The organism is Steroidobacter sp., assembly GCF_016790065.1.
Lineage (GTDB): Bacteria > Pseudomonadota > Gammaproteobacteria > Steroidobacterales > Steroidobacteraceae > Steroidobacter.
Genome location: NZ_JAEUPY010000254.1, coordinates 1 through 84,070, shown reverse-complemented (window position 1 = coordinate 84,070; position 84,070 = coordinate 1). Strand labels below are relative to the sequence as shown.

Annotated in this window: 81 protein-coding genes and 3 pseudogenes; 16 read left to right on the top strand and 68 right to left on the bottom strand. The window is 61.4% G+C overall.

Going from position 1 to position 84,070, the window contains the following annotated elements; genetic code table 11:
• From JNL55_RS11215 to crcB, 16 genes and pseudogenes are all read right to left on the bottom strand, one after another.
• The coding region (locus tag JNL55_RS11215; protein ID WP_293852909.1) for a hypothetical protein at positions 1-656 on the bottom strand (656 nt) is incomplete at its 3' end.
• 145 nt (positions 657-801) lie between these two features.
• Complete coding sequence (locus JNL55_RS11210; RefSeq protein ID WP_293852908.1) at positions 802-3,114, bottom strand: TonB-dependent receptor; 2,313 nt, start codon at positions 3,112-3,114, stop codon at positions 802-804.
• A 23-nt stretch (positions 3,115-3,137) separates the two neighbouring features.
• Positions 3,138-4,484: a metal-dependent hydrolase family protein gene (locus tag JNL55_RS11205; protein ID WP_293852907.1), complete on the bottom strand. Its 1,347-nt coding sequence runs from the start codon at positions 4,482-4,484 to the stop codon at positions 3,138-3,140.
• 92 nt (positions 4,485-4,576) lie between these two features.
• A pseudogene (locus JNL55_RS37425) lies at positions 4,577-4,834 on the bottom strand (GlcG/HbpS family heme-binding protein); the annotation flags it as partial.
• Between the two features lie 143 nt (positions 4,835-4,977).
• Entirely contained in the window at positions 4,978-7,248 is a 2,271-nt protein-coding gene (locus tag JNL55_RS11195) for a PQQ-dependent dehydrogenase, methanol/ethanol family (RefSeq protein ID WP_293852905.1), read from the bottom strand.
• A gap of 110 nt (positions 7,249-7,358) precedes the next feature.
• Positions 7,359-8,297 (bottom strand): helix-turn-helix transcriptional regulator, encoded by a 939-nt coding sequence (locus tag JNL55_RS11190; RefSeq protein WP_293852904.1) that lies wholly within the window; start codon positions 8,295-8,297, stop codon positions 7,359-7,361.
• Positions 8,298-8,371: 74 nt separating this feature from the next.
• Positions 8,372-9,487, bottom strand: a complete 1,116-nt coding sequence (gene flhB, locus JNL55_RS11185) for a flagellar biosynthesis protein FlhB (RefSeq protein WP_293852903.1) — start codon at positions 9,485-9,487, stop codon at positions 8,372-8,374.
• 7 nt (positions 9,488-9,494) lie between these two features.
• On the bottom strand, positions 9,495-10,274 hold the full coding sequence (gene fliR / locus JNL55_RS11180; protein ID WP_293852902.1) for a flagellar biosynthetic protein FliR: 780 nt from the start codon (positions 10,272-10,274) through the stop codon (positions 9,495-9,497).
• 19 nt (positions 10,275-10,293) lie between these two features.
• On the bottom strand, positions 10,294-10,563 hold the full coding sequence (gene fliQ, locus JNL55_RS11175; protein ID WP_293852901.1) for a flagellar biosynthesis protein FliQ: 270 nt from the start codon (positions 10,561-10,563) through the stop codon (positions 10,294-10,296).
• Complete coding sequence (gene fliP / locus JNL55_RS11170) at positions 10,560-11,327, bottom strand: flagellar type III secretion system pore protein FliP (protein ID WP_293852900.1); 768 nt, start codon at positions 11,325-11,327, stop codon at positions 10,560-10,562. Before fliP ends, fliQ begins: the two co-directional genes overlap by 4 nt.
• Positions 11,327-11,857: a flagellar biosynthetic protein FliO gene (fliO, locus tag JNL55_RS11165; RefSeq protein WP_293852899.1), complete on the bottom strand. Its 531-nt coding sequence runs from the start codon at positions 11,855-11,857 to the stop codon at positions 11,327-11,329. The genes fliP and fliO overlap by 1 nt, the downstream gene beginning before the upstream one ends.
• Before the next feature lie 11 nt (positions 11,858-11,868).
• A pseudogene (gene fliN / locus JNL55_RS11160) lies at positions 11,869-12,258 on the bottom strand (flagellar motor switch protein FliN); the annotation flags it as partial.
• Complete coding sequence (fliM, locus tag JNL55_RS11155; protein WP_293852898.1) at positions 12,257-13,261, bottom strand: flagellar motor switch protein FliM; 1,005 nt, start codon at positions 13,259-13,261, stop codon at positions 12,257-12,259. The gene fliM and the pseudogene fliN, both read right to left, overlap by 2 nt.
• A gap of 45 nt (positions 13,262-13,306) precedes the next feature.
• A complete protein-coding gene (gene fliL / locus JNL55_RS11150; RefSeq protein ID WP_293852897.1) occupies positions 13,307-13,819 on the bottom strand; it encodes a flagellar basal body-associated protein FliL in 513 nt (170 codons plus the stop codon).
• A 256-nt stretch (positions 13,820-14,075) separates the two neighbouring features.
• On the bottom strand, positions 14,076-14,597 hold the full coding sequence (locus JNL55_RS11145; protein WP_293852896.1) for a GNAT family N-acetyltransferase: 522 nt from the start codon (positions 14,595-14,597) through the stop codon (positions 14,076-14,078).
• Between the two features lie 20 nt (positions 14,598-14,617).
• A complete protein-coding gene (gene crcB / locus JNL55_RS11140) occupies positions 14,618-14,998 on the bottom strand; it encodes a fluoride efflux transporter CrcB (protein ID WP_293852895.1) in 381 nt (126 codons plus the stop codon).
• A 126-nt stretch (positions 14,999-15,124) separates the two neighbouring features.
• On the opposite strand from crcB, the gene JNL55_RS11135 reads away from it, so the two are divergent.
• Positions 15,125-15,808, top strand: coding sequence for a hypothetical protein (locus JNL55_RS11135; protein ID WP_293852894.1), 684 nt, complete (start codon positions 15,125-15,127; stop codon positions 15,806-15,808).
• Here JNL55_RS11135 and JNL55_RS11130 read toward each other — a convergent pair.
• Positions 15,805-16,401: a 2-hydroxychromene-2-carboxylate isomerase gene (locus tag JNL55_RS11130; RefSeq protein WP_293852893.1), complete on the bottom strand. Its 597-nt coding sequence runs from the start codon at positions 16,399-16,401 to the stop codon at positions 15,805-15,807. The genes JNL55_RS11135 and JNL55_RS11130 overlap by 4 nt on opposite strands.
• A 37-nt stretch (positions 16,402-16,438) precedes the next feature.
• Positions 16,439-17,848, bottom strand: coding sequence for an FAD-binding oxidoreductase (locus tag JNL55_RS11125; protein ID WP_293852892.1), 1,410 nt, complete (start codon positions 17,846-17,848; stop codon positions 16,439-16,441).
• Positions 17,849-17,971: 123 nt separating this feature from the next.
• Between JNL55_RS11125 and JNL55_RS11120 the strand changes: the two genes are divergently transcribed.
• Entirely contained in the window at positions 17,972-18,712 is a 741-nt protein-coding gene (locus tag JNL55_RS11120) for a helix-turn-helix domain-containing protein (protein WP_293852891.1), read from the top strand.
• A gap of 11 nt (positions 18,713-18,723) precedes the next feature.
• Here JNL55_RS11120 and JNL55_RS11115 read toward each other — a convergent pair whose 3' ends face one another.
• The 28 genes and pseudogenes from JNL55_RS11115 to flgB form a co-directional block, all read right to left on the bottom strand.
• Positions 18,724-19,149 carry a VOC family protein gene (locus JNL55_RS11115; protein ID WP_293852890.1) on the bottom strand — a complete coding sequence of 142 codons (426 nt, stop codon included), beginning with the start codon at positions 19,147-19,149 and terminating at the stop codon, positions 18,724-18,726.
• Positions 19,150-19,157: 8 nt separating this feature from the next.
• Positions 19,158-19,880 (bottom strand): aquaporin Z, encoded by a 723-nt coding sequence (aqpZ, locus tag JNL55_RS11110; protein ID WP_293852889.1) that lies wholly within the window; start codon positions 19,878-19,880, stop codon positions 19,158-19,160.
• A gap of 203 nt (positions 19,881-20,083) precedes the next feature.
• Entirely contained in the window at positions 20,084-20,971 is an 888-nt protein-coding gene (locus tag JNL55_RS11105) for a flagellar hook-length control protein FliK (RefSeq protein WP_293852888.1), read from the bottom strand.
• Between the two features lie 40 nt (positions 20,972-21,011).
• Positions 21,012-21,455, bottom strand: coding sequence for a flagellar export protein FliJ (fliJ, locus tag JNL55_RS11100; protein ID WP_293852887.1), 444 nt, complete (start codon positions 21,453-21,455; stop codon positions 21,012-21,014).
• Positions 21,456-21,460: 5 nt separating this feature from the next.
• Positions 21,461-22,819 carry a flagellar protein export ATPase FliI gene (fliI, locus tag JNL55_RS11095; protein WP_293852886.1) on the bottom strand — a complete coding sequence of 453 codons (1,359 nt, stop codon included), beginning with the start codon at positions 22,817-22,819 and terminating at the stop codon, positions 21,461-21,463.
• Positions 22,816-23,490: a flagellar assembly protein FliH gene (locus JNL55_RS11090; protein ID WP_293852885.1), complete on the bottom strand. Its 675-nt coding sequence runs from the start codon at positions 23,488-23,490 to the stop codon at positions 22,816-22,818. Before JNL55_RS11090 ends, fliI begins: the two co-directional genes overlap by 4 nt.
• A complete protein-coding gene (gene fliG / locus JNL55_RS11085) occupies positions 23,487-24,503 on the bottom strand; it encodes a flagellar motor switch protein FliG (protein ID WP_293852884.1) in 1,017 nt (338 codons plus the stop codon). Before fliG ends, JNL55_RS11090 begins: the two co-directional genes overlap by 4 nt.
• On the bottom strand, positions 24,496-26,235 hold the full coding sequence (fliF, locus tag JNL55_RS11080) for a flagellar basal-body MS-ring/collar protein FliF (RefSeq protein ID WP_293852883.1): 1,740 nt from the start codon (positions 26,233-26,235) through the stop codon (positions 24,496-24,498). The genes fliG and fliF overlap by 8 nt, the downstream gene beginning before the upstream one ends.
• Positions 26,236-26,295: 60 nt before the next feature.
• On the bottom strand, positions 26,296-26,649 hold the full coding sequence (gene fliE, locus JNL55_RS11075; protein WP_293852882.1) for a flagellar hook-basal body complex protein FliE: 354 nt from the start codon (positions 26,647-26,649) through the stop codon (positions 26,296-26,298).
• A gap of 20 nt (positions 26,650-26,669) precedes the next feature.
• Positions 26,670-27,677: pseudogene (locus tag JNL55_RS11070) on the bottom strand (sigma-54 interaction domain-containing protein); the annotation flags it as partial.
• Between the two features lie 316 nt (positions 27,678-27,993).
• Positions 27,994-29,469: a sigma-54 interaction domain-containing protein gene (locus tag JNL55_RS11065; RefSeq protein ID WP_415923058.1), complete on the bottom strand. Its 1,476-nt coding sequence runs from the start codon at positions 29,467-29,469 to the stop codon at positions 27,994-27,996.
• A 362-nt stretch (positions 29,470-29,831) separates the two neighbouring features.
• Positions 29,832-30,398, bottom strand: a complete 567-nt coding sequence (locus JNL55_RS11060) for a PilZ domain-containing protein (RefSeq protein ID WP_293852879.1) — start codon at positions 30,396-30,398, stop codon at positions 29,832-29,834.
• A 4-nt stretch (positions 30,399-30,402) separates the two neighbouring features.
• On the bottom strand, positions 30,403-30,732 hold the full coding sequence (locus JNL55_RS11055) for a hypothetical protein (protein ID WP_293852878.1): 330 nt from the start codon (positions 30,730-30,732) through the stop codon (positions 30,403-30,405).
• Positions 30,729-31,133, bottom strand: a complete 405-nt coding sequence (gene fliS, locus JNL55_RS11050) for a flagellar export chaperone FliS (protein WP_293852877.1) — start codon at positions 31,131-31,133, stop codon at positions 30,729-30,731. Before fliS ends, JNL55_RS11055 begins: the two co-directional genes overlap by 4 nt.
• An 83-nt stretch (positions 31,134-31,216) precedes the next feature.
• A complete protein-coding gene (gene fliD / locus JNL55_RS11045; protein WP_293852876.1) occupies positions 31,217-32,593 on the bottom strand; it encodes a flagellar filament capping protein FliD in 1,377 nt (458 codons plus the stop codon).
• 18 nt (positions 32,594-32,611) lie between these two features.
• On the bottom strand, positions 32,612-32,929 hold the full coding sequence (locus JNL55_RS11040; RefSeq protein ID WP_293852875.1) for a flagellar protein FlaG: 318 nt from the start codon (positions 32,927-32,929) through the stop codon (positions 32,612-32,614).
• A gap of 58 nt (positions 32,930-32,987) precedes the next feature.
• A complete protein-coding gene (locus JNL55_RS11035) occupies positions 32,988-34,424 on the bottom strand; it encodes a flagellin (RefSeq protein ID WP_293852874.1) in 1,437 nt (478 codons plus the stop codon).
• A gap of 264 nt (positions 34,425-34,688) precedes the next feature.
• Entirely contained in the window at positions 34,689-35,897 is a 1,209-nt protein-coding gene (gene flgL / locus JNL55_RS11030) for a flagellar hook-associated protein FlgL (protein ID WP_293852873.1), read from the bottom strand.
• Between the two features lie 5 nt (positions 35,898-35,902).
• Positions 35,903-37,795, bottom strand: a complete 1,893-nt coding sequence (gene flgK, locus JNL55_RS11025) for a flagellar hook-associated protein FlgK (RefSeq protein ID WP_293852872.1) — start codon at positions 37,793-37,795, stop codon at positions 35,903-35,905.
• Positions 37,796-37,833: 38 nt separating this feature from the next.
• Positions 37,834-38,787: a flagellar assembly peptidoglycan hydrolase FlgJ gene (gene flgJ, locus JNL55_RS11020; protein WP_293852871.1), complete on the bottom strand. Its 954-nt coding sequence runs from the start codon at positions 38,785-38,787 to the stop codon at positions 37,834-37,836.
• 25 nt (positions 38,788-38,812) lie between these two features.
• The gene (locus tag JNL55_RS11015) at positions 38,813-39,922 is read right to left on the bottom strand and encodes a flagellar basal body P-ring protein FlgI (protein WP_293852870.1); all 1,110 of its coding nucleotides are present in this window, start codon (positions 39,920-39,922) and stop codon (positions 38,813-38,815) included.
• 27 nt (positions 39,923-39,949) lie between these two features.
• A complete protein-coding gene (gene flgH / locus JNL55_RS11010; RefSeq protein WP_293852869.1) occupies positions 39,950-40,624 on the bottom strand; it encodes a flagellar basal body L-ring protein FlgH in 675 nt (224 codons plus the stop codon).
• Positions 40,625-40,636: 12 nt separating this feature from the next.
• On the bottom strand, positions 40,637-41,422 hold the full coding sequence (flgG, locus tag JNL55_RS11005; RefSeq protein ID WP_293852868.1) for a flagellar basal-body rod protein FlgG: 786 nt from the start codon (positions 41,420-41,422) through the stop codon (positions 40,637-40,639).
• A 30-nt stretch (positions 41,423-41,452) separates the two neighbouring features.
• Entirely contained in the window at positions 41,453-42,196 is a 744-nt protein-coding gene (gene flgF / locus JNL55_RS11000; protein ID WP_293852867.1) for a flagellar basal-body rod protein FlgF, read from the bottom strand.
• A 27-nt stretch (positions 42,197-42,223) separates the two neighbouring features.
• The gene (flgE, locus tag JNL55_RS10995; protein WP_293852866.1) at positions 42,224-43,447 is read right to left on the bottom strand and encodes a flagellar hook protein FlgE; all 1,224 of its coding nucleotides are present in this window, start codon (positions 43,445-43,447) and stop codon (positions 42,224-42,226) included.
• Between the two features lie 51 nt (positions 43,448-43,498).
• Positions 43,499-44,173 (bottom strand): flagellar hook assembly protein FlgD, encoded by a 675-nt coding sequence (locus JNL55_RS10990; protein WP_293852865.1) that lies wholly within the window; start codon positions 44,171-44,173, stop codon positions 43,499-43,501.
• Positions 44,174-44,205: 32 nt separating this feature from the next.
• The gene (gene flgC, locus JNL55_RS10985; RefSeq protein WP_293852864.1) at positions 44,206-44,619 is read right to left on the bottom strand and encodes a flagellar basal body rod protein FlgC; all 414 of its coding nucleotides are present in this window, start codon (positions 44,617-44,619) and stop codon (positions 44,206-44,208) included.
• A gap of 29 nt (positions 44,620-44,648) precedes the next feature.
• Positions 44,649-45,056: a flagellar basal body rod protein FlgB gene (gene flgB / locus JNL55_RS10980; protein WP_293852863.1), complete on the bottom strand. Its 408-nt coding sequence runs from the start codon at positions 45,054-45,056 to the stop codon at positions 44,649-44,651.
• A 370-nt stretch (positions 45,057-45,426) separates the two neighbouring features.
• Between flgB and flgA the strand changes: the two genes are divergently transcribed.
• From flgA to JNL55_RS10965, 3 genes are all read left to right on the top strand, one after another.
• Positions 45,427-46,176: a flagellar basal body P-ring formation chaperone FlgA gene (gene flgA, locus JNL55_RS10975; protein ID WP_293852862.1), complete on the top strand. Its 750-nt coding sequence runs from the start codon at positions 45,427-45,429 to the stop codon at positions 46,174-46,176.
• Between the two features lie 333 nt (positions 46,177-46,509).
• A complete protein-coding gene (gene flgM / locus JNL55_RS10970) occupies positions 46,510-46,821 on the top strand; it encodes a flagellar biosynthesis anti-sigma factor FlgM (RefSeq protein ID WP_293852861.1) in 312 nt (103 codons plus the stop codon).
• A gap of 58 nt (positions 46,822-46,879) precedes the next feature.
• The gene (locus tag JNL55_RS10965; RefSeq protein ID WP_293852860.1) at positions 46,880-47,365 is read left to right on the top strand and encodes a flagella synthesis protein FlgN; all 486 of its coding nucleotides are present in this window, start codon (positions 46,880-46,882) and stop codon (positions 47,363-47,365) included.
• 4 nt (positions 47,366-47,369) lie between these two features.
• On the opposite strand, the gene JNL55_RS10960 is transcribed toward JNL55_RS10965, so the two are convergent.
• The 5 genes from JNL55_RS10960 to JNL55_RS10940 form a co-directional block, all read right to left on the bottom strand.
• A complete protein-coding gene (locus JNL55_RS10960) occupies positions 47,370-47,672 on the bottom strand; it encodes a hypothetical protein (RefSeq protein WP_293852859.1) in 303 nt (100 codons plus the stop codon).
• Positions 47,673-47,692: 20 nt separating this feature from the next.
• Positions 47,693-47,887 (bottom strand): hypothetical protein, encoded by a 195-nt coding sequence (locus JNL55_RS10955; protein WP_293852858.1) that lies wholly within the window; start codon positions 47,885-47,887, stop codon positions 47,693-47,695.
• Positions 47,888-48,090: 203 nt separating this feature from the next.
• On the bottom strand, positions 48,091-48,291 hold the full coding sequence (hemP, locus tag JNL55_RS10950) for a hemin uptake protein HemP (RefSeq protein WP_293852857.1): 201 nt from the start codon (positions 48,289-48,291) through the stop codon (positions 48,091-48,093).
• 94 nt (positions 48,292-48,385) lie between these two features.
• Positions 48,386-49,525: a DUF6607 family protein gene (locus JNL55_RS10945; protein WP_293852856.1), complete on the bottom strand. Its 1,140-nt coding sequence runs from the start codon at positions 49,523-49,525 to the stop codon at positions 48,386-48,388.
• Positions 49,526-49,637: 112 nt separating this feature from the next.
• Positions 49,638-51,023, bottom strand: coding sequence for an L-serine ammonia-lyase (locus tag JNL55_RS10940; protein WP_293852855.1), 1,386 nt, complete (start codon positions 51,021-51,023; stop codon positions 49,638-49,640).
• 145 nt (positions 51,024-51,168) lie between these two features.
• On the opposite strand from JNL55_RS10940, the gene JNL55_RS10935 reads away from it, so the two are divergent.
• From JNL55_RS10935 to JNL55_RS10920, 4 genes are read left to right on the top strand one after another with little or no spacing between them, the layout of a single operon-like run.
• Positions 51,169-51,795 (top strand): PepSY-associated TM helix domain-containing protein, encoded by a 627-nt coding sequence (locus tag JNL55_RS10935; RefSeq protein ID WP_415923057.1) that lies wholly within the window; start codon positions 51,169-51,171, stop codon positions 51,793-51,795.
• A gap of 8 nt (positions 51,796-51,803) precedes the next feature.
• Positions 51,804-52,325, top strand: coding sequence for a DUF2271 domain-containing protein (locus JNL55_RS10930; RefSeq protein ID WP_293852853.1), 522 nt, complete (start codon positions 51,804-51,806; stop codon positions 52,323-52,325).
• Positions 52,326-52,343: 18 nt separating this feature from the next.
• Positions 52,344-53,150 carry a DUF4198 domain-containing protein gene (locus tag JNL55_RS10925; protein WP_293852852.1) on the top strand — a complete coding sequence of 269 codons (807 nt, stop codon included), beginning with the start codon at positions 52,344-52,346 and terminating at the stop codon, positions 53,148-53,150.
• A gap of 8 nt (positions 53,151-53,158) precedes the next feature.
• The gene (locus JNL55_RS10920; protein ID WP_293852851.1) at positions 53,159-54,541 is read left to right on the top strand and encodes a sulfite reductase subunit alpha; all 1,383 of its coding nucleotides are present in this window, start codon (positions 53,159-53,161) and stop codon (positions 54,539-54,541) included.
• A 7-nt stretch (positions 54,542-54,548) separates the two neighbouring features.
• On the opposite strand, the gene JNL55_RS10915 is transcribed toward JNL55_RS10920, so the two are convergent.
• Positions 54,549-54,899, bottom strand: a complete 351-nt coding sequence (locus JNL55_RS10915) for a DUF4870 family protein (RefSeq protein WP_293852850.1) — start codon at positions 54,897-54,899, stop codon at positions 54,549-54,551.
• A 210-nt stretch (positions 54,900-55,109) separates the two neighbouring features.
• Between JNL55_RS10915 and JNL55_RS10910 the strand changes: the two genes are divergently transcribed.
• Entirely contained in the window at positions 55,110-55,301 is a 192-nt protein-coding gene (locus tag JNL55_RS10910) for a hypothetical protein (protein WP_293852849.1), read from the top strand.
• Positions 55,302-55,303: 2 nt separating this feature from the next.
• Here JNL55_RS10910 and moeB read toward each other — a convergent pair whose 3' ends face one another.
• Complete coding sequence (gene moeB / locus JNL55_RS10905) at positions 55,304-56,440, bottom strand: molybdopterin-synthase adenylyltransferase MoeB (RefSeq protein WP_293852848.1); 1,137 nt, start codon at positions 56,438-56,440, stop codon at positions 55,304-55,306.
• 253 nt (positions 56,441-56,693) lie between these two features.
• On the opposite strand from moeB, the gene JNL55_RS10900 reads away from it, so the two are divergent.
• A complete protein-coding gene (locus JNL55_RS10900; protein WP_293852847.1) occupies positions 56,694-57,539 on the top strand; it encodes a helix-turn-helix domain-containing protein in 846 nt (281 codons plus the stop codon).
• On the opposite strand, the gene JNL55_RS10895 is transcribed toward JNL55_RS10900, so the two are convergent.
• Positions 57,540-59,225 carry an AMP-binding protein gene (locus tag JNL55_RS10895; protein ID WP_293852846.1) on the bottom strand — a complete coding sequence of 562 codons (1,686 nt, stop codon included), beginning with the start codon at positions 59,223-59,225 and terminating at the stop codon, positions 57,540-57,542.
• Between the two features lie 39 nt (positions 59,226-59,264).
• Entirely contained in the window at positions 59,265-59,768 is a 504-nt protein-coding gene (locus JNL55_RS10890; protein WP_293852845.1) for an asparaginase domain-containing protein, read from the bottom strand.
• A gap of 143 nt (positions 59,769-59,911) precedes the next feature.
• Here JNL55_RS10890 and JNL55_RS10885 point away from each other — a divergent pair, with 143 nt between their 5' ends.
• Positions 59,912-60,943, top strand: coding sequence for an aldo/keto reductase (locus JNL55_RS10885; RefSeq protein WP_293852844.1), 1,032 nt, complete (start codon positions 59,912-59,914; stop codon positions 60,941-60,943).
• Between the two features lie 18 nt (positions 60,944-60,961).
• Here JNL55_RS10885 and JNL55_RS10880 read toward each other — a convergent pair whose 3' ends face one another.
• Positions 60,962-62,653, bottom strand: coding sequence for an N-acyl-D-amino-acid deacylase family protein (locus JNL55_RS10880; protein WP_293852843.1), 1,692 nt, complete (start codon positions 62,651-62,653; stop codon positions 60,962-60,964).
• A 158-nt stretch (positions 62,654-62,811) separates the two neighbouring features.
• Between JNL55_RS10880 and JNL55_RS10875 the strand changes: the two genes are divergently transcribed.
• Positions 62,812-63,699, top strand: coding sequence for a LysR substrate-binding domain-containing protein (locus tag JNL55_RS10875; RefSeq protein WP_293852842.1), 888 nt, complete (start codon positions 62,812-62,814; stop codon positions 63,697-63,699).
• Position 63,700: 1 nt separating this feature from the next.
• Here the strand turns inward: JNL55_RS10875 and JNL55_RS10870 are convergent, their stop codons facing one another.
• The 3 genes from JNL55_RS10870 to trxA form a co-directional block, all read right to left on the bottom strand.
• Positions 63,701-64,828, bottom strand: a complete 1,128-nt coding sequence (locus JNL55_RS10870; RefSeq protein ID WP_293852841.1) for a threonine synthase — start codon at positions 64,826-64,828, stop codon at positions 63,701-63,703.
• 81 nt (positions 64,829-64,909) lie between these two features.
• Positions 64,910-66,823 carry an ATP-binding protein gene (locus JNL55_RS10865; RefSeq protein ID WP_293852840.1) on the bottom strand — a complete coding sequence of 638 codons (1,914 nt, stop codon included), beginning with the start codon at positions 66,821-66,823 and terminating at the stop codon, positions 64,910-64,912.
• Positions 66,824-67,099: 276 nt separating this feature from the next.
• On the bottom strand, positions 67,100-67,432 hold the full coding sequence (trxA, locus tag JNL55_RS10860; protein WP_293852839.1) for a thioredoxin: 333 nt from the start codon (positions 67,430-67,432) through the stop codon (positions 67,100-67,102).
• A gap of 127 nt (positions 67,433-67,559) precedes the next feature.
• On the opposite strand from trxA, the gene JNL55_RS10855 reads away from it, so the two are divergent.
• On the top strand, positions 67,560-68,435 hold the full coding sequence (locus JNL55_RS10855) for a polysaccharide deacetylase family protein (protein WP_293852838.1): 876 nt from the start codon (positions 67,560-67,562) through the stop codon (positions 68,433-68,435).
• On the opposite strand, the gene JNL55_RS10850 is transcribed toward JNL55_RS10855, so the two are convergent.
• The 8 genes from JNL55_RS10850 to JNL55_RS10815 form a co-directional block, all read right to left on the bottom strand.
• Positions 68,353-69,309 (bottom strand): GlxA family transcriptional regulator, encoded by a 957-nt coding sequence (locus tag JNL55_RS10850; protein WP_293852837.1) that lies wholly within the window; start codon positions 69,307-69,309, stop codon positions 68,353-68,355. The genes JNL55_RS10855 and JNL55_RS10850 overlap by 83 nt on opposite strands.
• A gap of 26 nt (positions 69,310-69,335) precedes the next feature.
• Complete coding sequence (locus JNL55_RS10845; protein WP_293852836.1) at positions 69,336-69,893, bottom strand: cysteine hydrolase family protein; 558 nt, start codon at positions 69,891-69,893, stop codon at positions 69,336-69,338.
• Between the two features lie 112 nt (positions 69,894-70,005).
• Entirely contained in the window at positions 70,006-71,247 is a 1,242-nt protein-coding gene (locus JNL55_RS10840) for a sugar phosphate isomerase/epimerase family protein (protein WP_293852835.1), read from the bottom strand.
• A gap of 77 nt (positions 71,248-71,324) precedes the next feature.
• A complete protein-coding gene (locus JNL55_RS10835) occupies positions 71,325-71,702 on the bottom strand; it encodes an ArsC family reductase (protein WP_293852834.1) in 378 nt (125 codons plus the stop codon).
• A complete protein-coding gene (locus JNL55_RS10830) occupies positions 71,703-73,685 on the bottom strand; it encodes a TonB-dependent receptor (protein WP_293852833.1) in 1,983 nt (660 codons plus the stop codon). It lies immediately after the preceding gene.
• A 135-nt stretch (positions 73,686-73,820) separates the two neighbouring features.
• Positions 73,821-75,620, bottom strand: a complete 1,800-nt coding sequence (locus JNL55_RS10825) for a DUF885 domain-containing protein (protein WP_293852832.1) — start codon at positions 75,618-75,620, stop codon at positions 73,821-73,823.
• A gap of 74 nt (positions 75,621-75,694) precedes the next feature.
• Complete coding sequence (locus JNL55_RS10820) at positions 75,695-76,771, bottom strand: cyclic nucleotide-binding domain-containing protein (protein WP_293852831.1); 1,077 nt, start codon at positions 76,769-76,771, stop codon at positions 75,695-75,697.
• A gap of 145 nt (positions 76,772-76,916) precedes the next feature.
• On the bottom strand, positions 76,917-77,633 hold the full coding sequence (locus JNL55_RS10815; RefSeq protein ID WP_293852830.1) for an SDR family NAD(P)-dependent oxidoreductase: 717 nt from the start codon (positions 77,631-77,633) through the stop codon (positions 76,917-76,919).
• A gap of 144 nt (positions 77,634-77,777) precedes the next feature.
• Between JNL55_RS10815 and JNL55_RS10810 the strand changes: the two genes are divergently transcribed.
• Positions 77,778-80,153 (top strand): DUF6600 domain-containing protein, encoded by a 2,376-nt coding sequence (locus JNL55_RS10810; protein WP_293852829.1) that lies wholly within the window; start codon positions 77,778-77,780, stop codon positions 80,151-80,153.
• An 85-nt stretch (positions 80,154-80,238) separates the two neighbouring features.
• On the opposite strand, the gene JNL55_RS10805 is transcribed toward JNL55_RS10810, so the two are convergent.
• A complete protein-coding gene (locus tag JNL55_RS10805) occupies positions 80,239-82,611 on the bottom strand; it encodes a Tex family protein (RefSeq protein WP_293852828.1) in 2,373 nt (790 codons plus the stop codon).
• Positions 82,612-82,841: 230 nt separating this feature from the next.
• On the opposite strand from JNL55_RS10805, the gene JNL55_RS10800 reads away from it, so the two are divergent.
• Positions 82,842-84,070 (top strand): serine hydrolase domain-containing protein (locus JNL55_RS10800; protein WP_293852827.1); only part of this gene is annotated, 1,229 nt, incomplete at its 3' end.

Genomic DNA, 84,070 nt, shown 5'->3' with positions numbered 1-84,070 from the left:
TCCAACTCCGCCAGTAGCGCGCCTTCGATGCGTTCGAAAGGGCGAGAGACTTCGGCGACGAAGGTGCCGCCGTCGGCGGTTTCGACGAGGTATTGGCGCAGGTGAGGCAGGTCGGTGAAGGAGATGCTGCCGCAGTGGGCGAATTTGCCGTCTTCGTATTCACGCACCACGCCGCGTAACGAATGCTGCATCGTCTCCAGCAAAGGCACGATGAAATCGTGCTGAGGAAATACACGGCCCTGCACTTCTACCTGGCGCCGGCACGACTCGAACTCGAGTTGCACTTCTTCCAGTTGCATCAGCAGCTCGGTGTAGCGAGCTTCGCAGTCGGCGGCAGAGAGTACCGAGCTCTTGGCAACCAACGCCCGCAATAACCGGCGAAGTTTCTTCGACTTGTTGTACTGGCCGAGCAGGCCATTGTAGAAACCCAGCAGGTGCGCCCGATAGAGGGCTCTCTGCTCCTGCTCGCGTTTGAATTCGCCGTACAGCACCGACACCAAGCCGCCGATGACGGTGATCAGCGAGAACTGCAGGATTTGTTTGTAGCCTTCGACGCCGAGCCGCTGGTCCAGCGCCTCCTTCCAGGCGATCAGGGCCACGATGGCGGCCACGGCCACGAGCGTCATCACCACGATTACCAAAGTGGAACGCTTCAAAGTCCTTCTCCCTGTCCGACTGCCGGCAGCAAGCGCCGTTCGTTATTGGTCTAGTCGACGAGGAGCAAGTGTAGACACTGTAGCGCGAGTGTCTACTGGCCATCGGGGTTGGCGAGGGCGGACGGCCGCCCCCGCCATGACGGCGTTAGAAGTTCACACGCGCACCGACACCGATGGTCCGCGGCCGCAGGGTGGTCGCGGAGGACTCGCCGGAAGTGCGGGAGAAATCCAGATACGGCGATTCGTCCAACAGATTGTTGATGAACAACCGGTACTGCCAGTCGCCACGAAACACCGTCAGATTCACATTGACGATGTCGTACGAGTCCTGGATCTGGGTCATGTTGGCCACGTTGGCCGAGGTCGCATTCGGATAGGTCACCAGCATCGTGGTATCGAACTGCCGCAAGCTCGAACCGCGATACTGATACTCGGCGCGCAAGGTCGCATCCATGGTCTGGGTCAGCTGGAACTTGAAGTCGCCGTACACATTGCCCATCCATTCCGGCGTATCCAGCACGGACTGCCCGACCTGTGCCGATACACCCGGCGAGGACGCAGAGATTTCGGCATCGGTGTAGCTGACAGTGCCGCCCAACGTGAGCGCATCAGTCGCCGCCGCTTCGATGGCCAGCTCGGCGCCCTTGATCTCAGCCGCGCCGACGTTACCGACGAATTGGAAGCCGCAAGTCGGCAAGTTCACTTGCTGTTGAATCTTGCTCCAGTCGGTGTAGTACACCGCGGCATTCACCGTCGCCCGACGGTCGAGCACTTGATTCTTGCTGCCGACCTCGTAGGTCCACAGCGTGTCGGGCCGGTAGCTGTCGGGCACGCGATCGATGCCGAGGCGTTCGAAGTCCGGTGCGCACAGCGGGCTGTTGGTGTTGAATCGGTTCGGGCCGCCCTGACGGAAACCTTTGCTCGCCGTCGTGTACAGCAAGTTGTCCGGCGTGGCACGCCAGGTCACCGACACTTTCGGCGTTACACCGTCTTCACTGCTCTTCTTGTTGTCGACCGTGCTGGCACCGCCGTTGAAGATACCGTCGAAGTCGCCGTTCACCGTTTGCTCGGCATCGAAATAGCGCAGCCCCAACGTCAGGTCGACGTTGGACACGATTTCATAAGTGACCTCGCCGAACGCCGCGAACTGTTTGCTATCGGTGCGCTGGTCGCCGATGTAAGTCACGTCGGTGCCCAAGCCGAAATCAGCACCCGCACCTCGGGTAGCCACGATCTGCAGCAGCCGATCCTCTTGATCGGCGTAGTACAGGCCACCCACCCACTGCAGACGGCCGCCAAACGCCTCGCCCGACAAGCGCAGTTCCTGAGTGAAAGTCTCCGTCGTGGTGTCCGAGGTATTGTACGAATCGTACGGGAAGAACGCGCCCGCCAGATTACCGATGAACAACGAGTAGTCGCGATCCCAATTGACCTCGCGGTCGACGTACGCGCTGATGGAAGTCAGGGTCACGGGGCCGAAGTCATTGGTAATGGTCAAGCTGTAGATGCCGGCTTTATCATCGGTGGGCTGAGCGAATCGATACGACGATTGGAAGTCGGGCAGATTGGTGAAGTAACTGTCGGTGCCCTCCTTCTCGCTCTTTTGATAGAACACCGCCGGCACGATGGACAGCGAATCGGTGGGCGTGAGCTTGGCCGACAACCGCACTGACAGCAGATCGCGCTCGTTAGTAGCGTCGTCTTTGAACGTGCTCAGCGTCGAATAGCGCGTCGGCGAGATGGCCGCCGGCGGCAAGGTCGTGCTACGGGTCCACACCTCGGTCTGGCCGTTGGCGACGTTGTCGATGTAGCCGCCGGTCTTGCGATAAGACACGCCGCCGCGCACGGCCAGCTTGTCATCTACGACCGAAACGTTCGCCACACCTTCGGCCTCATAGGAAAGATCGCCGCCCCGAGTGGTCGACAAACCAGCCGCGGTGGAGAACGAGTTCTCGCCGATCACCGGCTGCCGGCTCACGTACTTGATGGCGCCGCCCATGGCGCTGCCGCCGTACAACGTGCCTTGCGGGCCCTTCAACACTTCGACGCGCTCGAAATCGAAGAACGCCGGATCGATGGCGCCCGCGAAGTTGGTGGAGATGGACACCAACGAAATGTCATCCAGATACACACCCACCGTCGGGCTGGAAGCCTCGGTGCTCACGCCGCGAATCGCGTAACGACTCTGACCCGGCTCGGTACCCGCGAACGACACGCCAGGCACACTACGCAACAAGTCTTGGAACTGCGTGATGCCCTGCTGTTCGAGCTGCGCGCCAGACACGGCAGTAACCGCCATCGGCACATCTTGCAGCTTCTGTTCGCGCTTCTGCGCCGTAACGACGATTTCCTCCAAGCCTTGATTGCTCGCGGCTTCCTGCGCGAGAACATTTAACGGCAGCGTGCCGGCGATGACCGCCGCGGTGGCCGCGGCTGCAAGATGAGATCGAGTATTCACGGGATGACCTCGGAATAAATTTTTCAGAATGCGACGGCGTTGCCGTCTGCCTTATAGATGCGTCCCTGCTTCATCACGAACCAAACCTGTTCCAGCAAACGCACGTCGGCCAGCGGATTGCCTTGCACGGCGACGATGTCCGCGAAACGTCCGGGCTGCAGGCTGCCGATGTCCTTGCTGCGATCGAGTAGATCGGCGGCGTTCTGCGTGGCTGAGCGAATCGCCTCGACCGCCGGCACGCCCGCCTCCACCATGTAACCGAACTCGCGTGCATTACGCCCGTGCGGATACACGCCCGAGTCGGTGCCGAACGCAATCGGCACACCTGCCTTCCACGCGCGACCAAGCGCTGCGACCATCAGCGGTCCAATCTCCAACGCCTTCGCGGCGACTGACGGCGGGAAGAATCCCGGCGTCTTCGCCGCTTCAGCGACAGAGACGCCCGCAATCACTGTGGGCGTGAGATAAACGTGATTCTTTTTCATCAGCGCGTACGTCTTCTGAGTCAGGTACGTGCCGTGCTCGATCGAAGCAACGCCCGCCGCCACGGCGAGATACGCGCCTGCATCGCCATGCGCGTGAGCGGCCACCTTCAAACCGTGGTCGCGCGCGGTCTCAACGATGGCCAGCAACTCAGGCGACGTGAACTGCGGGCCCGAGCCATGATCGGCCACGGACATCACACCGCCAGTCGCTGTGACTTTGATGACATCTGCGCCGCGCTTGACGGCGATGCGTGTGCCGCGAATCGCGCTATCCACGCCGTCAACGACGCCATCGGCTTCGGTGGGATGAAACAACTCTTCGCGATAACCCGCCGACGGATCGGCGTGGCCACCGGTGATCGAAAGTGAATTGGTTGCAACCAACATGCGTGGACCAGCCACATCGCCACGCTCAATCGCGTTCTTCAGCGCCACGTCGATCAGGTGCTGGCTACCGAGATCGCGAACCGTCGTGAAGCCAGCCAGCAATACAGTCTTGGCATTGCGCGCTGCCTTGTAAGCCATGTCGCCGTCGGTATCGACGAACTTGCTCAGATAACTGCCTTTGCTGAAGTCCATGGTCAGATGGGTGTGACTATCGATGAAGCCCGGCAGGCAGGTCGCCTGTCGAAGATCGACGGTTTGCGCCCCTGCAGGGGCTGCGACGAAACCGGAATCGACGCGAACGACTCGGCCTTGTTCGATGACGATCGAGCGTTCCGTCAGCGGCTGCGCCGACACGGCGGGATCGATCAGCGTGCCGCAGTGGACGACCACACTCGACGCTTGCTCAGCAGCGTGCACGCCGCCGACTCCGAACAGTACTGAAGCAACCGCTCCGATCACGGCAGCAGAACGCGAAGCACGACGAATACGCTGGATCATGAACTCTCTCAACTGCTGGCCTTGACCGCACCGACTGCGCTCGTCGCACAGGCCGCGTCTTGATCCGGATGCGCACCGGAAACTCCAACCGCACCGGCGACAGCCTCAGTGCCGCGCGAGAACGGCACGCCGCCCGGAATAGCCGTCAACTGCATGGTGATGAATGCGTCGCGCGTTCCGGCGTCACCTTGAACGATGGGTGAAAGCACAGCCGTCGGCGCACGCGTGCGTATCGAAGTGCGAGCCTTGAGCAAAGCCGCATCGCCGGACACCGGCATCGCGCCGTCTTGCCGCTTCGCCGCGATGAGCGCACCGCTCGCATCGACGACGACCACACTCACCGGCGGCATCTTGTTAGCAGCGGCGTAAGCGAAGCAGCTGGCGATCATCTTCTCGGCAGCACCCAGCGCCGAGTCAGAGGCAGCGCTCTGGCCGAGCGCCGTCGGCCCGACGCACAACACGCAGGCGGCAAGTAACGTTCTCAGGTATGACATCAGCGAGAAACCTCGGAGGCTGCGGAGCCCGGCTTGACCGGAATGTGAGGACCAGAGTCCGGCACATGCGGCGCGGACTGGGGAGTGTTCTGATCGGCTTCGTACGCACGCCAGGCCGAATCGACCACAGCGGCACGAATCTGTTGAGCTTGCTCGGAGGTGATGACCCCAGCGAACGAGCCCATGCCTTTGGAGGCACGCACGCCCTTCATCACGATGTCGTCGAAGTGTTGATGCGTGTCGGCGCTCATCCAGCGCAGATCGGGAATGGCGCCCGGCCCTTGGTTCGCATGACACCGAGCGCAATTGCGCTTCATCAGCTCGTTGCCGGCATCGATATCTGCCGCTGAGCCAAAGCGCTCGACAGAAGGACGCGGCACGGCCGACTCATGTCGCAACTCGGCCGGACGAGGCACCGCGCCGCCATCGAGCTTGAATGTAACGATGCGCCCGGCATTGCCATACCTTTCCGCAGCGGTCCCGACCGGATGCACGCCGCCGAGAGCGCCACCGAAGCCGGCCATCACTGCGACGTATTGCACGCCGTCGAGTTCATAGGTCATCGGCGCGGCCATGATGCTGGTGCCAATGTCGATGGCGGCGAGCGGATGACCATCGGTAGCGCGATACACATGTAACGCGCCGGTCGATTGTCCTTGGAACACGAGGTTGCCGGACGTCGTCATGACACCGCCGCCGTTCCATATCGCATTCATCTGCCCGACCCATGGGCCCGACGTTTCAACTTCCCACACGACCTTGTGTGCGACTGGATCCCACGCACGCAGGAAACCGCGAATCGTTGTATCCGGCTGTCCCTTGCTGAGTTCGGCCAGCGGCTTCAGATGTTTCGCGGCGGCGCCTTCCAAGCCCCAGTTACCGGCTTGCGCGGCCGGAAATGCATACAGCGCGCCGGCGTTGGGGCCGCCTTTGATGTAGGTGTACGGCGCTTCGGGAATCCAGAACACCGCGCTGGCTTCGAGCGTCGGGATGTAAACCAATCCGGTCTCGGGATTGAACGCCATGGGATGCCAGTTGTGGCCGCCGGCGGGCGATGGAAACACCAGCTTGGGCTCGTTGCTGTAATCGGCCAGCCCCGACTCGGTGGGCCGACCGGTTTTCTGATCGACGCCGGTCGCCCAATTCACCGGCACATACGGTTTGGCGGACAACAATTCGCCGGTGGCGCGATCCAGCACATAGAAGAATCCATTCTTCGGTGCCTGCATCAGCACCTGCCGCGTCCGGTCGCCGATGCGCAGATCGGCCAGAATCATTTTCTGGGTAGCGGTGTAATCCCACTGATCGCCGGGCGTGGTTTGGTAGTGCCACACCAGACGACCGGTCTTCGGGTTGATCGCGAGAATGGAAGCAACATACAAATTGTCGCCGCCGCTCGGGCTACGCAACTTGCGCGGATACAAGGCAGAGTTGCCGACGCCTACATACAAGAGATCCAACTTGGCATCGTAGGCCATGCCGTCCCACACGGTGCCGCCGAGCCCGACGTCCCAACGGGACTGCGGATCCCAAGTCTTGGCGGCTTGTTCCAACTCGGGATGTTCGAACGGACCGTTCGAGCTGCCGGGCACGGTGTAGAAGCGCCACGCGAGTTCGCCGGACGAAACTTTGTATGCACTGACGTAGCCGCGCGCATCCAACTCGCCGCCGGAGTTGCCGATGACCACGACATCGCCGGCCACGTAGGGCGCACCGGTAACGGTGTAACCGCGTTCGTGATCGACGATGGTGTCGACCTGCCACAGCACCTTGCCGTCGTTGGCATCGAGGCCGAACAGCTTGCCGTCGATCGAAGCAACGAACACGCGATGCTCGGCGAACGCGAGCCCGCGGCTGACGATGCCACAACAAACTTTGCTGGTGATGGCGTTATCGACCTTGGGATCGAACACCCACTTGCGCTGACCGGTGCGCGCATCGAGGGCATGGACGAACCCCCAAGGCGCGCTTGCATACATCACGCCGTCGACGACCACCGGCGTAGCTTCTTGTCCGTGCGTGGTTTCGAGATCGTAGTCCCAGGCAAAGCCGAGCCGGCCGGCGTTGTCGGCATCGATCTTTTTCAGGGGGGAGTGATAGGTCTGGGCGGCATCGTGGCCGCCGGTCAACCAACCGGCGTCGGCGGCCGGTGCGCTCGCTGCTTCCCGCTTCGAACAGCCGGCGGACAGGACGGCGGCAACGGCAACTAAGGCCAGCGCACGCCACGAACCTAAACGGTGCGCGGCGTGCGTCGGTGACGCATGGCTCACTGGCTACTACTCCCCGAATGTTGTTGGGGAGAGTTTTACGCGATGCCGGTTTGGCTGGCTTGCGCGATTGTCACTAAGACATTCGAGATCGTCACTATCGCTCAGGCCGATCAGACGATCAGGCCGCGCGCCTCGCTAGGGGAATGCCCGAAGCAACGGTGGAAAGCCGAGCTGAAAGCGCCGGTGGACGAATAGCCGACGGACAGAGCCACTTCCGACACGCTGAGGCGGGACTCGCGCAGCAGCCGCCGGGCCTCGCTCATTCTCAGGCCGCTGGCGAAGTCGAAAATGGACACGCCGAACAGGCTGCGAAAGCCGGTACAAAGCTTGTTTCGATTCAAGCCGAACTCACGCGCCAGGTCTTCGATGCGGGCGCCTTCCATGAAGGTGGCTTCCAAGCGCTCGCGCACTTCGTGCAAGCGGCGCTTGTCGCGATCGGTGAGGCGCACCGACGAGGCTCGCGCTTCGGCCGGCGACACCAGATGCTCCAGCACTATATGTACGAACTCCAGCGCCTTGGCTTCGAGAAACATCTTACGTAACGGGCCGGTGCGCCGGCAGCCGAGAATTTCCCTGGCCAGGCGGATTTCATCCGGCGTAGGCACTGCCGTCGCGAGGCGCGGCGAATAGGCATAGCGACTGATGACATCTTCGAGCGCCACCGGCACGTCGGTATTGCCGGCATCGAGATATTCCAGAAAGCGCGCCCGGTCCATCGCGACCGTAATCGATACTTCGTCGTGATCGGCCAGGATGTGGTCGGTCTTGGGCAGGTCGCGGTCGTGGAGCAGGACGGCGGTTGCCGTGTCATCCAGCGCCAGCATGTCGTAGCCGTCGAAGGTCAACGAACGCCGGCCGGCCAGCCGGACGTGAAATTTGATCATGTCCGTGCCGTAGATCAGGCCGTCGTAGCGCTGACTGAGCCGGTATTGATCGATGGACAAGGACAGACGGTTACCGAACTCGAGCACCTCGGGCACGCCGGTCCCGGGCACGGCCAGGGTCGGCAGTAGCTCCTCGGGCGATAACGCAAGCAGCGATTCGGTCATAGACGACCTCGGACGATCCTCCCCCAGTGAGGCCGAGTCTATGCCAAGGTCCGTGGCGTTGGGAAATTACCGCATCATTCCTGGACCGTCACATCCGGGCGCGGCGGCGGCTGGAAGCCGGAACGCTTGGCGACGCGCAGCTGGAACACATAAGTCAGCACTTGAGCGACCGCTTGATACACGGCCGAGGGGATCTCCCCACCGATATCGACGTTTTTGTACAACACACGCGCCAGCGGCGGCGCCTCGAAGATCGGGACGTTGTGCTCGCTGGCGATCTCACGGATACGCGCGGCGACCAGGTCGACACCCTTGGCGACCACGATCGGCGCCCGCATCCGGTTCTCGTCATAACGCAAGGCCACCGCGAAGTGGGTCGGGTTGGTGACGATCACGTCGGCCTTGGGCACGTCTTGCATCATGCGCTGGCGAGCGAACTGCTGTTGCAACTGACGGATGCGGCCTTTCACTTCCGGCGAGCCTTCCGATTCCTTGTGCTCTTCGCGGATTTCCTGGCGACTCATCTTCAATTGCTTGGCGTGCGTGTACAGCTGATACGGCACGTCGATACCGGCGATGATCAACAAGCCGGCCGTGATGGAGATCAAGGCCTTGCCGGCCAAAGTAATGGTGTGCGCGATGGCTTGGTCGAGCGGCTCCTGGCCCAGATTCAGCAAGATGCTGGCATCTTTCCAAAGCACGATGACCGCGACCAGGCCGACGATGCCGAACTTGGCCAGCGCCTTGACCAGTTCCATCACGGCGCGCATCGAGAACAAGCGTTTGACGCCTTCGAGCGGATTCAAACGATTGAACTGTGGCATCAGCGATTCGGTGCTGAAGACGAAGCCACCAAGCGCCAACGGTGCGAGCACGGCCGCAAGACAAATGATTCCGAGCACCGGCGCGCAGATCCTCAAGCCATCGATGGCAGCGGTGACGAGTGCCGGCACCATCTGACTGGCATCAAGTGCTTCTTCACGCGAGATGGTGAGGCTACGTTGCATGAGGACATACAACTTGCCGGCGATCTGATCGCCCATCATGTACAGCGCGGTAGCCGCCGACATGGTCACCGCCGCTGCACTCAGGTCCCTGGATCTGGGGATTTGGCCTTTGCGCCTCGCATCCTCGAGGCGCTTGGGAGTGGCACTTTCGGTTTTTTCCTGTGCGTCATCGCCCTCTGCCATGGTTCACCTATGGCGTGATCTTGAGCAACGTGCGGATCACTCCGAACGCCGCTTCGAGCGAGTTACCGAAAGCAGCCAGCACCGAGGGCAGGCCGACGTACATGATCACCAGACCCGCGATCAGCGTGATCGGGAAACCGACAGCAAACAAATTCAACGTGGGTGCCGCGCGGCTCATGACGCCGAACGCGAGATTCACTACCAGCAACGCCGCCATGCCCGGCAATGCCACTGCCAACGCGCCGGCGAACAATTCACTGCCCCACTCCACCAGACGCCAGATCATCGGGCCGTCCAGACCGCTCATGCTGACTGGCAGCGTGCTGAAACTTTGCACCAGCGCCTCGATCAATACCAAGTGACCGTTGATGGCCAGAAACGTCAAGGTCACCAGAATCATGTACAGCTGGCCGAGCACCGGCGTGCTGACACCACGCAACGGATCGACGTTGAACGCAAAGCCCAAGCCCATGGTATTGGCCAGCAACTGGCCGCCCATGGCCAGCGCGTCGAAAATCAGCTGCAAGGTAAACGCGGTGGCGAAGCCGATGAGCACCTGATGCAGGGTGACGACCACGGCGGCGAAGGAAAACACTTCCACGTCCGGCGCCGGCACCAGCGGCGCGACGATGAACGTGATCGCCGCGGCCAACAGCAAGCGCACGCGCGGCGGCACGAAGTTGGCGCCGAAAATGGGCGCCATCATGAAACAAGCACCGATACGAATGAACGGCCACAGGTACTGAGCCAGCCAGGCTTCGAGCTGTCCTGTGGTGATATTGATCATCGCAACTGAATCGGATCGATCAGCCGATCAGGCCCGGAATGCTTTCGAACAGCTCGCGCGTATAACCGACGATGAGCTTGAGCATCCACGGGCCGGCGATCATCAAGGTGGCCGCCATGCCGATCAACTTGGGAATGAACGACAAAGTCATTTCATTGATTTGCGTGGCCGCCTGAAACACGCCCACCAGCAAGCCGATGACCAGCGCGCAAATCAACAACGGCGCAGCCAGCAGCATGGTGATTTCGAGCGCGTGCCGCCCGATGGTCATGATGGTTTCGGGCGTCATGTGTAGAAGCTCGCTGCCAAGGTGCCCATGATCAGACCCCAACCGTCGACCAGCACGAACAGCATCAATTTGAAGGGCAAGGAAATCAGCACCGGCGACAACATCATCATACCCATGGACATCAGCACGCTGGCCACCACCAGGTCGATGATCACGAAGGGAATGAAGATCAGGAAACCGATCTGGAACGCGGACTTCAGTTCGCTGGTGGCGAACGCCGGCACCAGAATGCGCAACGGCACGTCCTCAGGCTTATCGAAGCCCTGGCCGCCGGAGATGCGCACGAACGTGGCGATGTCGGTCTCGCGCGTCTGATCGAGCATGAATTTCTTGAGCGGCTCGACGCCGGTGTTCATGGCAGTGGTCGCATCCATCTTGCCTTCCATGAACGGCTGCACCGCTTGGGTGTTGATCTGATCGACCACCGGCCCCATCACGAACAAGGTCAGAAACAACGACAAGCCGATCAGCACTTGATTCGGCGGTGCCTGGCCGGCGCCCAACGCCTGACGCAGAATGGCCAGTACGATCACGATACGAGTGAACGCGGTCATCATCAGCACGATGCCCGGCAACAGCGTGACCGCCGTCATCAGGATCAAAATCTGCAAGGTCAGCGAATACTGCTGGCCGCCGCCGGGCGCGGTGCTCACCGTCACCGCCGGAATCCCTTGCGCAAACGAGATGAACGGCGCGAGCAACAGCACGGCCGCTAAGGCATATCGCCCGAAACCCCGGCCACGCAGCTTGTCCAAAGCACGCATCACAGTCCAAGGCTCCGCTTCAGAATTGTTTTGAAATCGGTGGGATGTTGCGGCGTCGATCCATCGGCCGCGACAGTCACTGTTGTGGTCGCAGTTTGCGGTGTCACTGGTTCGGTGAGGACGTGCAGCGTGCTGACGCGCCCCGGTGCAACCCCCAGCAACAACTGCTGCTTGCCGACCTGCACCAGCACTACGCGTTCCTTGGTGCCGACGGCGATTTCGGTAACGACCTGCAGAGCACCGTTACCGAAACGACCGAAGCCACGCAGGCGGCGCGTCACCCAGGCAGCGGCAAACACCACGCCCAGCACCAGCAGCAGCGACAACGTCACTTGAGTGAGGCTCCCGGCACCCACCGCCGCGGGAGCTTGAGAAACCTCAGGCGCCGCGAATTTTTCGGCGGCGAACACCATCGGCGCAGCTAAACACAAGGCGGCAATCGCAGCCGTCACCGCCAAGCCTCGAAGCGCCACGCCACGAACGACGGACAGCATCAAGTTACGCGGCATCAAAATCTTGGCCTGACTCACGTCGACTCGACTCACTTCAGTTTGCGGATGCGCTCGGACGGCGAGATTACGTCAGTGAGACGGATGCCGAACTTCTCGTTCACCACGACCACTTCGCCGTGCGCCACCAGAGTGCCGTTGACGAACACGTCGAGCGGTTCGCCGGCGGCGCGGTCCAGTTCCACCACCGAACCCTGGTTGAGCTGCAACAGGTTGCGGATCGGGATGCGCGTGCGCCCCACTTCCATCGACAACGTCACCGGCACGTCGAGGATCACGTCCAGGTTCACGTCGCCGGGCATCGAGGGGCTGGCCGCTTCGGCCGGTGCCGGCGCACGGTCGCGCTGCTCCTTTTCCAGCAACTCGGCAAACTGCGCGGCCTGCGCCGCTTCCATCGCTTCTCTACTCATGCTCATGGCATCAAACCTTCGCGTTCAAAGCGTCCAGCAACCGCGGACGAACACGGGAAATCCGATCTTCGATCTGGACGGCCTGTTGGCCGTTGGAAACTCCGAAAGTACCTCTGAAGATCGGCACATCTTCGGCCAGCACCGTGGCGCGGCCGGTGAAATCGCATGGCAGGACATCGCCCGCTTTGAGGTCCATCAGCTGCCGCATGGTCAACTTGGAACGGCCCAGCAGCGTGGTCAATTCCACGTCCGCATCTTCGATCTCTTCCTTCAGCGCACTCACCCAGCGCTCGTCGTGCTCGACGCGGTCGCTCGCCATGCCGGCGTCCAGCAATTCGCGCAGCGGCTCGATCATCGCATACGGCATGGTGATGTGGATGTCGCCGCCGCCGCCGTCCAACTCCACATGGAAGCTGGTGATCACCACGATTTCAGTGGGGCTGACGATGTTGGCGAAGTGCGGATTGATTTCGGAATTCGTGTATTCGATGTCCAGCTGCTGCACGTGTGACCAGGCTTCTTTCAAATCGGCAAACACATGCTTGAGCAGCATGTGGATGATGCGCTGTTCGGTGGCGGTGAATTCGCGGCCTTCGATCTTGGCGTAACGGCCGCTGCCGCCGAAGAAGTTGTCGACGGTGGCGAACACCAGCTTCGGATCGATGACGATCAGGCCGGTCCCGCGCAACGGCAGGATCTTCACCAGATTCAAATTGGTCGGCACGTGCAACGAATGCACGTATTCGCTGAACTTCAGCATCTTCACCGGCGCCACCGCGACTTCCGGCGTCCGGCGCAGCAGGTTGAACAGGCTGATCCGAAACAGGCGCGCAAACCGCTCATTGATCATTTCGAGCGTGGGCATGCGCCCGCGCACGATCCGAACCTGGTTGGAAAAATCGTAATTGCGCGCCTCGCCGGGGGTGGCGGGCTCTTCAGTCTTAACCGCGCCGCTGTCTACACCGTGTAGCAGGGCGTCGATTTCGTCTTGATTTAGAATGTCACTGCCGGACATGTCTCAATCTCTACAGGTTGGTTGACGGCCAGGTTGACGATCAGCCTACTGCATCACAAAGCTGGTGAAGTAGAGCTGCTCGACGTTCTCCGCCTTGCCGCCCTCGGCGGCAACCACGTCGGCGACTGCTTTCAGCGCCTCAGTACGCAGCGCTTCCTTACCTTCGCGCGAGCTCAGCGTTTCGAACGTCTGGCCGCCGAGCAGCATCAGCAGGTCGTTACGCAACTTCGGGTCGTGCTGCTTGATCATTTCGGCGGTGGCCGGATCGCGGGTCATGACTTCGATGCTCACCTGCAGGAAGCGCGTCATGCCCTTGTTCTGGAAATTGACCACGAACGGCGGATCGAACTTGCTGTAGATGGCCGGCGTCTTGACCGCGGCCGGCGCCTCATGCGCCTCCTCGGCCTTGTGTTCGTCGCCGCCGCTCTTCTTGGCGGTCATGAAGTACACGCCGCCGCCAGCCGCACCGGCCGCGAGCACCGAGCACAGGATGATGATCAGCATTTTGGATTTGCCGGCGGGAGCCGCAGGAGCTTCGTCGGCAGGAGCATCAGACATCGCACATTCCTCGAGTACTACTTGGTCGCATGGGGCGCACGGGTTTTAGAGCAAGCCACGTGCCACGCTGTGCAGCGAGCATGCAAGTGATTAATTCGACAGAGAAATACGCGAAAAACACAGTGTGAACTGCGACACACCGCAGGGCGCCGACAAAATCTTGGCGCGGCCAAGTGTGACGTGCTCCACAAGTGCGTCGTGGCTGGCCTGGCTCGGCGTCAAAAGCCGGACACGCAATTCTTGCAGCCGTCAGCCGTCAGCCGTCCTGCGGATGTCGCGGGGTCTGCAAAGTCAGCTGGTAGAAGGCCAGGTCCAGCCAGCCGCCGAACTTGTAGCCCGACTCCCGAATGGTGCCGGCGTGTACGAAGCCCAGCTGCTCGTGCAGGGCGATGCTGACCGCGTTGGTCGCATCGATGCCGCCCACCATCACATGTAAGTCCTGCGCCCGAGCCGCCTCGATCAGGCGCTCCATCAGCACCCGGCCCAATCCCTTACCCCGGTGATCCTGGTGCACATACACCGAATGCTCAACTGTGTACTTGTACGCCGGCCGTTCGCGAAATACGCCGTAGGTGGCGAAGCCCATCAAGCTGCCGGCCTGATCCTCGACGCCGATCACCGGGTATTGCTTGGCGTCCTTGGCCTTGAACCAGGCCACCATGCTCTCGGACGTGCGTGGCTCATATTCGTACACAGCCGTGGAGGTGCGGATCTGTTCGTTGAGGATGTCGAGAATCGCCTCACCGTGGGTCGCGAGCGTGCATGCCACGAATTTCATCGCTTGCTCCTGCCGGACGATCACGCGCTTCGAGCCGTAATTGCATAGCCCAGCCAAGCAACCGCCAAGCCAACGACGATGCTCACCACGACGTTGGCAAGGGCCACTGCCGCCTCGCCCCGTTTCAATAGCAATAGGGTCTCCAGACCGAATGCCGAGAAGGTGGTGAATCCGCCCAACAGGCCGGTGAACAAGAACACTCGGGCTTCAGGCGTGAAGACGTCTTCCTTGACGGCCATGCCGGCCAACAAGCCGGCGATCAAACAACCGATGATGTTGACCGCCAGCGTGCCGGCCGGAAAACGCCAGTTCGGTGTCTGGTGCAACACCCAGCCCGACATCTTGAATCGAGCCACCGAACCGATGGCGCCGCCAAGCGCGACTAACAGTATCGATTTCAAACTCATCACCTCGGGCGGATTCTAGGCGCTAGCGATAGTTGGTTCACATTCCAACATCGATTTCATTGACCGGGCCGAGCTGTAATCGTTACATATACACAAATCACTGGCACGGAAGAAATGGAAATGGCGTTCCCGACCGCGAAACTGGCGTTGCATTCGTTGTTGATGGTGGCGTTCCTGGCGTGCAGCGGCTGTGTGGTCGGCCGGCGCAGTATCGAGCTGGAAGTGCCCAGCGCCGCCAAAATCGTCAACGCGTCCAAGGGCACGGTGTCGATTGCATCCGTGGTCGACAAACGTCAGTTCGAGAACAAACCTTCGGACCCCTCCATTCCTTCCATCGACGGCGATGTGAACAGCATGGGTGCGGCCGAGCGCAACAAGATGATCGGCCGTCAACGCAACACCTGGGGCAAAGCCATGGGTGACGTGGCACTCGCTGAAGGCCAGACCGTCGAGTCGCGCACCCGTCAGTTGGTGACCGAAGCCTTCCAGCGTCGCGGTTACACCGTGACGGATGCCAAATCCAAGAACCGCGCCGACATCGTCATTGACAAGTTCTGGGCGTGGTTCACGCCAGGGATGTTCGTGATCGATTTCGAAGCCAACCTGCGCGCCGACATGAATGTGTCGTTGAACGGCCGCACCAGCAAGTTCACCGTGACCGGCTATGGCAAGAAGGGCGGCGGCATGGCCAGCGATGAGCACTGGCGGGACGCTTACAGCAGCGCGTTCGAGGACTTCCTCAAAAACCTGGATGCCGTCCTGGGCTCGCTGGAAGAAGACACTGGCCTCGGCCTGTCGCCTTAACTTCCTGGCCGAGCCGCCCAGTCGAACGCATCTTCGAGTCGATCGTTGCCCCAGAACAGTTCGCGCCCGACCACAATGGAGGGCGCGCCGAAGATGCCGCGTTCCATTGCCTCCGCGGTCAGTGCTTTGAGTTTGTCTTTCGCCGCCGGCGTTTGCGCTCCTGCCAGGATGGCAGCGGCATCCAACCCCAACGTACTCAAGCAACGCTCCAGCACAGCCGGGCTGGAGATATCCGCGTCATCTGCAAAGTTCGCTTGATACGTGGCGCGCACGAACGCCGGCAACCAAGCGGCTTCGGTATTCGCGCCAGCAACTCTCGCCGCCAGCAGACTGTTACGAGGGAACACACTCGGCCTGCGCAACGGAATGTTCATGCACTCGCAGATGCGCTCCAGATCCCGCCACATGTAATTACCCTTCACCGGATAAATATTGAAGGGCGAGTTGTTCCAGCCTTGTTGTTGAAAGATCGGCCCCAGCAAGAACGGTCGCCACGCAACGGTTGCGCCCCGCTCCGCCGCCAGCGCCTCGATACGCATCGCGGCCGGATAGGAATAAGTGCTGGCGAACTCGAACCAAAACTCGATCTGCATGCCGAATCGTCCCCTTGAGCCTCGCCGGCATACTAACTCAGCGCGCCGCGAATTCGTCGCGGTAGTGGCGATACCAATCACTCTGCAGAACCTCGCGAGGATCCAGCCGCTTCTTAGCAGCCAGAAATTGCTCGAACGCCGGGTAGCACGTTCGTAACTGCTCGCGCGTCGCGTGTCGGTGATAGGTGAGAAAGTAACTGCCGCCATGATGGATGGCCAGGTCGATCAGCCGCCGGAACGATTCGGCCGAACTCACCAAGCCGCGAGCATCATGATCCACATGCAAGTTGAAAATGACACAGGCGAAGCGTTCGCGAGCCCAAGCCAGCACTGTCTCGGTGTCCGGCTCGATGAGTCGCACGGTGCCGTAGATGAAGTCGACACGATGGCGCAGGAAATCCTTGCGAACGTCTTCCATGAACGCCGCGAGCCGCGAGCGAGGCACATAGAGCTCGGTGATCATTTCCGACCCGGGCACCTCCGGCTGCAGCACCTCGTCGAGTTTGCCGTGATAGTCGTCCAGGTACACGCTCAACTGATGCGTGTCGCTCCAGTAGATTTGCCCCGACGACTGTAAATAAAAATCGGCAAACTCATTGAAGGCCCGCAGCTTGTTGCGATGAGCGAGATATAGCAGCCGGCGCCAGTCCGCGGGCGCGAGCCGGATCTGATCGGCCGCAATCGCGGTGTTGGCATCGACAGGTCGATAACAAGAGAACACGCCACGAGACAAGAAGCCTCGATCTTCGGGCGCGGTCGAGAACTGGAAGTCACCATACAGATAACCGTCGGCGATACGTTGCTCGAATCGGTCGATGATGTTCTCGAGACGCGCAATCTCGACGACGCGCTCCACCTTCTGTCGCGGAACGAGGCGCAGCCGTACGGAAGTCACCACGCCGAACAGGCCGTAGCCACCGACGACCAGACGAAACAGCTCGTAGTTTCGAGTCCGGCTGCACTCCACTACTGCGCCGTCCGGAACGACTACCTCAATGGATTCGATGTCATCGACGAACGGCGCATAGGTGAGACCGCGTCCATGGATATTGGCAGCCACCGCGCCGCCTATCGTCAAGCGATCTGCGCCGGTTTGTTTTTGCCGGATACCCCACGCACTGGCGCCGTCCCGTTGTTCGATCACATAGTGACGCATCAATTCAGGCCAGGCGATGCCGGCCTGAACCTGCAACAGGCCTCGGTCTCTATCGAAACCCAGCACCTGGTTCATCGAACGCATGTCGAGCAACCAGCCACCGGTGGCGAATTGTTGGCCGCCCATTGCATGACACGATCCAGCGATGCTCAAACTCTCGCCACGGATGCGCGCTCGCTGAACGGCCGCAACCACATCGGCCACCGAACGTGGCACGACGCGGCCGAGCACACTGGTTCGATTCAAATGCGAGTGTTTGTCGTTGACGCAATCGCTCGCTACCGCACTCATGCCGACCTCCTTGGTGAATTCCGGCGAGCCTGCCGGCCGGCGCGCAAAAGCCGCAACCTGGCTTGCGTAAGTAGCGAAATCCAATACTCTGGAGCGCAATTCTTTGCACCGCCCGGAGTCCGCATGAGCGAATGTGCGCAAATCGTCAGCGTGTTGAAGCGCAGCCTGAAAGCTCGCGGCACCACGTATCGCGACTTGGCCGTCGCGTTGAAGCTGAGCGAGGCATCAGTCAAACGTATCTTCGCGGCGGAAACGTTTTCGCTGGCTCGGCTCGAGCAGATCTGTGCAGCGCTCGGCTTGAGCATCGTGGAAGTAGCCAGGATGGCCGCACAACAGACCACGCCTGGCGGCCAACAACTGAGCATCGAGCAGGAAGAGCTGCTAGCCAGCGATTCGCGTCTGCTGGCCTGTTTTCATTTGCTGTTGAATGGCCGCCAGTCCAAGGCCATCGCCAGCGAGCTCGATCTGGTGGAGCGCGACCTGCGCCGGTTGTTGGTCAAGCTGGATGCAGCCAAGTTGATCGAGCTGCAACCCAAACTGAAAGTGCGACTGCGCACCTCGAACGTGATTTCCTGGCGCAACAACGGCCCGGTGCGGCGACTCTACGAACAACAGGTGAAGAGCGAATTCCTGCAAGCCGAATTCACCGGCCGCAACGAACTGCTCAGTTTCGCGTCCGCCGAGTTGTCGGACGCCTCGGCGAAGATCATGGCGCGCAAGGCTGAGCTACTGGCGCGAGACTTTGCCGAGCTGGCCGCGCTGGACGCCGGCCTGCCCGACCCAGACAAGCGCAGCATGGGATTGCTCCTAGCGCTGCGCCCGTGGGTGTTTTCTATGTATGACGGCTTGCGAAAAAAGGGCTGATGAGCACGCCTTTACTTGGCGAACAACTGCCCCAGATCCTTGAACGCCTTGAACTCCAGCGCATTGCCGCAGGGGTCGAACAGGAACATGGTTGCCTGTTCGCCCACCTGGCCGCGAAATCGAATGTGCGGTTCGATCACGAATTTTGTCTGGAAGGACTTCAAGCGCTCCGCCAACGCTTCCCACTGACCCCACTCCAACACCACACCGAAGTGCGGCACCGGCACGTCATGCCCGTCCACCGGATTGGTGTGCGCATGATCTTGCGAGGTGGTCTTGGGATGCTCGTGAATCACCAGCTGATGGCCGAAGAAATCGAAATCCACCCATTGGGTGCTGGAGCGCCCTTCCGGCAAGCCGAACAGCTCCCCATAAAACCGCCGCGCAGCCGGCAGATCGTAGACGGGGATGGCCAGATGGAAGGGCGACAGACTCATGATTTGCTTTACTCGACTCTACCGGTAATGGGCGGCTTCTCGGCCTCACCTTCGAACACCGCACGGTGCACGAAACCAGCCAGTGCCGCGCCGACGATGGGCATCACCCAGAATAACCAAAGCTGGCTGGTAGCCCAATCGCCCACGAACAACGCCGGGCCGGTGCTGCGCGCCGGATTCACCGAAGTGTTGGTCACTGGAATGCTGATGAGATGGATCAGCGTGAGCGCCAGACCGATCGCGACACCGGCAAAACCCACCGGCGCGCGATGATGGGTCGAGCCCAGAATCACGATAAGGAACATGAAGGTCATGACGATTTCCGTCACGGCACCGGCCATCATCGAGTATTCGCCCGGCGAATGCTCGCCGAAGCCGTTGGCGGCAAAGCCATCCGCCACGCTGAATCCCGGCGCGCCGCTGGCAATCACATAAAGGATGCCGGCGCCGAGCACGCCACCGATGACTTGCGCGACGATGTACGGCAGCACCTGCGAGACCGGGAACCGACCGCCGGCCCACAATCCCACCGTTACGGCCGGATTGAAATGGCCGCCGGACACAGGTCCCAGCGAATAGGCCGCGGTCAACACGGTGAGGCCGAACGCCAGCGACACGCCGAGCAATCCGATGCCAAGGTCCGGAAAAGCCGCGGCTAGCACCGCGCTTCCACACCCACCCAGTACCAGCCATAGGGTACCGACCAGCTCCGCAGAGAATTTCGCGATCATGGGCACCTTCCTATCGATTCGTTATCAGTGTTGCTTGCGCGCTCGAAGGTCAGCAGAAACCCAGTGAATGTAGTGAAATCGCGGGCGATGCGCCAGTGTAGATGGCACCGGGCTTCCAAGTTTCCCGAGCGCCACTTGCGCTTACACAGCGAGCCAGGCGGGGCTTGCTGTTCGATCTCGAAGTAGAGTTCTAGGATCGAGTGCTAGGCGTACGCGTCTAGCAAGCCCAGGCGAACTTGCGCCGCGGCGACGGAAGTCACTCCTTCCTCGCCGCCAAAGCTCGACCCGGACGAGGAAGATTGCGATGTCGGGTTCTGCTGCTGACGCGGCGGCTCACGCGAAACGTTTGCATCCGACAACGACAAACCCTGCGACGCGAACATTTCACGCAACCGAGGCAACGCGTTTTCGATAGCGTTGCGAGTATCCACGTTCGCAGCGCCGAACTGCACCGACGCTTGATCGCCATTCATGGTGATGCGCACTTCGAGCGGCCCGAGATGCTCGGGCGACAACCGCAGCGACGCTGTGTGCTTGCCCTGGTCCACCATCATGGTCATGCGCGAGCCGATCTCGTCGGCCCACTGCGCATTGCCCACAGGAACGTTCACGGGCCGGGAAATTGCGGTCTCAGCCTGACGCAGCGGCGAAGTGGTCTCGGTGGTCTGCAGCTGGGGAATCTCGAACTTGCCTTCGCCGGCGAGTTGTTCGGGCTGAATCAAATCGGTGAGTAACTGAGCTTCGGGAGCAACCGCGGCGCCCTTACCTTTCATCGCGCCAGCCACACCCAGCAGGCTCGCGGCTTGCGCGTTGCTCAGGTCAGCCTTCACTTCAGTCGGCATCACCGGCAACGACAGCGGCATCATGCCGATCATGTCGGTGGACTCGGCATCGGTGTCCAGCTCTTCAGTGTCCTTCAACACCGGCGCTGCCGTACCTGCTTGCATGGCTGTCGATGCCGGCGTCGGCGCCACTGCACCGGCGAGCTGACCCAACATGGCCATGAAATCCACGGCGACGCTGGCGGGCGCATTGGCCGAAGTCGACGCGGAAGCTGCGGCCGCGGGCGTGGAGGTGCTGGCGACTGGCATGGGACTACCTGCAAAAGGAACGCTGGTCATTCGGTGCAACTCAATCGGGAACTCGGCTGATCTTGCGCTGGGCGCGCTCATCGCTGTCGCGCTGCTCGCGCTTATCGATGACCTGGCGCTCTTCGGCGTGCCAGCGCTCGACTACATGACCCAGCGCCTTGGACCGTTTCAACGCGTCCTGCCACTTTAAGCGCTCGGCGTCGTACTCGGCGCGGGCGCGGATCACAAGCGCTTGCTGCTGCTTGATCGCCTCAGCCAATCTTGCGAGAAAAGCTTGGTAATCGCGCAGCTCGGTGACGCCGATGCCGCCGCTGGCACGCTGCTGAAAGCCCTGTTCGTACTCGCCTTTGTAGCGTTCCAGCTCACCGAGCTTGGCCTCGCCTTCCTGCACGCGTTTCTCGAACCCAGCCACGCTCATCGCGAGACGCTTCTGCGCCTCATCGACGATGTGTTGAACCGGTTCGAGACGTTTGGCTCGTTTCATCTAGCTCAGCCGCCTCCCACCAAAGCCTGCAAGTTGGCGAGGCTGGTGCGATAGTCGACCGACTCATGTACGGCCTGTTGCAAGAACTTCTGCATGCTAGGCCACGCGGCGATAGCTGCATCGATGCGCGGATCGCTGCCCTTGTTGTAGGCACCGATGGCGATCAGATCGCGGTTCTGCTGGAACGTGGACAACGCTTGTTTGAACTGACGCGCCATCGCCGTATGTTCGTGCGGCACGATCTCGTGCATCACGCGGCTGATGGACGCTTCGACATCGATGGCCGGATAGTGGCCCGCTTCGGCATAACGACGCGTCAACACGATGTGACCGTCGAGAATGGCGCGCGCCGAGTCGGCAATCGGATCCTGTTGATCGTCACCTTCGCTGAGCACGGTATAGAACGCGGTGATCGAGCCCGAGCCCGAATCGCCGTTACCGGCACGCTCCACCAGCTGCGGCAACTTGGCGAACACTGACGGCGGATAACCTTTGGTGGCCGGCGCTTCGCCGATGGCCAGGCCGATCTCACGCTGCGCCTGAGCGAAACGAGTCAGCGAGTCCATGATCAACAGAACGTTCTTGCCTTGATCGCGAAAATATTCGGCAATGGCCGTGGCACGCCACGCGCCATGCAAACGCATCAGCGGCGGATTGTCGGCCGGACAGGCGACCACGATGGAACGCGCCAGGCCTTCGGGGCCGAGGATGCGTTCGATGAATTCTTTCACTTCGCGACCGCGCTCGCCGATCAGACCGACGACGATCACATCCGCCGTCGTGAACCGAGCCATCATGCCCAGCAGCACCGACTTACCGACGCCGCTGCCTGCAAACAAACCGATACGCTGACCGCGACCGACGGTGAGCAAGGAGTTGATGGCACGCACGCCCACATCGAGAGGTTCTTCGATGGGCTTGCGGGTCAGCGGATTGATCGGCGCGCCGATCATACGAATCCGATCTTCGCAATTCAGCGGACCCTTGCCGTCGAGCACGTTGCCGCCGCCATCGATGATGCGGCCCATCAGCTCCGGACCAACCGCTGCGGTGCCAGCGCCAGTGCGCGGCACGACGCGTGCGTTCGGCTTCAAACCATGGATGTCGCCGGTGGGCATGAGATACAAACGATCGCCCGAGAAGCCCACCACTTCGGCTTCGACGTTGTGGCCCCCAGGGCCCAACACGTCGCAACGATCGCCGATCGCAGCTTGGCAACCGGCGGCTTCCAATGTCAGACCGATCATGCGAGTCAGCACGCCTTCCACCGGCGGCGGCTGCATACCGTCGACGATGCGCGAGGCGCGTTGTAGTTGCTTGGCCCAGTTGGCGCCGCGCTTGAGTTGCAAAGCCGGTGTGCTCAAGGCGCTTGCTCCTCAGAAGCAGCCGCGTCGGCGGCTTCGTCGCCGCGAACGGCGGTGGTGCGTTCGTCACCCAACAAAGCGCTGATGACGCTGCCGATGCGAGTTTCCAAACGCGCATCGATCTGTGCCGTCTCGGTGGTCACGCGGCAACCGCCACGACCCATGACTGGATCTTCAGCGATGGTCCAGGCGCGCTCGCCGACGGGAGCCGCCAGTTTCTCGCGAACCACTGCGGCGTCTTCAGGATGCAAATGAACTCGGACATCGCGAGCCGACGCAGGCAGCAACAACACGGTCTCGCGAATGATGGCGATGACCTGGCTCGGATCGATGCGCAGCTCACGGCGCACCAGATGCCGGCCGATGGTGAGCGCCAGCTGCAACAGCTGATCTTCCACCACAGGATCGACTTCCTGCAGCGGCTTGGCCAATGCGTTGATGATGGTATCGAGGCGCGCAACGCGTTCCTGCAGTTGCTGAGTCTGCGCACGCATCTCGCGCTCGGCCGCAGCCAAGCCCTGGGCCCGACCGTCGGCCTGACCTTTGGCAAACGCTTCGTCGTACGTGCGCTGCTCGAGGTCTTCCAGCTCCTGCACGGTCTTGCCGGCACGGCGGGCCTGCACGGCCAGGCCGTTGATGCTCGGCAATTCGTAGCGCGGCGGATTGGTCATACGAACTCTTCACCCTTGCCGCCGAGCTGGATGGTGCCGGCTTCGGCCATCTTACGAACCTGGGTCAGGATTTCCTTCTGCGCCCCTTCCACTTCGGACAAGCGCACCGGACCGCGCGACTCCAGATCGTCCTTGAGCATTTCCGCGGCACGCTGCGACATGTTCTTGAAGATCTTGGCCTTGAGCTCGTCGTCGGCACCTTTCATGGCGAGCAACAACTTCTCGCCCGGCACCGCGCGCAACACTTCCTGCATGCCGCGATCGTCGACTTCCACCAGGTCGCCGAACACGAACATCAAATCCTGGATCTTGCCGCCGAGCGCTTCGTCCACCTTACGAATGTTTTCGATCAGCGCGCCTTCCTGACTCGAATCCATGAAGTTCATGATCTGGGCCGCGGTCTTGATGCCGCCGATCACGGACGTCTTCAACGCACCGGTCTTGCCGGCGAATTGTTTCTCGATGACTTCGTCGAGCTCGTGCAACGCGCTTGGCTGAATGCCGTCGAGCGTGGCGATACGCATGATCACGTCGGCACGCAACCAATCCGGGAACTGCGACAGGATGTCCGCCGACTGATCGGCATCCAGATAGGCGAGCACGATGGCAATGATCTGCGGATGTTCCTGGCGGATCAGCTCGGCCACCGCACGCGCATCCATCCACTTCAACGATTCCAAACCCTTGCTGGAACGGCCGAACAGAATGCGATCGATGACGCTGCCGGCTTTGTCTTCGCCGAGCGCGCCGATCAGCACCTTGCGCAAATAGTCGTCGACGCCCACGCCCAACGAAGTCTGGCCTTCCAGCTTCTGGGTGAACTCGGCCAACACGTCCTGCACTTCCTGGCGCGAAATGTTCTGTAGCTGGGTCATGGCCGCGCCGATGCGCTGCACGTCTTTGGCACCCATGTGCCGCATGACTTCAGTCGCCTCGGCCTCGCCGAGCGACAGCAACAGAATGGCCGCCCGCTCGGTGCCATTACGTTTCGGTTCTGGTTTTTCCCTACTCATTTTCGCCGCCGACCCAAGTCTTCACTACCTGCGCCACACGAGCTGGATCTTGCGTCACCAGCGCCCGCGCTGCCGCGACCTGACCGTCATAATCGAGAGTTGCGGCGCCGCCATTGGCCACTGGGCCGGCCACCGCGGCCATCGCCGCCGCTGCCGCGGGCACTGCCGTCGCCTGCACCGGAACTGCCTTCTGATCCTTCTCCGCTTTCGCCGGCGTGCCGAGCAGGCCGCGAATCAAGGGACGCAGCACGCTGAACACCAACACCAGCAAGCCAATCAAACCGATGACCAGCTTGGCCACGTCGCGCATCAGCGGCTGTTCCCACAGCGGGATCTTGTCCGCCACGATGTCTTCCGGCTTGGTCTCGCCGCGGAACGATTGATTGATGACGCTGACGCTGTCGCCACGCGTTTCGTTGAAGCCGATCGCGTCCTTGACCAGGCGCGTCATGTTCTCGATCTGTTCGGGCGTGATGGCAGTTTCGGTGACCTTGCCGTCCTCGGCGGTCGCACGCAGGTTGTCTACCAGCACCGCCACGGTGAGGCGCTTCAACCGACCGGCAGGCGACTTGGTGTAAGCCACCGTGCGATCGATTTCATAATTACGAGTCGCCTGCTTGGACGTGTTGTCCGGCGGCGAGGGAGCCGCACCAGGGGCAGCACCATTTGCGGCAGCAGCCTGAGCCTGCGCCGGAGCAGCGGACTGACCAGGCGGCAGCGCCGTACCAGGCTGCGGCGGCTGATTGGTCAACGCACCCGGCACGCCCTGCGGACCGGCACCGTTACGGCTGGACTCTTCGGCCGTCTGTTCGCTACGAACGATCTGGCTCTCGGGACGATACTGTTCGCGCGCTTCTTCGGTCGTCGACATTTCAACGTCGGCCACCACCTGCGCACGCACGCGGTCGCTGCCCACCAACGGCGCCAGCAACTGCTGAACTCGCTGCGTATAACGATCTTCCAGCTCACGCGCCATTTCCAACTGCTTGGTGCGTTCAGCCATTTCAGTATTGCTATCGGGTGAAGACAACAGGCGACCCTGCTGATCGACCACCGTGACCTGCTGCGATTCCAGCTCGGGAATGCTCGAAGCCACCAGATTGACGATGGCGGTGACCTGCTCCGACTCCAGACGACGGCCCGGCTTCATCTGCAAGAACACCGAAGCGCTCGGCTTGCGACGATCGCGCACGAACGCCGACTGACGCGGCAACGCGAGGTGCACGCGAGCACCTTCGACAGCCTGCAAATTGGTGATGGTGCGCGCCAGCTCGGTTTCCAGAGCATGCTGATAACGCGCGCCTTCCATGAACTGACTGACACCGAAGCCTGGATCCTTGGACATCACCGCGAAGCCGCCGTCGCCTTCCGGCAAACCCTGGCCGGCGAGTTTCAAACGCGCATCGTGCACGCGATCGGCCGGAACGGTGATGGTGTTGCTGCCTTCGAGCTTGTATGGAATGCCGTTAGTGTCCAGCGCCTGCGCGATCTGCGCGGCATCCGCCTGGCCGAGATTGCCGTACAGCAAGCTGTAGGTCGGCTCCTTGGACCACAACACGATGCCGACACCGGCGGCCACCGCGGCGGCGATGCCGATCAGCATCACCAACGGCTTCAAGCTCGGCGGGATGAGCGTCGGCCGCTGGGGCTGCGACTGTCCGGAGGCTTGCGGCATACCCGACGACTGCTGCGTAGGTGACGGCAACGGTAGTGCTCCTGCTTCAGCGCTCATCCTTCACTCCGAACATTCCACTCGCACATAAATTCAATAGTCACTGTCAGCTCGTCACTACTAAATGGGCATATTCATGATTTCTTGATACGCGCTCACGAAGCGATTACGCACTTCGGTGACGGCGCGGAAGGACACGCTCGCCTTCTGCATTTCCAACATCACTTGCGGCAGCTCGACGCCGGGCACGCCCTGCTCGAACTTGGTGGCCAGATCCGAAGCCTTGGACTGCGCCTGGTTGACCGAGTCCAAGCCCTGCTTCATCACGTTGGCGAACGAGTTGGTCGGCGCTTGGACCGCGCTTTCCACACCCGCCGCTTTGGCAACGTCGTTCTGCGGAGCGCCGACGCCCTTGATCTGCGACTGCATGGAGCGGATCTGCGAGAGCACAGCATCGATTTGCAATGAAGACATGTCTGTTTACTCCAGTGCGATCAGGCGGCCGGAACCACGAAGCCCGCTTCACGCAGGCGCTGCAACTTGTATCGCAGCGTGCGCGGGCTGATACCAAGACGCTTGGCTGCGGCCTGACGATTACCACCGTCGGAACGCAACGCGTCCAAAATCAAATCGCGCTCGGCGCTGGACAGGGAATTGGACAGTCCACCTTCCGCTGCACCGTGCTTGCGTGCGGCTTCCTGCACGACTGGACGCTGCGGGGAAGAAACGAAATCACGCACCGTCTGACTGGCAGCGGCCAACGCGGCCGGCAGTGCGTCCAAACCTTCGATCTCCAGATGCACATGCTCCGGCTGGATCACCGCACCGTTGGCAAGAATCAAAGCACGCTGCATGACGTTGTCGAGTTCACGCACGTTGCCCGGCCACGGATACAGCAACAACATGTGAGCGGCATCGGCGCTCAGTGCCGGAATACGCTCGCCGGCGCGGCAACGAGCCGTCAACAAACGCATCGCCAGCGGCAACACGTCATCGCGACGCTCGCGCAACGGCGAGGTCTGCAAAGGAAACACATTCAACCGATAGTAGAGATCTTCACGAAACCGGCCGGCGGCCACTTCAGCTCGCAAGTTACGGTTGGTGGTGGCCAGCACGCGCACGTCCAGCGCGATCGAACCGCGACCGCCGAGGCGCTCCACTTCGCGTTCCTGCAGAACGCGCAACAGCTTGGCCTGCAAGCCCAGCGGCATCTCGGTCACTTCGTCCAACAACAACGTGCCGCCCTGGGCCTGCTCGAACTTGCCGGCGTGGCTGGCATGCGCGCCGGTGAAAGAACCCTTCTCGTAGCCGAACAGAATGGCTTCGAGCATGTTTTCCGGAATGGCCGCGCAGTTGACCGCCACGAAGGCCTGGTTGGCACGCGGCGAGTAACGATGGATGAAACGCGCCAGCACTTCCTTGCCGGTGCCCGATTCGCCGGCGATCAGCACCGTGCAGTCGCTGGCAGCGACGCGGCGGGCCAGGTCGGCCAGGCGGCGCGAGGTATCCGCAATCGCCACCATGTCGTCCGAGGACGCCAGCGACGCACGTTCCACCGCAGCGGCGTCTTCATTGGCCGCCTGCTCGGTGCTTACGTCGTCGAATTCGGTTTGTGACACTGCGCTCATTCGTTTGGATCTCTGGTTGCCACCCAGATAGGGAGCAAGTTCTGTTCCAGTGCCGGGATTGGCTGGGTTTGCCGGTGAATCCTGTGGAGTGCATCACACCGGCAAAGGTTTGCCGCGGCAATCGCGGCCATCCGAGTAGGGGTTGCGCTTAGGGAAGCACTCGGGGCCGCGTGAGCTCAGACCGCGTCCGTCAAAGTTCCGACGCGGCCGCCTCGTTGAGCATGTGAAATTTGCGCAGCTTTTCTACCAACGTGGTCCGACGCAGTTTGAGCAAGCGAGCCGCGTGCGCCACGGTGCCGCCGGCTCGGCTCAACGCCTGCTGGATCAGATCGCGTTCGATGGTGAACAAGTGATCGCGCAAGTCGATGCCATCGGGCGGCAGCTGCACGACTGCCGTTTCGCTCGGCTCGCTGCTCAGCATGGCCATGACTTCCTGGTCCTCGTCGTCGGCGTCTTCGGCGTCCAACTCCGCTTCCAGGGTTTCCGCCGGCAGCGCCAGGTCATCGCTCAGGTCCAGCTCGGCCAGCAATTCCGCCGGCCGATACTTCAGCGGCAGATCGGCCACGTCGACCTTACGATTCGGGCACAGGATGGACATGCGCTCGATCAGGTTACCGAGCTCGCGCACGTTGCCGGGCCAGGGATAGTGGCTCAGCACTTTCAACGCCCGACCGGTCAGTTCTACACGGCTGCGGCCTTCGTGAGCATTACGCTCGGAAAAGTCGCGCACCAGCATCGACAGATCGTCGATCCGGGTGCGCAAGGCCGGCATTTCGATGGGGAACACATTCAAGCGATAGAACAAGTCCTCGCGGAAATTGCCCTTGGCAATGGAGTCCTCGAGGTTGCGATGAGTGGCGGCGATGATGCGGACGTTGCAGCGGATCGGCGCGTGATTGCCAACGCGCTCGAACACGCGTTCCTGCAGCACCCTCAACAGTTTCACTTGCATGGGCAGGCTCATGTCGCCGATCTCATCCAAGAACAGCGTGCCGCCTTCGGCGATCTCGAAGCGCCCCTTACGAGCGGCGATGGCACCGGTGAAGGAGCCCTTCTCGTGGCCGAACAGTTCGCTCTCCAGCAACTCTGCGGGGATGGCGCCGCAGTTGATGGCGACGAACGGGCGCTGCCGACGCGGGCTGGCCTCATGGACGGCACGAGCGGCGAGCTCCTTGCCGGTACCCGACTCACCCAGGATCAGCACGCTCGAGTCGTGTGCGGCGACCTGACGAATCAGGCGCGTCACATCGCGAATGGCGGCCGACGTGCCGGTAGGCATGGCGACATCGCCAACCTCGGCCTGTGTAGCTTGTGCAGGGATGCGTAAGGCAGTGCCCAGCACCGAGGGCTTGAATGGGAACTGCAGCCGGCGCACACGCGGGCCGACGACTGCGATGAGCTGTTCCGCGACCGCCGCGGAGCCATAAGCCACCACCGGGATGTCGCTGAGCTGGCCGCGCAACGTGGCGCCGAGTTCGACCCAGTCGGATTCGTCCACATCGCCCACCAACAGTGCCGGCGGATTGTTCGGGGTTTGAATCACGGCCCGCATCAACGCACCGTGGTCGATGAGTAACGGTTCGAGACTCAGTTCACGTAAAACTTCCGCGACTTTTTCTGCCCGGCCAGTATCGCTGTCGTAGACGACTGCTTGCTGGATGGTCAGGCCCCTCGCCTGGGTGTCGTTCAAATTCATCACTACGCCTCGCGCTCGACGCCGCGTTGTCTGGTATGCCTGATGAGCATTCTGTGCGTAGTGACGAATGGCTCTATCAGGCTCTCCCTGAACGCCTCACGTGCGTGAACTGCTGCCAGAAATTTGGCGCCCAGCTCAGGGGTCGAGCGAGTAAAGCATGGTGGAGGCCGCAAAAAAATGCGCACTGGCGCGCACTTTCATCGCGGCCATGCAATAGCGTAGGGGTGTCGAACAATTGGCGTGCGCAAATCAAGTGCGACGTGCGTCACACTTGTGTGGACAACGACGCTTGCGAACTCAACGGCAAACCGGGCCGGCCGGTGCGCCGGCGACTACTTCTTGGGCTGACGCACGCCGGCCACTTGGCGGCGATGCTTGCGGAAGGCCAGCTTCTCGAGCAGGTCGGAAATGTTCTCGCCCGGCGGCACGAAGCGCACTTTGATTTTGCCGTCCGGGCTCACCGAAGCGATGCGGCCGAACAGGCGTAACGGATCGGCGACCGAGTCCCGCAGATAAACTTCGAACACGCCCTGGTTGCCCAGCGGCGGATACGGCGCCGTGCCCTGGAACACTCCGCCCAGCGCATTGAAACGAACCGCAGTGGCTTTGGGCCGAGGCCGGCTGGCGATCAGCAAGGCGCCGACCATGTCCAGCAACAGATTCATTTTCATTTCCAGCCGCTGGATATCGGCGGCATGCGGCGCGTTCTCGTCGGGTTTTTCGATCTGGCCGTGCTCATCGAGCGCGGAGACGGCCTGCAACACACGCAGGTTGCGATCGGCAAAGCTGCCGACCAGCGCCGGATCGAACGGTTCGGGCAGCGGCCTCCAAGCCACGGGCAACACGTCTTCGTAGGCGAGCTCTTCGTACAGAATGACCGTGTCTAGTCCTTCATACATACAGCTATCTGCTCTGTCTGAGCAGCTCCATCATGCTGTCCACCGCGGCCGAGTTGGGCGTGTCGACCACGCCGGCGGCAGCCGTTCCCTGTGACAAATCAGCCATCACGTTGGCGGGGGCGATCTTGGCCACCGCCGCATCCGATTCTGCCATTGCCTGCTGGAGCGCGCCCAGCCATTGACGATCCTGCGGCGAAGCCGACGCCGACAGGTTGTTCAACAGCTCGCGGCGTTCCTGCACGGTCTTGGGCATCTCCTGCCACTGACCGGTCATGGCCTGCTGCACCAACTTGTGAGTCGCAGCTAACACCCCATCGGCGATCGGCGAACTCATCGGCCACGACCCTCCGGAGCAATCGCGAGCCAGGCGCCACGAATTTCGTGGAGCAGCGTGCTCACTTCGTCCAACATCTCGACCTTGTTCTCGCTGGTGGCGAGCAACAGGCGACGACACATGTAATCGTACAGTTCCGACAGGTTGGCGGCGATCTGGCCGCCCTGGCGCAGGTCCAGGCTGTTGCGCAACTCGCCGATGATGGAGACAGCGCGATTGAGCAGGCGAGCCTTCTCGGAAGTCTCGTTACGCTGCATGCAACCGCGTGCCGTGACGATGCGCTCCACGGCGCCGTCCAGCAGCATCACGATCAGGCGATGCGGGTCCGAAGCCGCCACCCCACCATGCGCAGCAGCGCTCTGATAAGCAGCGAGATTCGAAGATTTTGCGTAACCCAACATGCTCACAACTCCATCATTCCTTGAATTGGATAACGGCGTTCCGGAGGGTTACTTGAGTACCGGAAACCACCGTACCGTTCACATTAATCCGACGACCACTTCGGCAAGGAATCGATCTGCTGACCCAAGTAGGCAGAAGTCGACGACAGCGACGACAGCAACGTGTCGAGCCGTGTGAACTGGGCCAGATAGGTCTTCTGCACGATGGCCATGCGCGTGTCGATATCGGCGCTCTTCTTCTCGAGTGCACGCTTCTGCGTCTGCAAGCTCTCGGTACGCTGGTCGATGGCGGAGCCGTCGGCCAGCCGAGTCTCGATCTGCGTGTACAGACGCGAAGCAACGCCAGTCTGGTCGGTACCGAACAACCGGCTCACCGCATCGAAGTTGCTGTTCAAGGCCGCAGTCAACTTGGTGTCGTCCACCTTGAGCGAGCCGTCAGCCTGCGTGCTGATGCCGATATCGGCGAGGGTCTGCACAGCGCCGCCGCCAGCTGCCGCCACCGGCTCGGACAACGTGCGACGAATCTCTGCGTCGATGCCGGTCAACATCGAGTCGCCAAGCATCGGCCCCGCGACCTTGGTGGTTGCGTTGTAGCCGCCGAGCGCGGTCAACATGGTACGCAGCGTGTTGTAAGCCGTGACGAAGGCAGTGACCTTTTCCTTGGCCGCGGTCTTGTCGTAGTTCACATCGATGCTGACCGTGGTGCCCGGCTCGGCCGACACCAGATTCAACGACACGCCGTCGATGACGTTCTCGATGACGTTGGTAGCGCTGGTGGTGGCGTAGCCTGCCACCGTCACTTGCGCGTCGGCCGCAGCCCGCAGCTGCGTGTAGTTGGCCTGATTGGTCGTCGTGTATTCCAGCTGACTCATGGTGCCGGACTGCGTCACCTGGATCGAATTGGCAGCACCCGTCTTGGTCGACGTGAGCACCAGGTGCGCGCCGTCGCTGGCGTTGATGATGGTCGCGGTCACGCCCGGATTGTCCGTGGCGGAATTGATCGCGTTACGCACATCGGCCAGCGTGTTGGCCGTGGCGCCGATGCTCACATTGAAACTAGTGGCACCCAACGAGATGGTCAGCTGGCCCGTGCCGACGACGGCACTGCTGCCGCCCACGAATGCAGTCGAAGACAGCTGCTGCGCGGTCGCGAGCTGCTGCACTTCGATGTCGTAACGGCCCGGCACAGCGGAAGTAGTCGCAGTAGCAGTCGCAATCTCGGGATCGGTGCTCGAAGTAGCACGGCCGCTGAACGCGGTGGTGGTCTTCAGCCCGTTCAACTGCGCTTGGAATGCAGACAACGAACCGAGCAAGGCGCTGGTCGCAGAAATCTGGGTCGTGACCTTGGTGGTCGCGCGCGTCACTTGATCGTCGAGCGGTTTGCGTTCGGCGGCGACCAGCTGGGAAACCAGCGATTGCACGTCGATCTGTGAGCCACCGGTGATGCCTGAAGTTGCCATTGCCTGCTTCCTTCTCGATTACGCGGTCTGATCGATCAGACCGGTGTGTGCCTTGCCGCCCAGATTCTGTGCCAGGCGCAGCACTTCTTCAGTGGGGATCTGCCGGATGGTATCGCCGGTGGTCTTGTCCTTGACGGTGACCACCGTACGACCGCTGTCCTGGTCGATCTTGAATTCCAGATAACGATTCATGCTCTGCATGAATGTTTCCAATTGCCGGGCGGCGCGCTTCACCTCTTCAGGCGAAGGCTCCGCGGGCACAGCGGGTTGACTCGCTGGCGTCGCTTCGGCTGCCGTGGTCGGCTGCGGAAATGACGGCGAGCGGAGAGGTCTCACGACCTCCCCGCCCGCTTCGACCTGACTTACGTCAAGCCTGCTCATCATTCACACTCGATTAACCGCGCAGCAGCGACAGGACGTTCTGCGGAGCAGAGTTCGCCTGGGCCACCATCGCCGTACCTGCCTGCTGCAGGATCTGGGCCTTGGTCATCGCCGCCGTTTCCGACGCGAAGTCCGCGTCCTGAATTCGGCTACGCGAAGCCGACAAGTTCTCGGCAGTCGTCTGCAAGCTCGCCACCACCGAAGTGAAGCGGTTCTGAGTCGCACCGAGCGTGGCGCGGGCGCCGGAGATCTGGCTCAGCGCGGCGTCGATCGAGGCCAACGCGTTGCGGGCATTTTCAGCCGTGCTGACGTTGATCGTCGAAATCGCGTTACCCGTCTGACCGACGTTGTGCGTGGTCGTGCCGAGCGTCGTCGCCAGCGCGCCACCGAAGGTGATGCTGTTGACGCCGGTCGCCGCCTGATACGTCAGGTCGAACGTGCCGGTGTGGTCGCTCAGGCCGCCGAGGCCGTAAGACGCCAAGTCACCGCCGGTCGAACCCGCCGTGCCGAAGGCCACGGAGATGTTGCGGCCGTCAGCAGCCGTCAGGCGCAGGCCCGAACCCGTGTCCACCGCCGACACGCCAGTCGTCGCCGACTGCGCGTTGATCGCGGTCACCGCGTTGGCGCGGTTGGTCAGAGCGTCGGTCGTACCAGCAATGCTGATGGTCGTGCCGTTCAAAGTGATGGTGTCGGTACCGGCAACGGTCACGCCGTTGGTGGTCGTACCAGTCACCACGTTGGCATCGGCAGTCGCCTGCAGACCCGCAACGCCCGAGCTGTTGATCGCCTGAGCAATCACTTTAGCGTCGGTGGAGAGGGTGCCGAAGTTCACGGTCTGCGTGCCGGAGGCCGTCGCGATGCTGGCGGTGAAGGCCTGAGCAGTGGCGTTGTAGGTCACGCCCACGTTCTGCTGGTTGTAGCCGTTGTAAGCACCGAGCGCGCTGGAGCGGGCATTGGTGATCGAATCGACAGTGATCTGGTCGGTCGAGGTCGCGTTCGCGCCGACCTGGAACACCTGCGCCTGGAAGCTACCATCCAACAGCTTCACGCCGTTGAACGAAGAAGCCTGGGCGACGCGGTCGATTTCCTGGGCGAGCTGCTGAACTTCGGCGTTCAACGCGGCGCGGTCCGAGACGCTGTTCGAGGCGTTGGCAGACTGGACGGCCAGTTCGCGCATACGCTGCAGGTTGTTGCCGATCTGGGCGAGGTCGCCTTCGGCCGTCTGCGCCAGCGAGATACCGTCGTTGGCGTTACGAGCAGCGACGTTCAAGCCGCTGATCTGAGCCGACAGACGTTCAGAGATGGCGAGACCGGCGGCGTCGTCTTTCGCGCTGTTGATGCGCAGACCCGAAGACAAGCGCTGCAGGGAGGTCGCCAACTGGTTGGCGGATGTCGACAGGTTACGCTGAGCGTTCAGCGACATCACGTTCGTGTTGATAACAAGTGCCATGAAACTAACTCCTGGTGATTACTTTGCCGGGAGACCCTAGTCCCTCGGACTGCTTCTCAGCACTTACGGCGTGATGTGCGCCGGACTGCTGTTCAAGTGGTGTATCGGTGCGTCTTAGGGGAACTTGAGTGAGTGTTACCGTATCGATTCAAACTGAGGACTGGGTCACGGACAGGCGCTTTACAGTAACGAGAACAGGGTTAAAAACCCTACGCAACTTCCGTGGGCGCAGGGTTTGGCTCTATCGAATCAGCTCGGCGGATCTCAGCTGAGATAGTTGAACAGCGACAGATTGCTGATCTTGCTGTACGACATCTGCGCCGCCTGTAAGCCCACCAATTGTTGATTCATCTTGGTAAGGGCCTGCGCGTAGTCCAGATCGCGTAGATCTGACAGGGTGCTGGCGGTGTCGATGTCCAGCGCCTCGCGCGTAGCGTCGACAGAGTCGATCGTTGCCAGCCGCACACCCACTTGGGCACGCACCCCGAGGAAATGATCGGTCGCTTGATCCAACTGTTGTAACGAGCCCTGGATGGCCGACGACAGCTTGGCGTTGGAAGCGGCATCGCCGGCTGGCTGCCTCAGGATGTCCACTACGTCGCCGATGGTCTGGAAGATGCTTTCGCTACGGCTGCGATTCACTTCGAAAGTGTCGCCGGTCGCCGGTGCGCCGGTGACCGTGACGCTGACGCCATTGAATGTAATGGCGCTGCCGGAAGTGTAAGTGCCGGTCTGCACGACGTTCGCCGGAGTGGCGCCGTCGGTGATTTCATAAGCCGTGGCCGAGGTGAAAGTGATGGTGTAGTCATCCGGCACCCAAGCGGCCCGATCCACCACCGAACCGATGCCCATGGCACCCGAGCCAGTGTTGCTGGCATTCACAGCAGTCACGAACGTGCCATTGCCCTCGGGAATGTCCATGAACACTTGGTAGCCGTTGTGACTATCGGGGATCTTCTGTGTCGAGGAGATCTGCAACTGCCGTGCGCCCTGATCGCCCACGTAACTGATCGCGGCACCGTTGCTACCCGAGAACGGCTCGGTCCGGGTCGAATAGCCGGAAAACAAATATTCGCCGTTGCCGTCCTGACGATTGGCGATGGAGCGTAATTCGTCCAGGCGCTGCGACAGTTCGGCAGCGATGGATTCGCGGTCGCTGTTGCTCAACGTACCGACGTTACCCGCTTGCACCACCAGCTCGCGCACGCGCGTCATCACATTGGTGGTATCGACGAACGCCTGTTCTTCGATGCTCAAGCGATTCTTGGCCAGCGTGCTGTTCTTGGCGAACTGTTCGGACTCGGACTGCGCACGCTGCAACTCTTGGATGTGCACGAACGCGATCGGATCGTCGGCAGGCGTGCTCACGCGCGTGCCCAGTGCCACCTGGTTTTGCAGCTTCGCGAGCCCCGACTGCTGCTCCATCATGGCGCTCAACGAGCCCAGCGAAAAACCCATGGTCGACATGCGCATGTTAATTACCCGCGGGTGGCAGCAAGCACGGACTGGAAGCAGTTGTCCGCGATCTTGATCATTTGCGAGATGGCCATGTAAGCCTGCTGATAACGCAGCAGGTTGGCCGCTTCTTCGTCCAGATTGACGCCCGACACCGACTGCATGGATTCCTGGGCTTCTTCGGACACGACCTTCTGCGCCGCCGCCGTCACTTGCGCCTGATTGGTCTTGACGCCGATGTCGCCGACGAACTTGCCGATGCCCTGAGTCAACGAGGTGGTGCCGTTGTCCATCACCGGCTCGGACATGATGCCGGCGAGCAGCAGCATGTTGCGGTTGTCGCCGGAGCCGTTGCTGTTATCACCAACCGTGAAGGAATCGCCGGCCACCGGTGTGCCGCTGACCTGCACGCGCCAGCCGTTGGCGTCGACGTTCGAACCCGACGTGTAGGTGTACACGGTGGCGTCGCCGCTGACCGTATAAGTCGTGGCGCTGGTGAAAGTAATGGTCGCAGCGGTACGCAGCGCCGGGTTGGTGGAGTTCAACACCTGGCCGGCACTGATGGTGGCGTTGCCCTGGTTGCCGGTGGTTGCCTGCGCGACGATGGGCGCCGCCGCCGCAACTTCGTTGGCATCGGTGACCAACACTCGCATGGAGCTGACGGCACCGGAGCTCGGCAGGATCTTCAAGCTGTCGCCGACGCTGGCCGTGCCGCTCACTTCGATGGACAGACCTTCCACCAGGAACGGATCGACGGCCGTGCCCGTGCCGGTCATCGGCACGGTGGCGCCCGTGTCCGCGCGGCGCAAGCTCCAGCCACTCGCAGTGTTGGTAAGAATGTAATCGCTGTTCGTCAACGCGCCCACATCGGTGCGCGTGACGGTGGCACTAGCAGTGCCAGTGTTGTTGGTGTGGGCTCGGACCACGACATCGCCGACGGCGAAGAAGTCGCTGCCCATGTTGCCGTTCAAATCCATGCCGGCGTTGTGCTGTTCGTTCATCACATCGGCCAGCGCCACGCTCATCTTGCCGATGGTGTTGCGCGCCGGATCCAGCATGTCGGAGCGGAAGCTCAGAATGCCGCCCAAAGTGCCGCCCGACAGCGAGCTGGTGATGTCGATGGTGCCGACGTTCGATTGCACGGCCAGGCGCTTGCGCGTCGGATCGTACGGATCGCTGGTGGCCACCACCTTCGAAGGATCGGAACCGACCACCAGCGGCTGGCCGTTGCCGATGAACACGTTGACCTGGTTGTCGTCGGTCTTGACCACGTTGGTGTTGACGTGAGTCGCCAACTCATCCAACAAACGATCGCGCTGATCCAGCAGATCGTTGGGCGCCTGGCCGCTCTGGGCATAGCCGCTGGCGATTTGTTTGTTGAGCTCGGCGATGCCGCTCGCCAGATTGCTGATCGAGTCGGCTTCGCTGGAGATGCTGGCATTCACCTGGCTGTCCAGGCTGCGCAGACTGGCATCGTAGCTCTTCAAGCGCTCGACCAACGAGTTCGCTTCGCTCAGCATGGTCTGACGCGCGGCCGCCGAGTTCGGCGAGTCCGCTACCGCCTGCAGCGAGTTGACGAACTTCTGCATGGTGGCGCTCAAACCCGTGGTCGAGTCGCCGAACAGATTGCTGATGCGTGCCGCTTGGGTCGCGTAAGTATTCGACTGGTTGTACGAGCTCGACGCGCTGCGCGCCTGGTCGGACAGGAAATTGTCATAGGCGCGCGTGATGTTGGAAACATCGGCGCCACTGCCCACCCAATTGCCGCCGAGGAATTGCGGCGTGCGGGTAGTAATGTCGGCAGTCTGCCGGCTGTAGCCGACAGTGTTGGCATTGGTGATGTTATGGCTGGTGACGTCCAGCGCTCGCTGAAACGCGAGCAAGCCGGAAATACTGGTATTTAACAGGTCTGCCATGACTTCACCGAGACAGCGGGTGCGAGTGACTCATCGGATCAAAACCGTCGCAGTCCGCCTCTACCGCCGGTTGTCGGCGACAGCGAGGCAAACTTTAAGGAATTGTCTGAGGAGGCGGTATTGGTCAGCGCGCGCACTTCGTCGGCCACTGCGACGATCTTTTGCGCATAGTTCGGGTCGGTGGCATAACCCCCTTCCTGCAACGCCGAGGCGAAGGTGGTCACATCACCACCCGCGCCTCGGGCGTTTTCGTACCGAGGGTTGTTGCCGATCAAACGTGCATAATCATTGAAACTGTCGGCCGGCGACGAGTAAGCGCGGAAACGCTCGACCTTACGCACCGCCACGCCGTCTTCGAACTCGAGCGTCGGCACATTGGCCGTCGCGCCTTCCCAGCTCGAACCCGCCTTGATGCCGAACAAGTTGTAACTGCTGGAGCCGCTGCCGTGACTCGGCACCGCCTTGCCCCAACCGGTTTCCAACGCGGCCTGCGCCACCAGTGCACTCGGATCTACACCGAGCGACTCACCGGCGCGTTGCGCATGCGGCCACATCTGTTTGACGAAATCTTCTTTGGACTTGGCCAGCGGCTGATGCTCGGCAGCGGCAGAAACATTCTGCGTGGCTGCGGGGAACTCAGTCTTGGCCGTACCCTGGGTCGCGGTGGCGTCGGTGGTTTTCACCATGCCGGACTGCGACAGCTGGCGCACCAGCACGTCGGCGAGTCCCAGGCCTTTGCCCTTGGACAACTCCATGGAAATCTGGTCGTCGAACATGTCCTGATAAAAATCGCCCTGCTGGCTCGAGAACATCGAGCCTTCGCTGAAGCTGCGATTGGCATCGCGCATGCTCTTCAGCAACATCTGCGTGAACAGGCTCTCGAACTGCTTGGCCGCTTCTTTGAGCGTCGCTGTGTCCTGCTTGGTGGTTGCGTCAGTACGCAACGTCGCCAGGCCAGCGAAGTCGAACGAAGAATTGATGGGCGCGGTCATGGCAGATACTCCGATGAAGGAGGCCTTAGATGACGATCAGCTCGGCGCGCAATGCGCCCGCTTCTTTCAGCGCTTCGAGAATGGCGACCAGGTCGCCCGGCGCTGCGCCGACTTGATTCACGGCGCGCACGATCTCATCCAGATTCACGCCGGCATTGAAAACAAACATGCGCGCTTCGGGCTGCTCGACTTTGATCTCCGAGCGCGGCGTCACCACAGTCTCGCCGTTGGACAGCGCGTTCGGCTGACTCACGTCGTTACGTTCGGTGATGGTCACCGACAACGAACCGTGCGCAACCGCAGCCGGCGTAACACGAACCGCCGAGCCGATGACAACCGTGCCGGTGCGAGAATTCACGATCACGCGGGCCGGGGCTTCACCCGGCTGCACTTCGATCGCTTCGAGCGTCGAGAGATAAGCAATGCGCTGGCTGGCATCGGTCGGCGCCTGCACGCGAATCGACACTGCATCCATGGCGCGAGCCGTATCGGGGCCGAGCATCTTGTTGATGCCGTCGGTCAGGCGAGCGGCAGTAGTGAAATCGGGAGTGTTCAGATTCAACGTGACATACGGTTCGCTCGAGAAGTTGGTCGGCACCGAGCGTTCCACCGAAGCACCATTCGGCACGCGGCCCGAACTCGGCACGTTGACTGAGATGCGCGAGCCGTCCTTGCCCTCCACGCCGAAGCCGCTGACCACCAGGCTGCCCTGGCCGATCGCGTACACCTCGCCATCGATACCACGCAACGGCGTCATCAACAGACTGCCGCCGCGCAAGCTTTTCGCATTACCGATCGAGTCGACCGTGATGTCGATGGTCTGGCCCGGCTTGGAGAACGCCGGCAGATCCGCACGCACCGTCACAGCGGCAACGTTCTTCAGCTGCGGATTCACGTTCGCCGGAATGGTCACGCCGAACTTCGCGAGCATGTTACGAATGCTCTGAATGGTGAACTGCGCCTGGCTGGTTTGGTCGCCAGTGCCGTCGAGGCCCACCACGAGGCCGTAGCCCACGAGCTGGTTGCCGCGCACTCCGGCGACCGACGCCAGATCTTTGACGCGCTCTGCATGCGCTGAGGCGGCCAGTAGGGCACCCACCAGCGTCGCGGCAACAACTTTCGTGAACTTGATCACTCTTTACTCCTGATAAAGCGCCGTTTGTTAGAACGGCAACCAAGGAGCATTGAAGAATCGTGCCAACAGGCCCGGCGTCGACGCATCGGCGAGCGCGCCCTTACCGCCATACGCGATTTGCGCGTCGGCAACCTTCAGAGATGAGATGGAGTTATCAGGATCGATATCGATGGGTCGCACGATGCCCTGAATGCGCACGTACTCGCGGCCCTGATTAATTGTGATCCACTTCTGGCCCCTGACCAAAAGATTGCCGTTCGGCAGCCGCTGCGCCACCGTGACTGTGACGTCGCCCACAAGTCGGTTGCTTTGCTTGCTGTCGCCCGAGCCGCCGAACGAAGAATTGCTGTCGATACTGGTTTCCAGAATCGGCGTGCCGTTGACCGTCACCGGCCGGCCGGCAATGGTCGGACTCGGCAGAGCCGCCGACGTCTTCTTGGCCGTGGTGGTGCTCGAGCTCTTGGACGCAGTGGTGGTTTCGTTGAGCTTGATCATCAGGGTATCGCCGACCCGACGCGCCACTGAGTTTTCGAACAACGCGACGTCGTGGCCCACCTGATAGATGGCGCCATTGGCGCTTTCCGAGCTCGGCGCCGGATCCGGCCAGGTGGCCGCGTAGTCCGGTTCTTTCGGCGCTGAGACGCAACCACTGAGCGTGAGCGCAGCGGCCACCACCAGGAACAAATTACGTACGGTGCTCATGATTCAATGACTTCAAAGATTCTGGGTCAGGTACTGCAGCATCTGATCGGTGGTCGAGATGGCCTTGGAATTCATTTCATAGGCGCGCTGGGTTTCGATCATGTTCACCAGCTCTTCCACCACGTTGACGTTGGACGCTTCCAGCGAGCCCTGCTCGATGTAGCCCAAGCCGTTCAAGCCCGGCGTGCCGATTTGCGGCGCGCCCGAGGCGGCCGATTCGACCAGCAGGTTTTCGCCGCGCGGCTGCAAGCCGGCGGGATTGATGAAGTCGACCAGTTGCATCGTGCCGACCTGCTGCGGCGCTGATTCGCCCGACAATTGCGCCGTCACCACGCCGTCCTTGCCGATGGTGATGCTCTGCACGCTGTCAGGAATGGTGATGCCCGGCTGCACGCGATAGCCGTTGGACGTGACCAGTTCGCCCTGCGCGTTGACTTCGAAGTCGCCGTCGCGCGTGTAGCCCATCGTGCCATCCGGCATCAGGATCTGGAAAAAGCCGCGGCCGTTGACTGCCACGTCCAGGCTGTTGCCGGTCTGTTGCATGTTGCCTTGGGTGTATGACTTTTCTGTCGCCACTACGCGGACGCCCGTGCCCAACGACAAGCCGGTGGGAGCAACCGTGTCCTGCGAGGTCGAACCGCCGACCTGGCGGACGTTCTGATACAGCAGGTCCTCGAACACCGCGCGACCTTTCTTGAAGCCGGTGGTGCTGACGTTGGCGAGGTTGTGAGAAGTCACCGACATGCGCGTCTGTTGCGCGTCGAGTCCGGTTTTGGCGGCCCACAGTGCTGGATTCATGATGAATATTTCCTGGTAACTAAGACTGAATTACACGCCGCCGCGGAGCAGCTGGGCCGAAGTAGCAGCGTTCTCTTCAGCGGTACGCATCGCTTTGACTTGCAGATCGAAACGACGCGCCAGTTCGATCATGTTGACCATGGCATCAGCGGTGTTGACGTTGCTGGTCTCGAGCGAGCCGGTGACCAGCTTCACGTTGGCATCGGCTGGCAGATCCGCGCCGCTGGTGCTACGAAACAAACCGTCTTCGCCACGAACCATTTGTTCGTTGGGCGCATTCACCAGCTTGATGCGACCGACCGTCGCGGTGGTCTCGATGCCCTGACCCAGCGGCACCACCGAAATCGTGCCGTCCGAGCCGATGCTCGCCGAAGTATTCGGCGGCACACTCAGCGGACCGCCATCGCCCATCACTTGCAGACCGGCGCCGTTCAACAACATGCCGCTCGGATCGACGCGCAAATCGCCGGCACGCGTGTAAGCCTCGCGCCCATCTTTGCCCACCACTGCGATCCAACCCGAGCCGTTGATACCCACGTCCAGATCGCGCCCCGTCGCCGTCAACGCGCCCTGCGTCGGATCCCAACCCGTGGTCGAGTTGGTCGCATAGGCGCGAGAGGTGTATCCCGTTCCGGCCACGGAACGCGTTTGAAACGCGCTCATGTCGGCGCGAAAACCGGTCGTGCTCGCGTTGGCGAGGTTGTGGTTGTTCGCGGTCTGGGCGCGCAAGGTTTCCTTGGCGCCAGACATCGAGATGTAGAGGAATCTGTCCATGAGTTACTCGGTCAATCCTCAGCGGGATTAGCGAATATTGATGATGGTCTGGGTGATCTGGTCGGCGGTCGAGATCATTTGCGAGTTGGCCTGGAAGTTACGCTGCGCGGTGATCATGTTGACCAGCTGCGCCGTGATGTCGACGTTCGACGCTTCCAAGGCACCCGACTGAATCAAACCGAAGCCCGAGTTACCGGCCTGGCCATTCAGCGGCTGACCGGAAGCAAACGTCTGCGCCCAGTTGGTGTCGCCCAACTGCTGCATGCCCTGCGGGTTGGCGAAGGTCGCAATCGCCACCTGGCCGAGCTGCGTCGACTGGCCGTTGGTGAAACGAGCCTGCACCACGCCGGTGGAATCGATGTCGATACCGATCAAGCGGCCGGTGGTGTAACCGTCCTGCGTGATCGAAGTCATGGTGAACGTGTCGCCGTACTGCGTGGTGCGGCTCAGGTCCATGGTCAGGTTGAGCGGCGCCGCGCCGGTCGACAGGCCGGCGGCCGCATCGTAGGTCGGCAACACGAACTGGCCGTTGGCCGGCGTGGTGAGATTGCCGTTCTGGTCATACACCAGGTGCTGCGTGCCGGCGGCGTTACCGTCGATGGTCATGTGCATGTCCCATTCGTTGGTCGCCGTCTTCACGTAGTACATGCTGGCGGTGTGAGCAGCACCGAGCGAGTCGTACACGGTCATCGAACGGGCCGTGTTGTAGCTGGTTTCGTCGGCAGCGCTGAACGGCGTGGTGGTCGGCACCGTGGCAGCGGACGGCAGGTTGAATACCGTCTCGACTTCGGAAGTAGCGGCCGGCGAGCTCTCGCTGGTCACCAGGCGCAGATCCGACATCGTGCTGGTGTTGAAGTTGCCGGTGGCCGACGGCGGATACACCTGCAAACGCTGGCCCATGCTGTTCACGACATAGCCATCGTTGTTGGGACGGAAAGCGCCAGCACGGCTGTACACCGTGGAGCCGCCGTCGCTGAGTACGAAGAAGCCCTGGCCGCTGAGCGCCAGATCCATGCTGTTGTTGGTGGTGTTGATGTTGCCCTGGGTGAACTGCTGCGACACCGCCGCCACCTTCACGCCGTTACCGTGCGCGTTGCGGTTGACGCCGTACGGAGAGACAGCGAACAACTCGGCGAACTCGGCGCGCGACTGCTTGAAGCCGGTCGTCGAAGAGTTGGCAATGTTGTTGGCAGTGACGTTCAAGTCCTGCTGAGCCGCATTGAGACCGCTGAGCGCGATACCGAAAGACATGGAAGTTGCTCCTCAAAAAACCTGTGAATTCGAAACTGTCGAGGTTGGCCGTTACTGCAGGCGGCGCACTTCGCTCATCGGCACCGCGCCGAGCGAAGCTGTGTTCAAAGTTAGGTTGTTGCCGGTGGCGTCGATGCTGACGCTGGCGACGCGTCCTGCCAGCAGCACCTCGAGCGAGCCGGTCTCGCCGCCGACCTTGGCGACCGCCTCGACGTCGTAGGTGTCCGAATCGGCGATCGAGCCATTGGTGGTCAGGCCGTCCCAGCTGAACGTCTGCGTCCCGGCCGCGGTGTCCATCTGAATCTCGCGAACCACTGCGCCGGTCGAGTCGGTGATGCGCAGCTGTAGCGACGTAGTGTTGGCAGGCACATCGACCTGACCAGTAACCGTGCCGCCCTGCGTGTGATCGAAGCTGTAGGCCGACACGAGCACGTCGCGGCCGACCATGGTCGCGCCGTTCAAGGTCTGCGTGGAACGCAATGAAGACGCCAATGTTTCCAGCGACGTTTGCATTTCCTGCACGCCGGACACGGTGCCGAACTGCGCCAGCTGCGAAATGAACTCGGTGCCTTCCAGCGGCTTCAACGGATCCTGATTCTTCAACTGCGCCGTCATCAGCGTCAGGAACGAATCGATGCCGAGCGACTGCGAGTCCTTTTGCTTGGCCTGGTCGGCGGCGGCAGCCTGCGCGGCGTAAGCGGCAATCGGGTCAGTAGAAATAGCCATGAACGGTCAACTCCGAATATTTTTGCGTGCGATTACGAGCCGAGCCGCAGCGTGGCCAGCATCATTTCTTTGGCGGTATTCATCACTTCGACGTTGTTCTGGTAAGAACGCGACGCCGAGATCATGTCGGTCATTTCTTCCACGGTGTTCACGTTGGGCGCGTACACGTAGCCGTTGGCGTCGGCGAGCGGATTGCCCGGCTCGTAACGCGCGCTCGGCGCTTCCGGGTTTTCGAAGATGCCTTTGACGGCCACGCCCGAAGTGGACGCGTCCTTGCCGAGGCCGGAACGAATCGCTTCGAACAGCGGATGCTTGGCCTTGTAAACCTGATTCGGATCGCCGCTGACGCTGTCGGCGTTGGCGAGATTGCTGGCCGTGGTGTTGAGGCGCACCGACTGCGCGCTCATGCCGGAGCCGGCGATGTTGAAAATGTTGAAGGAGGACATGTGTCTTTACCTTGCTTACTGGCCGGCCATTACTGACCAGTGATTGCCGTCATCAGGCCGCGAAACTTGCTGTTCAAGAACTGCAGCGTTGCTTGATAGCGAACCGTGTTCTCGGCAAATGCTGCCTGCTCCAATTGCGCATCGACGGTGTTGCCATCGAGCGAAGGCGCGAGCGGATTGCGGTACTTCAGTTCCGGCGCCGCTGCGCCGTTAACCAACTTGGGACCGATGTGCGCCGAGTTGGTCGTCTGCAGACTCACGCCAGGCTGGGCCTTGCCACTGGCTTGAGCGAGCGCACTCTTGAAGTCGATGTCACGAGCGCGATAGCCCGGCGTGTCGGCGTTGGCGAGGTTGGCCGCCAACAACTCAGTGCGCTGCGAGCGCAGGTTCAGCGCCTGGGCGTGCACTCCGAGATGTTTGTCGATTGCGCTCGTCATAACTGCATCCGTCAGAAAACTGTCTGCGAAAGTAGTTAGCAAGGCGCGTGCCACATCGGCGCAACCCGCGTGTTTCCTCAGTCCAGCGCGGTTGTTGGGCTCGAGCAAACAAAAATCCCGCGACGTAGTTCACGTGCAGGCGGCAAACGCTTGCCGCCTTACAGCGTTCGTGCCGTTGCCGTCGGGCACCGGCAGTGTTTTGTTTTTTGGCGCGCCTCACCGTCAGCCATGCTCGGTAACTACAGCGATTCCGCGTTCGACTGATTTGTCGGCTACGTCACAGTTCGTACGATGTATTCGCAGCGGGGCGCACGATCTGGGGCGGTGCGCGATTTCTGGCATTTGAATTGCTTTATCTCAGGCAGCGTCAATGCAACGACTCTCGGCGGTTTCGAACGTGATCAGCTTTCGTTCTTATATATGCGCACGAATCAGCGCTGGGGTTGGCACCCTGGCAGCACTGGTCTTCGCGGCCACTGCGCAGGCCGGCGTGCAACCGCTGCCGGCGATTCAAGCGGCCGCCGAGCAGTTCGTACGGTCTTCCCTGCCGGAAAATTCTGCCAAGCACTTTGTGACCGCCGGCAATCTGGATCCGCGGCTGCGCTTGGATGAATGCAGCTCGCCGCTGGAAGCTTTCTCGCAAGGCACCGGCCTGAACTCCGGCCGCATGACCGTCGGCGTGCGCTGCCCGGCTGGGAACCCTTGGACTATCTATGTGCAGGTCGGCGTCGAAGTCGAAGTGTCGGTGCTGGTGTTGCGCCGGCCACTGGCCCGCCGCGCGCGAGTGGAGCTGGCCGATGTCGAGCCGCAAGTCCGCCGGCTGGCCGGGTCGGCCGCAGTCTTTATCAATGACACTGCCACCTTGCAGGGTCATCGCCTGAAGCGATCTCTGCCGGTCGGCACCGCGCTGACAGTGGAAATGCTTCAGCCGGACGTGCTGGTCCGTCGCGGCCAGCAGGTCACGTTGATTGCCAACAGCGGCTCAGTGCAGATCCGCGCCCAAGGCCAGGCCCTCACAGAGGGCGGCGCTTACGATCGGGTGCGTGTCCAGAATGTGAGCTCGCTCAAAGTTGTCGAAGGTGTAGTGGAAAGCGACGGCGTTGTCAGGGTCGGATCTTGAGAGCGGCGGCCAAATCGCGGCGATTTTCTGACACTGGGGTTTTCCCTGCGTCGGTAAACAGCGCCAATTCGGCCGAGCGCCGACCGAGTGTGGCGCAAGTCGCAGAAAGTCCTCGCGATTACGAGATTTACGTCGCTGGGCGCGTTGTGCGGGAGTGAAGGAAGTCAGTTTGATTTGACCTATTGTCACGCCGGTTTTAGACGGCCTGCGAGATTCCCCTAAGGTACCTCTGAGGCCGTGGCCGATGAGGTTGCTAAAGTTCTCAGAATCGCAGCCGTTACCCTCTTCGAGCGGTGCGACGTTGTTGTCGTCGCCGCAACCGGAGAACGGGACGTGACTACCAAAATCACTGGCTACCAGAACCCCCCTGTGCAGGTGAGCACCGATAAATCGGTGTCGCGTGCGAAGGATGGTGCCGCGAGCGCTGCCGAAGCAGCGGGCAAGACGGCCAGTCCGGTGCGCATCACCGACCAGGCCCGCACGCTGGCCAGTCTGGAACAGACGGTGAACAGCTTGCCGGTGGTGGATGAGGCGAAAGTCGCCCGCATCCGCCAGGCCATCGAGAACGGTAGTTACCAGGTGGTGCCGGAGCGCATCGCCGACAAGTTGCTCCGCATGGATCGGGAAATCGGAGCTGCGCAGTAATCCTTCGGTCGTTCGCGGCCGAGGGCCGAGTCGACTTCAAGTGAAGGAGTGAGGTTTCGTGGATCCGGTCATCTGTCGCGATACTCTCGACAAACTGATTAACGAAGAATCGAGCACGCTCGACCAGCTGCACCAGCTGCTGGATCGCGAGCATGAGTTTTTAGTGGCCAACGACGTCGAAGCACTGGATCGCGCCGGTAATGCGCGCCAGACCTGCATCGGCACGTTGTTGCGCATCGAAGACGACCGTAAGGCACTGTGCCGCGCGTTGAACGTGCCGGCCGACATGCACGGTCTGGATCGCATCCTTGCCTGGTGCGACCCCAACAAACAATTGCGTCGTCGCTGGAACGAAGTCGGCGAACGCGCCAATCGCTGCCGCACGGCCAACGACCGTAATGGCGCTCTAGTCACTGCCCGGCTGCATCGCGTGCAAGGCATGTTGGACGTAGTCACCGGCCGCGCCGATCAACCGAAGGTTTACGGCAAGCAGGGCGGCTATCAGAACCAGGCGCGCACCGGCCGGGTCCTGGTGTCCATCTAAACGATCAACTGTCGATACGACTCAAGTCGACGGCTCTTTCGGGAGCCGGCGGCGAGTCGCTATTGGCGACCACGTCGCCCAAGCGCATCAGGATGCTGGCGGTCAGCGACCTGCCCTCCTGCTTCACCATGCGCGACACCGCCAGATTCAGCAACGCGTTGGCAATGTATTCACGCTGCGCCATCGGGACGTCGCGCAACGAGCTTTGAATCCGATGCATCACGGATTGCAACTGCGCCACTTCCACACCGCGATCGTCATCGGTCATCACGCGGGTCAAACAGCGGTGCGATACGACTGCATTCATCGCTTCAGTCTCCCAAAACCTCAAGACAGGAAACGCAGCGCCTCGGCCCAAGCCCGCAATCCGACGATGGCGGCAAGCACGGCACTGACACGAGTGGGAAAAGCAGGCAGCGGCACGCGCAACCAACGTTGCCGCGGCGAAGCTGAGTAAGCCAACACGGCCGCCAGCAACCAAGTGGCAATCGCAAAACTCAGCAACGAAACATTCGTAGACACGGCTACCTCAGCAATACGCCGATATTTGTTGTTCGGCGGCGTGTGAGAAGTAGCTAGCTGCGCCGCCGATCGGGGGTGAGCGCGGATGTCTTTTCGAGGCGACTTAACGTCGCCTCGAACCGCGCGAACGACGGTACACGGATGTACTGGCTGGCTGAGGATCCAGGGACGGCTGCTTGAGGCGAGCTATCCCGCAAAACCAATCATTTCGTCAGAATCAGCTTGTTACTGTGAGTCACACGCAAGCGGTAATAACCGCCGCTGTGCTCGATCAGAATTTCCCGCGCCTTGCCGAACAGCTCTTCGGAGCGCAGTAAAGGAATCGCCGGCCCACGAATGACTTCGGTGGCCGGCGATCGAACCTCCGCAGAGCGGAGAGGGGTTTTCGGTTGTTGTTGCAGCATGGGTGCAAATGATAATGCTTCTCAATAACAATGCAAGCCCTGGCACAGCCGAAACCGATTATTTTGTTTTTGCCGATTCCTTTTCGGGTCGGGGCTAGGGCAAGGCGCCCATATCTTTCAAAGCATTACGAATGACGGTGGCGCTCTGCGCGCTGGCCGCAGCACCCTGCTCTACTATCGTCTCTGCTTGTTCGAATAAGGGGTGAAACAGACCCAGCTTGTCGACCGGACCTTTCAGCGTGACCTCACCTTGCTGCAGAAAGATCTGCGACCATTCATCGCGCACCTGATCCCAGAATTGTTGAGTCTTGTCGAAATAACTATCGGCCTGCGCGAAATCCGCGTCGCGAATTCTTTCGTAACGCGCGACACCGTATTCGCGTGCGATGTATGGATGCGATGAGTCGACCTCACGCGTGGCCGTGAGCACCGTCTTCAAATTGTTTTCTTCTTGAATCCAACCGGTCGGCGCAATGGTGTGACGATTGTTGCCGACTAGCACTTGATAGTCGTCGCGCACACTCCATTCGCGTCTCGGCAAAGGCCGCCAGGTTTCAGCGCTCAACCACGAGGAGAAACTCGCCGAATGTTCCCAACGCCCGACGCTGGCGTAGCGTGGCGATTCATCGACTTGATAAACCGACTGCACCCAAGCGCCCTTGGATTCCGCCGCGCTCAACTTGCGACGCTGCCAACGATCGCGCCCGCGATACTCGACCACGTGCGTGGGTTGATACTGCCAATCCTGACGCCAATGTTTGGTAACCATGGGCTCGCTGATGGCACCGTCCTTCTGCACGATGCGCATCTCCAGAATGTGCACCAGGCTGATGTTCTTACCGTCGTCGCTGTCGACGTATACTTTTTCCGTGCCCCAGGATTGATACGGCGAGGTGGGTTTTTCCAGCGGAGTGAACGGCACGACTTCCAGAAAGTCGAACGTAACGCGATAGGTGCCAGCCATCGCGAGAATCGCGCGACGGTCTCGCTCTTGCGGTGACAAGCCGTCGGCCCGCAACTCCTTCCAAGCTTGGGAAGGCTCGAGATCGAGCGTAACTGGCGCGCCTTTCGTAGTGCCGCCACGCGGGGCAGGTGTGCCCGCTTCCAGCGGCCATGAGAATGTGTAACGCGCCGGCGCAGCGGTTTGTTGTTGTTTGCCGGCGGACTCGTCAGCGCTCGCGGCGCCAACGACCCAAGCTGCCGCGACGACAGCCACCCAACCTGCTCTGAGCATGACCAACTCCTGAACGCATTCAGCTCGGATCCAACGTGGTCCTGGCGGTCCCGTCAGTGTATGCGAGCTGTCTGCGTTAGGTCAGGAGTCAGCGCAGCTGCTTAGTTCCGGGCTAGCACTCCGGCAAATTGACCGCGAGGCCGCCGAGTGAGGTCTCTTTGTACGAGTCCTGCATATCGGCACCGGTGCGACGCATGGTCTCGATGACGCGATCCAAGGTCACATGATGTGACCCGTCGCCCATCATCGCCAGCCGTGACGCATCCACCGCCTTCACCGCGCCGGTGGCGTTGCGTTCGATGCAGGGAATCTGCACCAGCCCGCCGATGGGATCGCAGGTCAGACCGAGATTGTGTTCCATGCCGATCTCGGCGGCATTCTCGACCTGCTCATTGGTCGCGCCTTGCGCGGCAGCCAAACCAGCAGCGGCGATGGAACAAGCCACGCCGATTTCGCCCTGACAGCCTACTTCCGCGGCCGAGATGCTCGCGTTGAGTTTGTACAGCGACCCGATAGCCGCGGCAGTCAGCAAGAAAGTGTGGCGACCTTCGCGCGTGCCATTACAGAAACGATCGTAGTAACGCAGTACAGCTGGCACGACGCCAGCCGCGCCGTTGGTCGGCGCAGTGACTACCTTGCCACCCGCAGCGTTCTCTTCATTGACCGCCAGCGCCCAGGCATTCATCCAGTCCATGGCGATCAGGCCGTCGGCAGTCTTGTTCTCTTCGCGTTTTTCCAGCATGGCGCGCAACTTGGCGGCGCGACGCTTCACGTTCAATCCGCCGGGCAATATGCCGTCCTGACGCAGACCGCGGTCGATGCAAGCATTCATCGCCTCGCTGATGCGATCGAGGCCGGCGAGCACTTCTTCACGAGCGCGCGTCGCGCACTCATTGCGCATCATCACTTCGGCAATCGTCAGACCGTTGCTGTCAGCGACTACCAACAGCTCCGCGGCGTTGGAAAACGGCAGCGGAATCGTGGTCGCAGTAGTGGCAGTCGCAGGAGCTTTGGCTTCTGCGTCGCTGACGACGAAGCCACCGCCGACGGAATAGAAAGTCGCCTCACTCAGCAACTCACCACCCGCAGCGCGCGCGAACAACGTCAGCGCATTGGGGTGATAAGGCAGGCTCTCTTTGTATTTCCAGTGAATGTCACGCTCGATACGGAAATCGATTTCGTGACTGCCGGCGAGCTTGATCTTGCCGTGCTGGCGCACTTCTTCGATGAGCTTGGCGGCCGCATCCGGATCCACTTGCGCCGGCAACCAGCCCGCGAGGCCGGTGGTCACGGCGGTATCGGTGGCGTGGCCCTTGCCGGTCAACGCCAGCGAGCCATACAGACTCACGGTGACCTGCGCGACTTTCGCCAACAGTCCTTGATCCTCCAGCGACTTCGCAAATCGGCTGGCTGCGGTCATCGGCCCCATGGTGTGGGAGCTCGACGGCCCGATGCCGATTTTGAACATGTCGAAGACACTGACTGCGGCTGCGCTCAAGAAGCTTTCCTCACTTGCCCCAAAGGGGGGCAAATATACGCGCAACGCCTGCATAGCGGTGTAGCGGTCGGACACATTACTTGATGGACTGGGGAAATTTCGAATTTTTTCCCGTGACAAGTTTGCAGTTGAGAATTATTCTCATATGATGTCACAGAAATCCCGGTCGTTCTGGTTGAAACACCTGCATCAGTGGCACTGGGTCAGTGCCGCGGCATGCCTGGTGAGCATGCTTTTGTTCAGCGTTACCGGCTTCACCCTCAACCATGCCTCGTGGATCAGCGCGAAGCCCGAGGTCACGACCCAGACGGCTGCGTTGCCTGAGCCGTTGCTCGCGCAACTTCGCCAGACCTGGCAAGCGGACAACGACGAGAAGGCGGTATTGCCAGCGCCGGTGGTCGATTGGCTCGGAAGCGCGCTGTCGGTACGCGTTGCTGATCGCCAGATAGAATGGTCCGACGATGAAGTTTACGTCTCGTTGCCACGACCCGGCGGCGACGCTTGGCTGACTGTGAGTCTCGAAGACGGCGCGGTCACACACGAACTGACGGATCGCGGTTGGCTGTCGTTCCTGAACGATCTGCACAAAGGACGTAACACCGGCGCGGCCTGGAGCTTGTTCATCGACGTGTTCGCGTTCGCTGCGTTGGTGTTCGCGGTGACCGGGCTGCTGTTGTTGAAGATGCATGCGAGCAATCGTCCCGGCACCTGGCCAATGGTGGGCTTGGGACTGGCGCTGCCGTTGTTGCTAGCGATTTTGTTTATTCACTGAGGTTGAGCATGAGAGTACTCACAAAGCTGGCGGGCGCCGCGCTGTTGCTCGGATCGAGCGCCGCTGCCTTCGGCGCTGAGCTGAGCATCAAGGTAGAAATTCCGCGGTTGGACGTCGCCGAATATCACCGCCCCTACCTCGCGGTCTGGGTGGAGAACCAGGATCAAAGCACGGCAGCGCAACTGGCCGTTTGGTATCAAACCGATACCAAAAAAGAAGACGGCACGCAGTGGCTCAAAGATCTGCGTCAGTGGTGGCGCCGTGGTGGCCGCGAGTTACAAACACCGGTCGACGGCGTCACCGGTGCGACGCGCCCCGCCGGCGAGCACGTGTTGAACTTCAAGAGCAGCGACAAACAGCTCGCGCAACTCGCGCCTGGCAAATACAACGTAGTGGTCGAAGCGGCCCGCGAAGTCGGCGGCCGTGAGCTGCTGCGTTTGCCCTTCGAATGGCCCGGCACTCAGAAACAACAAGCGACCGCCAAGGGCAAGTCCGAGCTCGGCGCCGTCGCAGTCAACGTCACTCCCTAACCTTCCGCGAGGAACCTCATGAAAAACGCACTGCGCGCCATCGCTGTTTCGGCTGCCCTGTTGCTGCCTGTTGCCAGTCATGCGCACAAGTTTTGGCTGCTGCCCTCGAGCACGGTGTCGACCGTCGATCAATGGATCACGGTGGACGCGGCAGTCTCGAACGATTTGTTTTATTTCAACCATGTGCCGCTGGGCCTGGAATCGCTGGCCATCACCGCGCCCAATGGCTCGAAAGTCGCGGCGGAAAATCCGCACACGGGTAAATATCGCAGCGTCTTCGACCTGCAGCTGAAACAGGCCGGCACGTACAAGCTGGCGCTAGTGAACAACGGCTTGACTGCGACCTATGACGACAACGGCGCACGCAAGCGCTGGCGTGGTACGCCGGCAAAGTTCGCGACCGAAGTGCCGGCCAACGCCAAGAACCTGGAAGTGAACGAGTCGGTCGGTCGTATCGAAACATTCGTGACCGCAGGCAAGCCGACCGAAGCTGCATTGAAGCCCACCAACATCGGCCTGGAACTGGTGCCGGTCACACATCCGAATGACTTGTACGCGGGCGAAGCTTCAAAGTTTCGTTTCCTGCTCGACGGCAAACCCGTCGCCAATCTCGAGGTCGTGGTGCAGCCGGGCGGCACACGCTATCGCAACGATCAGGAAGAACAGAAGCTGAAGACCGACGCCAAAGGCGAGCTGAGCGTCAACTGGCCGCATCCCGGCATGTACTGGCTCGAAACCGGCTCCGAAGATCAGAAGACGTCGGTGAAGCAGGCCAAGCAGCGTCGGCTGAGCTACGTCGCCACCTTCGAAGTCCTGCCGCAGTAACGGCGGGGATGTCCGGAATTCTCGCTGGTCTCAGCGACGCACGCCTGTACTCGGCGTGCGTCGTTGTCATTCTGTATCTAACGACCTGCGGATATTTTCTGTGGCCACGACGACGCGCTGCTCTGATCCAGCCCGGCAGCGATAAGAACGCATCGACCACGCTGATCGCCTTCGCCAGCCAAACCGGTTTCGCTGCGGAGCTCGCGACGCGAACGGCGCAATCGCTGCAGGCCGCCGGCACGCCGGTTGTATTGGCGTCGCTGCAAGAAGTCGACGATGCGATCCTGCGGCAGTCCAAGAGCGCCCTGTTCGTCCTCAGCACGACAGGCGAAGGCGACGCGCCAGATCCGGCCGCCGCGTTCGTGAGAGACGTGCTCGATAGCTCGGTCTCGCTCAAGGACTTGAGTTACGGCGTACTCGCACTCGGCGACCGTGAGTACGATCAATACTGCGCGTTCGGCCATCGGCTCGATCAGTGGCTGCGCCATCAAGGCGCCACCGCGTTGTTCGACGTAGTCGAAGTCGATAACGGCGACGAAGGCGCGCTCCGTCATTGGCAACATCAACTCAGCGTACTGAGTAACAGCCCTGACCTGCCCGATTGGGAAGCGCCTAGATATGAACGTTGGCGTTTGACAGCGCGACAGCTGATCAATCCCGGCAGCGCCGGCGACGCTTGTTTTCACATCGAGCTGCAACCGCAAGCTGAGGCGAATGCGACCTGGCAGGCCGGTGACATCGCAGAAATCGATCCGCGTAATTCAACGTGGGATGACAAGCCAGAGACCCTGCCCCATCGCGAATATTCCATTGCCTCGCTGCCTGGGGACGGCGCGATTCACTTGTTAGCGCGACAGATGCGTCGCCCGGACGGTGAGCCAGGCTTGGGCAGCGGCTGGCTAACGGCGGGCGCAAAGGTCGGTGACGACATCGCGTTACGCGTGCGCGCGAATCCGAATTTTCACGCGCCAAAGGGCACAGCGCCGCTGATCCTGATCGGTAACGGCACCGGCATTGCTGGTTTGCGAGCTTTGCTGAAAACGCGCATCGCTGCCGGCAACCATCGCAATTGGCTGATCTTCGGCGAGCGCCATGTCGCGCACGATAGATTCTACGGAAATGAGATCGACCGATGGCGCGAGAGTGGCCAGCTCGAACGCGTCGACCTGGTGTTCTCGCGCGACCAATCCGAGCGGCGCTACGTTCAACACCAAGTTCGAGACTGTGCCGCCGACTTGCAACGCTGGGTCGCAGACGGCGCCGCCATCTATGTTTGCGGCAGCCTGCAGGGAATGGCTCCGGCTGTCGACGCCGCACTCACTGCAGTGCTCGGCGCCGACACCGTGGAAAATCTAGCCATCGCCGGGCGCTATCGCCGCGACGTGTACTAGCAGGCCGTTAGATTCCCCAACCGCGATGGTTGGGATACGCGGCCCGTTCGCCGAGCAGCTTGATGCCCTTCACGCAGCGAATGATCCACCACACCGCCAGTGCCAGCAGGATGGGAATTCCGATCAGCGCCATGCTCAGGATGCCGCCGATCACACCGATCAACAGGCCCATCCAGAAGGTGCGGATTTGCAGCTCGTAATGGGTGCGCAACCATTCCGGTGCACCGTCTTTGTACACGTAGGCCACGATCACGCCGATGACGGCAGTGATGCCCGAGACCAGCGCCAGCAAATAGAGCACGTAGATGACGTTAGCCATCGAGGTATTCGCCGAACCTTCGGACACGCTCTGATTCACGAATGCACTCCTGACGTAATGCGACCTGTGGTGGCGTTAATTGTGCGGCCGGTCACGTTCGGCCTCAACCGCATTCACCGGTAAATCGCCGGGTTTGGCCTGGATTGTTGCCGGCGAGGAATCAATTACATGCCATTTGCCCCGATGATGCCCGTGGCCGGCCGGCGTAATCTGCAGTCACGGTTGCAGCGAACGCAGAGGAGAGCAAGCATGCTCGATTTCGAAGACGACAACATGATCCATATGTCGACCCGCGTGCAGACGACCCTGCCGGAGGCTATGCAGTCGCTGGAGCAGGCTCGTGAGCGCCGTCGCGCCGAGCTGGCGGATTGGCAGCCGTCAGGCGGTTGGCTGACGGATCGGCACGAAGCGCGTCACCTGTCGCGCGCGGGAGCCCGTTGATATCAGCCCACCGGAGCGACGACGAACGACTCGTCCAGCTCCTTGGCCCACCTTAGTAAGCCCCCTTCTAAGTGAGCCACCTTCGTTAATCCGGCGCGCGTAGCAATGGCCGATGCGGTCGTGCTACGCGCCCCGCTACGACAGATAAAAACAGCCACGCGGTCTCGAGGCACTTCGCCAAGCCGCTGCTCCAATTCGTTGACTGGAATATTTACTGCGCCCGGCAAACGCGACACCGCGAACTCAGCCGGCGCACGCACGTCGATGATCGCTGCCTCATTCAACAGCCCTCGCAGCTCTGCTGGCGAGAACCGCCGAACCTGCGCCATCACATCGGCACTGCATAGCTCGACCAGATCCGTGGGCTCGCGAATCGTCGGTTGATCGCCGCAGACTGCGCAGTCCGACCGCCGCTGAAAACGAAACTCACCGAAGCGCATCGCCAACGCATCGTAAGTGAGGAAGCGTCCCAGCAAAGGCTCACCGACGCCGACGATCAATTTGATGGCTTCCGTCGCCTGAATCGTGCCCATCACCCCGGGCAGCACACCGAGCACCCCCGCTTCAGCGCAATTCGGCACCAAGCCGTCGGCCGGCGGCTCAGGAAACAAACATCGGTAACAGGGCGCGCGATCCGGCACGTATGTCATCGCCTGCCCTTCGAAACGATGAATGGCGGCGGACACCAACGGCTTGCGCAAAATCACACAGGCATCGTTGGATAGATAGCGAGTGGTGAAGCGGTCGGTGCCGTCGAGCACGATGTCGTACTTGCCGAAGATTTCGCGAACGTTGGCCGCTCGCAGCTCGACGGCATGCGCAACCAGCTCGATCTCGGGATTCAACGCCAGCAACCGTTCTTTGGCGGCCTCGGCCTTGGGACGACCGACGCTGTGCGTGTCGTAGAGCACTTGCCGCTGCAGATTCGAGACATCGACTCGATCGTTGTCGATCACACCAATCGTGCCTACGCCGGACGCCGCCAAATACAGCGCCGCCGGCGAGCCGAGTCCGCCGGCGCCCACTAACAACACTTTCGCTGCTTTGAGCTTTTCCTGGCCAGCCACGCCAATCTCGCGCAACGCCAAGTGCCGGCTGTAACGTGCGAGATCTGCTGGAGATAATGAAGCGGTCGACATCCGGCGACCATCACACTTGCGTCTGAGGCTGTCAACTTGGCGCACCGGCGGCCCGACTTTCCGCCGAGTTGCTAATCGCTCCCAATCGGCGTGGCATGAATTGCGCGCTTGCGCTCAGGAGCGCTAGCCATTTCGGCCGGGCCATTGGCGAACGCCACTGGCGCGCTCAATAATTCCCGCAGCGAGGGCCTCGCCTATTGAGCCCGCACCCAGCACGATCGGACGCTGACTGACACGGAACGGAGCAGCCCCCATGGCTTTTCTCGCACAGCGAACCGTCAACGCCGACATCAGTAACTTCTCGGCCGGCATGACGCGTATCGATCCTCGACCGTACGCCATCGTTTGCATGCATATCGGGCCGTCGGTGGAAGTGACTTGCGACCGGGGCGGCAGACTTCGTCATGGCCGCGAAGTGGCCGGCGATCTGGACATCATTCCCGCACACACGCCCGCCGCTTGGGAAACCAAACAAAGCGGCACGACGCTGGTCATGCGAGTGCCCGACGAACTGTTGCGCACCGTGGCCGTCGAGCTCGACATGGATCCGTCCAACATCGAGATCGCCGATCGTTTTCAATTGCGCGATCCATTCATCGAACACATCGGCTGGGCCATCAAGGCAGATATCGATTCCGGCGGCGCCGGCGGACGTTTGTTTCGTGAGAGTCTCGGCACCGCGCTCGCCGCGCGCTTACTACAACGGCACAATCGCCGCTCACTGCCAATGCGCGATCCGAAGGGCGGCTTGAGTGCGTGGAAACTCAAGCTGGTGATTTCGCACATCGAAGACAATCTAGAGAGCGAACTGTCTCTGGCTGAAATTGCCAAGGTCGCCGGCGTCAGCGTCTCTCACTTGAAGACGCTGTTCCGCCGTTCGACCGGCACACCGGTGCATCAATACATTTTGCGCCGGCGAGTCGAGCGCGCGAAGCTGCTGCTACAGGATGAGTCGCTGTCGATTGCGCAGATCGCATTCGCCACCGGCTTTGCGCATCAGAGCCATCTTGCCCGTCACATGCGCAAGATTCTCGGCGTCACTCCGGCGGCCGCGCGTCGCGACCTGGCACACGTTCCTGACCAGGCCGCGAACGTTTGATCAGGCAGTAACGTCTTCGCGCAGCTGCAGCTCGGCGATCATTTGCTCGCGCATGACGAACTTCTGAATCTTGCCGGTGACCGTCATCGGGAACTGTTCGACGAAGCGGATGTGCTGCGGCACTTTGAAGTGCGCAATCTGTTCGCGACAGAACAGGCGAATAGTCTCAACGTCGCACGGATCGCCGCCCTTCAGCTTGATCCAGGCGCACACCACTTCACCGTACCGCTGATCCGGAATGCCGAACACCTGCACATCCTGAACCTGCGGGTGGCGATACAAGAATTCCTCGACTTCGCGGGGCGAGATGTTTTCGCCGCCGCGAATGATCAAGTCCTTCACGCGACCGGTGATGTTGCAATAGCCCTCGGCATCGACCACCGCCAGATCGCCGGTGTGCATCCAGCCTTGTGCGTCGATGGATTGGCGAGTTTTCTCAGCGTCATCCCAATAGCCAGTCATCACGCTGTAGCCACGGGTGAGCAGCTCGCCACGTTCACCTAGCGGCACCACGCGACCTTCGGTATCGACGATCTTCACTTCCAGGTGCGGATGAATTCGGCCCACCGTGGACACGCGACGCTCGATGGAATCGTCGCTGCGACTCTGGAAACTCACCGGGCTGGTCTCAGTCATGCCATAGGCGATGGTGACTTGGCTCATGTGCATATCGGCGATCACGCGCTTCATCACTTCGACCGGACAGGGCGCGCCAGCCATGACACCAGTACGCAACGAACTCAGGTCGTACTCGCGGAACTTCGGATGATCGAGTTCGGCAATGAACATGGTCGGCACGCCATACAACGCCGTGCACTTCTCGGCGCTGACCGCTTCCAACACCGCACCGGGCTCGAACGCTTCGGCCGGGAACACCATCGCCGCACCGTGCGTCACACAACCCAGCACGCCCATCACCATGCCGAAGCAGTGATACAGCGGCACCGGAATGCACAGACTGTCTTCGTGCGTGAACGCCATGTGGCTGGCCACGAAATAGCCGTTGTTGACGATGTTGTGATGAGTCAGCGTGGCGCCTTTGGGCAAGCCGGTGGTGCCGCTGGTGAATTGAATATTGATGTCGTCTTCGGGCTGCAGCAGTCCGCGCAGCTCATTCACTCGCGCGCGTTCCACATCGGTGCCCAATGTTTCGAGGGCGCCAAACGGCATGAATCCCGGCACGCGAGCATCGTCGGTGAGAATCACAGTGCGCAGCGTCGGCAATCTAGCTGCGTGTAGGTCGCCCACCGCGCTGGTGGCCAACTCCGGCGCAAGTTGCCGAAGCATGCCGACGTAATCGCTGCTCTTGAAGTTGGGCGCGAGGATCAGCGCTTTGCAGCCGACTTTGTTGAGCGCAAATTCCAGCTCGGAAGTGCGATAAGCAGGATTGACGTTGACCAGGATCAACCCGGCCTTGGCGGTGGCGAACTGAGTGAGCACCCATTCGTAACGATTCGGCGACCAGATGCCGACACGATCGCCCGGCTGCAGGCCGAGCTTGAGCAAGCCGGCGGCAAAACGATCGGCCGCTTCATTCAGTTCGCGATAGGTCCAGCGAATGTTTTGTTGACGAACGATCAGCGCCGTCCGCTCGCCCCAGCGGCGCGCGGCGTCTTCGAGTACGGCACCGACGGTTTTGTATAACAACGGCACCGTGCCGGTGCCACACACGTAGCTGAGTTCCATGATCTCCCCCTGCAGCGACGAGCTCGAGCTCGCGTTCGATTATTCGGCGGTCGAAACGAAACGGGCGTGCTCGCGGTCCTTGCGAACCTCATCGCCTCGGAATACCTGACCGCTCATGGCCACGTACACCCCCGCGGGCAAGGTCTGCACCGCTGCGAAAGCCATCCCCAAGTTGAACATCGCGTCGCTCTCGGCGAAGCGCGCCGGCGACAAAGCCCCGGTGAACACGATGGTCTTGCCGGGAATCGACTTCAGCACCTGGGCCGAGTCGGTCATCGTGTCCGTGCCATGAGTGATGACGACACGGTCGGTGTCCAGCGCCGCGACAGTTTCGAACAGCGCCCGGCGATCCTGATCGGTCAGGTCCAGGCTGTCCTTACGGAACATTTCGACCACACGGAACGGGCGGGTCACATTGGCCACGTCCAGCATCTTTTTAACCATGGGCTCGCCGATCTTGTAGGCGCTGAGCGCATCGAAATAGGCCTTGTCGATGGTGCCGCCGGTGGTGATGACCACGATGGGGGGGATGACTTTTTGCATGGAGCCAAATTTAGCCGGTCCTGTGCGTCCCTGCACCCCCGGCATTTGAGCTTCCTGCCCATCAGCCGCACCAGGCCCGTGACGCCGTTTCACTAATTTGTGCGCTATAAAGTCCGCCGGCCTCAGATCTTGCGGAGAGCAGTATGGAATTCAGGCAATTGGGTGCGTCGGGCTTCAAGGTCCCGGTGTTCAGCCTCGGCACCGGCACGTTCGGCGGCAAAGGCGATTTTTTCAAGAGCTGGGGCGACAACGACGTCAAGGCGGCCACCCGGCTGGTGGACATCAGCCTGGAAGCCGGCATCAACATGTTCGACTCCGCCGATATTTACTCCGGCGGCGCCGCAGAGGAAATCTTGGGCGCGGCGCTCCGCGGTCGGCGCGACAAAGTCATCATTTCCACTAAGGCCACCTTCCGCAACGGCCAGGGACCGAACGACGTCGGCTCCTCGCGCTTCAACCTGCTACAAGCGGTCGATAAAGCGCTGAAGCGTCTCGACACCGACTACATCGATATCTTCCAGTTGCACGGTTATGACGCGACCACGCCGGTCGAGGAGACCCTGCGCACCCTGAACGACCTGGTGAGCGCGGGCAAGATTCGTTACACCGGTGTGTCGAACTTTTCCGGCTGGCACCTGATGAAATCGCTGGCGGTGTCGGATCGCTACGGCTGGAATCGGCACGTCGCGCATCAGGCGTATTACTCGCTGATCGGTCGCGACTACGAATGGGAGCTGATGCCGCTCGGCATCGAGCAAAAAGTCAGTGCCATCGTGTGGAGCCCGCTGGGCTGGGGCCGTCTGACCGGCAAAGTCCGTCGCGGTCAGGCGCTGCCCGACACCTCGCGCCTGCATTCGCAATTGAGCACCGACAAAGGTCCGCCGGTGCCGGATGAACATGTCTACAAGGTCGTCGATGCGCTCGACCTGATCGCCAAAGAGACCGGCAAGACGGTGCCGCAGATCGCGCTGAACTGGTTGTTACAGCGGCCCACCGTTGCGAACGTCATCATCGGGGCGCGCAACGAGGAGCAATTGAAGAACAACCTCGGTGCGCTGGGATGGAATTTGTCGGCGGAGCAAGTGAAGAAGTTGGATGAAGCCAGCGTTACACCGCTGGCTTATCCGTACTGGCATCAGCGCGACTTCAAAGAGCGCAATCCGCCGCCGGTATGAACCGGCGACGGCGCCGCATTAGCTGCCCTTCTTATAGCCCGGCCCACGCACGAACTGGCCGGGCTTCGCGCCAGTATGTTCGCCATCGCGCAACACCTGCACGCCGTTGACGAACACATGTTGTACGCCAGTCGCGTACTGATGCGGCTTCTCGAACGTGGCGTGATCCTTGATCGTGGCCGGATCGAACACCACGATGTCGGCGTAGCATTCCTTCTTCAAACAACCGCGATTGGTCAGCTTGAACGTCTCCGCCGGCAGGCTGGTCATGCGCCGAATCGCATCCTGCAATGTCGCGACTTTCTGATCGCGCACGTAGTGGCCGAGGAAGCGAGCGAACGTGCCGTACGAACGCGGGTGCGGATTGCTGAGCAGGAACGGACCTTCCGGCGCCGGCGCTTCTGCATCCGAATCGATGGCCACCCACGGCTGCGACAAGCCCAGCTTCACGTTCTCTTCCGACATCAGGAAGTACGCGGCGCCGATACGCGTGTGATCCTCGATGACCAAATCGATGGCCGCATCTTCAGGCGACACACCGCGCATCTTGGCCACTTCCGCCAGCGTCTTGCCGGTGAGCGGCTTGAGCTTGTCGGTCTTGAAGCCGATCAACAGCACCTTGTCTGCCGAGCCGGCCGCTTGTAACAAACTTTCGAAGCCCGCATTCGGATCGCGCATTTCTTTGAGCACGCGCGCGCGAATCTCCGGCTTCTTCAAACGCGCCACCCAATCGTCGATGCCGCCTTCCTGCACCCACGTCGGCATCGCCGCGTCCAAGCCAGTCGCACCGGCGGTGTATGCGTACATGTCAGCGGTGATCTTCAATCCGGACTTGCGCGCCGCTTCGATCTTGTCGATAGCCTGTTGCATCTTGGGCCAGTTCTTTTTGCCAGCCGCCTTCAAGTGATAAACCTGCGCCGGCACGTTGGCTTCGCGAGCGATCTGTAACAACTCATCCAACGCTTCGAGGAAACGATCGCCCTCGCTGCGCATGTGCGAAATGTAAGCGCCGCCGTATTCGCCAGCCGCTTTGGTGATCGCGATCAGTTCGTCGGTCTTCGCATAGTTGCCCGGCGCGTAGATCAACGAGCTGCCGACACCGAGCGCGCCTTCACGCATCGCCTGGCGGACCAGCTCCTGCATGCGACCCAACTCTGCCGGCGTCGGCGCGCGATTGGCGAAACCAATCTCATGTTGACGAACCGTGGCTGCGCCGATGAACGATGCAACGTTCGGCGACACGCCGCGCTTGGTCAGATACTCCAAGTATTCGCCGAGCGTGGTCCACGTGATGTCGTAGCGGATATCGCCCTGAGTCTTGAGCATCTCCTCGCGAATGGTGCCGTTGACCGGTCCCATCGACGTGCCTTCGCCGAAAATCTCCAGCGTCACGCCCTGTTTGATGTCGCTCATGCCGCGGCCGTCATAAATCAGGGACTCATTGGCCCATGACAGCGTGTTGATGAAGCCCGGCGCGACCGCCAGACCTTTGGCATCCACTTTTTGCTTGGCCTGGTAATCGGTCAGCTTGCCGACTGCGACCACTCGGCCGCCGCGGACCGCCACGTCACCCTTGATGGGATTGCCGCCGCTGCCGTCGTAGATGACGCCGTTCTGGACCAGCAGGTCGACCTGTTCGGCCGCCGCCGCGCTGCCGGCCAGGCCCAACGACAAAATTGCGTTCGCAAGAACGGTGGATGTGAAGCGCACGAGGACTCCAGCGGTGGCGAGTTGGGCTGCGACCCTAGCGCAAAAACGCCCGGGCCGTACAGCCGCAGCCATCTCGGCTGCTGCGGGTGTGCAGAAGGTGCTAAGTTTTCCGCCCCGCTGGCTTTACGATGCGGACTCGAGGAGGTTCGCGGTCCGTCATGAAGGTCAATCTGGATATCGATCTGCTCCGCACCCTGGTGGCGTTCGCCGATGCCGGCAGCTTCAAGGGCGCGGCGCAGCTGGTCTTGCGCTCGCAGCCGGCGGTCAGCATGCAGATGCGGCGGCTGGAAGAGCTGGTGGGGCACCCGCTGTTCACCAAACGCGGCCGGGACATGGTGTTCACGGACAAAGGCGAGCAACTCGCCCAGCAAGCGCGCCAGATCCTGGCTTTACACGACAAGGTGGTCAGCACCTGGCGCGGTGGCGACGCCGGCGGCCGCGTGGTCCTCGGCTTGCCGGACGATTACGCGGCCCTGCTGCTGCCCGATATCTTCGCGGAGCTGACTCGCAGCTGGCCCAATGTAAGCGTGGAAGTGGTGGTCAACACCTCGCCGGTGCTGATCGAGCAGCTCGACAACGGCCAGCTCGACCTAGCCATCCTCGCGACTCAGGCGCCGAAACGCTCCGATGTCATCCTGCGTAAAGAACCGGTGGTCTGGACCGGCTCGCCCGATCACGACACTCATTTGCAACGGCCCATCAAGCTCGCGGTGTTTTCCGACGAGTCGCCGGTGTATCGCGCCACCATCGCAGCGCTACGGGACAGCGCTCGCGAGGGCGAAGTCGCCCCCGACTTTCGTATCGGCGTGAAAAGTAAAAGTTGGACGGTGCTGGTGGCTGCGGCCCGGGCCGGCTTCGCGGTGACCACCATGGCCCGGTGCGTGGTGCCGCCGGGCCTGAGAATTCTCGGCCCGGAAGACGGCTTCCCCAACCTGGGCGACATTCACATCGTGATGCGTGGCACGCCGGACACGCAGTCCATTGCGACGTCGAAGTTGGCGGAACGAATCCTCGAAGCGTTCCGCCGCAATTCGCCGACGGGCTGACTTAGCCTTCGAACAGCTTGGTGACGAACGCGCTGGCCTTGAGGCCCGAACCGGACAACAGCGCCACCGTGGTTTCGCCCGAACGAATCTTGCCACTCGCGTACAGCTGATCGATCGCTGCACCGACGATGGCCGAGGTCGGCTCGACGAACAGGCCCATGCCGGCGAGCCGATGCAGAGCTGCGAGAATTTCATCTTCGCGGACCGTCACCATCGCGCCCGCCGAGCGATGCACGGCCGACAACACTTCCTTCAACCGCACCGGCTTACGGATCGACGCACCTTCCGCCATGGTGGTGCTGAATTCGGTGGGCACCAGATCGAAGCTGCCGGCATCGAAGCTGGCCTTGATCGGTGCGCACGCCGCCGGCTGCACGCCGAAGATTCGCGGCAGTTTCTTGATCTGACCGGCGGCCAGCAACTCGCAAAAGCCCAGATCGCAACCCATCACGTTGCTACCGGCACCCACCGGCAGAATCACGTTATCGGGCGCGCGGAAGCCCAGATCTTCCCAAATCTCGTACGCCGTCATCTTGGTCCCTTGCAAGAAGAAGGGATGCCAGTTGTGGCTGGCGTAGAACACTTCCGAGGCCTGTTGGAGAGCGGCGTTCTCGGTGTCCTGGCGCGTGCCGGGAATCAGTCGCACGTCGGCACCGAAGATGCGCATCTGCGCGACCTTGGCCGGCTGGGTCGACTCCGGACAAAGAATGCGCACACGCATGCCAGCGGCCACACCGTACGCCGAGATGGCGGCACCGCCGTTTCCGGAGCTGTCTTCGAGAATGGCGTCGATGCCCAACTGTTTCAGGAACGACACCATCACCGTCGCGCCTTTGTCCTTGAAGCTGCCGGTGGGCGAAATCCAGTCGGCCTTGAACAACAGCTGTTCCTTGCCCCAGGACTTTTCCAACAACGGCGTGCAGCCTTCGCCCAGCGTCACCGGCTTGATGTCGAGCGGCAACGACGCGCGATAGCGCCACAGCGAGCGGGTCTTGCTGTCGATGTCATCCTTGCCGATGCCGGGCAGCGCTTCGACCAACAACGGGCCGCCGGCATCAGAGCGCCAACGCGGCTCGTCGAGCGAATAGCGGTTACCGGTGCGGGGATCGAGGTACTGAGCTTGCGACATGTCGTGGCCGTGGCGGATGCTGATGAGGCCGGCTTATTACCGCGCCCCTCCCCCGGCCAACAAGCTCATTTTCTGGAACTGTCACTTCAGAAGATTTGATTCTCCGGCGTCCAGCACCCGCTCCAGCACCTGCGCCAGTTCTTCGACCGTGTCGGGCTTGAGCACCACGTCTCGCACGCCCACTGCTTTGGCAGTTTCGCGATCCTCGGCGCGCACGTAGCCCGATGTGATTATGACCGGCAGATCGCGACGAATTTCCTGAATGGCACGAGCCACGTGAAAGCCCGACATGCCCGGCATGGAGAGGTCGCTGACCACCGCATCGAACTCGCCGGGCCGCTCTTTCAACACTTGTAGTGCCTGCTCGGCATCGGTGAAACCAGTGACCCGATACCCAGAGCGTTGCAACACTCGCGTCATCAAATAAACCAGCGAGTCTTCATCGTCGATATACATCACGCGCCGGCCGCTGCCTTCCGTCGCCAGCGTGGCAACTTGGCTCGGGACCGGTTTGTTCTCGACCGGTGCCGCTTCTACAGCCGGAAAATACAATCTGAAAGTCGCGCCTCGCCCGAGTTCGCTGGACACCAGCACCGAACCTTCGTGAGCGCGCATGATGCCGTCAACCACGCTCAGTCCCAATCCAGTGCCGCGCCCCACCGGCTTGGTGGTGAAGAACGGATCGAACACACGATCCAAAGTGATCTTGTCCATACCGCTGCCGGTATCGCTCACCGACAGGCGCAAATAACGGCCGGCCTTGAGCTCCGGCGTCAGCGGCCCGCCTTGCGCCACATGCACTTCATCCAGCGCGATGTTGATGGAGCCGGCGGCACCGTCACCGATGGCATGCGATGCGTTGGTGACCAGGTTGATGATGATCTGATGAATCTGCGTCGCGTCGGCGCGCACCGCCGGTAGCTCCGCAGTGAACTTGCAATTGATCTCGATCATCGCCGGCAACGTGGCACGCAACAGCTTGAGCGCATCTTCCACCGCCGGCTGCAGTTGGATGATTTCGCGACGGCAATCGTTCTGCCGGCTGAAGGTCAGAATACGATTCACCAGATCGGTGGCACGCGCACTGGCCTTGGCCACTTCAGCCAGTCCGCTTTGCACCGGATGGTCCAGCGGTAATTCCTGAATCGCCAGCCGCGTGTTGCCGGCAATGGCCAGCAGAATGTTATTGAAGTCGTGCGCGATGCCGCCGGCCAGCGTGCCTAGGGCTTCGATCTTTTGCGAATGATGGAGAGCGTCTTCGGCATTCTTGCGCGCCGTTACATCGATGCTCGCGCCGATCATGCGGGTTGCCTGGCCGCTCGAGTCCCGCTCGATCTGACCATTGACGGAAATCCATTGAATCAGACCGTTCGGCAACAACAGCCGACATTCCAAAGAAATTTCGCTGGCACCGCTGGCGACTTGCTCGGCCACCAGACGACGGATCCAAGGGCGATCGTCGGGATGCAGTAGTTCCGCGGCCGACGCAACCGGCATGACGCCGCGCTGACGATCCTGGTCCCACAGCCGGTACATCGCTCGGTCCCACCACATGGTGTCCTTGCGAAAATCCCAGATCCAAGTGCCGATGCGCCCGGCCCTCACCGCCGCACGCAGCCGTTCTTCACTGTGACGATTGCGAATCGGCGTCGCCTGTCCGGCGCTATTGCGTGGAGTGATGACGACCAACGCGGCATCACCCTCGGCAGCATCGACGAACAACTGTATGAAGCGCAGTGGCAACGTACTGCCATCGTGACAATGACCCGTCGCGCGATGCCGTCGCACCGAGGTGTCCGACAGGTCGGCGCTCCGATCCAGCGGGCGCCAGGCCGGAATCAATTCATCGATGGTGACTTCGCGCAGCTCGAGCTGGTTATAACCAAAAAGTTTTTCGGCCGCGCGATTGCCGGCGACCACATAGCCGTCGCGATCAATGAGCAATGCCGCCGCGGGCCACTGAGCCAGCGACAGCCGAACGCTTGGAGATTCCAACTGATCCTGTTCCCCAGCCTGGTCGTCACCGTCCCTGCGTGGCGACCGTTGCCGTGGTTGGCCACCACGGCGTTTCGCCCGAACGGATTTCACGGGTCACCTCTGCGGCCCTGATCGAATTTTTTATACCGCTGCAAATACCAAGGCCCGATTCAACTTTCGTCGAACCGGGCCTGATGCTTCTACTACTGCACCGCGCTGGATGCACGTCGGATTTTCCGCGGCAGCTTGCCCCCTCCCCAGGGAGTAGTCTGCGCCGTTGTGTGAGCTACAACTTCAGTTGAGTTTCGCGTCCAACAGCGCGGTCAACTCGGCCTTGCGCGGCAGACCGACTTTCTGTCCCACCACTTCGCCGTTCTTGAACAACAACACTGTCGGCACACCACGCACACCAAAACGGTGCGGAGTGCGATTGTTCTGATCCACGTCCATGGTCACGACCGTGACGCGGCCGTCGTAGTCGCGGGCGATATCTTCGATCATGGGCTTCATCGCCTGGCACGGGCCGCACCAATCGGCTTCGAACTTCAACAGCACCGGACCGGACGCGGCCAGCACCTGCTGATCGAAACTGGCATCCGTGACGGCAAGAAACTTGGCATCGCTCATGAGGCATCTCCACCAGGGATAGGCAGCGAGTATTTGACTGCGGACAGACACATTGCGCCTGGCTGCCACGGCCAGCAATCGCCATTGCCGATGCCGTCAATCGACAACTTGAATCGCAATTGCCATCATGGCGCGCCCCCTTCGCCGCTTGGATCTGCCTTTGAACCTGTGTCGCGCCGATCGATTCCTGCTGGCCAGCGCCGCCGTCACCGCCGGCTCGGCCGCGGCTTTCGGTCCCAGCGCTTTGAGCCTGGGAATACCGCTCGGCGCCTGGGCCTTGCTGCTGACCGACGGCGTGTTCCGTCCGGACTCCTCGATCCTGTATCCGACGCTGGTGCGTGGCCGTACCGATCGAAGGCAAGTGGCACTGACGTTCGATGACGGGCCGGATCCCGAAGTCACGCCGGCGGTGCTCGATATCCTGGCCGAGCATCAGGCCCGCGCGACCTTTTTCGTGATCGGCCGTTATCTGGAAAAACATCGCGCTGTGGCCGAACGCCTACTTCGCGAAGGCCATGAGCTAGGCAATCATTCCTGGCATCACTCGCATTTTCAGAATTTTTATTCGGCCGCCGGGCATGGCGTCGAGATCGATCGTTGTGGCGAATTGATCAAGTCGATGACCAACTCGCAGCTCGAGCCGTGGTATCGGCCGCCGGTGGGATTGAAGAGTCCCGCGATGGCGCGGGCCGCGCATAAGAGAAATCTCAACGTGGCCGCGTGGTCCATCCATTCACGCGACACGTTCGCTCGCGATCCGCACAAGGTGGCAAACGGCGTAGTCGGTCGCATTCGACCTGGCGACATCGTGTTGTTACATGACGGCCACGAGCGCGATCAGCGTCATCGGCCGCTGATTCTTCAGGCACTGCCATTGATACTGAAGGGCTTGCGCGAGCGCGGCTTCGAGTCGGTAACGGTCAGCGAGGTGTCAGGCGAAACTCTGCCGGCGACACCGACTCCCAACGCCGCCAGACTCGCCGCAGATGATGCGCGGAGCTGAAACCGCTGCGTTCGGCAACTCGTTCCAACGCCAAATCGCTATTCACCACCATCTCACGCGCCAGCGCCACGCGTAGCCGCTGCACGTAATCGAGCGGTGAGCATCCTGCGTGCTCGGCAAACAACCGTCCTAAGTTTCTCGCACTCATGCAGCCGACGGCGGCGAGCTTTTCCGATGACCAATCGGCGGCCGGATTGCGGGCAATAGCATCCTGCACTCGATGAACGGCGGGATGAATGTGATTGCGATGCATGAGCCACGCGGACAACTGCGGGTCCGCGGTCGTGCGACGCATGTAAACCACCAAATCTCGCGCCACTGCCACTGCGATCTTGTGGCCGAGCTGACGGCCGATCACGTGCAGCGCCAAGTCGATACCGGAAGTCACACCGGCACTGGTCATGACATGACCGTCTTCGACAAAGATCCGATTGCCGTGCACGGTGGCGTTCGGTTCCATCTTCGCCAGCCGTTCGATGAACTCGTGATGGGTCGTACATTGACGGCCGCGTAACAAGCCAGCTTGCGCTGCCAGCAAACTGCCGGAGCAAACACACAACAACGACACGGTTTCGTTGCGAGCGACTTTCGCCAACCAGTCGGTGAGTTCACGGACCGGTTCCGACTGCAAATCCAACGACACCGAGCTGACGCCCGTGATCACTACGATGGAATGATCCGGCACCACGGCGGGCAGGCGCTGCAGCTTGCTGAGCTGCAGGCCCACACAGGAACGCAACGACGAACTGCTGCCGACGAACAGCAAATCGTAGCTGCCCGGGACCAGCATGCTCGCCATCCGAAAAGCTTCGGCCGCGCCAGCCACGTCCAGCAGGACTACTTCAGGCAGCAGCGCGAACAGCACGTTCCTCATGGCATCCGCCTCATCAGATCAACTCGTCAGATGGTTACGGCCTCGGCACGCTGCACCTGAGCGAAGCGGCCCTGCAAGACCAACTCGGTCCGGTCCCGAATCTCGGCAGCAGTGTAAGTGCGGCCCGATCCGGACACCATCGGGAAGGTCAGGGTCGCATCGATGGCATAGCTGACGGTGTAGCCCAAGTCGCTGGCGTGGCGGGTGGTCGTCTCACAGCACTGCTCGGTGCGAATACCGGTAACGATCAGCCGCTCGATGCCGTGCTTGCGCAGCCAATAGTCCAGGCTCTGGCCGTTCTTGGTGGTGGCGAACATGCCCGAGTGCACCGCCTTGGTGAACACCTCGGTGGGATTCAAGTCGAACTGCGGCAAGGTCTTGATCAAGCCGGACGCGAACGAAAACGGATTTTCCGGGCCGTCTTCATCGACGTGGAATACCTGCAGTACCGGCACCTTGGCCTGCTGAGCACGATTCACCAGCAGCTGCAGATTCTTTACGAACGACGGCAACTCGGCTTCGTCCCAGTACGGACGGCGAGTGAACGACTGCTGCACATCGATGACGATCAACGCGGACTTCATGACGACTCCTCCAGCACACTGTGACGCGTAGCCTGCGCGCCGGGGAGTCGCCTGACGAGACCGCCGTCCGACAGGCAGCGGTCAAAAACGGCCAGTCGTTTCGAGCGACCGGTTATGACCGGTAGGCTTCGCGACCCACGCCTTGGATGGGAATGCCCTGCGACTTCAGCACCTCATGCTGCAGCGAGTACATGGCGGCTGCCGCTTCGTCGATGGCTTTCACGAACGCCAGCGAGCCTTTCAGGATGGGCGCGAGCCGTGCCTTGTCTTGAATGCGCGCCGGCGGATATTCGTGTTCCACGACCAGATACGTCTTGGCCGGATCGATGGACAACAATTCACGCGCGGCCAACTGATGATCGAGCCAGTCCACCGATCTGTTTTGCAGATAGGCCAACGGATCGTGCCGCGCCGTGCCCGGCAGCTCGTGTTCGCACAACACCGTTTGTTTCTTCCAGGCGTTGCCCTGATCGGCCGGATTGGGCGACGGCTTGCCGTCGATCCAATCACCCCGCTCCAAGGTCTGCCCGCCATAGCCCCACGCAGCGACGCCGCGCGAATCGACGACCTGGCCTTTCACATGGAAACCGCCGATCAAAAATCCGTAGCCCGTGTCTTTGAGATATTGAAACAACGAGCGCGTGTCCTGTCCCATCAAAATGGCGTGCGACGGATCGTAATGAATTCGGAACTGATCGCCGACGCCGTGCCGCTCGCAAATCCGATGCAAGGCGATCCACGGCCCGGGCGCGTAGGCGATGTTGTTGTGCCAGCGATCCAGAACATTCCAGCCCGGCATCGGGCATTGCTCGATTCGATACGTCAGACCGCGCGCCTTGGCTTCCTTGAGCAGCGGAATGAACACCTCTTCGAACATGACCAGGTTCTGGTCCATTTCCAACAGCGGGTTCCGGCCGACGAAGCCGCACACGGCGTCGGTTCCCAACAGCACCGCGGCGTCGAACACACGCAGCATGAAGTCATGTTTCTTGCGACGGGCGGCGGCATCGGCGACCAGCATGTTGTCGAAATAGCCCACATCGGACAGACCGACGCCGGTTTCTTTCATCGCCGCCAGCACTCGCGACGCACGCGCTTTATCGAACGGCTGACGCAGATCCAGCGTGTTGGCGACCGGATCGAGCATCGCCTCGGCAGGCACGTCGCTCTCGGTGGGATGCAAAGCCGCCGATAGTTGAATGTTCGGCGAGCCAATGTCGCGCGCGAACTGCAACCATTCTGCGACGGCCAAGTCCGGATCGGCATCCCGCTGATCGCGCGGCGTCAGCTCCTGCAGAGCCGCGGTCAGGATGCTGAGTTTCATGGGTTTCGGGCCAAAAGCGCTGGTGCTCATGCGCCGAGTCTGGCAGATCATGGAACCGTTTACAGCCGGGATTCCGCCGCATCCGGCCTGCCATCAAGCGGGGGCGATCAGCCCAGTTCAGCCTGGTAGTCGGCGGGCTTGAAGCCCACCAACAACTTGGCGCCCTTCTCCAGCACCGGGCGCTTGATCATCGAGGGTTGCGCCAGCATCAGGGTGACGGCTTTGCGCTCGTTCAGATCGATCTTGTCGGACTCGGGCAATTTACGGAACGTGGTGCCGGCGCGGTTCAGCAACACTTCCCAGCCGACTTTCTTACACCAGCCCTCCAGCCGATCGCGCTCCACGCCGGCGACCTTGTAGTCATGAAATTGGTACTCCACACCGTGCTCTTCGAGCCAGGTGCGGGCCTTTTTCATGGTGTCGCAGGCTTTGATGCCGTACACAGTGGTGCCGGCGCTGATCTTGGGGGTGCTTTTGGTGGCCATTTAGAAATTGTACTTCACCCCGAAGCGCAGGGTCCGCGGCTCCTCCACCCGGCTGACTCGGCCGTCCACCTGTTCGCCATCCGGATCCAGGCCGGCGACATGCGCACCGTAGTAATAAACGATGTCCTTGCCGTCTTCATCGAGCGCATTCAACAGCTCGGCGTAGATGGTGAAGTGCTCGCCCTTCCAGGCGCCGCGCAGATTGAGGCTGGTCTCGGGATCGGCACGCAACGAGTTGTCTTCGATCAACGGATACTCGCCGAGATGGCGCACGCGCAGGCTGGCTTCCCAGCGGTCGTGGATCATGGCGATCCCCAACTCGCCGGCATTCTCGACCGCGCCGGTCACATACACCCCATCCGGGCTGTTGTCGTAGCGAGCACGGCTACCGGTCCAGACCGCATCGAAAGCAAGCCAATCCAGCGGGCGCCAGAAGCCCACCAGCTCATAGCCGCGACGCTTGGTCGCCGCGCCGGGTTCGACTGAATTCGAATCGCCGACAAACTTCAGCTCGCTATCCAACTCGAGCCACCAATACGTCGCCGTCAAACGCACCGGGCCGAGTTCAAAGCGTGCGCCGACTTCGTGACCTGCGCCTTTGCTCAAGCCAGCCACCGGCGTCACCGTGTTCACGACGCCACGCGCATCGTTGGAATGAAAGCCGCGCCCCCAGTTGCCATACACCTCGATGCGGTCGCTCACGGTGTAAGCAGCACCTAACTTTGGAGAAACAGCGGTATCGCTGTCGGAGCCAGCATCGACGCCATCGATGCGTGCCTTCACATCGAAATCGTAATAGTCGCCGCGCAAGCCGCCGGTGAGTCGCAAAGCTTCGATGGGTCGCCAGGTCGCTTCCGAGTAAACGCCAGCGGAGCTTTCACGCACCGAATGTCGGCTGATGTTTTCGATCGCAGCGCCGTCTTCGGTGTGCTGCAAGCCGACGTTGCCGATGTCGTCGTAGCGACCTTCGACGCCAGCAGTGAACGACAACTGCTCGTTGACCTCGAAAGCGCGCTCGAAGCGGCCGCCGCCAATCCAACGACGATCGAACTGATTGATCTGGAAGTCGTAAGTGGCGTTCGACAGCATGTGCCAGTCGTAGTACTGCGCGTACACCGTCGCCCGCCAGTCCTGGCCGATCAAACGCGCGGCGCCGATCCAGCGTAGCGTTTCACCAACCGCGGTGGGATCGAGCGAGCAGTACACGTTCTCGCACGCGTCCGTGCCGATGGCACGCTCGGGAATCTGTTCGGTGGGACGCCACTCGGCGTGATAGCCCGACAGGCTCAGCTCCAGCCGCGTGTTGTCCAGGGGCAGCGTGTACTTGGCCCAGGCCGATTGATGCTTCAGGTTCTCCGCCAGCTCCCACGGGCCGTCATAGGACTTCCATTCGCCGACCGCGACCAACTCGCCCGCGCCGATCTCGGTGGACGTGCCGCCGGCCAGGCGCTGCCAATCGTATTTGCCGCCTTCGGCCGAGATGAACGTAGGCAGGCGGGTGACCGTGCTCATGTGGGCCGTGCCGGCCATGGAGAAGTCGCCGGTGTCGGCGCGATATGGCCCTTTGCGGTAGTCGATGCGGTCGACGACTTCGGGAATCAGTCCGTTAACGTCCAGATAACCCTGCCCATGGCCATGGGTGCGCAGGTTCATCGGCACATCGTCGATGTAGTTGGAGAAGTCGGTGCCGTGGTCGAGATTGAAGCCGCGCAGGAAGTACTGGTTGGCCTTGCCGGAGCCCGAGTGCTGGACGGCGATCATGCCCGGCACCACCTCCAGCAACTCCGCCACCCGCAGCAGGGGGCGAACCGCAAGGTCGGCACCACCCACCGCACCCTCGCTGGCCGCGGCAGCCTTGCCGATCTGTTGCTCGCCACGGGCGAACACCACCACCTCTTCCAAGTTGTCGGCCGCCGACGCGATATTGCTCACCGTCGCCAACAATGCCAATGAAAGGACCGCACTCCGAGACCGCTCGACCATCGTCAATTCCTCGCGCGTGCCGCTCAGTACGGCACAAAGGCGGCGGAGCTTAGGCGGTCGAGCTGGTGCAGGCGCCGTTCTTTACCGTTACTAGCGCGTCGTTAACGTTAAAAACCGGCGAGATCTGACTGCAAATCAAGGAGCTAGCGCGGACGGTGCGTCCGCCTTGCTGGACGACTTCTGCGCCACCCAAGCTTGAATGCGCTTGCTCAACACGTCCAAAGGCAGCGCGCCACTGAGCAGTAACTTGTCGTGAAATTCGCGCACGTTGAACTCCTCACCCAACGCCTGCTCGGCATCGCGACGCAGGCTGCGCAGTCGCAGCTCGCCGATCTTGTACGCCAGCGCCTGCCCCGGCCAGGAGATGTAGCGCTCCAGCTCGGTCTGGATGTTGTGAGGGGCGAGCGCCGAGTTCTCGGTGAAGCAACGTCGCGCCTGCTCGATATCCCAACCCAACCAATGAATGCCGGTGTCGGCCACCAGGCGGCAGGCGCGCCACATTTCGTACGAGTAGCGGCCGAAGCGCTCATAGGGATCGCGATAGATGCCCATCTCCTCGCCCAGGAACTCCGAATACAACCCCCAGCCCTCCACGAACGCAGTCGGACTGGTGTTGCGACGGAAGTACGGCAGCCCGGTCAGTTCCTGCGACAACGCGATCTGCAAATGATGGCCCGGCACCGCCTCATGCACGGTGAGCGCCGGCAGCTCGTAGAGCGGACGCTGATCGAGGTGCGAGGTGTTCACCATGTACCCGCCCGCCTGACCCTGCTGCATGCTGCCCACCCAGTAACGGCCGGTGGTGTAACCCTCAGCGATATCGGCCGGCACTGGTCGCACACCGTAGGACAGACGCGGCAAGGTGCCGAACAGCCGGGGCAATTGATCATCGGAGCGCTTGGCGATTTCACTCGCCTTTTCCATCAGCTCTTCGGGCGTCTTGGCATAGAAGCGTGGGTCGGTGCGGAGCAGGGTCAAGAAGTCGGCGAAGCTGCCCTTGAAGCCGGTCTGCGCGATGGTCTTTTCCATCAGTCCGCGAATGCGCGCCACTTCCGACTGACCCAACTGATGAATTTCATCCGGCGTCATCCGGGTTGTGGTCTCACGGCGCACAAAGAACTTATAAGAACTTTCGCCGTTGGGAACGGTACGCCACGCCAGCTTGGCGCGCGTCGCCGGCAAATAGTCCTTGGCCATGAAGTCGGCGAACTTCTTTTGTAACGGCAGGATCCGATCGCGCACCACCGCGAGCGCCTTACTGCGATATTCCTGTTGTGCCTGTGCCGGAATGCCGGCGGGCAGACGAGCGAACGGCAATAACATCGAGCTGTCTTCGGGCTTGCCATTGGCCTGCTTGCGAGCAACCTCGAGCACGCGCTCAGCAACGATGCGAGGTTGCGTGAACTTGGTTTTTACACCTCGCTGCAAATTGATGAGGTTCTGTTCGTAATACGCCGGCGTCGCTTCGAGACGAGCCAACCATGCATCGGCATCTTCACGTGAGCCGATGGTCGTGGTGCGCGCCAGGTAGTCGAGCAGAGTGTGAAAGCCGCTGTCGTTCTCGAACGGAATGCGCGGCAGATCGAATGTGAGTTGTTCGGAATGCGTGGCAACGACGCCGCTGAGTAGCTGATGATTCAGTGCCGCGTCATCGGACAGACCGGATGCATCGATCTTCGCTAATCGCTCGCCGAGACTCTTGAGCAGCTTGGCATTGGCCTGCAGTGTCTCAGCGCGCACATCGGGCAGACGGCGCAATGCTTCGCGATCGCCTTCCTGACCGGCACTGACTGGATCGTCCTTGCGGATCAGCTGTTCGTACTCGCCGATCAAGCCGGTCAGCACCGTCTCCGCGGACTGCGCAGCGGCCAGCGACGGCGATGCGCAAAAGGCTAGTGCCGCGAGCAACGAGGCAGGACGAGACAACAATCCCATGGCCGTCTCCATAGCTGATGGCAAGGCGGCATCTTGGGCCGGCGGCCCGGGAAATTAAAGAGTGGTAAGCAAACTCAGCGCGGCGCAGCCAGCTCGGTAGAGCCGAGGCCGCCTCGCAGTACGCTGGCATTGAAGCCACGCTCGGCGAGGATATAGGCGCAAGCCGAACTGCGCCGGCCGGTATCGCAACAGACGATGTAATGCCGATTACGGTCCAGCGCCTTCATTTTCAAGCGCAACGAATGCAGCGGAATGTTGATGGCACCGTCGGCACGGTAATGTTCGAACTCCGAAGGCAGACGCACATCCACCCACAGCCCGCCTTCGGCCGCGACGATACGCTTGGCATGGTCGTAGTCGACCCAGTCGAGCAACGGCTCATGCAACAGCTTGCGAAAATCGTCTTTCGCCAGCCGCATCAGCACGCCGTCGGTGACCATGGTCACGGTGGCATTGCGCTTCACATCGGAGATCAACGCTTCCTCACCGAAGGTGTCGCCCATCTTCAGCTCGGCCAGCCGCACGCCATCTTTGTTGAGCGGCGTTTCACGCGCCACCTGGCAGATGCCTTTGACGACCACATAAAAATAATCGCCGTTGTCGCCCTGCTTGATGACCACCTCACCGGCGCGACAGTCGATGCGTTGCAGGCGCATGAACACGGCTTGGATGTTGGCCGGCGGAATCTTGTGAAAAGCTTTGGTCTGCAACAGCGCCGTCATCCAGTCGTCCGGGCCGGGCGCGCCGTCTTCCAGGCCGTTCAACTCCAGCACCTTGTAAGCGCCGGTTTGATCGAGCGTGACTGCGACGTCCAGAAACTCGCTGTCGATTTGCAAATATTCGATCCGGTCGGACGTCACCACCGCCGAATACGGCCGAGGCAGCTGATGGGCCAGCGGACTCTTGGATTTGGGCGTGCCGCTGCGGACCGAACCGATGATCTCGCCCTCGGCCAGCAAATCCACCGAGCCGCTGACCAAATAAAAGGTCTGCTTGTCGTCATCGCCCTCGGTGAACAACAGGCGGCCCTTGGGCGCCTGGCGGCGGGAGATTTTCCGGGCGAACACGGCCACGCTCTCGGGTTTCATGCCGTCGAAAGGCGTGAAACTGCGTAGCAAGGCCAGATCTTTTGGGTTCCCGGATAACTCCATGGCCAAATCTTCTTATTAAACGTAGGCAGTATTAGGCAGGCGCCTGATGCAATCCGCGAAACACCTCACAACTGCCGCCGCGCTCGGGCTGGAAATCCCGTCAAATCGGCCCGATTTGACGGGTCTGTCAACATTCTGTCGTGGCTTACAGCCGTTGGTACCAACTGGCAGGCAGGCTCCGCAGCAGCCAGGCCACCAAACGCCAGCGGCGGGTCACATAGGCGTGCCGCTTACGTTGGCGAATGGCGGCAAATATTTGCTCTGCTGCCCGGTCCGCGGACGCCACCCAAAACAACTGTGGACTCTGCGCCATAGCGGTGCGGACGAACCCCGGTTGAATGTCCGTGACCGTGATGGGCATGCCGCTGCGCTGGCAGCGTTGCCGAATACCTTCCAGATAATTAGAAACAAACGCTTTCGATGCGTTGTATGCAGGCGCCGCCCGGCCGCCGCGCAGCGCTGCCACAGATGAAATACCAACCAGCTGACCCGAGCCTCGTGCTTCCAACGCGCCGATGGCCACGTTCACCATGGCAGTGAAGCCGAGCACGTTGACCTCGATGGTGTTGCGTTCTTCCGCCCACTGCAGCTGCGGATTGATGAAACCCACGCCCGAGCTGATTACATACAACTCAACATCGCCGACTTCGGCAATCAGCTCGCGCAGCGCTGCCATCGCTGCTTCGGGCTCAGAAATATCCATGACTTTGGTGACCGCGGGCCCAGGCAACCCGGCGCGCACTTGCTCGAGCAACTCGCTGCGCCGGGCTGCGAGCCCGACGCGATAACCTTGCTTGGACAAGCGCTGCGCCAGCGCCGCACCGATTCCCGAGCTGGCACCGACGATCAGCGCGCCCGGCATGCCATCGCCTGCTGTGTGAACATGACTTAATGCTTTGATTATTGGGAGGTGAACACCCCAAGACTAACGCATTCAGCACGTTCACCTTGAGTTCACCCCTGGGAACGGATCATGCTCACAACCGTTCTAACGGGGGTGGGCATCATGATTTCCAGTAGCGCCAACCGCCGACTCGCGGCTCCAGCCAGCAGCCAACTCTCAGGCAGCAACGTGACTAATTCTCCGACACCCAGCTTCGAGCGTCTGCGTCTTTTCGGCCTGGGCAGCGTGGCTGTTCTGGGGCTGGGCTGGCTGGCGGCTGCACCCAACATCGCGGCAGCTCAAGAGCCCGTGGTCGAGCCCGAGGCGGTGATCGAATCCGGCGAAGACGTCGAGCCTGTGCCTGTGGTCGAGCCGGAAAGCGCGACCGAATCCTCCAGCCGCGCCACGCCAGTCGTCGATCCGCCCAGCCGCGTCGCGCGTCTCGGCTACCTCGATGGCGAAGTGACGCTGGCACCGGCCGGCAGCGAAGAATGGGCCGAAGCCTCCATCAACCGGCCGCTCACCAGCGGCGATCGTTTGTGGGTGGAAAAAGGCGGTCGCGCCGAGCTGCAGATCGGCTCGGCGGCGGTTTATCTCGACGGCGACACCGGCTTCGGTTTCATCGAGCTCGACGAAGGCGTGTTGCAAGCCAGCCTGACCGAAGGCGCTGCCACCATTCGCGTGCGCCGTCTGGCGGAAGGCGAAACCATCCAGATCGAAACGCCGCACTCCACCGTGGTGCTGAATCGCGTCGGCGAATATCACCTCGAGGTCGACAAGTCGGCCGACCGCACCATCGTCAAGACGCGTCACGGCGAGGCCGAAGTCAAAGGCGGCAATCAACGTTTCGTGGTTCGTGACAACGAGCGCGGCGTGTTCGCCGGCGTCGACAATCTCAGCGGCCAGATCGACAAGCTCGGTTCACGCACGGCCTTCGAGAACTGGGCCAATGATCGTGACGGCCGTAACGAGCGCTCCAAGTCGGCTCAATACGTGTCTCGCGACGTGGTCGGTTACGAAGATCTGGACGACAACGGCGAATGGATCAGCGAGCCCGAATACGGCTACGTGTGGCGCCCGACTTATGTGGCGAGCGGCTGGGCGCCGTATCGCTACGGCCGCTGGGTGTATGTGTCGCCTTGGGGCTGGTCGTGGATGGACGATGCACGCTGGGGCTATGCGCCGTTCCATTACGGCCGCTGGGCCAGCATTCGCGACCGTTGGTGCTGGGTGCCGGGCCCGCGTCACATTCGCCCGGTATATGCACCGGCGCTGGTGGGTTGGGTGGGTGGACCGAGCGTCGGCATCTCAGTGTCGTTCGGCAACGTCGGCTGGTATCCGCTCAGCCCGCGCGATGTTTATTACCCGGGCTATCGACACACGCCGCGGTACATCCGCTACGTGAATGTTTCCAATACCGTCATCATCAACAACAATTATTTCTACGGCCGGCGCTTGCCACCGCCGCGCTTCGACTATCGCCACTACCCTGGCGGTGTGACGACAGTGTCGCGGGACTACTTCGTTGGTGGCCGTCGGATCGGCGATCACTGGGTGCGGCCGGATGACAATCGGTTGCGTGGCTTCCACGCGGAACGTCGCCCGCCCTCGATTGCGCCGTATCGTGAGAGCGTACTCGGTGGCCAGGTTCGCCAGCCGCCGCGCGATGTGGATCGTTTCAACAATATGGGTCGTGGCGATTACTACGCCGGTCGCGTGCCCTTCAATCGTGAACGCGGCGCCATCGAGAGCAATGGCGGTCGACCCATCGGTCGCGCCGAGTTGCAGGATCGTGGCCCCAAGCGTGGTGGCGACTTCGTTCGGCCGGGCTCGGGCTTTGCGTCGGGCGACAACAAGCGGCCTGAGCAGGGTCGTGCGCTGGGCCTCAACGAGCGCAACACTAACGACCGCAACAGCACCGATCGCGCGCCTCGTGAGTTGAACAATGACTCGGTGCGCGATTGGCAGAATCGTCGGGATCGCGACAGCAATGCCAATAACAATGGCGGCACGTTGTCCCGGCCGGGCAGTAACTCGCCTGCTCCTCGTGCGACCGAAACCCGGCCTCGTACTGATAGTCGGGATCGTCAGCGTGAGCAGCTGGAAATCATGCGAGCTGAAGAGACGACTCGGTCGGAGCAGCGTCGTAACGAGCAACGTCGTAATGATCAGATGGAACGTCAGCCGAGCAACACCTTCCAGCAAGGTGGCAGCAGTGTGTATCGGCCGCCCGTGAACGATCGTGTTCGCGAGCGCGAGTCGTCACGACCGAGCCCGACCATTCGGAGTGAGCCTCGCGAAAATCGTCAGTTGAGTCAGCCCCGCAGCGAGCCCCGGCGCGATTACACGCCGGCGCCGAGAGTCGAGCCGCGAGCTCAACCGCAGCCGCAGGCCCAGCCTAGAGCCGACCGCCCGTCGAACAACAACGGCGGCGGCGGTAGCAAAGGTGACGGCAACCGCGGCGGCAATCGGCCGTGGAATTCGAGTAAGGAACGTTAGCTAGACAGCGGTGCCCGTCGAACGCGGGCACTGACTAATCTGCATCGGCGCCCGACGAAGCCTGGGCGCCAGACGGCTGGTGCAATTACGGCCGCTTCAGGGCGCGAGCGAAGGCGTCGGCCATCGCACCGGCGCCCACCGGCTCGGGCTCGCGACGCTGCTGTTGCTGCTGTCTCTGCGGTGGACGTGAATCGCGGTCACGGCGGAAATCGCCGGCCGCATTGTCACGAACCCGCTGAGCCGACTCATCCAGCCGCATGGTCAGCGCAATACGCTTACGCTGCTGATCCACTTCCAGCACTTTCACCTTGACCACGTCGCCGGCCTTCACCACTTCGCGCGGGTCTTTCACGAACTTGGTCGACATCATCGAGATGTGCACCAAGCCGTCCTGATGCACGCCGATGTCCACGAACGCGCCGAACGCGGTGACGTTGGTGACCACGCCTTCCAGGATCATGCCCTGCTGCAGGTCCTTGAGCTCTTCGACGCCGTCCTTGAAGGTGGCGGTCTTGAACTCCGGTCGCGGATCGCGGCCCGGCTTTTCCAATTCCTTCAGAATGTCCTTGACCGTCGGCACGCCGAACTTTTCGTCGGTGTACTTGGCGGGATCCAGCTTCTTCAAGGTCGAACCGTCGCCCAGCACTTCCTTCACCGGCTTTTTCAGCTCGGCGATGATGCGCTCGACCACCGGATACGCTTCCGGATGCACCGACGACGCGTCGAGCGGATTGTCGCCGTTCATCACGCGCAAGAAGCCCGCCGCTTGTTCGTAGGTCTTGTCGCCGAGCCGCGGGACTTTCTTCAAGCCACCGCGATTGGCAAACGCACCGTGCTCATCGCGATAACGCACGATGTTTTCGGCCAGCGTCGAGGACAAACCGGAGATACGTGCCAGCAAGGCTGCGGACGCAGTGTTCACGTCGACACCGACGGCGTTCACGCAATCCTCGACGACGGCATCGAGGCTCTTGGCGAGCTTGGTCTGGCTGACGTCGTGCTGATACTGACCGACGCCGATGGACTTGGGATCGATCTTCACCAGCTCGGCCAGCGGATCCTGCAAGCGGCGCGCGATGGACACGGCGCCACGCAAGCTCACGTCCAGATCCGGGAATTCCTTGGCCGCCAGCGCCGACGCGGAATACACCGAAGCGCCCGCCTCGGACACCACGATCTTGGTGAGCTTCAGATCCGGATGCAGCTTGATCAGGTCGCCGGCCAGCTTGTCGGTCTCGCGCGAGGCCGTGCCGTTACCGATGCTGACCAGATCGACGTTGTGCTTCTTGGCCAGCAAGGCCAGATGGGCAATGGTGCGATCCCATTCGTTACGCGGCACGTGCGGATACACGGTAGCCGTTTCCAACAACTTGCCGGTGCTGTCGACGATGGCGACTTTCACGCCGGTGCGCAGGCCAGGGTCGAGGCCCATGGTGGAGCGCGGGCCGGCCGGAGCGGCCAGCAACAAGTCGTGCAAGTTGTGAGCGAACACGCGAATCGCTTCTTCTTCCGAGCGCTCGCGCAGCGACGTCAGCAACTCGGCTTCCAGCTGCCAGGCCAACTTCACCTGCCAGGTCCAGCGCACCGTCTGTAGCAACCAGGCATCGGCCGCCTGTTTGCGATCAGCAATATTGAAACGGGCGCCGATCTTGAGCTCGCAGGAGTTGAACGGTGCCGGACCGGTGGCCGGCGGCGGCTGCAGATCTTCCGGCAGCTTCAGCGCAACCTTGAGCAACTCTTCTTTACGGCCGCGGAACAGCGCCAGCGCGCGATGCGAAGGCACGGTCTTGATCGTTTCGCTATACGCAAAGTAGTCGCGAAACTTAGCCGCTGGCTCTTCCTTGCCCTCGGCGACAGCGGACACCACCACGCCGTTATCTTGGAGATGAGTACGCAGATTGGTCAGCAACTCGGCGTCTTCGGCGAATTGCTCGATGAGAATGGTGCGCGCGCCTTCCAGCGCAGCCTTCACATCCGCCACGCCCGGGTTGTCGTCGCCTTCGGCATTCTTGAACGCCGGCTTCAAATACTTGGCCGCTTCGACTTCCGGGGTCAGCGAGCGATCCGCCAACAGCCCCGCTGCCAGCACGTCCAGGCCGGCCTCACGCGCAATCTGAGCCTTGGTACGGCGCTTGGGCTTGTATGGCAGGTACAAGTCTTCCAGGCGCTGCTTGGTGTCGGCCTTCTCGATGCTGGCCCGAAGCTCGGGTGTCAGCTTTTTCTGTTCATCGATGCTGGCGATGATGGCGGCGCGCCGTTCTTCCAGCTCGCGCAGGTAGGACAGCCGCTCTTCGAGCGTGCGCAGCTGCGTGTCGTCCAGGCCACCTGTCGCTTCTTTGCGATAGCGCGCGATGAACGGCACCGTCGCGCCCTCATCCAGCAGTGCTACGGCGGCAATGACCTGTTGAGCAGTGGCCGCCAGTTCGGTGGCAATGCGGGATTCAATCGACGGAAGCATGGGCCGGATCCACAGAGCGAAAACGAGGCGCGCACTATGAAGAAGGGGCCCGGTCGCTACAAGGCTTGAGATTCGCGTAAGAGTGGTCTAAGCGCCCGGTTCAGCCCGAGCCGGCCTGATGGCAAAGTTCTGTCATGGCCTGGCCCGAGCGCCGCCGCGCTCATTACCGGCCGCTACACTCGCCAGGCGTTAAAAAAAGTAACTTCGACGGACCGTGGAGGGATTTCACTGTGCGGACAGAATCAATTTCAGGGGCATCGGCAAACTGGCGCGCATGGAGCCTGATCGCGCTGGCTTTACTCGTCAGCCTCGCGGCCCAAGCACGCGATCTATCGCTGCCCGACGTCAAACCGGAAAGCGTCGGCTTCTCCTCCGAGCGCCTGCAGCGCCTCGATGCCGGCATGAAAGCCGTGGTCGACAACAAACAATTGGCCGGCATTGCCACCGTCGTCGCCCGCCGCGGCCAGATCGTGCAGCAGCTGGCCTACGGCCAGGCCGACATTGCCGGCAACAAGCCGCTGCAGATGAACAGCATCGTGCGCATCTACTCCATGACCAAGCCCATCACCGGCGTGGCTTTGATGATGTTGTACGAGGAAGGCAAGTGGCAACCTTCCGATCCCATCTCGCGCCACATTCCCGAGTTCAAGGATCTGCAGGTGTTCGTGGGCGAAGGCGCCGACGGCCAACTAGTGGCGCCGGCACACGCGCCGACCATGGGCGAGCTGCTGTCGCACACCGCCGGCTTCACTTACGGCTACTTCGGCAGCACCCCCGTCGACAAGTTGTATCAGCAGTCCACCCCGCTCGGCGCGGGCTCGCTACAGGAATTCATCGATCGCATGGCGCAGCTGCCGCTGCTCTATCAGCCCGGTGAAGCTTGGGTGTACAGCGTGGGCGTGGACATCCAGGGCTACCTGGTCGAAAAACTCTCTGGCAAACCGTTCCCGGAATTTCTGCGCGAGCGCATCTTCGAACCGCTCGGCATGAAGGACACGGCGTTCTATGTGCCGAAGGAGAAGATGTCGCGGCTCGCCACGGTCTACGCGTGGGGCGCCGAAGGACTCGCACCGACGCCACACGACAAAGGCGTGAACGAGCCTCCCGGCCTGCCCTCGGGCGGCGGCGGACTTTATTCAACGGCGGCTGACTATTTGCGATTCGCGCAAATGCTGGCCAACGAAGGTCAGCTCGACGGCAAACGTTTGCTTGCGCCGAGCACGATCGCTTTGATGACGGCCAATCATGTGCCCGAGGCAGTGAAGAACCAGAACGGTAAATTCGGGATCGGCCAATACCGCATGCAGCCTGGCTTCGGCTTCGGGTTCGATGTGGCCGTTTTTGAAGAACCGCTGCGAGTCGGCAGTCCCGCGGGCAAGGGCACGTATTTGTGGGACGGCCTGGCCGGCACTTGGTTCTGGATCGATCCCACCAACGACGTGCTGTTCCTCGGCATCAT

Excerpts from the sequence above, each read along its gene's own strand:
- JNL55_RS11205 (WP_293852907.1), bottom strand. The coding sequence starts at position 4,484 with ATGATCCAGCGTATTCGTCGTGCTTCGCGTTCTGCTGCCGTGATCGGA.
- JNL55_RS11190 (WP_293852904.1), bottom strand. The coding sequence starts at position 8,297 with ATGACCGAATCGCTGCTTGCGTTATCGCCCGAGGAGCTACTGCCGACC.
- flhB (WP_293852903.1), bottom strand. The coding sequence starts at position 9,487 with ATGGCAGAGGGCGATGACGCACAGGAAAAAACCGAAAGTGCCACTCCC.
- fliR (WP_293852902.1), bottom strand. The coding sequence starts at position 10,274 with ATGATCAATATCACCACAGGACAGCTCGAAGCCTGGCTGGCTCAGTAC.
- fliQ (WP_293852901.1), bottom strand. The coding sequence starts at position 10,563 with ATGACGCCCGAAACCATCATGACCATCGGGCGGCACGCGCTCGAAATC.
- fliP (WP_293852900.1), bottom strand. The coding sequence starts at position 11,327 with ATGCGTGCTTTGGACAAGCTGCGTGGCCGGGGTTTCGGGCGATATGCC.
- fliM (WP_293852898.1), bottom strand. The coding sequence starts at position 13,261 with ATGTCCGGCAGTGACATTCTAAATCAAGACGAAATCGACGCCCTGCTA.
- fliL (WP_293852897.1), bottom strand. The coding sequence starts at position 13,819 with ATGTCTGATGCTCCTGCCGACGAAGCTCCTGCGGCTCCCGCCGGCAAA.
- JNL55_RS11145 (WP_293852896.1), bottom strand. The coding sequence starts at position 14,597 with ATGAAATTCGTGGCATGCACGCTCGCGACCCACGGTGAGGCGATTCTC.
- JNL55_RS11135 (WP_293852894.1), top strand. The coding sequence starts at position 15,125 with ATGGCGTTCCCGACCGCGAAACTGGCGTTGCATTCGTTGTTGATGGTG.
- JNL55_RS11130 (WP_293852893.1), bottom strand. The coding sequence starts at position 16,401 with ATGCAGATCGAGTTTTGGTTCGAGTTCGCCAGCACTTATTCCTATCCG.
- JNL55_RS11125 (WP_293852892.1), bottom strand. The coding sequence starts at position 17,848 with ATGAGTGCGGTAGCGAGCGATTGCGTCAACGACAAACACTCGCATTTG.
- JNL55_RS11120 (WP_293852891.1), top strand. The coding sequence starts at position 17,972 with ATGAGCGAATGTGCGCAAATCGTCAGCGTGTTGAAGCGCAGCCTGAAA.
- JNL55_RS11115 (WP_293852890.1), bottom strand. The coding sequence starts at position 19,149 with ATGAGTCTGTCGCCCTTCCATCTGGCCATCCCCGTCTACGATCTGCCG.
- aqpZ (WP_293852889.1), bottom strand. The coding sequence starts at position 19,880 with ATGATCGCGAAATTCTCTGCGGAGCTGGTCGGTACCCTATGGCTGGTA.
- JNL55_RS11105 (WP_293852888.1), bottom strand. The coding sequence starts at position 20,971 with ATGCCAGTCGCCAGCACCTCCACGCCCGCGGCCGCAGCTTCCGCGTCG.
- fliJ (WP_293852887.1), bottom strand. The coding sequence starts at position 21,455 with ATGAAACGAGCCAAACGTCTCGAACCGGTTCAACACATCGTCGATGAG.
- JNL55_RS11090 (WP_293852885.1), bottom strand. The coding sequence starts at position 23,490 with ATGACCAATCCGCCGCGCTACGAATTGCCGAGCATCAACGGCCTGGCC.
- fliG (WP_293852884.1), bottom strand. The coding sequence starts at position 24,503 with ATGAGTAGGGAAAAACCAGAACCGAAACGTAATGGCACCGAGCGGGCG.
- fliF (WP_293852883.1), bottom strand. The coding sequence starts at position 26,235 with ATGAGCGCTGAAGCAGGAGCACTACCGTTGCCGTCACCTACGCAGCAG.
- fliE (WP_293852882.1), bottom strand. The coding sequence starts at position 26,649 with ATGTCTTCATTGCAAATCGATGCTGTGCTCTCGCAGATCCGCTCCATG.
- JNL55_RS11060 (WP_293852879.1), bottom strand. The coding sequence starts at position 30,398 with ATGTATGAAGGACTAGACACGGTCATTCTGTACGAAGAGCTCGCCTAC.
- JNL55_RS11055 (WP_293852878.1), bottom strand. The coding sequence starts at position 30,732 with ATGAGTTCGCCGATCGCCGATGGGGTGTTAGCTGCGACTCACAAGTTG.
- fliS (WP_293852877.1), bottom strand. The coding sequence starts at position 31,133 with ATGTTGGGTTACGCAAAATCTTCGAATCTCGCTGCTTATCAGAGCGCT.
- fliD (WP_293852876.1), bottom strand. The coding sequence starts at position 32,593 with ATGGCAACTTCAGGCATCACCGGTGGCTCACAGATCGACGTGCAATCG.
- JNL55_RS11035 (WP_293852874.1), bottom strand. The coding sequence starts at position 34,424 with ATGGCACTTGTTATCAACACGAACGTGATGTCGCTGAACGCTCAGCGT.
- flgL (WP_293852873.1), bottom strand. The coding sequence starts at position 35,897 with ATGCGCATGTCGACCATGGGTTTTTCGCTGGGCTCGTTGAGCGCCATG.
- flgK (WP_293852872.1), bottom strand. The coding sequence starts at position 37,795 with ATGGCAGACCTGTTAAATACCAGTATTTCCGGCTTGCTCGCGTTTCAG.
- flgJ (WP_293852871.1), bottom strand. The coding sequence starts at position 38,787 with ATGACCGCGCCCATCAATTCTTCGTTCGACTTCGCTGGCCTGGCGACG.
- flgH (WP_293852869.1), bottom strand. The coding sequence starts at position 40,624 with ATGAGCACCGTACGTAATTTGTTCCTGGTGGTGGCCGCTGCGCTCACG.
- flgG (WP_293852868.1), bottom strand. The coding sequence starts at position 41,422 with ATGAATCCAGCACTGTGGGCCGCCAAAACCGGACTCGACGCGCAACAG.
- flgF (WP_293852867.1), bottom strand. The coding sequence starts at position 42,196 with ATGGACAGATTCCTCTACATCTCGATGTCTGGCGCCAAGGAAACCTTG.
- flgE (WP_293852866.1), bottom strand. The coding sequence starts at position 43,447 with ATGTCTTTCGGTATCGCGCTCAGCGGTCTCAATGCGGCTCAGCAGGAC.
- JNL55_RS10990 (WP_293852865.1), bottom strand. The coding sequence starts at position 44,173 with ATGGCTATTTCTACTGACCCGATTGCCGCTTACGCCGCGCAGGCTGCC.
- flgC (WP_293852864.1), bottom strand. The coding sequence starts at position 44,619 with ATGTCCTCCTTCAACATTTTCAACATCGCCGGCTCCGGCATGAGCGCG.
- flgB (WP_293852863.1), bottom strand. The coding sequence starts at position 45,056 with ATGACGAGCGCAATCGACAAACATCTCGGAGTGCACGCCCAGGCGCTG.
- flgA (WP_293852862.1), top strand. The coding sequence starts at position 45,427 with ATGCAACGACTCTCGGCGGTTTCGAACGTGATCAGCTTTCGTTCTTAT.
- JNL55_RS10960 (WP_293852859.1), bottom strand. The coding sequence starts at position 47,672 with ATGAATGCAGTCGTATCGCACCGCTGTTTGACCCGCGTGATGACCGAT.
- hemP (WP_293852857.1), bottom strand. The coding sequence starts at position 48,291 with ATGCTGCAACAACAACCGAAAACCCCTCTCCGCTCTGCGGAGGTTCGA.
- JNL55_RS10945 (WP_293852856.1), bottom strand. The coding sequence starts at position 49,525 with ATGCTCAGAGCAGGTTGGGTGGCTGTCGTCGCGGCAGCTTGGGTCGTT.
- JNL55_RS10935 (WP_415923057.1), top strand. The coding sequence starts at position 51,169 with ATGATGTCACAGAAATCCCGGTCGTTCTGGTTGAAACACCTGCATCAG.
- JNL55_RS10930 (WP_293852853.1), top strand. The coding sequence starts at position 51,804 with ATGAGAGTACTCACAAAGCTGGCGGGCGCCGCGCTGTTGCTCGGATCG.
- JNL55_RS10925 (WP_293852852.1), top strand. The coding sequence starts at position 52,344 with ATGAAAAACGCACTGCGCGCCATCGCTGTTTCGGCTGCCCTGTTGCTG.
- JNL55_RS10920 (WP_293852851.1), top strand. The coding sequence starts at position 53,159 with ATGTCCGGAATTCTCGCTGGTCTCAGCGACGCACGCCTGTACTCGGCG.
- JNL55_RS10910 (WP_293852849.1), top strand. The coding sequence starts at position 55,110 with ATGCTCGATTTCGAAGACGACAACATGATCCATATGTCGACCCGCGTG.
- moeB (WP_293852848.1), bottom strand. The coding sequence starts at position 56,440 with ATGTCGACCGCTTCATTATCTCCAGCAGATCTCGCACGTTACAGCCGG.
- JNL55_RS10900 (WP_293852847.1), top strand. The coding sequence starts at position 56,694 with ATGGCTTTTCTCGCACAGCGAACCGTCAACGCCGACATCAGTAACTTC.
- JNL55_RS10895 (WP_293852846.1), bottom strand. The coding sequence starts at position 59,225 with ATGGAACTCAGCTACGTGTGTGGCACCGGCACGGTGCCGTTGTTATAC.
- JNL55_RS10890 (WP_293852845.1), bottom strand. The coding sequence starts at position 59,768 with ATGCAAAAAGTCATCCCCCCCATCGTGGTCATCACCACCGGCGGCACC.
- JNL55_RS10885 (WP_293852844.1), top strand. The coding sequence starts at position 59,912 with ATGGAATTCAGGCAATTGGGTGCGTCGGGCTTCAAGGTCCCGGTGTTC.
- JNL55_RS10875 (WP_293852842.1), top strand. The coding sequence starts at position 62,812 with ATGAAGGTCAATCTGGATATCGATCTGCTCCGCACCCTGGTGGCGTTC.
- JNL55_RS10870 (WP_293852841.1), bottom strand. The coding sequence starts at position 64,828 with ATGTCGCAAGCTCAGTACCTCGATCCCCGCACCGGTAACCGCTATTCG.
- trxA (WP_293852839.1), bottom strand. The coding sequence starts at position 67,432 with ATGAGCGATGCCAAGTTTCTTGCCGTCACGGATGCCAGTTTCGATCAG.
- JNL55_RS10855 (WP_293852838.1), top strand. The coding sequence starts at position 67,560 with ATGGCGCGCCCCCTTCGCCGCTTGGATCTGCCTTTGAACCTGTGTCGC.
- JNL55_RS10850 (WP_293852837.1), bottom strand. The coding sequence starts at position 69,309 with ATGAGGAACGTGCTGTTCGCGCTGCTGCCTGAAGTAGTCCTGCTGGAC.
- JNL55_RS10845 (WP_293852836.1), bottom strand. The coding sequence starts at position 69,893 with ATGAAGTCCGCGTTGATCGTCATCGATGTGCAGCAGTCGTTCACTCGC.
- JNL55_RS10840 (WP_293852835.1), bottom strand. The coding sequence starts at position 71,247 with ATGAGCACCAGCGCTTTTGGCCCGAAACCCATGAAACTCAGCATCCTG.
- JNL55_RS10835 (WP_293852834.1), bottom strand. The coding sequence starts at position 71,702 with ATGGCCACCAAAAGCACCCCCAAGATCAGCGCCGGCACCACTGTGTAC.
- JNL55_RS10830 (WP_293852833.1), bottom strand. The coding sequence starts at position 73,685 with ATGGTCGAGCGGTCTCGGAGTGCGGTCCTTTCATTGGCATTGTTGGCG.
- JNL55_RS10825 (WP_293852832.1), bottom strand. The coding sequence starts at position 75,620 with ATGGGATTGTTGTCTCGTCCTGCCTCGTTGCTCGCGGCACTAGCCTTT.
- JNL55_RS10820 (WP_293852831.1), bottom strand. The coding sequence starts at position 76,771 with ATGGAGTTATCCGGGAACCCAAAAGATCTGGCCTTGCTACGCAGTTTC.
- JNL55_RS10815 (WP_293852830.1), bottom strand. The coding sequence starts at position 77,633 with ATGCCGGGCGCGCTGATCGTCGGTGCCAGCTCGGGAATCGGTGCGGCG.
- JNL55_RS10810 (WP_293852829.1), top strand. The coding sequence starts at position 77,778 with ATGATTTCCAGTAGCGCCAACCGCCGACTCGCGGCTCCAGCCAGCAGC.
- JNL55_RS10805 (WP_293852828.1), bottom strand. The coding sequence starts at position 82,611 with ATGCTTCCGTCGATTGAATCCCGCATTGCCACCGAACTGGCGGCCACT.